This window comes from Variovorax sp. HJSM1_2 (assembly GCF_049316285.1).
Taxonomy (GTDB): domain Bacteria; phylum Pseudomonadota; class Gammaproteobacteria; order Burkholderiales; family Burkholderiaceae_C; genus Rhodoferax_B.
Genome location: NZ_JBMOXA010000003.1, coordinates 227,640 through 321,682, shown reverse-complemented (window position 1 = coordinate 321,682; position 94,043 = coordinate 227,640). Strand labels below are relative to the sequence as shown.

At 62.5% G+C, this 94,043-nt stretch carries 84 protein-coding genes (1 of these 84 only partly in view); 34 read left to right on the top strand and 50 right to left on the bottom strand.

From position 1 onward, the window contains the following. On the top strand, positions 1 to 158 hold a 158-nt coding region (locus ACFQ95_RS05600; protein WP_422829847.1), incomplete at its 5' end, for an NAD(P)(+) transhydrogenase (Re/Si-specific) subunit beta. 55 nt (positions 159 to 213) lie between these two features. On the opposite strand, the gene ACFQ95_RS05595 is transcribed toward ACFQ95_RS05600, so the two are convergent. Together ACFQ95_RS05595 and ACFQ95_RS05590 are read right to left on the bottom strand one after the other, a co-directional pair. Then, on the bottom strand, positions 214 to 792 hold the full coding sequence (locus ACFQ95_RS05595) for a DUF4337 domain-containing protein (RefSeq protein WP_422829832.1): 579 nt from the start codon (positions 790 to 792) through the stop codon (positions 214 to 216). A gap of 424 nt (positions 793 to 1,216) precedes the next feature. Next, positions 1,217 to 2,248: a porin gene (locus ACFQ95_RS05590; protein WP_422829831.1), complete on the bottom strand. Its 1,032-nt coding sequence runs from the start codon at positions 2,246 to 2,248 to the stop codon at positions 1,217 to 1,219. Between the two features lie 271 nt (positions 2,249 to 2,519). Here ACFQ95_RS05590 and ACFQ95_RS05585 point away from each other — a divergent pair, with 271 nt between their 5' ends. From ACFQ95_RS05585 to ACFQ95_RS05550, 8 genes are all read left to right on the top strand, one after another. After that, positions 2,520 to 3,176, top strand: coding sequence for a GntR family transcriptional regulator (locus ACFQ95_RS05585; protein WP_422829830.1), 657 nt, complete (start codon positions 2,520 to 2,522; stop codon positions 3,174 to 3,176). Between the two features lie 62 nt (positions 3,177 to 3,238). Beyond that, complete coding sequence (locus ACFQ95_RS05580; protein ID WP_422829829.1) at positions 3,239 to 4,252, top strand: Bug family tripartite tricarboxylate transporter substrate binding protein; 1,014 nt, start codon at positions 3,239 to 3,241, stop codon at positions 4,250 to 4,252. A 93-nt stretch (positions 4,253 to 4,345) separates the two neighbouring features. Next, positions 4,346 to 5,776 carry a glucuronate isomerase gene (gene uxaC / locus ACFQ95_RS05575; protein ID WP_422829828.1) on the top strand — a complete coding sequence of 477 codons (1,431 nt, stop codon included), beginning with the start codon at positions 4,346 to 4,348 and terminating at the stop codon, positions 5,774 to 5,776. A 3-nt stretch (positions 5,777 to 5,779) separates the two neighbouring features. Beyond that, a complete protein-coding gene (locus ACFQ95_RS05570; protein WP_422829827.1) occupies positions 5,780 to 6,988 on the top strand; it encodes a mandelate racemase/muconate lactonizing enzyme family protein in 1,209 nt (402 codons plus the stop codon). After that, positions 6,981 to 7,721, top strand: coding sequence for a ribonuclease activity regulator RraA (locus ACFQ95_RS05565; protein ID WP_422829826.1), 741 nt, complete (start codon positions 6,981 to 6,983; stop codon positions 7,719 to 7,721). The genes ACFQ95_RS05570 and ACFQ95_RS05565 overlap by 8 nt, the downstream gene beginning before the upstream one ends. Next, positions 7,718 to 8,533 (top strand): NAD-dependent epimerase/dehydratase family protein, encoded by an 816-nt coding sequence (locus ACFQ95_RS05560; protein WP_422829825.1) that lies wholly within the window; start codon positions 7,718 to 7,720, stop codon positions 8,531 to 8,533. The genes ACFQ95_RS05565 and ACFQ95_RS05560 overlap by 4 nt, the downstream gene beginning before the upstream one ends. After that, a complete protein-coding gene (locus ACFQ95_RS05555) occupies positions 8,530 to 9,486 on the top strand; it encodes an SMP-30/gluconolactonase/LRE family protein (protein ID WP_422829824.1) in 957 nt (318 codons plus the stop codon). Before ACFQ95_RS05560 ends, ACFQ95_RS05555 begins: the two co-directional genes overlap by 4 nt. 383 nt (positions 9,487 to 9,869) lie before the next feature. Beyond that, positions 9,870 to 12,080, top strand: coding sequence for a diguanylate cyclase domain-containing protein (locus ACFQ95_RS05550; protein ID WP_422829823.1), 2,211 nt, complete (start codon positions 9,870 to 9,872; stop codon positions 12,078 to 12,080). A 68-nt stretch (positions 12,081 to 12,148) separates the two neighbouring features. Here the strand turns inward: ACFQ95_RS05550 and ACFQ95_RS05545 are convergent, their stop codons facing one another. Further along, positions 12,149 to 13,189, bottom strand: a complete 1,041-nt coding sequence (locus ACFQ95_RS05545) for an ROK family protein (protein WP_422829822.1) — start codon at positions 13,187 to 13,189, stop codon at positions 12,149 to 12,151. A gap of 441 nt (positions 13,190 to 13,630) precedes the next feature. Between ACFQ95_RS05545 and ACFQ95_RS05540 the strand changes: the two genes are divergently transcribed. After that, complete coding sequence (locus ACFQ95_RS05540; protein WP_422829821.1) at positions 13,631 to 13,969, top strand: PRC-barrel domain-containing protein; 339 nt, start codon at positions 13,631 to 13,633, stop codon at positions 13,967 to 13,969. Between the two features lie 121 nt (positions 13,970 to 14,090). Here ACFQ95_RS05540 and ACFQ95_RS05535 read toward each other — a convergent pair whose 3' ends face one another. From ACFQ95_RS05535 to ACFQ95_RS05525, 3 genes are all read right to left on the bottom strand, one after another. Further along, the gene (locus ACFQ95_RS05535; protein ID WP_422829820.1) at positions 14,091 to 14,741 is read right to left on the bottom strand and encodes a hypothetical protein; all 651 of its coding nucleotides are present in this window, start codon (positions 14,739 to 14,741) and stop codon (positions 14,091 to 14,093) included. Further along, a complete protein-coding gene (locus tag ACFQ95_RS05530; RefSeq protein ID WP_422829819.1) occupies positions 14,738 to 15,397 on the bottom strand; it encodes a hypothetical protein in 660 nt (219 codons plus the stop codon). The genes ACFQ95_RS05535 and ACFQ95_RS05530 overlap by 4 nt, the downstream gene beginning before the upstream one ends. Before the next feature lie 82 nt (positions 15,398 to 15,479). Beyond that, positions 15,480 to 16,613 (bottom strand): AI-2E family transporter, encoded by a 1,134-nt coding sequence (locus ACFQ95_RS05525; protein WP_422829818.1) that lies wholly within the window; start codon positions 16,611 to 16,613, stop codon positions 15,480 to 15,482. Between the two features lie 262 nt (positions 16,614 to 16,875). Here ACFQ95_RS05525 and ACFQ95_RS05520 point away from each other — a divergent pair, with 262 nt between their 5' ends. After that, positions 16,876 to 17,202 (top strand): potassium channel family protein, encoded by a 327-nt coding sequence (locus ACFQ95_RS05520; RefSeq protein ID WP_422829817.1) that lies wholly within the window; start codon positions 16,876 to 16,878, stop codon positions 17,200 to 17,202. Positions 17,203 to 17,456: 254 nt separating this feature from the next. Here ACFQ95_RS05520 and ACFQ95_RS05515 read toward each other — a convergent pair whose 3' ends face one another. Continuing rightward, positions 17,457 to 18,446, bottom strand: coding sequence for an aliphatic sulfonate ABC transporter substrate-binding protein (locus tag ACFQ95_RS05515; RefSeq protein ID WP_422829816.1), 990 nt, complete (start codon positions 18,444 to 18,446; stop codon positions 17,457 to 17,459). Between the two features lie 229 nt (positions 18,447 to 18,675). Between ACFQ95_RS05515 and ACFQ95_RS05510 the strand changes: the two genes are divergently transcribed. The 3 genes from ACFQ95_RS05510 to ACFQ95_RS05500 are packed head-to-tail and all read left to right on the top strand — an operon-like array spanning position 18,676 to position 21,092. Further along, positions 18,676 to 19,521 (top strand): ABC transporter substrate-binding protein, encoded by an 846-nt coding sequence (locus tag ACFQ95_RS05510; protein ID WP_422829815.1) that lies wholly within the window; start codon positions 18,676 to 18,678, stop codon positions 19,519 to 19,521. A 39-nt stretch (positions 19,522 to 19,560) separates the two neighbouring features. Further along, on the top strand, positions 19,561 to 20,394 hold the full coding sequence (locus tag ACFQ95_RS05505) for an amino acid ABC transporter permease (RefSeq protein WP_422829814.1): 834 nt from the start codon (positions 19,561 to 19,563) through the stop codon (positions 20,392 to 20,394). Then, positions 20,391 to 21,092 (top strand): amino acid ABC transporter permease, encoded by a 702-nt coding sequence (locus ACFQ95_RS05500; protein WP_422829813.1) that lies wholly within the window; start codon positions 20,391 to 20,393, stop codon positions 21,090 to 21,092. Before ACFQ95_RS05505 ends, ACFQ95_RS05500 begins: the two co-directional genes overlap by 4 nt. Before the next feature lie 7 nt (positions 21,093 to 21,099). Here ACFQ95_RS05500 and solA read toward each other — a convergent pair whose 3' ends face one another. The 7 genes from solA to ACFQ95_RS05465 all read right to left on the bottom strand — a co-directional run bounded on the left by solA (position 21,100) and on the right by ACFQ95_RS05465 (position 30,229). Then, positions 21,100 to 22,305 (bottom strand): N-methyl-L-tryptophan oxidase, encoded by a 1,206-nt coding sequence (solA, locus tag ACFQ95_RS05495; protein WP_422829812.1) that lies wholly within the window; start codon positions 22,303 to 22,305, stop codon positions 21,100 to 21,102. Positions 22,306 to 22,367: 62 nt separating this feature from the next. Continuing rightward, positions 22,368 to 23,258 (bottom strand): ABC transporter permease, encoded by an 891-nt coding sequence (locus ACFQ95_RS05490; protein ID WP_422829811.1) that lies wholly within the window; start codon positions 23,256 to 23,258, stop codon positions 22,368 to 22,370. Beyond that, positions 23,255 to 24,136, bottom strand: a complete 882-nt coding sequence (locus tag ACFQ95_RS05485) for an ABC transporter ATP-binding protein (protein WP_422829810.1) — start codon at positions 24,134 to 24,136, stop codon at positions 23,255 to 23,257. Before ACFQ95_RS05485 ends, ACFQ95_RS05490 begins: the two co-directional genes overlap by 4 nt. Positions 24,137 to 24,138: 2 nt before the next feature. Further along, a complete protein-coding gene (locus ACFQ95_RS05480; RefSeq protein ID WP_422829809.1) occupies positions 24,139 to 25,149 on the bottom strand; it encodes an ABC transporter substrate-binding protein in 1,011 nt (336 codons plus the stop codon). 36 nt (positions 25,150 to 25,185) lie between these two features. Then, a complete protein-coding gene (locus tag ACFQ95_RS05475) occupies positions 25,186 to 26,079 on the bottom strand; it encodes a TauD/TfdA dioxygenase family protein (RefSeq protein ID WP_422829808.1) in 894 nt (297 codons plus the stop codon). Positions 26,080 to 26,228: 149 nt separating this feature from the next. Beyond that, the gene (locus ACFQ95_RS05470; RefSeq protein WP_422829807.1) at positions 26,229 to 29,129 is read right to left on the bottom strand and encodes a PAS domain S-box protein; all 2,901 of its coding nucleotides are present in this window, start codon (positions 29,127 to 29,129) and stop codon (positions 26,229 to 26,231) included. Positions 29,130 to 29,239: 110 nt separating this feature from the next. Beyond that, positions 29,240 to 30,229, bottom strand: coding sequence for a tripartite tricarboxylate transporter substrate binding protein (locus tag ACFQ95_RS05465; RefSeq protein ID WP_422829806.1), 990 nt, complete (start codon positions 30,227 to 30,229; stop codon positions 29,240 to 29,242). Positions 30,230 to 30,414: 185 nt separating this feature from the next. On the opposite strand from ACFQ95_RS05465, the gene ACFQ95_RS05460 reads away from it, so the two are divergent. The 7 genes from ACFQ95_RS05460 to ACFQ95_RS05430 all read left to right on the top strand — a co-directional run bounded on the left by ACFQ95_RS05460 (position 30,415) and on the right by ACFQ95_RS05430 (position 41,290). Further along, entirely contained in the window at positions 30,415 to 32,655 is a 2,241-nt protein-coding gene (locus tag ACFQ95_RS05460; RefSeq protein WP_422829805.1) for a rhodanese-like domain-containing protein, read from the top strand. Continuing rightward, positions 32,652 to 34,064 (top strand): leucyl aminopeptidase family protein, encoded by a 1,413-nt coding sequence (locus tag ACFQ95_RS05455; RefSeq protein ID WP_422829804.1) that lies wholly within the window; start codon positions 32,652 to 32,654, stop codon positions 34,062 to 34,064. The genes ACFQ95_RS05460 and ACFQ95_RS05455 overlap by 4 nt, the downstream gene beginning before the upstream one ends. 156 nt (positions 34,065 to 34,220) lie before the next feature. After that, on the top strand, positions 34,221 to 35,867 hold the full coding sequence (locus ACFQ95_RS05450) for an ABC transporter substrate-binding protein (RefSeq protein ID WP_422829803.1): 1,647 nt from the start codon (positions 34,221 to 34,223) through the stop codon (positions 35,865 to 35,867). 45 nt (positions 35,868 to 35,912) lie between these two features. Continuing rightward, on the top strand, positions 35,913 to 37,505 hold the full coding sequence (locus ACFQ95_RS05445) for an ABC transporter substrate-binding protein (RefSeq protein ID WP_422829802.1): 1,593 nt from the start codon (positions 35,913 to 35,915) through the stop codon (positions 37,503 to 37,505). 23 nt (positions 37,506 to 37,528) lie between these two features. Next, complete coding sequence (locus tag ACFQ95_RS05440; RefSeq protein WP_422829801.1) at positions 37,529 to 38,494, top strand: ABC transporter permease; 966 nt, start codon at positions 37,529 to 37,531, stop codon at positions 38,492 to 38,494. Between the two features lie 70 nt (positions 38,495 to 38,564). After that, positions 38,565 to 39,509 (top strand): ABC transporter permease, encoded by a 945-nt coding sequence (locus ACFQ95_RS05435; RefSeq protein ID WP_422829800.1) that lies wholly within the window; start codon positions 38,565 to 38,567, stop codon positions 39,507 to 39,509. Beyond that, complete coding sequence (locus tag ACFQ95_RS05430) at positions 39,506 to 41,290, top strand: dipeptide ABC transporter ATP-binding protein (RefSeq protein WP_422829799.1); 1,785 nt, start codon at positions 39,506 to 39,508, stop codon at positions 41,288 to 41,290. Before ACFQ95_RS05435 ends, ACFQ95_RS05430 begins: the two co-directional genes overlap by 4 nt. A 34-nt stretch (positions 41,291 to 41,324) precedes the next feature. On the opposite strand, the gene ACFQ95_RS05425 is transcribed toward ACFQ95_RS05430, so the two are convergent. From ACFQ95_RS05425 to ACFQ95_RS05370, 12 genes are all read right to left on the bottom strand, one after another. Next, positions 41,325 to 42,734, bottom strand: a complete 1,410-nt coding sequence (locus ACFQ95_RS05425) for a DUF2130 domain-containing protein (RefSeq protein ID WP_422829798.1) — start codon at positions 42,732 to 42,734, stop codon at positions 41,325 to 41,327. Between the two features lie 139 nt (positions 42,735 to 42,873). After that, positions 42,874 to 44,124, bottom strand: coding sequence for a cystathionine beta-lyase (gene metC, locus ACFQ95_RS05420; RefSeq protein ID WP_422829797.1), 1,251 nt, complete (start codon positions 44,122 to 44,124; stop codon positions 42,874 to 42,876). Continuing rightward, a complete protein-coding gene (locus ACFQ95_RS05415) occupies positions 44,121 to 44,762 on the bottom strand; it encodes a cysteine dioxygenase (protein WP_422829796.1) in 642 nt (213 codons plus the stop codon). The genes metC and ACFQ95_RS05415 overlap by 4 nt, the downstream gene beginning before the upstream one ends. A 41-nt stretch (positions 44,763 to 44,803) precedes the next feature. Further along, entirely contained in the window at positions 44,804 to 45,685 is an 882-nt protein-coding gene (locus tag ACFQ95_RS05410; RefSeq protein WP_422829795.1) for an amino acid ABC transporter ATP-binding protein, read from the bottom strand. Next, positions 45,672 to 46,490, bottom strand: a complete 819-nt coding sequence (locus ACFQ95_RS05405; protein ID WP_422829794.1) for an amino acid ABC transporter permease — start codon at positions 46,488 to 46,490, stop codon at positions 45,672 to 45,674. The genes ACFQ95_RS05410 and ACFQ95_RS05405 overlap by 14 nt, the downstream gene beginning before the upstream one ends. After that, on the bottom strand, positions 46,480 to 47,229 hold the full coding sequence (locus tag ACFQ95_RS05400; protein WP_422829793.1) for an amino acid ABC transporter permease: 750 nt from the start codon (positions 47,227 to 47,229) through the stop codon (positions 46,480 to 46,482). Before ACFQ95_RS05400 ends, ACFQ95_RS05405 begins: the two co-directional genes overlap by 11 nt. Positions 47,230 to 47,236: 7 nt before the next feature. Next, positions 47,237 to 48,484: an aminotransferase class I/II-fold pyridoxal phosphate-dependent enzyme gene (locus ACFQ95_RS05395; protein WP_422829792.1), complete on the bottom strand. Its 1,248-nt coding sequence runs from the start codon at positions 48,482 to 48,484 to the stop codon at positions 47,237 to 47,239. Between the two features lie 36 nt (positions 48,485 to 48,520). Continuing rightward, positions 48,521 to 49,963 carry an FAD-binding oxidoreductase gene (locus tag ACFQ95_RS05390; protein WP_422829791.1) on the bottom strand — a complete coding sequence of 481 codons (1,443 nt, stop codon included), beginning with the start codon at positions 49,961 to 49,963 and terminating at the stop codon, positions 48,521 to 48,523. A 38-nt stretch (positions 49,964 to 50,001) separates the two neighbouring features. Further along, a complete protein-coding gene (locus tag ACFQ95_RS05385; RefSeq protein ID WP_422829790.1) occupies positions 50,002 to 50,796 on the bottom strand; it encodes a transporter substrate-binding domain-containing protein in 795 nt (264 codons plus the stop codon). A 113-nt stretch (positions 50,797 to 50,909) separates the two neighbouring features. Beyond that, entirely contained in the window at positions 50,910 to 51,788 is an 879-nt protein-coding gene (locus ACFQ95_RS05380; protein WP_422829789.1) for a transporter substrate-binding domain-containing protein, read from the bottom strand. A gap of 89 nt (positions 51,789 to 51,877) precedes the next feature. Beyond that, positions 51,878 to 52,732 carry a transporter substrate-binding domain-containing protein gene (locus ACFQ95_RS05375; RefSeq protein WP_422829788.1) on the bottom strand — a complete coding sequence of 285 codons (855 nt, stop codon included), beginning with the start codon at positions 52,730 to 52,732 and terminating at the stop codon, positions 51,878 to 51,880. Between the two features lie 91 nt (positions 52,733 to 52,823). Continuing rightward, positions 52,824 to 54,437, bottom strand: a complete 1,614-nt coding sequence (locus tag ACFQ95_RS05370; protein WP_422829787.1) for a rhodanese-like domain-containing protein — start codon at positions 54,435 to 54,437, stop codon at positions 52,824 to 52,826. 551 nt (positions 54,438 to 54,988) lie between these two features. On the opposite strand from ACFQ95_RS05370, the gene ACFQ95_RS05365 reads away from it, so the two are divergent. Continuing rightward, positions 54,989 to 56,971, top strand: a complete 1,983-nt coding sequence (locus ACFQ95_RS05365; RefSeq protein ID WP_422829786.1) for a diguanylate cyclase domain-containing protein — start codon at positions 54,989 to 54,991, stop codon at positions 56,969 to 56,971. 10 nt (positions 56,972 to 56,981) lie between these two features. Here ACFQ95_RS05365 and ACFQ95_RS05360 read toward each other — a convergent pair whose 3' ends face one another. Genes ACFQ95_RS05360 through ACFQ95_RS05350 form a run of 3 tightly spaced genes read right to left on the bottom strand, consistent with a single transcriptional unit; the run spans position 56,982 to position 60,099 of the window. After that, a complete protein-coding gene (locus tag ACFQ95_RS05360) occupies positions 56,982 to 57,971 on the bottom strand; it encodes a LysR family transcriptional regulator (RefSeq protein WP_422829785.1) in 990 nt (329 codons plus the stop codon). Between the two features lie 10 nt (positions 57,972 to 57,981). Then, complete coding sequence (locus tag ACFQ95_RS05355) at positions 57,982 to 59,091, bottom strand: ABC transporter substrate-binding protein (RefSeq protein WP_422829784.1); 1,110 nt, start codon at positions 59,089 to 59,091, stop codon at positions 57,982 to 57,984. A gap of 36 nt (positions 59,092 to 59,127) precedes the next feature. After that, positions 59,128 to 60,099, bottom strand: coding sequence for a Bug family tripartite tricarboxylate transporter substrate binding protein (locus ACFQ95_RS05350; RefSeq protein WP_422829783.1), 972 nt, complete (start codon positions 60,097 to 60,099; stop codon positions 59,128 to 59,130). Between the two features lie 281 nt (positions 60,100 to 60,380). Here ACFQ95_RS05350 and ACFQ95_RS05345 point away from each other — a divergent pair, with 281 nt between their 5' ends. From ACFQ95_RS05345 to ACFQ95_RS05310, 8 genes are all read left to right on the top strand, one after another. Continuing rightward, positions 60,381 to 61,616 (top strand): acyl-CoA dehydrogenase family protein, encoded by a 1,236-nt coding sequence (locus ACFQ95_RS05345; RefSeq protein WP_422829782.1) that lies wholly within the window; start codon positions 60,381 to 60,383, stop codon positions 61,614 to 61,616. A 128-nt stretch (positions 61,617 to 61,744) separates the two neighbouring features. Next, a complete protein-coding gene (locus tag ACFQ95_RS05340; protein ID WP_422829781.1) occupies positions 61,745 to 62,584 on the top strand; it encodes a MetQ/NlpA family ABC transporter substrate-binding protein in 840 nt (279 codons plus the stop codon). Beyond that, a complete protein-coding gene (locus ACFQ95_RS05335) occupies positions 62,581 to 63,759 on the top strand; it encodes an acyl-CoA dehydrogenase family protein (RefSeq protein WP_422829780.1) in 1,179 nt (392 codons plus the stop codon). Before ACFQ95_RS05340 ends, ACFQ95_RS05335 begins: the two co-directional genes overlap by 4 nt. Positions 63,760 to 63,803: 44 nt before the next feature. Further along, positions 63,804 to 64,148: a DUF3088 domain-containing protein gene (locus ACFQ95_RS05330; protein ID WP_422829779.1), complete on the top strand. Its 345-nt coding sequence runs from the start codon at positions 63,804 to 63,806 to the stop codon at positions 64,146 to 64,148. Positions 64,149 to 64,174: 26 nt separating this feature from the next. Beyond that, positions 64,175 to 65,422, top strand: coding sequence for an acyl-CoA dehydrogenase family protein (locus ACFQ95_RS05325; RefSeq protein WP_422829778.1), 1,248 nt, complete (start codon positions 64,175 to 64,177; stop codon positions 65,420 to 65,422). After that, entirely contained in the window at positions 65,419 to 66,777 is a 1,359-nt protein-coding gene (locus tag ACFQ95_RS05320) for an LLM class flavin-dependent oxidoreductase (RefSeq protein WP_422829777.1), read from the top strand. The genes ACFQ95_RS05325 and ACFQ95_RS05320 overlap by 4 nt, the downstream gene beginning before the upstream one ends. Positions 66,778 to 66,817: 40 nt before the next feature. After that, complete coding sequence (locus tag ACFQ95_RS05315) at positions 66,818 to 68,194, top strand: LLM class flavin-dependent oxidoreductase (RefSeq protein WP_422829776.1); 1,377 nt, start codon at positions 66,818 to 66,820, stop codon at positions 68,192 to 68,194. 35 nt (positions 68,195 to 68,229) lie between these two features. After that, positions 68,230 to 69,696, top strand: coding sequence for a SidA/IucD/PvdA family monooxygenase (locus tag ACFQ95_RS05310; protein ID WP_422829775.1), 1,467 nt, complete (start codon positions 68,230 to 68,232; stop codon positions 69,694 to 69,696). Positions 69,697 to 69,851: 155 nt separating this feature from the next. Here the strand turns inward: ACFQ95_RS05310 and ACFQ95_RS05305 are convergent, their stop codons facing one another. The 5 genes from ACFQ95_RS05305 to ACFQ95_RS05285 all read right to left on the bottom strand — a co-directional run bounded on the left by ACFQ95_RS05305 (position 69,852) and on the right by ACFQ95_RS05285 (position 75,307). Beyond that, positions 69,852 to 70,514, bottom strand: a complete 663-nt coding sequence (locus ACFQ95_RS05305; protein WP_422829774.1) for a methionine ABC transporter permease — start codon at positions 70,512 to 70,514, stop codon at positions 69,852 to 69,854. After that, entirely contained in the window at positions 70,507 to 71,448 is a 942-nt protein-coding gene (locus tag ACFQ95_RS05300) for a methionine ABC transporter ATP-binding protein (RefSeq protein ID WP_422829773.1), read from the bottom strand. Before ACFQ95_RS05300 ends, ACFQ95_RS05305 begins: the two co-directional genes overlap by 8 nt. Before the next feature lie 129 nt (positions 71,449 to 71,577). Then, positions 71,578 to 73,308, bottom strand: coding sequence for an ABC transporter ATP-binding protein (locus ACFQ95_RS05295; RefSeq protein ID WP_422829772.1), 1,731 nt, complete (start codon positions 73,306 to 73,308; stop codon positions 71,578 to 71,580). A 1-nt stretch (position 73,309) separates the two neighbouring features. After that, entirely contained in the window at positions 73,310 to 74,284 is a 975-nt protein-coding gene (locus ACFQ95_RS05290; protein ID WP_422829771.1) for an ABC transporter permease, read from the bottom strand. 39 nt (positions 74,285 to 74,323) lie between these two features. After that, on the bottom strand, positions 74,324 to 75,307 hold the full coding sequence (locus ACFQ95_RS05285; protein ID WP_422829770.1) for an ABC transporter permease: 984 nt from the start codon (positions 75,305 to 75,307) through the stop codon (positions 74,324 to 74,326). Positions 75,308 to 75,588: 281 nt separating this feature from the next. Between ACFQ95_RS05285 and ACFQ95_RS05280 the strand changes: the two genes are divergently transcribed. Further along, positions 75,589 to 76,347, top strand: coding sequence for a MetQ/NlpA family ABC transporter substrate-binding protein (locus tag ACFQ95_RS05280; RefSeq protein ID WP_422829846.1), 759 nt, complete (start codon positions 75,589 to 75,591; stop codon positions 76,345 to 76,347). A gap of 58 nt (positions 76,348 to 76,405) precedes the next feature. On the opposite strand, the gene ACFQ95_RS05275 is transcribed toward ACFQ95_RS05280, so the two are convergent. Further along, positions 76,406 to 77,002 (bottom strand): malonic semialdehyde reductase, encoded by a 597-nt coding sequence (locus ACFQ95_RS05275; RefSeq protein ID WP_422829769.1) that lies wholly within the window; start codon positions 77,000 to 77,002, stop codon positions 76,406 to 76,408. Between the two features lie 220 nt (positions 77,003 to 77,222). Between ACFQ95_RS05275 and ACFQ95_RS05270 the strand changes: the two genes are divergently transcribed. The 3 genes from ACFQ95_RS05270 to ACFQ95_RS05260 all read left to right on the top strand — a co-directional run bounded on the left by ACFQ95_RS05270 (position 77,223) and on the right by ACFQ95_RS05260 (position 80,406). Continuing rightward, a complete protein-coding gene (locus ACFQ95_RS05270) occupies positions 77,223 to 78,836 on the top strand; it encodes an ABC transporter substrate-binding protein (protein ID WP_422829768.1) in 1,614 nt (537 codons plus the stop codon). Positions 78,837 to 79,004: 168 nt separating this feature from the next. After that, entirely contained in the window at positions 79,005 to 79,211 is a 207-nt protein-coding gene (locus ACFQ95_RS05265; protein WP_422829767.1) for a dodecin, read from the top strand. Positions 79,212 to 79,257: 46 nt separating this feature from the next. Next, positions 79,258 to 80,406 carry an epoxide hydrolase family protein gene (locus tag ACFQ95_RS05260; RefSeq protein ID WP_422829766.1) on the top strand — a complete coding sequence of 383 codons (1,149 nt, stop codon included), beginning with the start codon at positions 79,258 to 79,260 and terminating at the stop codon, positions 80,404 to 80,406. Between the two features lie 61 nt (positions 80,407 to 80,467). Here the strand turns inward: ACFQ95_RS05260 and ACFQ95_RS05255 are convergent, their stop codons facing one another. The 15 genes from ACFQ95_RS05255 to ACFQ95_RS05185 form a co-directional block, all read right to left on the bottom strand. Continuing rightward, positions 80,468 to 81,286, bottom strand: coding sequence for an IclR family transcriptional regulator (locus ACFQ95_RS05255; RefSeq protein WP_422829765.1), 819 nt, complete (start codon positions 81,284 to 81,286; stop codon positions 80,468 to 80,470). A gap of 177 nt (positions 81,287 to 81,463) precedes the next feature. After that, positions 81,464 to 81,778, bottom strand: a complete 315-nt coding sequence (locus ACFQ95_RS05250; RefSeq protein ID WP_422829764.1) for an NIPSNAP family protein — start codon at positions 81,776 to 81,778, stop codon at positions 81,464 to 81,466. Positions 81,779 to 81,788: 10 nt separating this feature from the next. Next, positions 81,789 to 82,580: an SDR family NAD(P)-dependent oxidoreductase gene (locus tag ACFQ95_RS05245; protein ID WP_422829763.1), complete on the bottom strand. Its 792-nt coding sequence runs from the start codon at positions 82,578 to 82,580 to the stop codon at positions 81,789 to 81,791. 4 nt (positions 82,581 to 82,584) lie between these two features. Then, on the bottom strand, positions 82,585 to 83,559 hold the full coding sequence (locus tag ACFQ95_RS05240) for a Bug family tripartite tricarboxylate transporter substrate binding protein (protein ID WP_422829762.1): 975 nt from the start codon (positions 83,557 to 83,559) through the stop codon (positions 82,585 to 82,587). A gap of 33 nt (positions 83,560 to 83,592) precedes the next feature. After that, positions 83,593 to 84,399 carry an SDR family NAD(P)-dependent oxidoreductase gene (locus ACFQ95_RS05235; protein WP_422829761.1) on the bottom strand — a complete coding sequence of 269 codons (807 nt, stop codon included), beginning with the start codon at positions 84,397 to 84,399 and terminating at the stop codon, positions 83,593 to 83,595. 13 nt (positions 84,400 to 84,412) lie between these two features. Next, positions 84,413 to 85,198 (bottom strand): enoyl-CoA hydratase/isomerase family protein, encoded by a 786-nt coding sequence (locus ACFQ95_RS05230; RefSeq protein WP_422829760.1) that lies wholly within the window; start codon positions 85,196 to 85,198, stop codon positions 84,413 to 84,415. Between the two features lie 35 nt (positions 85,199 to 85,233). Beyond that, positions 85,234 to 86,286, bottom strand: coding sequence for an acyl-CoA dehydrogenase family protein (locus tag ACFQ95_RS05225; protein WP_422829759.1), 1,053 nt, complete (start codon positions 86,284 to 86,286; stop codon positions 85,234 to 85,236). A gap of 7 nt (positions 86,287 to 86,293) precedes the next feature. Next, positions 86,294 to 87,475, bottom strand: a complete 1,182-nt coding sequence (locus tag ACFQ95_RS05220) for an acyl-CoA dehydrogenase family protein (RefSeq protein WP_422829758.1) — start codon at positions 87,473 to 87,475, stop codon at positions 86,294 to 86,296. Then, entirely contained in the window at positions 87,472 to 88,470 is a 999-nt protein-coding gene (locus ACFQ95_RS05215; RefSeq protein WP_422829757.1) for a quinone oxidoreductase family protein, read from the bottom strand. The genes ACFQ95_RS05220 and ACFQ95_RS05215 overlap by 4 nt, the downstream gene beginning before the upstream one ends. Continuing rightward, positions 88,467 to 90,056 (bottom strand): class I adenylate-forming enzyme family protein, encoded by a 1,590-nt coding sequence (locus ACFQ95_RS05210; RefSeq protein WP_422829756.1) that lies wholly within the window; start codon positions 90,054 to 90,056, stop codon positions 88,467 to 88,469. Before ACFQ95_RS05210 ends, ACFQ95_RS05215 begins: the two co-directional genes overlap by 4 nt. Then, positions 90,053 to 90,763, bottom strand: coding sequence for an SDR family NAD(P)-dependent oxidoreductase (locus ACFQ95_RS05205; protein ID WP_422829755.1), 711 nt, complete (start codon positions 90,761 to 90,763; stop codon positions 90,053 to 90,055). The genes ACFQ95_RS05210 and ACFQ95_RS05205 overlap by 4 nt, the downstream gene beginning before the upstream one ends. Before the next feature lie 13 nt (positions 90,764 to 90,776). After that, on the bottom strand, positions 90,777 to 91,901 hold the full coding sequence (locus ACFQ95_RS05200) for a glycerol dehydrogenase (RefSeq protein WP_422829754.1): 1,125 nt from the start codon (positions 91,899 to 91,901) through the stop codon (positions 90,777 to 90,779). Beyond that, positions 91,889 to 92,893, bottom strand: a complete 1,005-nt coding sequence (locus ACFQ95_RS05195; RefSeq protein WP_422829753.1) for a transketolase family protein — start codon at positions 92,891 to 92,893, stop codon at positions 91,889 to 91,891. Before ACFQ95_RS05195 ends, ACFQ95_RS05200 begins: the two co-directional genes overlap by 13 nt. Then, positions 92,886 to 93,731, bottom strand: a complete 846-nt coding sequence (locus ACFQ95_RS05190) for a transketolase (RefSeq protein ID WP_422829752.1) — start codon at positions 93,729 to 93,731, stop codon at positions 92,886 to 92,888. The genes ACFQ95_RS05195 and ACFQ95_RS05190 overlap by 8 nt, the downstream gene beginning before the upstream one ends. A gap of 14 nt (positions 93,732 to 93,745) precedes the next feature. Next, positions 93,746 to 94,043 carry the 3' end of an ABC transporter ATP-binding protein gene (locus ACFQ95_RS05185; RefSeq protein ID WP_422829751.1) on the bottom strand. Its footprint extends 419 nt past the window's final position, so only the last 298 of its 717 coding nucleotides appear in the window; the start codon falls outside the window, past its right edge — the gene reads right to left on this strand; it ends in the stop codon at positions 93,746 to 93,748.

The following is a 94,043-nucleotide window of genomic DNA, read 5'->3' as shown; positions in this document are numbered from 1 at the left end:
TCGAGGCCTACCGCGCCAAGACCGTGATCGTCAACAAACGCAGCATGGCCGCGGGTTATGCGGGCCTGGACAACGAGTTGTTCTACATGGACAAAACCATGATGGTGTTTGGCGACGCCAAGAAGGTGGTCGAGGATATGGGCAAGGCGATCGAGTAAATCGTCTGCCCTGGAAGCGGCTCACTGGTCTACTTTGGCGTTTGTGCCGCCCTAGCTAGACATGGAACCAAGCCAATGCGCCCAGCAGCACGCCAATGGCGCCAACGCCTAGGGTTGCGCCCTTCATCCAGCGGCGTTTGGTCAACAGGGCGATGGCCGCCAGCGCTATCGAGATCTGCAGTGCGGTCGTGGCCTGGGCCCAGCGATGGTGCTGGTGCATCTGCTCATCGCTCCTGTGGTTGAATTCTGTCGAGTCATTTTCCAGGGCCTCGGCCTTCTCCTTGATCTCGTTTTTCTCCTTGTCGTAGCGCGCAATTTTGTCGCGGTATTTGGCGCGCTGCTCCTCGCTGCTGCTCAGATCCAGCGCCAGCTCTGCGAGGCTTTGTTTGCTGCTCTTGGCCTGGTAGTAATTCCACTGGTTTGAAGCCTCGGTCTTTTTGATCGCTGCATCGTTCTTGTAGAGCGCAGCATTGGCCTGGGTGGCGCCTCCCATATACGAGAACATTGCCCCTACCGTGGCGAGGACGGCGGTGATGACGGCCAACTGGCCAGCCATACCCTTGGGCTCGTGTTGGGCGGCGTGTTCCAGCTCGTGATCGTGCGGTCCATGCACGTGGAATCCATTTCCTGACATCTAATCTATTCCTTGGATAAGGTCTTGTTGTGGTGATAGGTCGCGAAATCGAAGTGCCAGCAACGGCCAGGTTCGAGTTCGCTGTGTAAGAGGTGTTGGGTCATGCCCTGAAGCCAACCCAAAATGCGCCGAATGATTGTCGGTTGTATGGCTTCAAGCTTCGCCATTTTCACTTGGCCAGACACCGAGGAGACCCAGTACAGCACGAATCAACTTGACCCAAGGAGCTTCGCGTCGCCAGGCAAGGGGGGGGGGAAAGCCGTGCCTCGCGATGCGACAGGCGCGAAGCGCGGCCCAGCCAGTCGGTGCGCGAACCCAACTTCACCGCGCGCAGCGAACCGGAACCAGAGCGGATGTTCAGCGCAAGTGAATGCCTCGAAAGCCATGGTCTGGCTTTGAGGCCATCAAAATCGCGCTCTGCTTCCTAGAAACGATGGATTGCGCCGACCCCCCATGTGGCCGTTTCTGCCGTTTTGCTGCCCGTGGCATTTTCGGCCTGGGCCTTGCGCCAGCCGGTGTAGAGCCGGGTGCGCTTAGACATATCGTAGGTGCCCAGAAGCGCAACGCCGAGGCCATCGACTCCCGGTGCGCCGTTAACTTCCCCCAGGGAACGCCCGTAGCCGACGGCGATGGAGGCGGCGCCAAAAGGTACGCTGACACCGAGTTGCCACTCTTTGTCGCGCACGTTGTCTCGGCTGGCGGTGTTATAGGCTGCGACCACGCGGGCCACGCCAAAATCGTAGGCACCACCCAGCATGTTGTACTTGATGGGCCGCAGCGAAACGATGCCGCCTTGCTGCTGAAAGCTGTAGCCCACCACAAGGGGGCCACTGGCATATTTGATGTTGAGACTCTTGTTCTTCGATGCGGCGTTGGTGGCCGTTTTATCCTCACCAAAGCCGTAAGCGAGCTTGGCGCTCAGGCCGCTGAAGTTAGGGGTCTCGTAACTCACGACGTTATCGAATCGACCAAAGTAGTTCGGCAGATTGCCGAGATTCCATGCTGTACCGGTGGTGGCAAATGCCGTGGCGTCGTAGAGGTTGTTGGTCAGTCCCACGAACGAGTGGAAGGGCGTGACCTGTCGGCCTAGCCGCAAGGAACCCAAAGCACCCGCAAGCCCCACCCATGCCTGGCTGCTGAAATATTGCGGTGAAGTCGCAGCCGGGGCCGTGACCACCTGCGTGACTGCCCCGGTCGTGATGTCAAAAAGGCTTTCAAGCTGGAACTCCGCTTTGAGGCCTGCGCCCAAGTCTTCCGAGCCCTTGAGTCCCCAGCGCGAATTCGCCAGGCCGTCGCTGTCCACCACCGATCGTTTCACTTTCGCGGCGCCGACACCGGTGGTTTTTTGCCCCACGAATGCATCGGCTATGCCATAGAGCGTGACGCTCGATTGGGCATGGGCGGTGCCCAGGGCACATAGGCTTGCGACAGATAGAAGGCTCTTTTTCAGGTGCATGTTGTCTCCGTAAGTTAAGCGATTTTATTTTTCATATTTTATAAAATCAGTAAAATTACATCAGACTCCTAAACTGAATGCAAGCCCGTATGGGCTGGCAACTGCTGTCAATAGGGGCCTGACACAACCTTTCTGAAACAGCCGTCAGAGAGAGGTTTCATGCAAGAAGATAAACTTCAACCGCGTTGTGCCGCGTTGCAAGAGGGCTTAGGTGTAAACACCAATAAATTAACTATTTTATAAAATGTGTGTTTGACGTTAAACTACAGCCATGTCAGCCATCAACACCCCCACCTATATGCGTTTGCGCGACCAAGTGCGCGCAGACATCGTTTCCGGTATTTGGCAGCTTGGCAGCCACGTCACCCTGGCGGAACTGGCGAGCCACTATGAGGTCAGCGCCAACCCGGTGCGTGAAGCCCTGCTGCAATTGCAGGGCGAAGGTGTGATCGCCATGCGTATGAACCGCGGCGCGGTCATCCCCTTGGTCGACGCGAAATACATCGACAACCTGTACCGATTGCGTGGGGTTGTGCAGTCGATGCTGGTGCGCGGGGCAGCCCGGGTGGCAAGCGCCGAGCAGATCGAAATCATGGTGGCGCTGGCGTCGGATTACGAAGCCGCTGCCGGCGCAAGTGATGTTGCGGCCAGCGTGGAGGCCAACCGCGCATTACACCGCCATATAGATGTGATGGGCGACAACCCGCTGGCGGTGGACCTGCTGCAAGGGCGCTCGACCTTGGCCGATGCGTTCCGCCGCTCGGTCGGTTATGGCGCGGGGCGTCTTGATCTGGCGGTGGCGCAGCACCGGGAGGTGGTCAAGGCGATCGCCAATCGAGATGAAGACGCGGCATCGATTGCGATGCTGGCGCACACAGACTCGTCGCGGCAGGACTTGCTGGCGATGTGCAAGCAGCTTCAAAGCTGAAACGGTAAACCAGGGCACCGCTAGCGGTGCAAATCATTTTTACAACGAGACAGGAGACACCTGTGGATACAACACGTCTGTACTTTTCTGCGGCGCGCCGTCGCTTGGCCGTCTGGGCTTGCGCGGTGGGCGCCGGCATGCTCAGCTTAGGCGCTGTGGCCGATGCCGCTTACCCCGCCAAACCAATTCGCTTTGTTGTAGGGTTTGCGCCGGGCGGATCGGCGGACGTGGTGGCGCGTGCGGTCGCGCAAGAGTTATCGAAGTCCCTGGGGCAGCCGGTCGTGGTCGACAACAAGCCTGGCGCCAGCGCGCATATTGCCACGCAGGCCTTGCTCTCTGCGCCGGCCGACGGCTACACCATACTTTTTGCGGGTCTGACATTGGCCACAAATCCGGCGTTGTTGCCTGACATTGGCTACAACCCAGAGAAAGACCTGAGCATGGTGTCTCAACTGACGGCTATGCCCATCGTGGTGTTTGTCCCGGCCAAGTCTTCGATCAACAATTTGCAGGATCTGATCGCGGCGTCTAAAACGCGCCCGGGGGGCCTGAACTTTGGCTCGGGCGGCAATGGCACTTCGTCGCATCTGGGCCCCGAATTGCTGTCGCGCACCATGGGATTCAAATACACCCATGTGCCGTACCGGGGTGGGGCGCCCGCCCTGCAAGGGCTGCTCGGAGGGGAAACCGATGCCATGTTCGACACGGCCGTAACCCCCTTGCACCGAGCCAACGTGGAAGCGGGGCGCATCAAGTTCATAGGCGTGATGCAGAAGGACCCCATCTCCACCTATCCGTCGATCAAACCAGCGGGTGCACAAGGGATTCCGCCAGTGGCCTTCATGCGCAGTTGGCAGGGCATTGCGGTGCGGAGCGGCACCTCGCCGGACATCATCCAGAAGCTGTATGCCCATATTGGGCACGCGTTGAAGAACAAGGACGTGGTCGAGAGACTCATTGCCGCTGGCACCGAAGTCCAGCCCAGCGCATCGCCCGCCGAGTTCCAGAAACTTTATCTGGATGAGTTGAGTCGTTGGACCGCGCTGATCAAGGCCGCGGGCATCAAGGCCGAGTAGCCAGGGCCAACAAATCAAGGCCGACCCCACCCACCCGGCGCAGAAGGGCTGCGCCAGGCGCATAGTCAAAACACATGAAACGGAGCAAACGAAGTGGCTGAAACACAGGCCAACGACCTTCTGCTGACATCGCGTTCAGGACGCGCCTTGTTCCACGAGGTAGCGGCACCTCTGCCTATCATCGACTTCCATTGCCATGTGGATCCACAGAGCGTGGCGGACGATCAGCGGTTCGGCGACATCACCGATTTGTGGATTCGTAGCGATCCGTACAAATGGCGCGCCATGCGCATCAATGGGGTGAGCGAGGCTGAGATTACCGGCGCCGCGTCACATAGCCAAAAGTTCCACGCCTGGGCGCGCACCTTGCCACTGACCGTAGGCAGCCCATTGTTCCACTGGTCCGCGCTTGAACTGCGACAGGTTTTTGGCATCGAGAGCGCGCTTGCACCGACGTCGGCCTCGGCCATTTGGGACAGATGCAATACGCAACTGGCGCAGCCAGGCTTTAGCGCCAGGGCGCTGTTGCGCAAGGCCAATGTAGAGGTTTTGTGCACCTCGGACGATCTGCTGGATTCGCTGGCCTCACACGCGCAAATGCGTTTGTGCCCCGATGCATCGCCGCTGCAGATGCTGCCATCGCTGCGGGCGGACCGTGTGCTAACCCTGGACGCCAGCACTTTTGCAGGTTTCTGCAAGGCCTTGTCGCTTGCGACCGGAATCGTTGTCGAAAGTCTGGATGCGTACAAAGCGGCGATATCCAAGCGGCTGGATGCTTTTGATGCCTTGGGCTGCCGCTTTGCGGATGTCGGCCTTGAACAAGTGGTTTGCGAACTGGCGCCCAAGTGGCGCGTAGAGCAAATATTTGAGGAACTGCTGTCGGGACAAACCATCACGCCACATGCGGCGGCGCAACTTCAAACGGACTTGCTGCTGTTTCTGGCCCGTCAATACCACCGCAGAGATTGGGTCATGCAGATGCACCTGGGCGCCCAACGTGAAACCAGCGCGCGGCTGAAGAATCTGACGGGGCGTGCTGGCGGTTATGCCTGCATAGGCAACTCGGTCGATGTGTCGCGGCTGGTGGCTCTCTTGAACCAGTTGGAGCAAACCGAGCAGTTGCCCCGCACCTTGTTGTTTCCGCTGAATCCTGCAGACATGGAGATGTTGGCTTCCGTTGGTGGCGCGTTTGTGGAAGAGGGTGTGCCCGGCAAGGTTCAACTCGGACCCGCCTGGTGGTTCAACGACCACCGCGATGGCATGGAACGGTTACTCAAGGTCATAGGCAACCTGGGGCTGCTGTCGCGTCATATCGGCATGACAACAGATTCGCGCAGCCTGCTTTCCTATTCGCGCCACGGCTACTTCCGCCGCATCCTGTGCAACCTGCTGGGCAGTTGGGCCGACGCGGGCGAGATCCCGAATGACATGGCGAGGCTGTCCAAGCTGGTGCAGGACGTTTGTTACTTCAACGCCAAGAGATGGATGGCGCCACCTTCTTCTATTCAACTGGGGAGTCCCTAAACCATGAAGATCACCCGCATCACCGGACATCTTATGCAAGCCGGAGGACCGGCGCACACCGGATGGTCCGCCACCGGCAAAAGTGCCTTGGCCAGCGGCCGCAACTGGTTTTTTGTGAACATCGAAACAGACACCGGTCACATCGGCACCGGGGAAGGATCTGGTTGGCCGCGGGTTGTGTCAGCGGCAGTGGAAGACCTGGGCCGGCTGTTGATCGGCGAGTCCGCCGGCGACATCGAGCGCTTGCATCAGAAGATGCGCGTGGCCTTGATGGGCCATGGGCAAACCGGTGTTGTTGGCATGGGCGCGGTGGCTGCGTTGGACATGGCCCTGTGGGATCTGCAGGCACAGGCTTTGGGTGTTTCGGTCTCGTGCCTGCTGGGCGGTACTACCCGCAACAAGGTGCCTTATTACGTCCATGCCGCAGACGTTGAAACCGCCAAGGCCGCCGTCGCCCGAGGCATAGGTGCCATCAAAGTCGGCGGCACCCAGCGCATCGTCGAACGTGCACACGAGATTCGAGCGGCCGTCGGCGACGATATCGACTTGATGGTAGACCTGCACGGCCCACCATGGTTGACCGCCTCGGATGCCATTGCCATTGGCCGAGCGCTTGAACCCTTGCATTTGTTGTTTCTTGAGGAGGCCGTCGCGCCGGACGACCTCTCCGGCTGGAAACGCGTGCGTGACAAGGTGGCTCTGCCCTTGGCGGGCGGTGAACGTTTCGCGACCTTGAACGAATTTCGCCCATATCTTGAGAACGGCTTGTGGGATGTCGTCCAGCCGGACACTGGGCGTTTTGGCGGTTTGACGCAAATGAAAAAGCTGGCGGCCATGGCGGAAGCCTGCAGTGTGATGGTGGCGCCGCATTCCGGCTCGCTGGGGCCCGTGGCGGAGTTTGCCGCTGTGCATTTGCTTGGCGCCATTCCCAACGGACTCATACTGGAGCGGCTGGAGCCCGATTGGCCGGGCCGGCCCCAGGCCATCGTGGGCGCTCTGCAGACACATGAGGGCCACATCCAGGTGCCCCAAGGGCCAGGCCTTGAGGTGGCACTGCAGCACGCGTTTATTGCAGAACACCCCAGCCAGCGCAATCTGGCCATTGCCACCGGAGGCTGGAACCCCGGCACCGAAACCGAAACCGTATTGACCCAGATGAAGCGCGCCCGCGCTTCGCAATTTCGTACTGAAAGCCTTAAAAGCCATGAATGAACAAACTCGTGCGCGCTTGCTGCGTGTCTCCACCGCCACCTTGACCACGGTGCTCTTCAAGCGAGGGCTGCACAACACCTTCCTCCAGGGCTTGCGCACGGCCGGCGGGGCAGCCCACAACATGGTGGGCCAGGCCTACACCTTGCGCTACATTCCGGCGCGCGAAGACCTGGACGGCATAGACGCCTTTCTGGACACCAAGCACCCGCAACGGGTGGCGATTGAAGAATGCCCCGCAGGTCAGGTGCTGGTCATGGACAGCCGCAACGATGCAAGCGCGGCCTCCAGTGGTGGCCTGTTGCTCACGCGCCTGATGAAACGCGGCGTCGCGGGTGTTGTCACCGACGGCGGTTTCCGGGACACACCGGAAATCGCGCAGATGCCGATCTGCGCCTATCACCAACGTCCGTCGGCGCCGACAAACCTCATCAAGCACCATGCGGTGGATCTGCAGTTGCCGATTGCCTGTGCCGGAGTCGCGGTGTACCCCGGAGACGTCATGGTCGGCGACGCTGAAGGGGTGGTGTGCATCCCCCAGGGTATCGCCGATGCGGTGGCTGTCGAAGCCTATGAGCAGACGATCTACGAAGACTGGGTGGCCACGCGTATGGCGAGTGGTGCGGGGCTTTTTGGCGTGTATCCCTTGACGGCGGCGGACGAACGCCTTGCGTTTTTTGCTTGGCGAGAAAGCCAGCGATCGCATTACCCACTGGCTGATGCGGCTCAGAAATGAAGGCTGAGACGATTGTCCTGACCGGCGCGGCCGGCCGTATTGGGCGCTTGTTACGGCCAAGCCTCGCCGCCTGCTGCGCCCATCTGCGTCTGGTTGACCAGGCACCGGTGTATGCCGAACGCGCCAACGAGTCGGCGTTCCAATGCGATCTGGGCGATAGCGAGCGTCTGCTCGAGATCATGCAGGGTTCCACCGCCGTGGTGCATTTTGCGGGTTATCCGCGCGAGGCAGAGTGGTCGGTTTTGCTCAGCGCCAACGTCGTCGGGGCGGTGAACCTGTGGGAAGCCGCCCGCCTGGCGGGTGTGAAGCGCGTGGTGTATGCGAGCTCCAACCACGCTGTAGGCTTTTATCCGCGCAGCGAAGTCATTTCGCATCAAAGCCTGCCCGCACCCGACTCGCGCTACGGTGTCACCAAAGTCTTCATGGAAAGTCTGGCGGGTTTGTACGCTGCGAAACACGGCATCCGCGGGTTTGGCATGCGTATTGGCCACTGCTCGGAAAAGCCGACGGACGCACGCATGTTGTCGCATTGGGTTCATCCCCAAGACCTCGCCGCCCTGGTGCAGGTCGGGCTGAGCGCGGACTACCTGCATGAGCTGGTGTATGGCGTGTCGGCGAATAGCCTTTCCTGGTGGTCGAATGAGCGCGCGCAAGCGCTGGGTTACCGGCCACAGAAAACTGCCGATGTATGGATTGGTGAACTGCAGAGTTTGGTCAGCCATGATCCGGTGGCAGAGCATTTTCAGGGCGGTTCTTTTGCCTCGGCCGAATTCCAAGGCGCATCACCGCTTCGGAGTGGGGCTCAGCCATGACCGGGCCTGCCCCAAGCTGGATCGCGCAAAAGAGCCAAATACATGTGACGCGGCGGCAATTGCCGCCTCCATGGTCCGACTTTTGGCTGTGGGGCATTCAAAGCAGGGTAGGGGAATCGCCGGTGTGGGATGGCGCCCGGCAACGGCTGCTTTGGATCGATGTCCGTGGACAGGAGTTGCTGCGCCTTGATCCTGGCTCCCAGTTGCTGGAGCGCTGGACGCTACCGGACGTGGTCGGCGCGGTTGCCGTCGTGGGTGACGACAAAGTCATTCTGGCGCTGAGGCATCAGCTGGCCTTTTTCGACATGGGCAGCGGCGCGCTGGAACTGTTGGATCCGATGGCGCATGAGCCCTTCGGCAATCGCCTCAACGAGGGCAAGCTTTCTCCAGCGGGAAAATGGTTTGTGTTTGGCTCTATGGATGACCGGCCTGGCGCCAAACAGCCTACCGGCCGTCTTTATAAAGCCGATAGAAGTGGCATCGTGACCGCGCTGACGGCCGGGCTGACGACAGCGAATGGCATCGCCTGGTCGCCAACGGGTGCAGAAATCTACTTTTCTGATAGCTACGCCGGTGTTATTTACAAGGCCGACTGGAATGAGGCGTCGGGCGCAATGGGCGCCCGTCAAGAATGGGCACACAGCGATGAAGTCAACGGCCGCCCGGACGGTGCCTTGGTGGGGCCTGGTGGTGACTACCTTTCGGCCGGCGTTTCGGCTGCTTGTTTGAACGTCTTCAATGTGGATGGACTGAACACGGCCAAGATTGCGCTCCCGCTGCGCGCGCCCACCATGCCTTGTGTCGGGGGCGCCAGTGCTTCAGATCTCTTCATCACGTCACTGCTGCGCCCTGAATGGTCCACAACGGCGTGTCTGGACGGATATCTGCTCGAAACCGCGGTCGGAAACTGCTGGGATCAAAAATTCGGGCAACCGCAGGGGGCCGGACGGTGATCTGTGGGCTCAAATGAACCGTGATCAGGCTTTTGTTGCTGGCAAATAGGTGTTATTAACTATACATAATATACATCGTATAAAGCTAATTGCAGAAGAAAAAGGAGATGGATTGACTGTGATCACCGAGTGAGCCGCCCACAAAACACCTACTCCAAACAGCTTTGCTGCGGCATCAAACCACGAGCGATAAACCGCAGCCTTCGGTCGCAGTTTTATGCCGCTACCCAGCAGTGCAAGCATCTAACGCCCGAGACGGTGCCGAGGCAGGCAAAAAGAAGCAAGCTTAGCATCGCCACCAAAAAAACCGTCACATAGTTCGCCCTATGGTTTTACTTCTTGCCAGGCTTATGCTTGCGAGAAATGAATCGTTGAGGCGGCTTATGCCTTCGGACAATCTGCAGGCCCAGGTTGAACACGATGCTGGCAAGCAGCGTAAGCTGCTTCGCTTGGTCGTTTTATCCGATATTGCGGTGGCCATTCTTCTTGGCCTGCTGGTCTACTTGGTGCTGGGTGCCTCCAAACGCTCCTACGAAGACCAGGCAAAAGGGATTGCCGAAAGCATTGCCGCCATCACCCAACTGAGCATAGGCGCTGAACTGAGCCGCGCCGATGCTGTGATGCGAACCACCGTCGACGAAGTTCAACGCCTCAGGCCCGGCGTTGCTCCGGATGCCCTCATCAACCAAGTGCTGTTATCCCGTCTGAAACTGATGGGTGACCTGGAAGCCCTGCGTCTGGCAGATGCGTCAGCGTTGGTTCGCTGGGGAAACGAGCTGCCGCCGGGCGCACCAGTGGACATCTCCGACCGAGACTACTTTGTGCAAGCCAAAGCGCATGTGGGTGAGCAAAGCATTGTGGCCGGGCCTTTGCGATCCAGGGTTTCGGGAAACTGGGTCGTTGGATTTGCCCGGCCAATCCACGTGGATGGCATTTTTAACGGCGTTCTCTATGCAAGCCTGGGGACTCGGCATTTTGACGAGATGCTCAGCCGGTATGAAATTGACGAAGGTGATGCAATCTCGCTCCGAGGGGCCGATCAGCGACTGTTCGCACGCCATTCACCCGGCACACAAGGCAAGGCGGAAATAGGCAGCACCACTGCCTCCAATGAGCTGCTGCTCGCCACAAAAGTTAACCCCCGCAGCGGCGCATTTGTGTCAAAGGTTCTTTTTGACGGTGAGACCCGAACCACGGCCTACAGGGCCGTAGAGGGCTGGCCGTTTGTGGTGTACGTCGGGATCGGCCACAGGCGATTCTTTAAAGCTTGGGAACGGCAAGCATTGCAAATTTCTCTGCTGGCGGCGTTTAGTTGGACCTTGGTGGTCACTGCGACCTGGCTGTTGTACCGGGCCAGTACCCGAGAGGCTGAGGCCATGCGGGAAGCATTGCGCCATAGCCAGCGCACCGAGACCCTGTTGAGGGTCGCGGGTGAAGGAATTCACATCATCAATCACCAGGGTGTGCTAGTGGAAATGAGCGATTCCTTCGCGGAAATGCTGGGCACTACGCGTGACGACTTGATCGGCAAACATGTCTCGGAATGGGACGCCAACCAGAGCCGCGAACAGATCAATAACTGGCTGGTTTCGTTGAAGGACAGGGACAACCAACGGGTCGATGTGCAGCACCGCCGCAGTGACGGAAAAATCATTGATGTCGCACTTCAGGTCAGGGTCGCGGAGTTCGACGGCGAGGTGTTGATCTTTGGGTCGGGACGAGACGTCACAGAGGTTAGACGCTTGGCGAAAGAAAAGACTGCCATGCTGGAGAGCACGCTGGTGGGAATGGCCAAGGCAGAAGGCCGGGTCTTCACATGGACAAACCCCAGTTTCGACAAGCTGTTTGGTTATGCCCCCGGGGAGTTGGTCGGCCAATCCACACGTACCATCCATGTAGACGAGGCCAGCTTTGAGCGTGTTGGGCGAGAGGGCTATTCGCGACTGAGCGCAGGCACCCAATGCCGTACACAACTGCGTATGAAAAAGAAAAATGGCGACATGGTTTGGGTCGACCTTGGTGCCGTGCCACTGACCTCCATCCAAGTGCTTTTGATGGCGGTCGACGTAACGGCAGAAAAGTTGGCATATGAACAACTCTCGCATACCGCCTTTCATGACCCCCTCACCCAGTTACCGAATCGGCTGCTGCTCTCGGATCGCTTGAATCAGGCGTTGGCTGTTTCAGCACGAGACGGCACTCGTATTGCCGTTTGTTATCTGGACCTGGATGGATTCAAAGCCGTCAACGATGCCTACGGCCATGACGCCGGAGATCAACTGTTGAAAGAGGTCGCCGTGCGCTTGCTGGCCAGCCTACGCCCGTCCGACACTGCAGCGCGTATTGGCGGCGACGAATTTGTGTTGCTGCTGACGGCCGTGGTGGCAGACGAGTGGCGCGGCGTATTGGAACGTGTTGTCGCGGCGATTGAACAGCCAATTTCGCTGGCCGACGGAAACCAGGTGACAGTCAATGCAACCATAGGTGTCACACTGTCTGAGCCACACGAGACGGAGGCTGAGCTTCTGAGCCGAGCCGATCACCTCATGCTCGGGGGCAAACGCAGCGGCAAGGGGCGAACATTCTTGGGTTAGCTGCGGCATCCCCGATCGGGGGAGCACCGGCCGCACTGCCCACCTGAGCCCCCTCCTCCGGCCCATGTTCATCGGTTGGTGAAGCTTGCGTTGCCCAAGCCGGTGCCCACCGTCAGCACACCCCAGTGCTTCACGTCGCTAGAGAACGGTAACTCTGACAGGCCCTGCACCACCGCATCGTTGTGCAGCAATACGCGTGTAGCCGCCCCGTGGACCTTGGGCATCTTCTCGCGCAACGCGCTTGGCAGGTGGAAGCTGGGGCTTTCCCAGTCGCCGGGCAGGTTTTGCGTTCCGGCGGCGATCGCGCCGTCTCTCAGCACCTCGCCCGGACAAGACACACCTATGGACGGTGCCAGGTGGATGTCTTTGCGTTTTGCGTAGGTGGCCAGCTTCTCCAGCATCTCGACGATGCCGTCTAGGACATGGACACGATGGGTGGCGTCTTGATCCTTGGCATGGCTCCATTTTTCGCGCTCCACGACCTTGGCTTGCCGCAGGTCTTGCGACCTATCGTAGTTGGGCCGCACAATGCCGCAGCGCACGTTGGTGCCCCCAATGTCGACCGCCAGCATGGCGTCGAAATCACGCAGCAAGTGGTCTGGCATGAGATGCACCCAGCCTATCAGCCCACCCTCGTCGGCATGGTGCTGCAGCCTGCGCAGATTGATCCGCACTTTCTGCTGCTTCAGCAACTGGGTGGTGCGTTCCACGGCCAGCTTGCCTACCTCGCTCTGCTGGAAACCGCCTCCTATGATGATGCGCTCCACGCCGCGCCACTTCCTGTGCTTCAGAAATGCCTGCACCACATGGGCCAGTTGGTGTGCATAGTCTTCCACCGCCACGCGAATGATGTCGGCTGCGTCGCCGTCTTCGTTCAGCAGGTGATCAATGCCCTTCTTGCCGAGTTCTTGCGTAGCTGTGTCGCCCAGCGGGTCTTTGCCCCCGGCCATGCGCTTGAATTGTTTGCGCCAGGTGTCGAGCGTGTTGACGAATGCGGTTCGACTGGCGCGATCTCCCACAAAACTCACGCCATCTTTCTCGCGCAACGCCAGGCTGTAGCTGTTGATGCTCAGCGACTGAAGCTCCAGGCTGCCGTGTATATCAGCCAAGCGGAGTGGTTGGGGCGGCTTGGCTGGCATGGAATGCTTGGATGGTGGTGAGCAAGGCTTACATCCTGCCCTGCCCCAGCGCCGTCCCTAGCAGTCAAATGCGCATACTCTTGTCAGCCACGGCCGCAGTTGCCAAGTTGCCAGCCCGAAACTTCGCAGCCTGGCATGGCCGCGCCATCGCATCGGCATAGCAGCCGATCAAGCCCAGGGCGCCCGGCAGGCGTTGCCAAGCTAAGGAACCCCGGTTTGGGTTTTGTACCCTGGATTCAAAACGCAGGTGAGGTGAGCACCTTCAGGACAGTCAGCGGCGAGCATTGGTAAATCGGCTTAGGCCTACAGCAAAAAACTGCGGACGCTGATCGCTGAAGTACGCTGTCCCAAGGATAAATCTCCTTGTACAGGTCGGCGAAGCGTTGACGCCGAATTCATAGGAGCTTACTCATGAGCGGTAATCTTGTTATTTCTTCCTCCAAGGTCGAAGGCACGGCCGTCTATAACGGCAACGGTGAAAAGCTGGGGTCGATTGACGATCTGAAAATCGACAAACGCTCTGGCCTGGTGCGTTACGCCGTGCTGGAGTTCGGCGGCTTTCTCGGAATTGGCACCGACCGCTATCCCATTCCTTGGAAGTTGCTCACCTACGACACCAACCTGCAAGGCTATGTGGTGCCCATAGCCTTGCCCCAGCTTGAAAACGCGCCGCGCTATGTTGAAGGCCAGGCACCTGAATACTCCGACGACTATGGTCGCAAAATCGACGGACACTATGGCCTGGCGTGAGCTTAAAGCCTGAAGTTTCAGCCCTAATTCAGCCCTATTCAAGGGCAGCAGGCTGCAGTAGCGTCAGGACGTTTGCACGGCAAGCCTTGATGCTGGTCACAACAGCTGTTGTGGGCTGCGCTCAGAAAGTAATTCCTATAGAAGTCACGACGACTTGATTCTTCGATCCTGGACTGAACCAGAATCCGCCCAAGGTCACGCGCCCAAACATGAATTGGGCAAAAGGCCCACGCTGCGTGGTCGGCGTGTCCTCATATTTCCTTGTCCTTTGCGCGGCCAGTCCAACACGCAGCCAGTCGACCGGCTGAAACCCGAGTTCGCTCCATGTATAGATGTAGCTGTCGCTGTGGTTTCGGCGGTCACTGACATACTCCGACTCTATATACACATCGAGCCGCTTCCAACTCAGTGACGCCTCCAGGCCCGGCAAGAAAGCATTTGTCGTGCCCCATGCCCCGCCTAGAAGTGGTGTGATCTGCCAGCTCACCGTGCTCCCTCCGGAGAAGGTCCAGCCTATGAACGCGGAACTTGTCCCAATGGATTCGTAGTTGTGTCGCGCCTCAAGGTGCAAGGCCCCCCTGTCGGCGACGGCAATGGCCGAGGTGTAATTTCCGCCACCACGGACAATGGTGGGATAGAGGGTCGCACCGAACCCCCAGCTTGCGGCCTGGTCGCCAGAAGCTGGGGTTGCAGCCCCGTCATCCCCGCTGGCCAGCACCTCTCCCGCCGCCATGGAGGCCAGAACCAGGCAGATCACTTGTGCGCTTTTCATCCGCCGAGCACATTGATGGCGACGACAAGAAGGGTTCCGAGCGCAGTCATGATCAGCCCCGCCTTCCACCCGCCATATCCGGCATAACGGCCAAAGGCCATGCCACCCAAAAAAAGCATGATCAAAGCGATCAGCCGTGAAAGGCTCTTGGCCGTTGCGACATCCTGCATCAGTGCAAACGGAAGTACCACTGGAAAAGTGGCAATCACCACCAGAAGAAAAATTCCTCCAGCCGCACGTAAATCACCCCACATCAGTTTGGGCCGTGCCGGCACATCCTGCCGCTCGACAACACGTTTGCGAATAGCTTCAAGCTCTGCCTCATGTATCAGGCCAGTAGCGCCACGCGACAAAGAGCGTTCCAGCAGTTCACAACCCATTTTGGGGGTTGCGGCTGCACGCACGGAATGGACCAAGCTCAAGGTTCTGCCTCTATCGACAATGGTACGCACAAGGTACATGACGGCATCGACCAAACCCCAGGCCAGGTTGCAACCTAGGGCCGCAATAAACATCTCCTGGATCTCCGCGCGGCCTGAATCGGCGACAGAAATCGCGCCAACAAAACTGAGCGCCATCAAAAGGCCGAAGAGAAGTTCAGAGATCCGGTCTATGGGACTGAGTACTGGCTCGCGGGATATTTCAGGAGTAGTCATCTTGGTCAGTTGCTTCTGTGTGAGCAGATTGCTTCACTGTGGACGTGTGATTGTTGTTTGACGGACTCAATGCAAGCCAGCGCTACTCCACCAAACCCAAAGCAGGCGCTACTTTCTCGGTTGGCGTTTCGTAGGGGTCGTTCGCCACCCACCACATAAAGGTCTGATAACCCAAGGCCAGCAGTGTGGCTCCAATAAACATGCCTAGAATGCCGGCGCTCGCCAGTCCCCCCAGGGCGCCAATCAGGATGATGGGCATGGGGGCATCCACCCCTCTTCCCAGCAACAAGGGCTTCAACACGTTGTCCAGCATGCCCGCGAGAAACAGCAAAATTGAGTAGACGACAGCGCCAACGGTTTCATGGCTGCCACCTATCCATAGATAAGCGATGGCGGGCAAGGTGATCACCAAGGCAGGAATCTGGGCTACCCCCAGTACAAGCAAAACCATGGCCAGCAAGCCTGCGAAAGGTATTGCCGCAAGCATCATGACGATGCCTATCGCGATGGCCTGAATAAAGGCAACGCCAAGCACACCCATGGCCACGGCTCGAATCGTTGCGGTCGTCAAATTCGCAAACTCGGCCCCTCTTTGGTCGCCCACAATACGTCCGAAGATGGTTTTGGTGCTGGCGCTGCCGGAGTGTCCAAAAGCCATGACGATGCCCGCCACGATGAAAGCCGCTAGAAAAAGCAGCACCGTGCCCGCCAGACCGGCGACCATTTCCAGGGCCTGCACCGCAAGACTCTGCAATTGCGGCTGAAGCTTTTGCAGTATGACGGGAAGATCGGTATGGGCCATTGTCCAAAAGGCATGAGCCTTCTGACCTACGATGGGCCATGTGGCCAGCTCCGCGGGGGGCGCAGGTATTTGAAACGTGCCGCCTTGTACATGGTCCACGAGGCCGTGAACCGAAGCGCCCATGGACGTCAACAGCAAGGCCATGGGGGCAACGATCAGCACTGTGCCTCCGAGCACAAGAATAGTGGCGGCCAGCCCTTGTTTGCCACCCAGCCGCCGGGCGAGCTTTTGGTGAGCTGGAAAAAGTGTCACGGCCAAGATCAATGCCCAGGTCATCAAGGAGATGAAAGGCGCAAAGATGCGATAACAGAGTGCAGTCAATGTGAAAACCAGCCCGGCTCGGATAAGAACATCCATGAGCCGGCTCGACCTGCGCTTTTCCAGACTGATGTCGATGTCACGGGGCGTATTCATCTTCTAAGCTCCTGAGTTTTAGGGGTTAGAGCCGACTTCATATTGACCAGTGCGTGAGCTCGTTCTGAGAAGCTCGGTGTTCCTAGCGACAGGCCGGTGCTGCTGAATTGGCTCAGTCGCTTCGATGGGGTCTGATGTTGCTGTATAAATCGCTTACAAGCAATCCCATCCTCCAATTGGCGCGGTTTGCAAGCAACATTTGATGTTGTCAGCCGTCCGGACCCCGGCCTAGACCCAACGAACACATACGGATCAAGCGCATATGGATCAACGCGTTTTACGACGAAGCTTCGTGGCCGGACTCGTCAAAGGTTTGAGCGTGGTTTGGCCCATTCTGTCGGCCCTTCTCGCGCTGATCGTTGCACTCGGCGTGGCCACGGGCTTGGCCGAGGGCTGGTCCTTGCCGGAGTCGGTCTACTTTTCTTTTGTCACGGGCTTGACGATAGGCTACGGCGATTACGCCCCCAAGACACTCATCGGTCGTGCACTTGCCATCGGTATCGGCCTATGCGGGATCTTGGTCTTGGCGCTGGCCTCGGCCATTGGCGTGAGGGCCATGACAGAAGCTCATGAACGTGACGAGAACTAAGCTGATGCTCAGTATGCATTGCGCCTGAATTGCCCCAGATCCAGGTGCACAGCTGCCACACTCAAAACTGTTGATTCAAGACTGGGCCCACATAGTCTGCACTCACACCATGGGGGCCGCGCCCGAACATCGGTTTTTGGCCAATTGCGCCCCTTAGGCGCAAAGCCCTCCCTGCCCGGGCCAAACAGCGCCAAACAACAAGGTATTTGTGGCTGGTTTTCAGGCGCCTGGCGGCCAGCGCATTGTGCGTCCGATCAGAGCAGGTTGAGATTGAGGAATGCGTCTTTGACTTGGATAGGCTTGGGGATCAGCTTGAGCTGCGCAAACACATCGGCCAGGCCTTGCTGCTCTGCGGCGATATCGGCGGTGGGTGAGACCACGCCGTACTGGCGGCGCTCGGTGGCCAAGGCCAGCACCTTGGGCTCAACCTTCAACTGAGGCGATAACAGGGCCACGACTTCCTTTGGGTTGTCCTGGGCCCATTGATTGGCCTTTTTCAACTCAGCGAAGACGGTCTTCAGCGTGTCTTGATTGGCACGCGCGTAACCCGGCTGCGCAAAGTGATAGGTGCGGTTGCCGCTTAATCCTGTGCCGTCAAACAACAAGCGTGAATCAGTGGCAATCTGCGCACCGGCCAGGAACGGATCCCACAAGCCTATGGCGGCCACACTGCCGGATTGGTAGGCCGCCACAGTGTCCGAGGCGGTCAGAATGTAGACTGGCTCGATGTCTTCGTATGTCAGCCCGACACTTTGCAAGGCCTTGATCAGCACGTATTGTGTGTTGTAGCCGCGCCCCGTCACCACGCGTTTTCCCTTCAGGTCGCGCACGGTTTTGATGCTCGAGTCCTTGGGCACCAAAAAGCCCACACCGCCGGGATAAGGGCTCTCCGCCGCCAGATAGACCAGGCCCTTGCCGCTGGCCTGTTGAAAGACGCCAATGCCATCCGAGGCGTGGCCAAAATCGATGGCGTTGGCCGCCAGGGCTTCCGCCAACTGGCTGCCGCCGAGAAACTCGTTCCACTCGACCTTGATGTCTTTTTCGGCCAGTGCCTTCTCCAGGTTGCCTGTGCCTTTGAGGATGTTGAGGGTGTTGAATTTCTGGTAGCCGATGCGTATGGTTTTGGACGCGGTTTGCGCCAACACGGTTCCCCAGGCCAGCGTTGCTGCAGCACCTGCAGTGGCTTGGATCAGATGGCGGCGGCTCAGCAATGCATGCGTCTTGGAGGCGAGTTTTTGCGTCATATCAGGTGTTCGGTGTGAGGGAGACGCAGCACAGCAGAAGCACTGCGCTGCAAACATCAAAGCCTGAAGCTTAGGCATGGCCGCGACCTTTCGCCAAGGCGCTTTAACGCATGTTGATATGCGGAATATGCGCCATCAGCAAACGCATAAGCAAAGACGATTCGCTTCCTTGGTGCGGGCCGTCGCCACCACTAAAGTCGCCGCCTTCACCAACGTCGCGAGGACTTCAATGAAAACAAGAAATACTTTTGCCCGCCCCTTTGGGGTTGCCAGCCTGGCCATCATTGCCAGCCTGTCACTGGGTCAAGCTGCTTGGGCAGACCGATTGGACGACATCAAAAACGCGGGTGTGCTGCGTGTTGCGGCGTTTGACGGGAACCCGCCGTTTGGCTACATCGATGCCACCAGCAAAAAACAAGTCGGCCACGACATCGATCTGGCCACAGAGTTCGCCAAAAGTCTGGGTGTGAAACTGGAAATCACCCCCACCAACCCGGCCAACCGCATTCCGCTGCTCACCTCGGGCAAGGTAGACGTGGTGTTCGCCAGCTTCACCATCACCGACGAGCGCGCCAAGGTGGTTGACTTCAGCACGCCCTACTTCCTGGTGGGCCAGCAGTTTCTGGCGCGCAAGGGGCTTTTGAAAGATGCCTCGCAAATCAAGGACCTGCGCATAGGCACTGAAAAAGGTACAACCATGGAAAGCAACTTGCGAAACAACTACCCCGACGTAAAGGTGGTGCTGTACGACGACTCGCCATTTGCGCTGGCCGCGCTGCGCAACGGCAACGTGCAGGCCATCACCAACGACGGTGTGAAGCTCACCGCCCAGTGGGGCACGCTGCCTGACAAGGAAAAGTACGAAATTCCGCCCATCACCGTGTCCAAGGAATATCTGGGTGCAGCCGTGCCCAAGGGCGAAGCCCGCCTGCTGGGCGCGCTGAACACCTGGCTGGGTGAAATTGAGCGCAATGGCCGCGCCGTGGCCATTTACGACAGCTGGTTCGGCCCTGCCAGCAAGGCGCCGCTGCCGCGCCTGCTGAAAATTGGCGACCCCAAAGTTGCCGCTAACTAAAGTTAGGTTCGAGCCAACGTATGCCTTGCTGCCCCCCGCATGAGTTGGCTTGACGGTTTTGCTGCCTGGCGCGAGCAGCTACTCGCGCACAAATACCTGGGCTGGCTGTTCGACGGCTGGCTGGTCACGCTCTGGGCCGCGGTGCTGGTGATCGCCGCGTCGACCGTGCTGGGTCTGCTGTTTGCGGTGCTGCGCAGCAGCCCCAGCAGGCCGTTGCGCTGCGGCGCCAAGGCCTATATCTCTTTGTTTCGCAACACGCCGCTTCTGGTGCAACTGTTCTTCTGGTACTTCGGCGCGCCTAGCCTGCTGCCCGAGGTCGCGCGTGAGTGGCTCTACACCAGCCACGTCTGGCCGCTATTCGGCGGGCTGGTCAGCTTGCGTTGGCCGTCCTTCGAGTTCAGCACCGCCATCCTCGGCCTGGTGCTCTACGCCACGGCTTACGTAGGCGAAGAAATACGTTCGGGCATTCGCGGTGTGGCACAGGCCCAAAGCCACGCCGCCAGTGCCTTGGGCATGACGCGCTGGCAGGTGATGCGCTTTGTGGTGCTGCCGCAGGCGCTGCGTATCACGCTGTCGCCACTGATGGGCCAATACATGAACATCGTCAAGAACACCTCGCTGACCATGGCCGTAGGTTTGGTCGAACTGTCTTACACCTCGCGCCAGGTCGAGGCCGACACCTTCAAGACCTTCCAGGCCTTTGGCATCGCCACGCTGTTGTATGTGGCCACCATCGCGGCCATGGAAGTCTTGTCGGCCTGGCTCGCTGGCCGGGCGCGCCTGGCAAAAGCTTCAACCAGCACACCAGTTGCGGAAAGCGCCGGGCAGGCCCCTCAGCGGGTGAACCCAGCGCCGCTGCCACACGCACCATGAACAGCAGCGAAAGTGTGTTGGCCGTCTTGCTGGACAGCCTGCCCTATCTTTTGTGGGGCGCCTACCCGCAAGGCCCGCTAGGCGGTGCGGCGCTCACGGTGCTGCTAAGCGTGGCTTCGGCCTTGGCTTCGGCGCTGCTTGGCCTGGCAGGCGGCATAGGCCTGGCCCTGCTGCAAGGCCGAGTGAAAACACTGCTGATGCTGGTACTGGGCTTCTTTCGCGCCATACCGGTGCTGATGTTGATTTTCTGGACCTATTTTCTGCTGCCGTATGCGCTGGGCATCAGTGTGCCGGGCGTGTTGTCGGTGATGTGCGCGCTGTCGCTGGTCGGCGGCGCCTATATGGCGCATGCGGTGCACGCCGGCATCTCGGGCATAGGCCAGGGGCAGTGGGCGGCCGGTCTGTCGCTCGGGCTCACACACACCGAGACACTGCGCCACGTGGTGCTGCCGCAAGCGCTGCGCATCATGGCGCCGTCTTTCGTCAACCAATGGGTCACCCTGATCAAGGACAGTTCGCTGGCCTACATCGTGGGCGTGAACGAGCTGTCGTTTGTGGCCGCGCAGGTGAACGCGCGCACCATGGTCTACCCGGCGGAAATCTTCATGCTGATTGGCGCCATCTACTGGCTGCTGTGCCTGGGCTTGGAGCACACGGTGCGGGGCGCGGCACAACGTCTGGCGGGGCAGCCAGGCTGAGTACAGCTTAGGCCAGCCGGTGCTCAGCAAAGGCCGACAGATCGATCGCATCCGGCAAACCCAGCACCCGCCGAGCCAGCACTTCACCGATTGCAGCCGAATGTTTAAAGCCGTGGCCCGAGCAAGGCGAGGCCAGGTGCACGCCTTGCCAACCGGCCAGCCGGTCGATCACAAAGCCGTGGTCGGGCGTCACCGTGTAGAGGCAGGCGTGTGCCTCGGTACAACGGGCTTGCGACACATTGAAATGCGGGCTGACCAAACGGGCCAGGGCCGCATCGATCTCGTCGGGCGAAACCACCCGGTCTATGGTGGCCGGCGTGGTGCTGGTCTGGTATTGGGCCGTGGCTACCTTGAGCGCCGGTGTGCCCGGCCCGGCGGCCGGAAAGCCATAAAAGCTGCTGCCGGCTTCGTCGCCCAGCGTCCAGATGAAAACCGGGAAGTTCTCTGGTGCGAACGACGGCGTGGCCGCGCCCACATCAAACCAGTACATCACCTGACGGTAGACGTTGAAGCTTTGCGCCAGCGCAGGTTTGTCTATGCTGTCGCGCAGCAACTGCTGCAGCCACGGGCCGGCCGTTAACACCACCTGCTCGGCGCGGTAGGTGCCGCGCGAGGTGCTCACCAATACGCTATCGCCGTCCTGGACCAAATCGGTCACGGTTTCCTGCAGGTGCGCTGTGGCACCCAAGACCTGGGCCTGCTGCAACTGCGCGCCTATCGCCACTTCGGGGCGCACAAAACCGGCATCGCGCTCCCAATAGGCGAACTCGTCGCCGCGTAACTTGAACTGCGGGTAACGGCGGCGCAGGTCGGCTGTGTCAAGCACCTCATGCACGATGTTGTTGCGCTGCGCGATGTCTATGGTGTTGCGCACAAAATCGCCACTCTTGTCGGCACGCACGGCGGGTGCATCACGCGGGCCCAACACCAGGCCGTGGGTGCGGGTGTAGATCGATTGGCCGGTGGCGGCCTCGAGCTCGGCCCAGATCTCGTGTGCGCGCTGCACCAGCGGCACATAGGCATCGCCCTCACCCACCGCCAACCGGGTAATGCGGGTTTGGCCATGGGACGAGCCCAGTGTGTGCGGTGGCGAAAACTGGTCCAGCCCCAGCACACGCGCGCCACGTTTGGCCAGTTGGTACAAGGTGGCCGCGCCCATGGCGCCCAGGCCTATGACGATGGCGTCAAAGTGCGGGATTTTTTGCTGGGTCATGCAATGTGTTGGATGCTTGGAGATTTGGTGGAAATGAAATCAGCAGGTGCAGAGCAAGCGCATCAGCGTTGCTGCCCCCACTTGCGTACGGTAAGCCGCTCCAGTGTGGCAAAGCCCAGGCTTTCGACCAACAGGCCGATCAACACCACCATCACCAAGCCGGCGAATACACGGTCGGTGTAGAGCTCGTTGCGGTTCTGGAAAATGTACCAGCCCAAACCACCCTTGCCCGAGGCGGCGCCAAACACCAGCTCGGCCGCAATCAGGGTGCGCCAGGCAAAAGCCCAGCCGATTTTCAGGCCCGACAAAATCGCCGGCAGCGCGGCTGGCACCAGGATTTGCACCACGTAGGGAATGCCGCGCAAACCATAGTTGCGCCCCGCCATGCGCAGGGTTTCGGGCACACCCTGGAAGCCTGCGTAGGTGTTCAAAGCCAGCGGCCACAACACCGAGTGAATCAACACAAACACCAGGCTGCCGCGGCCCAGGCCAAACCACAGCAGGGCCAATGGCAACAGCGCAATCGCGGGCAGTGGATTGAACATCGCGGTGAGCGTGGCCAGCAGATCGCGCCCCAGTTGGCTGGATACCGCCAGCGTGGTCAAGGCAAACGCCAGCAGCACACCCGCCACATAACCCTGCAGCAACACCCCGACCGAGATCAACACCTTGTCGACCAACTCGCCCGAGGCCAGGCCTTCGACCAAGGCCAGCATGGTGGCGGAGAACGTGGGCAGCAGCAGGTCGTTGTTTTGCCAGCGTGCAGCCAGTTCCCACAACAGCGCCAACACCGCCAGAATCAGCCCTTTGCGCAGCCAGTCTTGCGCCCACAAGCGAGTGGCCAGAGGCAGGGCGCGCTCCACAGGCACGGCAGTGAAGGCTTCGAGGCGGCGTTCGTATTCCGCACGCACCGGAGGTGTCACGGGCGTCGATGGTTGCAGCACTCGGCTCATGGCGACAGCGCCTCTTCTTCAAACAACAAATGATGGATACGCTGCGCGGTGGCCTGAAACTCGGCACCGCCCAGGCTGCCGAGGTGAAAATCGTGGCTGTTGATCTCGGCGCGCATACGCCCGGGGTGCGGCGACAACAAGGCAATGCGGTTGCCCACCACCAGCGCTTCTTCAATCGAATGGGTGACGAACAGCAGCGTGAAACGCACCTCCTCCCACAACTCCAGCAACTCTTGCTGCATCTTGCGGCGGGTGAGCGCGTCTAGCGCGGCAAAGGGTTCGTCCATCAGCAGAATACGCGGCTGCATCGCCAGCGCACGCGCAATCGCCACGCGTTGTTTCATGCCGCCCGACAACTGGTGCGGGTGCACGTTGGCAAATTTTTCCAGGCCCACTTTCGCCAGGTAATGCCGCGCGCGTTCTGCGGCCTCCTTGCGCCCCAGTGTGTTGGATGCCAGCAGCGGAAACATCACGTTCTGCAGCACCGTTTTCCAGGGCGGCAACTGGTCAAACTCCTGGAACACCACAATGCGGTCTGGCCCCGGCGCGCTGACACGCTGGCCAGCGAGACGGATCTCACCCTCCACCGGCGCAATGAATCCGCCCACGGCCTTCAGCAGTGTGGATTTGCCGCAGCCCGATGGGCCCAGCAGCACAAAACGATCGGCCGCGTACAGATCAAAACTGACCTGGTGGGTGGCACGCACCACACGCTCGGCGGTGCGGTACTCCAGCGACACACCAGCCACCTCCAGCAGCGCCTGGGATGCCACCGGTGCCGCCACGCCAGTATTCACGGCCGATACACGCTCGGGCGCGGGCCGCGCATCGCTGGCAAAGCCTTGCCGCAAGGCCACATCGGGCACCGCCAAAGCCATGCTCAGTTGCCACCCGCGTTGTGTGCGTCGGCGAAGAAATAGTCTTTCGCCGAAGCTGGTTTGTTCTTGATGGCGCCCACACGGTGCATGAACTCGGCCAAGGCGTAGGTATTCTGCGGCGAGGTCTTGAACTGCACTTCGGGGTTCTTGATGATCTTCAGCAGCAGATCGCGATCAGTCTTGGCGTTGCTCACCTTCAGATAGATGTCGGCTGCCTTCTCAGGGTTGGCCGCAACAAACTGCGCCGCTTCGTTCAAGGCATCGACAAAGGCTTTGTAGGTCTTGGGGTTCTCGGTGCGCCACTTGTCGGTGGCATACAACACGGTGGCCGAAGACGGGCCGCCCAACACGTCATAAGAGTTCAGGATGATGCGCGCCTGCGGGTTGCCCGCAAGCTCTTGTTCCTGGAACGGCGGGTTGCCAAAGTGCGCCGTGATCTCGGTGCCGCCCTTGATGATGGCCGCTGCGGCATCCGGGTGTGGCAGGGCCACGCTGATCTTGTCGAGCTTGTTGAACTCCTTGTCACCCCACAGCTTGGCGGACGCAAACTGCAGCACACGCGACTGCACCGACACGCCCACCGCTGGCAGCGCGATGCGGTCTTTGTCGGTCAAATCGGCAATGCTTTTGACGCTGGGATTGTTGCTGACCAAGTAGTAAGGAAAGTTGCCCAAGGAGGCCACACCCTTCACGTCTTGCCGGCCCTTGGTACGGTCCCAGATGGTCAGCAGTGGCCCAACACCGGCACCGGCGATCTCGATGTTGCCCGACAGCAGTGCGTCGTTCACGGCCGAGCCACCCGACAGTTGCACCCATTCGACCTTGGCCTCCACACCTGCGGCCTTGGCGTGTTTTTCAATCAGCTTTTGCTCTTGGGCCACGTTCAACAGCAGGTAAACGATGCCGAACTGCTGCGCGATGCGGATCTGGCCTTCGGCTTGGGCGGCCAGGCTGGCCAGAGCCAAACCCAGGCCGGCCACGAGGGCTGTGGCTTTACGCTTGAATGGAGACATGGAAGTGTGCTTTCTCGGAGGTTTTAAAAACGGTTTTCAAAATGGCGTATCGCCCTGAATGGTGGTACGAAAGAGTTTGCGACGCAGGTGGTCCGGCGTGCCAGCCGCCAGGTGCATCAGCGAGCGGTTGTCCCAGAACACCAGGTCGTGCGGCTTCCACCGGTGGCGGTAAATGAACTCGGGCTTGACGCTGTGCGCAAACAGTTCGGCCAGCAAGGCATCGCCCTCTTCCTTGGGCAGGCCGACGATGCGCGTGGTGAAGTGTTCGCTGACAAACAGCGCCTTGCGGCCGGTTTCCGGATGTGTGCGCACCACCGGCTGCACCGCAGGCGCCACCTTGTCGATCTGCGCTTGCGACAGCTTGGGCCGCCACGGGTTCTTGGCGCGCAGTTCCTCGTATTTGGCCAGGTAGCTGTGCTCGGCCTTGAGCGGCAAGATGCGTTGCTGCAACGCGGGGCTCAGCGCCTCCCAGGCCAGATGCTGGTCGGCAAACAGTGTGTCGCCACCCTCGCTGGGCAGCTCTTGCGCATGCAGCAGCGAGCCCAGGCTGGGCTGGTGTTTGTAGGAGATGTCGGAGTGCCAATACACACCCGCGTCGCCCAGACCAATCGGTTCGTTGTTCTCTTTGATGTTCGAGACGATCAAGATTTCGGGATGGCCTGCCAGGTGAAACTGGTGCAACACATGGATTTCCAGCGGGCCAAAGCGGCGGCTGAAATCAATCTGTGCGGCGGGCGAAACGTCCTGGTCGCGGAACACCAGCACATGGTGATCGAGGTGCGCACGGTGGATGCGCGCAAAGTCGGCGTTGTTGATCGGTTTGGCGATGTCGAGCCCGAGGACTTCCGCCCCCACCGGGGCATTGAATGGGCGAATCTCGAAAGCTTGCGATGGGGGCGCGGGGGTCGCGTTCTCTACGGCGGTGGTCATTCGTGTGTCTTCTTACGATGTGGCGCAGCGACAGGCGCCCTGCATGAGCCGAATGTAGAAGCAGCTCGTCAGACAAGGAACGAATGATTTGTTGCTTGTTTATGAGCAAAACATCTGAAGATCTGGAAAATCAACCTCAAGCGCCGCTCTCAACCTCCGGCACGGCGCCCACGCCCGGCCTGCTTGGCACGGTAAAGCATGGCATCTGCGCGCGCCACCAGGTCGGCAAGACTGCCCGCCGCGTTGGCGCTGAAGGCCACACCCACACTCGCCCCGAGCAACAGGCGCAAGGCGCCAATCTCAAAAGGCATGTGGGCGGCCGCCACCACCTTGTCGGCCACGGCACCGGCGTTGGCCTCCTCGCGCACCCCCGCCAAGACGATGGCGAACTCGTCGCCACCCAATCTGGCCACCGCATCACTAGGCCGCACCAGCGCACTCAGGCGCTTGGCAAAGATCTGCAACACCTGGTCACCCACGGGGTGGCCATGCTGGTCGTTCACCGGCTTGAAGTGGTCCAGATCGATGTACAGCAAGGCAAGCGCGTTGTGGCTGCCGGGCCGTGTCTGGTGCGCCATGTAGCTCTCAAAGCCGGCACGGTTCAGCAGGCCGGTCAACACGTCTTTCTGGCTCAGCTGCAGCAGGCGCTCTTCCTCGGTTTTGTGCTGGGTGATGTCTTGGCCAATCTGCACAAAACCGTCTACCGTGCCATCCTCATGCCACAGCGGGACAAAGCTGATGGCCAGGTGCGACTGCGTGCTGCGCCCCGGGTAAACCTTTTCAAAGTTCACCGTCTCGCCAGCCATCACGCGCTCAATCCACTCGCGGCTGCGTTCGTACTCCACTCGCCCCGCCACCTCGACCATGGTACGGCCCACAATCATGTCCCTGGAGGTGCCTATCCAGCGCTCGAAGCCGCCATTCACGAAGCGGTAGCGCCGGTCAGCGCCCACCACACCCACAATCGCCGGAATGGCTTCGGTGACCGATTTCAGGGTGGCGGTTTGCCGTTGCAGCAGTCTTCTGGCTTCCATCTCGGAAGAAATGTCGCGTATGACCGCAGAGTAGCGGTCGATGCGTCCATCCTGGTCCTTGTGCGCAATCACCATGTGGCTTACCGGTAGTTCACGCCCGCCCTCGGCGAGTATGGTGGTGTCGCCAATCCAGCTACCGTGCTGCTTCACGGCCGGGCGAATGGTCTCCATGAACAGGCGGTTCGTGGCAGCGGTGTTGAATTCTGAAAAACTGCGCCCGGCCAGCCGCGCATCGCAGGACAAACCCACCACACGGCGCGCAGCCGGGTTCATGTAAGTCAGCTCCCCCTGATAGCTCGACTGCACCACGAAGTCGGGTGTGGTGTCAAAAATCGCAATCAATTCATGCAAGGCGCGCTCGCCGGCCTTGCGCTCGGTGATGTCAATTCCGGTGGAGTAGAAGCCGCGCACCGTGCCGTTCTCAGCCACGTCGGGCACCATGCGGCTTTCTATGCGGCGCAATTGGCCGTCGACCATGTCGTCGTATTCAAACTGTTGAAATTCACCTGCCAACGCCGCCGTGAGGCGCGGCTCTATCACGCCGTCCGTCGAGGTTTTCCTCAGCTCATTGCGCGTGCGTCCTATGATCTCGTCACGCGTCGCCCCCAGGCGTTGGCAGTGGGCCTTGTTGACGAACTGAAAACGCCGCTGCGCATCGACGTAGGCAATACGAATGGGCAAACCATCGGTCACGTGGTGCACAAAGCGCTCACTCTCGGTCAACTTGCGCTCCAGGTGCTTACGCTCGGTGATGTCTTGAAAAGCGCCAAACAGCCGGGTGGGCTTTCCATCCTCATACTCTGCTTCGCCAACGGCACGCACCCAGATTTGCCGACCACGTGCGGTGATCAGCGGCAACTCCAGGTCCCAGGGCGCGCCGTCCCGGATGCCGCGCTCCACCGCCTCGTGCATGTTCGCCTGTGCATCCGGCGCGTAAAACGCTATAGCACTCGCCATGCTCGGCTCGAAGTCCTCTGCCACTTCATGGATGCGGCGGGTCTGCTCTGACCAGATCACCTGCTCGGTGGCCAGGTTCACCTCCCAGCCTCCCACGCCGGCCACACGGCCGGTTCTATGCAGCAAGTCCTGGCTCGCACGTAGCGCGTCTTCCACACGTTTGCGGTCGGTGAAGTCGCGCCCCACCGAATGCAACAGAATTTCCCCGTCGGGTGTGTGCTGCAGGCTGTTGGTCCAGGCCACCCAACGCACCCGGCCGTCCGGGCCACGCATGCCGTTCTCGCTGGTGCGGCGTTCACCGGTGGCGAACACTTCGCTGATCAGGTTCCTGACATTCTCCTGCGATGCTGCATCCACTTCATCGAAGAGATTGCGCCCCGCCACATCGTTTGCGGCAAACTGAAACTGGCGCGCGTAAGCCGGGTTGACGTACACCAGATCGCCATTTCTGCGGGCCAGCGAAACCAGTTCCGACTGGTGCTCGATCAGCGTGCGATGCCGCTCTTCACTGCGCGACAGGGCTTTCTCATATTCCGAGCGTATCGACAGCGTCTTGTGTATCAGGTCGCGGCGCATCTCCAGCGCCTGGGTCGTCATCTTCGCCAGGGTGCTCAGCATCTCCCGCTGCTGCGTCGTCAACTGCCGTGGTGTACGGTCGATGACACACAGGGTGCCGACGCGTTCCCCGCTGGCCAGGGCCAGGGGTGCCCCAGCATAAAAGCGGATGTCGGGTGCACCGGTGACCAGCGGGTTTTCTGCAAACCGGCCGTCCAACGTGGCATCGGGCACGTAGAACAAGGCGTCGCTCTGGATGGCGTGGGCGCAAAAAGCCACGTCTCTAGGGGTTTCATTAACACCCGGCAGCCCGACATTGGCCTTGAACCATTGCCGTTCTTCGTCAATCAGACTGAGCAAGGCAATGGGTGCGCCGCAAATCGATGAAGCCAGCCGGGCGAATTCGTCAAACAGCGGCTCGGGCTCGCTGTCCAGGACCACCAGGTCGCGCAGCCGGGCCAAGCGTGAAGATTCAAGCGATGAAGCCAATGGGGTGTCAAGCATTGGAAACCTCTTTGAATGGGCTTACAGCAACTGTAAACCGAACAAAGAAGCTGTGCACGTAAGTCTGTACGTGCTTGTGGGCCTTCGCAGGCCCACTTGACCCTCAATCGTCAGCGCAGCGAAATACCAGCGGTCTTGATCGCCAGTGCGTATTTGGGCTGCTCGGTGCGCAAGCTGGCGGCCAGATCCGCAGGCTTGCCACCCGCGACCTTGAAGCCCATGTCTTCCAGCTTGGCATGCACATCTGGTGCCTTCAGCACGGTCTGGATGTCGCGGTTGATCTTTTCCACAATCGCCGCAGGCGTGCCGGCCGGCGCAAAGTAGCCCTGCCAACTCTCCACTGAAAAACCAGGCAAGCCAGCCTCGGCCATGGTGGGCACATCGGGCAAGGCAGGCGAGCGGTAAGGCGTGGTCACGGCCAGTGCACGCAGCTTGCCGGAACGCACGTATTCCGTCACTGCCGCCAGGGTGATGAGGGTGGCGTCGGTATGGCCACCCAGCACGTCCAGCGTGGCCGGACCACCACCGGGGTAGGGAATGTAGTTGACCTTGGCGCCGGTTTCCTGCGCAATGATTTCATGCGCCACGTGGGCAATGCCACCGTTGCCGGGCAAGCCCAGGCTGATGCTCTCGGGCTTGGCCTTGGCGCGCGCCAGATAGTCGGCAAAACTGGTGATGCCGGTGGCCGGGTTGACCACCAGGATTTGCGGGTTCACCACGGCCTTGATCACTGGCGCAAAGGCCTTGGAGTCGTAAGGCAGTTCACGGAACAGAATGGCGTTGAGCGTCAAACCCTCGCCCTGCTGCAGCAGGGTGTAGCCATCGGGTGTGGCCTTGGCCACCTTGGCCGCGCCAATGGTGCCGCTGGCACCGGCAATGTTTTCCACCACCACCGACTGGCCCCACAACTGGCTCAGTTTGTCGGCCAGCGTGCGTGTAAGTTTGTCGGCGCTGCCGCCAGCGGCCACCGGCACCACGATGCGCACCGGCTTGCTCGGGAAGTGATGGTCCTCGCCTGCGGCATGGGCCAATGTTGTGTGTAGACCGGCAACGGCCAAGGAGGCTGCGACGCTGGCGCGCAAAAGAAAACGTTTGTTCATGGGGGAGTCGCAGGCTGCGCCCGGGGCAAAGTCAAAAGATGGCTGGACTCTAGGCAGGCGGCCCAGGCGCGTGAACTAAGGATTGCTTCTATCGATAGTCGGTTTGCGTCGTTGTGTGTGTATGCATGGCCCTTTAGGCTGAGCAATCTCGCACACCCCGCGTGTTTCTCACAAAAGCCCCAACCATGACCCAAACCGCCATCTCTCTAGACTTCAGCGGCAGCGACCTTGCCAGCCGCCGCAGCGCCGCCGTTGCGGCCTTTATTCAAACGGCTCGCCGCTTGCTGCCCGAGCCGCAGCGCGCCACGCCAGAGCAACTCAAAGTGGTGGCCGAGGCGCTGGTGCAACTGGGTCTGCAGAAAGAGCTATTCCCAGCCGAGCACTTCCCGGTGAGTGCCGAGCGCCCGGCCGGGGTCTACCGCCTGGCCGAAGATCTGAACGGCGAATACGCGCTCTACGTTTCGGCTGGTTTGCCGGGCAAGGCGCAGCCGCCGCACAACCACACCACCTGGGCCATCATTGCGGGCATCAGTGGCAATGAGCGCAATGATGTCTACAGCCGCCACACCACGGAAGATGTTGCACGCGACCGCCTGCAACTCAGCCACACGGTGGACGTGGCCGCGGGCAAGGCCATCACCCTCACTGGTGATGATGTGCACACCATCGAATTGATAGACGGCCAGGCTGGCCTGCACCTGCATTTCTACGGCCTGGCACTAGACCGCCTGCTGGAACGTGTGGTGTTTGAAAGCAAGGCCGGCGGCAGCTACCGCACTTTTGCGCCGCCTGCGCTGATCCGCCATCCGCTGATCTCGGCCCGGGCCCTCAAGGCCACGCTGGCGCAGGGCCGCGATGCAGCCGACGCCGAAGAGCTCGCGGTGCTGGATGTGCGCGAGACCGGCGTTTTCACCCACCGCCACATCTTGCTGGCCGCCTCGGCCCCGCTGTGGCGCCTGGAATTGCTGATCGACCGCCTGGTGCCACGCCGCAACACACGCATCGTGCTGGTCGATGCCGACGAGTCCCTGGCCCACCAGGCCGCCGCCAAGCTGGTGCGCCTGGGCTGGCACAACGTCTCGGTGCTCGAGGGCGGCACCGATGCCTGGGCTGCGGCCGGCTATGAAATCTTCAGCGGCAGCAATGTGCCGAGCAAAGCCTTTGGAGAAGTGATAGAACACGAAAAACACACGCCGTGGATAGACACCGAAGAACTGCAACAACGCATAGAGCGTGGCGACAACATCGTGGTGGTCGACAGCCGCACACCCGAAGAGTTTGCCGCCTTCAGCCTGCCGTTTGCGCACAGCCTGCCGGGCGCCGAGCTGGTCTACCGGATTGGCGAAATCGCCCCCGACGCTAACACCTTTGTGGTGGTGAACTGCGCTGGCCGCACACGCAGCATCGTCGGTGCGCAGACCCTGATCGATGCGGGCATTCCCAATAAAGTGGCCTCGCTGAAAGATGGCACCATGGCCTGGCTTCTGGCCGGCCGCAGTCTGGCCCACGGCCGCACAACGCCGCTGCCCGAGCCCAGCGCCGCCACAGCCGCCACGGCACGTCAACGCGCCGCCTCGGTGGCGCAACGCGCCGGTGTGCAACGCATAGATGCAGAAACCCTGGCCCGCTTCGAAGCTGAAGCCAGCGAGCGCAGCCTGTACCGCTTTGACGTGCGCAGCATTGAAGAATACCAAGCCGGCCATCTTGAAGGCTGGCGCTGGGCCCCCGGCGGCCAACTGGTGCAGGCCACAGACGAGTATGCCGCCACACGCCATGCACGCATCGTGCTGGCCGACTGGGATGGTGTGCGCGCCTTGACCACCGGCGCCTGGCTGGCGCAGTTGGGTGGCCACGAGGTGTTTGTTTATTCGCCCCCGGCCTTGTCCGCACTGGTCACCGGCGCCGAGCCCGTACGTGTGCTGCAGTCACGCACACCCGCTTCCCTGGTGTCGCCCGCACAGGCGGCTGACCTGCTGGCCAAGGCGCAGGCCGTGGTGTTTGATGTAGACCGCCGCGCCGCGTTTGAACGCCGCCACATTGCGGGTGCACGCTTCGCGGTGCCGGACCGCCTGCGCGAGTTTTTAGCCACGCTGCCATCTGAACAGACCGTGTTGATCACCTCGCCGGACGGCGTGTTGGCCCGCACCGTTGCCGCAGAGCTGGCCGCACACCTGGCGTCTGAAGGACGCGCAGTTAAAGCCATCAGTGGCGGCACCGACGCCTGGGTGGCCGCCGGCCTGCCCACGGCCATTGGTGCGGACGGCGTGCTCACCGACGACGACGACCACTGGTACAGTCCCTACGCCCATGCCGACCTGGCCGCACGTGATGCCGGCTTCCGCGCCTACCTCGACTGGGAGCTGGGCCTGGTCGCCCAGTTGGAACGCGAAGGCGATGTGGGCATCCGTCTGGTGGCCGCAGCTTGAGCGCCGCGACACAACCGCCCTTCTTCACACTCCCCACTGAAACGGCGATACCGCTTTACCGCGTCACGCCGTCAAGCCTGCCATCGCTGCTGGAAAAGCTGCCGCCCGCCCAAGCCCAGTGGGTGCGGGCAGCGGGCTTTGAAGCTACGCCAGGGCGCAGCTTGCTGCTGCCCGGCGAAGACCACAGTGTGGCTGGTGTGTTGATCGGTGTGGATGCCGCGCAGCCGCTGTGGCAACTGGCCGCGCTGCCGCGTGTGTTGCCACCCGGCGTCTACACGCTGGCAGAAGCCACCGAGCCGGAGCACACCACGCTGTTGCTGCTGGGCTGGGCCTTGGGTGCATTGCCATCCAGCAAACAAACCAGCACAAACACTGCGCACCCTGTGGGCGCGGCACAACTACAGGCCAGCCAGGCCGAACAAGAGCTGATCACACCCCTGGCAACGGCGATTGGCGAGGTACGGCGTTTGGTCAATCTGCCGGCCAACCAGTTGGGCCCCACGCAACTCGCCGCCAACGTGCGCCAACTGGCCGAACGCCATGACGCCGAATACCGCGAATGGGTGGGCGACGCCCTGCCCGACGCCGGTTTTGCACTGGTGCACGCCGTGGGCCAGGCCGCGGCTGATGCGCCGCGCGTGGCGCAACTGCGGTGGGGCGACGCTAGCCACCCCCACGTGGTGTTGATCGGCAAAGGTGTTTGTTTCGACACCGGCGGCCTCGACCTCAAACCCGCCACCGGCATGCGCTGGATGAAGAAAGACATGGGTGGCGCAGCCCACGCCATCGCCCTGGCCGGCTTGGTGATCGCGGCCCAACTGCCGGTGCAGTTGACATTGGTGGTGCCAGCGGTCGAGAACGCCGTGGGTGCAGGCGCCTTGCGGCCTGGCGACATCGTGAAAGCCGGCAACGGTTTGCTGGTGGAGATCGAAAACACCGATGCCGAAGGCCGCTTGATCCTGGCCGATGCGCTGCACCATGCTTTGAAGGACACAAGCCATGCACCGGCCCTGGTCATAGACCTGGCCACGCTTACGGGCGCAGCACGCATGGCGCTGGGCCCGGAGCTGCCCGCACTCTTCAGCAACCACGACGGCTGGGCCCACGAGCTGCTGGCCCAGGCACAGCAACAGGCTGACCCGCTGTGGCGCCTGCCCCTGTGGGCGCCCTACCGCAGCATGCTCAAGTCAGACCATGCAGACACCTTGAACGCGTCTACCGCGCCCTTGGGCGGCGCCATCACGGCGGCCTTGTTCCTGGAGAACTTTGTGCCCAAACACGTGCCGTGGTTGCACCTGGACCTGTTCGCCTGGAATCTCGAGGAACGCCCCGGCCGCCCCAAGGGTGGCGAAGCACAGGGCCTGCGTGCGTTGTTCGCCCTTTTGGCGCAACGCTTCCCGAAGGCCTGAACGTTTATCCGGAAACCACCACCACAAAGCGCATTTGCTTAGGCGAATTCATGCTTTGTGATGGCGGCTGCGGTCGCCAGAATCCGCCCTCTCGCGCAGCGTTATCCGCTGCGCTTCTCTTTCCACTTGTATCCACCACCGTCGCACAGACCACACATGCTCCACATTCGCCATCTGCAACGCTCCGCCCCTTTCCGCACGCTGACGCTTTTGTCGGCCATGGTCGCAGCCTTGCTGTGCACACCGGCAGTACAAGCCGAAACCCTGCGCTGGGCGCGCTCTACCGATGCCTCAACACTCGACCCACACGCGCTGAACAACGGCCCCAACCACAACCTGCTGCACCAGGTGTACGAGCCGCTGATCATACGCACGGCCGATGGCAAGCTGGTGCCCACGCTGGCCACCTCATGGGCACTGACCAACGACCCCAATGTGTGGGAATTCAAGCTGCGCAAGGGTGTGAAGTTCCACGATGGCAGCCTGTTCACCGCCGACGATGTGTTGTTCTCGCTGCAACGCGCACGTGCACCCACGTCGGACATGCGTTCGCTGCTGGTGTCCATCACCGATGTGGTGAAGATCGACCCATTCACGGTGCAGATCAAGACCAGCGGCCCCAACCCGCTGCTGCCCGACAACCTGATCAACATCCAGATTCTCAGCGCCGCCTGGGCCAAGGTCCACGGTGTGGAGCAACCACAAAACGCCAACGCCAAGGAAGAAACCTACGCCACGCGCAATGTGAATGGCACGGGGCCCTACACCCTGGTGTCACGCGAACAGGACGCGCGCACGGTGTTGAAGCTGTTCCCTGGCTACTGGGGCCGTGGCCAGTTCCCGCTGGAGATAGACGAGCTGGTCTACCTGCCCATCAAGTCGCCCGCCACACGTGTGGCCGCGCTGTTGTCTGGCGAAGTCGACTTTGTGCAAGACCTGCCGATACAGGACATTGCGCGCCTGCGCGCCGACCCCAAGCTGCGTGTCAACCAGGCGGCCGAGAACCGCACCATCTTCCTGGGCTTGAACGTGGGCGCCGTACCGCTGACCTATTCCGACGTGAAGGACAAAAACCCGCTGGCCGACCGCCGCGTGCGCCAGGCCTTCCAGCTGGCGATTGACCGCAACGCCATCCAGAGCGCCGTGATGCGTGGCCTGTCGGTGCCGACCAACATCATCGCGCCACCGTTTGTGCGCGGCTACGAAAAGGCCTTTGGTGCCGTGGGCAAAAGCGACGCGGCCCAGGCCAAGAAACTGCTGGCCGAAGCCGGTTACCCGAATGGCTTTGGCATCACCCTGCATTGCACCAACGACCGCTACCTCAACGACGAAGCCATCTGCCAGGCCGTCTCGGGTTTTCTGGGCCGCATTGGTGTGAAGACCACCGTGGTGTCGCGCCCGCTAGCCATACAGACCGCCGCCGTCAACAACCAGGACACGGACTTCTACCTCTACGGCTGGGGCGTGCCGACTTACGACTCGGCCTACATCTTCGACTACCTGGTGCACACCCGTGGCAAGAACGCACGCGGCGCCACCAATGCCACGCGTTACAGCGATGCCGAGGTGGACCGGCAAATCGTTTCGCTCGCTTCTGAAGGCGACAGCAAGAAGCGTGACGCCACAGTCAAGGCCATCTGGACCACGGTACGGAAAGAGCTGATCTACCTGCCGCTGCACGACCAGATCCAGACCTATGCCATGGCGCGCAAGTTCGACATTCCGGTGAACCCGTCGAACACGCCCTACTTCAAGTACTTCAAGGTGGTGAATCCAGCCAGCGCTTCAGCCGCCGCGCAGTAAGCCCTCTTTCACCGCGTTTATCCCCTCTCGCTCTCTAGAAAAACCATGTTCATCCGCACCCTTTTGAACGCCGCCCTGGTGGCCGCCACCGTGTTTTCCGCCGGCGCCTTGCACGCCGAAACCGTGCGCTGGGCCCGCTCCTCCGATCCGGCCACACTCGACCCACACGCGGTCAACCTCAACACCAACGTCACGCTGCTACACCAGGTGTACGAGCCGTTGGTGCTGCGCACCGCAGACGGCAAGTTGCAACCCGGCTTGGCCACCAGTTGGAAGGTCACCGCCGACCCCACGGTGTGGGAGTTCAAGCTGCGCCCCGGCGTGAAGTTCCACGATGGCGCGGCCTTCAGCGCCGACGACGTGGTCTTCAGCTTCCAGCGCGCCAAGGCCGCCACCTCGGCCTGGAAGACCCTGCTGTCGCCCGTGGTCGAAGCCCGCAAGGTCGATGCGCTCACCGTATTGGTCAAAACCTCGGGGCCTAATCTGGTCTTGCCCAACACCTTGACCAACCTGTTCATCGTCAACGCGGCATGGGCCAAGGCGCACCAGTCGGAGCAACCACAAGATGTGTCCGGCAAGGATGAAATTTTTGCCACGCGCAACGAGAACGGCACCGGCCCCTACCAGTTGGTGTCGCGCGAGCCCGATACCCGCACGGTGTTCAAAGTATTCCCCGGCTACTGGGGCAAGGGCCAGGCACCGCTGGACGTGACGGAAATCGTCTATCTGCCCATCAAGTCGGCGGCCACGCGTATTGCCGCCTTGCTGTCGGGCGAAGTCGACTTTGTGCAGGACGTGCCCGCACAAGACGTGGCCCGCCTCAAGGCTGACAACGCCCTTCGCGTGACCGAAGGCCTGGAGAACCGCACCATCTACCTCGACCTGAACGTGGGCGCCAAGGAGCTCAAGTACAGCGACGTCAAGGGAAAGAACCCGCTGGCCGATGCACGTGTGCGTGAAGCCTTTGCGCTGGCCGTGGACCGCGAGGCGCTGCGCACGGCAGTGATGCGTGGTTTGTCGGTACCCGCCGGCATCATCACGCCGCAGTTTGTGCACGGCTACGAAAAAGCCTTCGACACCTGGCCCAAGCCCGATGTCGCCCAGGCCAAGAAGCTGCTGGCCGACGCCGGTTACCCCAACGGCTTTGGCATCACCCTGCACTGCCCGAACAACCGTTATGTGAACGATGAGGCCATCTGTACCGCCGTATCGGGCTTGCTGGCACGTATTGGCGTCAAGGCCAGCGTGGCCGCGCGGCCGATTGCACAACACGCCACCGCCATCAACCAGGCCGACACCGATTTCTATCTCTACGGCTGGGCCGCGCCGACGTTTGATTCGGCCTACATCTTTGATTACCTGGTGCACACCCGGGGCAAGGACGGCCGTGGCTCGGCCAACGCCATTGGCTACAGCAATGCCGAGACCGATGCCCAAATCGCCTCGCTGGCCACAGAGGCCGACGCCAAGAAACGCGACGCAACCATCCACAACATCTGGCAAACCGTGCAGAAGGAAGGCTTCTACCTGCCGTTGCACCACCAGGTACTGGACTACGCGATGAAACGCAAGTTCGACATTCCGGTGAATCCGGAAGACGCCATCTTCTTCAAGAACGTCAAAGTCGCCGCACCCTGAGCCGCGCCAGTTTGTAGACCCGCATGCTGTTGTTACTCCTACGCCGCCTGGGCCAGGCTATCCTGGTCCTGCTGGCGGTCTCGTTTGTCTCGTTCATGGTGTTCCGCCACATTGGCGACCCCACCATCAGCCTGCTGGGTGAAGACGCGTCCCTGGCCGACCGCCAGGCCGTCATCACCGAGCTGGGCTTCGACCAACCCGTACCGGTGCAATACCTGCGCTATCTGCGCAACGTGGTGCACGGCGAGTTTGGTATTTCGTACCGGCTCAAACGCCCCGTGGTCGAGGTGATTGCCGAACGCCTGCCGGCCACGCTGGAGCTGGCTCTGGTGGCCGGCCTGCTGGCCGTGGCCGGTGGTGTGGCGCTCGGCGTGTACACCGCCATACGGCGCGAAGGCTGGGCCAGCCGTGTATTGATGACGCTGTCGCTTGTGGGTGTGTCGCTGCCCACCTTCCTGATCGGCATCGGGCTGATCTACCTGTTTGCGGTCGAGCTGCGTTGGCTGCCCTCTTTTGGCCGGGGCGACACCGTGGCCCTGGGCGGCTGGCGCACCGGGTTTCTCAGCGCCTCGGGCTGGGCCTCGCTGGTGCTGCCGGTGTGCACGCTGGCCTTGTTCAAGCTCACGCTGATCATGCGCCTGGTGCGTGCCGAAATGCTCGAAGCCCTGCGCACCGATTACGTGCGTTTTGCGCGGGCACGCGGCCTGCCCGAGCGGCGGATCCACTACCGCCACGCGCTGCGCAACACCCTCATACCTGTGGTCACCATCACCGGATTGCAACTCGGCTCACTGATTGCGTTTGCCATCGTCACCGAGACGGTGTTCCAGTGGCCGGGTGTGGGCTTGTTGTTCATCTCGTCGATACAGGCGGTGGACGTGCCGGTGATTGCGGCCTACCTGCTGTTGATCGCCGTGTTGTATGTGCTGATCAACTTTGTGGTCGACGGTGTGTACCTGCTGGTCGACCCTCGACTGCGCAGGTCTTAAGAAAAAATGCTGCTTGCGCTTACCTGGTAAGCGCGGGCAGCTATCAATGGCATAGCAGACCAGATTCCTCATGACAACATCCGTTCCGGCTTCCGCCGACCTTCCAAAACGCAAATGGCGCCACTCCGACTCGGCCGTCCTGCGTTCGTTCGCGCTCTCGCGCACCGTGCAAGCCGCCGTGCTGGTGCTCGCCCTGCTGCTGCTAGGCGCTCTGTTCGCACCGTGGATTGCGCTGCAGGACCCGTTCAACCCAGCGGTACTGGAATTACTCGACGCGTTCACGCGGCCCGGCCAGGCCGGGCTGTCGGGTGCGGCCTATCCACTGGGCAGCGACGACCAGGGCCGCGACGTGTTCTCGGCCATCTTGTATGGCCTGCGTATGTCGCTGCTGGTGGGCGGCGCCTCGGTGGCGCTGTCGCTGGCCATTGGTGTGCCGCTGGGCTTGATCGCCGGTTATGTGGGCGGCTGGTTCGACACACTGGTGATGCGTGTGGCCGATGTGCAGCTGACCTTTCCGGTATTGCTGGTGGCGCTGCTGGTGTTTGGCATTGCACGCGGCATCCTGCCCGAAGGTTACCGCGACGACATGGCGCTTTACGTGATTGTGCTGGCCATTGGTCTGTCGGAATGGGTGCAATACGCACGCACCGTGCGCGGCGCGGTCATGGTGGAGAAACACAAAGACTATGTACTGGCTGCACAAGTCATAGGCCGCTCGCGCACCGGCATTCTGGTCAAGCACATCTTGCCCAACCTGCTGGCCCCGGTGCTGGTGATTGCCACCATCAGCTTCGCACTCGCCATCGTAGCCGAGTCCACGCTGTCTTATCTGGGTGTGGGCCTGCCACCCACCCAGCCTTCGCTGGGCACACTGATACGCATAGGCCAGGGCTTCCTGTTTTCGGGTGAATGGTGGATTCTGCTGTTCCCCGGCCTGGTGCTGCTGGCGCTGGCGCTTTCTGTCAACCTCGTCGGCGATTGGCTGCGCGACGCCTTGAACCCCAAACTGCAATGACCGCACGCGATCCTTTCCTGGCCGACGTAGTCCATGCTGCTGCGCCCTCTGCTCCCGCGGCCCCTGCGCAGTTGCCTACGCTGCGGGTGCGCAATCTGGGTGTGCGCTTCGACAGCCACCGCGGCCCGCTGCAGATTCTGCAAGACGTGTCGTTCGACATCGCACCGGGTGAAATCCTGGGCGTAGTGGGTGAATCGGGCGCGGGTAAATCCATGACCGGCAATGCCGTCATCGGCCTGATCACCTCACCTGGCCGGCTGAGCAGCGGCACGGTGGAATTGCGTGGTGAACGCATAGACACACTCAGCGCCGAAGACCAGCGTCGCCTGCGTGGCAAACACATTGGCATGGTGTTCCAAGACCCGCTGACCAGCCTGAACCCGGTGCTCACCGTGGGCCAGCACCTGGTCGAAACCATTCGTCTGCATTTGCCGCTGGATGCCCAACAAGCCCGCGAACGTGCGATCGCACTGCTGGCCGAAGTGGAGATAACCGACCCGGCCACGCGCATAGACCAGTACCCGCATCAGTTCTCCGGCGGCATGCGCCAGCGTGTGGCGATTGCGCTGGCGCTGTGCGCCGAACCCGAATTGCTGATTGCCGACGAACCCACGACCGCGCTGGATGTGTCGGTGCAGGTGCAGGTGATCCGTGTCTTGCGCAAGGTCTGCCGCGAGCGTGGCACGGCCGTGATGCTGATCACCCACGACATGGGTGTGATCGCCGAAGCTGCCGACCGTGTGATGGTGATGTACCAGGGCCGGGTGCTGGAAACCGGTCCGGTGCGGCGCGTGCTAGACCACCCGCAAGCACCCTACACACGCGCACTGATGGCAGCAATTCCATCACTCAGCCAAAGGCAGGAGCGGCTGCCGGTGCCCGAGATAGGCGCTGATCTGGCGCAGGCGGCAGCCCCTGTGGTGCGGCCAAGCCAAGCGCCAGGCAAACCAAGCGAAGCCGCCGCAACGCTGCTGCAGGTGCAAAACCTGTCGCGCGATTTCGACCTTTCTGCCCCTTGGCTGTTGCGCACACTGGCGCGCCAACCCAAGAAGCTGTTGCACGCCGTGCAGGACGTGAGTTTCAGCATCGCGCGCGGCAGCAGCTTTGGCCTGGTGGGCGAATCGGGCTCGGGCAAATCCACCGTGGCGCGCATGATTGCGGGTTTGAGCAAGCCCACTGCCGGGCGCGTGCTGTTAGGCGGTGTTGACCGCTGGGCCGACGTGGCAGGCGCTGCGGCACAACGCAAGCGTTTTCAGATGATCTTTCAAGACCCCTACGCCAGCCTGAACCCGCGCTGGCGCGTGGACAGGCTTATTGCCGAGCCGCTGGAGGTGCTGGGCTTGACAAGTGGAGCCGACGAAACCGCAGAACGTGTGAATGAGGCGCTGCGCCTGGTGCGTTTGCAGCCGGACGACGGTCGGCGTTACCCGCACCAGTTTTCCGGAGGCCAACGCCAACGCATCGCCATTGCGCGCGCCCTGGTGAGCCGCCCGGAATTCATTGTGTGCGACGAGCCCACCTCGTCGCTGGACGTTTCCGTGCAAGCCCAGGTGTTAAATCTGATGCGCGACCTGCAGGACGAATTTGGCCTGACCTACCTGCTCATCAGCCACAACCTCGCCGTGGTGCGCCACATGTGCGACCAGGTGGGCGTGATGCAACACGGCCGCCTGGTGGAAGTGGGCACGGCAGAAGCCGTGTTGACCGCGCCCAGCCACACCTACACACGTGAGCTGATGGCCGCAGTGCCCGACATCGGCCGGGTCAGGGCTGCGGCCTGATGCGCTGATGTGTGCAGCCCCTGAGCACATACCTTCATTCGGATTCTGCAGCGCCCTCGCTTTTGAGTTCAGCAAACTTCGCGGCCATGGTCGGGTTGCCGCGTGTCAGTTTCTTGATGGTGAGGTCTTCCGCCTTGTCATTGGCGAGCCGCAGATTATTGGCCGACTTGTAGAGCGCATCCTTGGTTTTCTCCAGATCCTTGATGGCCTCGTCAATCCTCTTGATCGCCTCCTCAAACCCGTCGGAGGCGAGACGCCAGTTCCGGCCAAACGCCGTCTTGAAATCGTCCAGCTGCGTCTCGAATTGTGTGATGTCGAGGTTCTGCGCCCGCACCAGTGCCAGCTCTGATTTGTAGGCCAGAGACTTCATCGCGGCATTACGCAACAGCGTGATCATGGGGATAAAAAACTGCGGCCTGACGATGTACATCTTCGGGTAGCGATGAAACACATCCACAATCCCGGTGTTATAGAGTTCGCTGTCGGGCTCCAGCAAAGAGACCAGCACCGCATACTCGCAGCCCTTTTCGTTGCGGTCTTTGTCGAGTTCCTTTAGAAAGTCCTCGTTTTTCTTCTTGCTGGCAGTGGCATTGTTTTCGTTCTTCATCTCGAACATGATGGACACAATTTCGGTGCCATCCTTGTCCAGGTCGCGGAAAACGTAGTCGCCCTTGCTGCCACCCTGCACGTCATTGTCTTTCTCGAAGTAGGCACTAGGGAAAGCGGTTGCACGCAGCCGGTTGAACTCGGTCTCACAATGCTGCTCCAGGGTTTCGCCCACCATCTTGGTGGACAAGCGGGCCTTCATGTCACGCAGCCGTTCAATCGCGTCGTCGCGGTCCTTGATCTGCGTCTCGTACTTTTCTTTCAGCGACTTTTCGGCCAGCGTCTTTTCAAGTTCCGCACGTTGCAGGCCACTCTTCAGTTCATCCCGCTCCTTTTCAACCACACCCACCGCCTCGGTGACCGCGAGTTTTTGCGTGACACCGCTGGCCTCAATTCTGGCCTTCAACTGCTGAATCTCTGCCTCTTTCGCAGCGGTGACTTTCTGCAGTTCATTCGCCAGTTGCACCTGCGCCAATTGAGATGCGGCTTGCCGGTCGCTTTTGGCCTGGCCGAGTTCGTTGGCCAGCACATCACGTTCTTTCTCGAGCGCGGCCAGGGCCTGCGTCACGGCGAGCTTGCGCTCCACCTCACCCGCATCCAGCCTGGCCTTCAGTGCCTGGATCTCGGCGTCCTTGGCCGAGGCTGCCTTGTTTAATTCGCTCGCCAGCTTGGTTTGTGCCAGTTCGACCGCGTTGCGTTTGTCCTGTTCGGCCAGTTCCAGCCTTTCGTGCAACTGCTTTTCAAAAGCGCTGTCGCGCACCTGCTTCAAAATGTCCGCGTACCCGGCCTCGTCAATTTTGAAGGCCTTGTTGCAGTGTGGACAGATGATTTCATGCATGCTTATTTATCCTCTGCTTTGACCGAGATGGGCAAAAGCATTGAAGAAATACTGCTTTCGCCGCCCATATCACTGTGCGGCAGATTTCTCTGGCACAGCCCAATGGGGCGACTCTAACTGCACTTTGGCCTGAATCCGCTTATGCAGGCAACAGGCTTTGCTTCTGCGCGGCCCACACGGCCGCGGCTTTGGCCAGGGCCTGCTGCACATCGGCGATCAAGTCCTGCGGATCTTCCAGCCCGATGTGAAGCCGCACCACGGGCTGAGCGCTGTTCCAGGTGCGGTAGGCCGCCAGGCGCTCGGGCGGCGCAATCAGGGCCAGGCTTTCGTAGCCACCCCAAGACGCCCCAATGCCAAAGTGCTGCAGAGCATCGATGAACGCGTTCGCCACCGACACATCGCCCTCTTTCAGCTCGAATGACACCAGGCCACTGGCGCCGCTGAAGTCGCGTTGCCACAAGGCATGGCCCGGGTCTTCTGGCAGCGCCGGGTAGAACACCCGTGCCACCTGGGCGTGTTTCTGCAGCGCCTTGGCCACCAAGGTGGCATGGCGTTGGTGCTGGGCCAGGCGCACGGGCAAGGTGCGTATGCCGCGCAGCGACAGGTAGGCGTCGTCGGCGCCAATCGTCAAGCCCAGCGACTCGTAGGCCGAAGTAAGTTTCGCCGCCAGCGCCGGGCTGTCGACCACCACAATGCCTTGCATCAGGTCCGAATGCCCGGCAATGTATTTGGTGGCGGCTTGCACCACCACGTTGGCCCCTAGCGACAGCGGTTTGTAGAACCAACCGCCGCTCCAGGTGTTGTCGGCCACCACGGTGATGCCGCGTGCGGCAGCAATCGCCGCCAACGCCGGCAGGTCGATCACTTCAAACAGCAGGGAGCTGGGCGACTCCAGGTAGACCAGCTTGGTGTTGGGGCGGATCAATGCCGCCAGCTCGTCATGGCCGGGCGAGAAGTATTCGAGCGTGATGCCTATGCGTTTCAGCAGGCCATCATCAACCCGGCGCACCGGCGCGTAGACGTTGTCGGCCACCAGGGCGTGGTCGCCGGGTGCCAACAAGGCCAGCAGCGTCAAAGAAATCGCCGCCAGGCCAGACGGCGCGAGGAACGCGCGGTGGCCGCCCTCAAGCTCGGTCACCGCGTCTTCCAGCGCCTGGTGGGTGTCCAGCCCATGGCGGCCATAACCGGCCACACGCTCACCGGTGGCGCGGCGGTGGTGTACGTCGGCATGGGTGGCGGTATCGGCAAAACGTACGGTGCTGGTGCGCACCACCGGCACGTTGACCGGGCCCGTGCCGTCACGCAGCGGCGGCACCCCGGCGTGTATCAGCCGGGTGGCGGCTCCCAATGGTTGCGCGTTACTGTGTTGGCTTCCACTCTTCTGGCTCATGCAGCCACCTTGCTGGGCTTGAACTGGGTGGCGTTGTAGTTCACCACTTCGCCGGTCTCCAGGTTCACACCGATGCGGCCAGAGAGTTGTTCCAGCGCACGGCCATACAAGTGAAAGTGCAGCGTAGGTTTGTCGCCCACCACGTGGATGCTGTGGATGTCGTCCGGCAGGAAAGACACCGAAGTGCCGGGCTGCACGGTCAGTTCACGCACCAGTTGCAGTGTGGCCAGGGCCGGGTTGGCGCCGTCATCGGTACGGCGGTAGATGCGGTTTTCTTCCTGGCCTTCGACCGCCACGATCACCGCCCAGGTGGTGTGGTTGTGCGGAATGGTGGTTTTGCCGGGGTTGATGGAGTTCAGGTACAGCGACAGGCCTTCGTCACCATCGGCGGCGTTCAAGCGGTAGCGTGTGGCAGCGCCCACACCTTCGCTGGCCAGCGGAGGCGCGAAGTCGGCACGCGTGAAAAGTTTCTTTTGCGCGGCCAGGCGCTCCAGCCGCGCGGTGATGGCTTCGAGTGTGCTGCGGTCTACCGGCTGGCTCTGCGCCAGGATGTGGCGGATGTCTTCCAGTGCTTCTTGCACTGCGCTGGCACGCTGGGTGGCAATAGAGTCGCCTAAAGGGATCAGGGTTTCGGCCATCATGGGCTCCTTGTCGTGTGGGGATATTGGTTGAAGCGCATTCAAAGTGCGAAGCGCAAGCGGTCAAACGCCAGTGGCGGGTCGGGCAGCAACACCGGCGACGGCCGGTTGCGCCCACCCTCGCCCAGCGCACGGTGCAGGAAGGCGCGCGTGCGTTCACTCGCCGGGTCGCCAAAGATGCGTGCCGCCGGGCCGTGTTCCACAATCAGCCCGGCTTCGGTGAAGTACACCTCGTCGCTGATCTCTTCGGCAAAACGCATTTCATGCGTGACCAGCACACAAGTCAGGCCGTCGTTCACCAGGTCGCGGATCACGGTAAGCACCTCGCCCACGGTTTCCGGGTCCAGTGCCGAGGTCACTTCGTCAAACAGCATCAGCTCGGGCTGCATGGCCAGCGCGCGTGCAATCGCCACACGCTGCTGCTGCCCGCCCGACAACTCGCCGGGGTAGGCGTTTTCCTTGTGCGACAGCCGTACCTTGTCCAGCAAGGCACGCGCCTCGCGGTGCACCGGGCCCCGGTCGCGCCCGGCCACTCGGGTGGGGGCGATCACCAGGTTCTCCAGCACCGTGAGATGCGGAAACAGGTTGTACTGCTGAAACACAAAACCCACGCGTTTGCGCAGTGCAATCAACTCGGCCTCGCTGCGCAGCGCATCGACCTGGGTGTCGCCCACCCGTATGCTGCCCTGCTGTGGCCGCAGCAGCCCGGTGATGCAACGCAGAATGGTCGATTTGCCCGAGCCCGAAGGCCCGATGATGGACACCGCCTGGCCGCGCCGGACCTCCAGCTTGATGCCCTTGAGCACCTGGTTGGCGGCGGGTGCCTTGCCAAACGACAAGTGCACGTCGTGCAAGGCCACCAGGGGTTGGAGTGCGCTGCTCACGGCGGGGTTGTGGCTCAGGAAAACATCATTGGCGGTCATGGCGGCGCTCCAGTGCGCGCGTGGCGCGGGCAATCGGGTAACAGTAGGCGAAAAACAAGGCCAGCAGCGTGAAGTAGACGAGGATGGTGAAGTCGGTGCGCGCAACCGTGTTGCTGGCAATCTGTGCCGTGTCGACCACGTCGTGCACACCCACCAGCGAGGCCAGCGAGGTGCTCATGGTGATGCTGGCGTAGAGGTTCATCCACGGCGGCAACATGCGCCGCAGACACTGCGGCAAAACAATCAAGCGAAAGATCTGCGTGCGGCGAAACGCCAGCGACTGCGCGGATTCCCACTGCGCGCTGGGAATCGACTGGATGGCGCCGCGGAAAATCTCCGCCACGTTGGCGCTGGCCGGCAAAGCCAGGCCCAGCACCACCTTGATCCAGTCGGGAAACGGAAACGTCCACGACACCAGCTGGATCTCAAACGGGAACACATAGGTGGTGAAGTAAATCAACACCAGCACCGGCGCATTGCGAAACAGCTGCACATACCAGCGTGTGGCCCAGCGCAGTGTTTTGCCGGGCGACAGCGACAAAGCCCCTATGACCAGGCCCACCAGTGTGCCCAGCGCCATGGCCAACAGACTGATCTCGATGTTGACCAGCAGGCCGCGCAGCAGCACCGGCAGCCATTTCCACAGATGCAACAACACAAGGGGTGTGCTGCCGGTGGTGATCCAGAAGCTGAGCACGGCGGCCAGGGCCAGCGCCGTGACCACCCAAGGATTGCGCCACGGGCTTTGGCCAGGCGGCGCCGCTCCACCGGCGGCCGACGCCCCTAAAACGAATTCATTGGCCATAACCGGGCATCCTCCAGCGTTGCTCCAACCATCGGCCCAGCAGGCTCACACCCCAGGTCAGCAGGCCAAAATACAGCAGGATCAGCAGCAGCAATTCGAGCACGTTGTCGCGCTGCGTCCAGATCATGATGGACTCGTAGGTCACGTCGCCCACGGCAATGGCCGAGGCCACGGCGGTCATCTTCACCAGGTCGATCAGGTTGTTGACCAGCGCCGGCAGCGCAAACCGCACGGCCAGCGGCAGCTCCACCCGGGCCAGCAACTGGCGCTGTGAGAAGCCTAGCGAACGCGCCGCCTCCAGCGTGGTGCGCGGCACGGCCTCGATGCCCGCGCGCAAAGCCTCGGCGTGGAACACCGCTTTGTGCAACGACACCACCATCACCACCCAGACAAAAGGCGTGAGCGGGTTGGCCATCACACCCACCGACTTGAGCTGCTGGCTGATCAGCATATTGAGCACCAGGAAGGCGCAATACAACTGCACCAGGGTGGGCGTATTGCGAGTCACTTCCACAAAGGCGCGGGCTGGTTGGGCCAGCCAGGGGCGGCCCGAGGTCAGTGCGGCGGCAATCGCCACCCCTGCGGCCAGGCTGCAGGGAATGGTCAGCAGGCAAAGCTGTAGCGTCACGCCCAGGCCGCGTATAAAAGCCTGGCGCTCGCCCACATCCAATAGGAACGCGTAGTTCAGGCCCAGCGGCTTCAGCGCCGCAACCAGGCCAGGCAAAAAATCCACACTCATGGCCGCGTCACACCGAAAGCGCCGGCACGGGCACCGGCAGACGCAAGGCGTTGACCGCACGGCGGATACGCTGGATGGCGTCTTCCAGCACCGACTCGCTGGCCGCAATCGAGATGCGGAAGTACGGCGACAAGCCATACGCGCCACCGTCGACCACGGCCACCCCCTCGGACTCCAGCAACCAGTCGACAAAGTCGCTGTCGGATGTGATGCTGCGGCCATCGGGCCGCTCCCAGCCTATCCATTTGCCTATGTGTACGTAGGCGAAGAATGCGCCCTCAGGCGCCAACAGGCTCAGACCCGGGATGGCGTTGAGCCCGGCTGTCACCAGCGCGGCGCGGCGTGAATAGGCCAACCGCGCTTGCGCCACGAAACTCTGGTCGGCGGCATTCAGCGCCGACGCCAGCGCCGCCTGGCCTATGGAATTGGGCCCGCTCGAGGCCTGCGACTGGATCACCACCATGGCTTCGATCAGCGCGGCAGGCCCTGCGCCCCAGCCAATGCGCCAGCCGGTCATGGCGTAGGTTTTGGAGGCGCCGTTGACCAGCAGGCTGCGCTCGCGCAGATCGGGTGCCACATGCAACAAGTGTGCGGGCGCCTCGGGTGTGAACCAGATGTGTTCGTAGATTTCGTCCCACAACACCAGCACGCGCGGGTGCTGGCGCAGCACCTCGGCCAAAGCTGCCAACTCGGGGGCGCTGTAGACCGCGCCACTGGGGTTGCCGGGCGAGTTCAGGATCAGCCAACGCGTACGCGGCGTGATGGCGCGGGCCAGCGCCTGCGCCGTGAGCTTGAAGCCCGTGGCCTGGTTCACCGGCACGATCACCGGTATGCCGTCGTTGACCGAGACCATGTCCGGGAATGACGGCCAATACGGTGCGGGCAAGATCACTTCGTCGTCCGCATCCAGCGTGGCCGCCAGCGCGTTGTAGATCACCTGTTTGGCGCCGTTCGACACCATGATGCGCGAAGCTGTGTATTCGAGCTGGTTTTCGCGCAGGTACTTGGCGCTGATGGCGCGGCGCAACTCGGCCGTGCCCGCCGTCGGTGTGTATTTGGTTTCGCCACGCGCCATGGCAGCCACAGCGGCTTGTTTGATGGTCTCGGGGGTATCAAAATCGGGCTCGCCAGCGGTCAGCACCAACACATCGCGGCCTTGCGCGATTAGCGCCGAGGCACGTGCGCTGGCGGCCGCGTTGGGAGACAGCTTGACGCGCTGCACACGCTTGGACAGCGCAAAGGGAGTTGTGGTCATGAAAATCCTAAAAAGTCTGATTCGGCCAAGAAAGATTTAGCCGAGAACCTTGCCGGGGTTGAGAAAACCCAAAGGGTCGAGCGCTCGTTTCACACGCAGCATCAGGTCCAGCTCGACACTGCTCTTGTAGCGCGGCAAGACGTCGCGTTTGGTCTGGCCTATGCCATGCTCCGCGCTGATGGAGCCGCCAAAGGCATGCACGCTGTCGTGCACCACTTCGTGGATGGCGTCTTCCTGCGCAAACAGCGCGTCCACCCCTAGATGCACGGCATGCGAGACGTTGTAGTGCAGGTTGCCGTCGCCCAGGTGGCCAAACACCACCGGACGCACACCCGGAAAACGCGCCTCCAGGGCGGCGGCGGTTTCACGCAGAAACGATGGCATACGCGAGATCGGCACCGAGATGTCGTGTTTAACGTTGCTGCGCCCCTCAGCGTCGCGCCGCTGCGCCACACCCAGGGCCTCATCACGCAGGCGCCACAGGGCCTGGCTTTGCTGCAGGCTTTCGGCTATGGCCGTGTCGACCACCAGGCCGTCTTCAAACGCCGTGCCCAGCACTGCCTCAAAACGCTCGCGCGCATGGGCTTCGCTTTCGCTGTCGGACAGGTCCAGCAGCGCATACCAAGGTGCATTTGTGGTCTCCAGCGGGATGGGATGCTCGGGCACATGCTGCGCAATCAGTTGCAGCGCAGTGTTAGACATCAGCTCAAACGCCGTGAGACCGGCGCCAAAACCAGCGCGTGCGATGGACAGAAATGCAATCGCATCGCCAATACACGGAAACGCCAGCAGCGCCGTGTGTTGTGCCGCCGGCAGCGGGTACAGCTTGAGTGTGGCGGCGGTGATGATGCCCAGCGTGCCTTCGCTGCCAATATAGAGGTCGCGCAGCGCGTAGCCGGTGTTGTCTTTGCGCAGGCCGCGCAAGCCGTGCCAGATCTCTCCCTCGGCCGTCACCACCTCCAGGCCCAGCGTCAACTCGCGCGTATTGCCGTAACGCAGCACCTGGGTGCCGCCCGCGTTGGTACTCAGGTTGCCGCCTATGGTGCAGCTGCCTTCCGAGCCCAGGCTCAAGGGGAACAAGCGGCCGGCTTCCAGCGCGGCCTTCTGCACATTTGCCAACACACAGCCGGCTTGCACGGTGATGGTGTCGTTGTCGGTATCGACCTCCAGCACTTTGTTGAGCCGCGCCAACGACAACATCACCGCTTGGCCGCTGTTGTCTGGTGTGGCCGCGCCCATCAAACCCGTGTTGCCACCTTGCGGCACCAAGGGAATACGGCGCTCGCGGCACAGGCGCACAAGCTGGGCCACCTGCTCGGCGTTGGCCGGGCGTACCACGGCCAGGGCACGGCCAGTCAAACGGCCGTGTTGGTCGGTCAGAAAAGGCGCGGCATCGGTGCCGCTAAGCACCTGGGCAGCACCGAATTCACTGCGCAGAATGTCGAGCAACGAGAAGGTGGTGGGCGGCGTTTGGGTCATCGCGTACGAGGCTTGAGAATGCTTGGTTTGACCAGCTCTTACGCAGGCGTCTTCTTGAACTTGTCGTGCAGTTGGTAGAGCAGCGGCGTGGGGGTCATGCCGTTTTTCTTCTCCACCTCGATCAGCCAGCCGCTGCGGTGCCACTGCTGCACGATCTTGTCGATGGCATTTTGTGTATCGGCCTCGCCCTTGCGCAGCCAGATGACAGACGGCGACGGAATCAGATCACTCCTGGAAACGATCTCGTATTCCTTCCAGTCGGCGTTTTCCGCCACCAGTTCGCGCAGCGTGGGGCTCACATGCACGGCCGTCACGCAGTTGCCGCCGCGCAAGGCCAAAAGCGACTCCGGCTGGCCGCGAAAGGCTTTGATCTGTGCGCCGTAGTCATCGGCCAGCGGCTTGGTGAAATTGCTGCCTTGTGAGACACACACCGGCTTGCCACGCAGGTCTTCCCACTTGCTGATGCCGCTGCCTTTTTTGCTGATGGCCGCGCCGCCGACTTCTTCAAACGGCGTGGGCACAAAGCTCAGGATTTCGCTGCGCTCCTGCGTCCACTGCATTTTGGCGATCAAGATGTCGACCTTGCCCTGCTGCAGAAACTGCACGCGGTTGGACGGTTGTACTTGCACCGTCTCCAGCGCCACACCCAAGCCTTTGGCCACAGCTTCGGACAACTCCACGTTGTAGCCAATGTGCTTTTGCGTGACGGGGTCTATGCTGCCAAACGGCGGGCCGGACAAGATCACGCCGACGACCAGTTTGCCGCGCTGCTTGATCTTGTCGAGGGTGGCGTCGGCGTGGGCGGCCTGCGCCAGGAACACGAGGCTAGCCACGAGGAGGATGCCACGCGCAACACCGCGGATCCGGCTTTGCCGGGCCGCTGGTGTTGCCCCTTGCAAGGGGGTTGGCGAAGCGACACGCAGTGCGCGCAGACTGGGGGGGAGCGTCATTTCGCGTCGCTTTCAAAAGGCGCGCGGTCGAACCTGCCTTGCTGCGCCTTTTGGTTGGCGGAAACAAAGTAGCTGTCGGGCACTCCGTACTTTTTCGACAGGCTCACCAGCGTGCCGCTGCGGTGCCAGTCTTGGATGGCCTTGTCCACGTAGGCCTGCGTATCGGCCTCGCCACGGCGCGTCCAGATGACGGTGGGTGATGGAATCAACTGCTCGTTGGTCGCCAGTTGGAAGTCTTTCCATTCGGCGGCACTGGCGCCAGTCAGCGTTTGCACCATGGCCGGCTGGATGTGCACCGATGCAGCACAGGTGCCGCCCTTTAATGCGAGCAGCGATTCAGGAATGCCCTTCAGTCCTTTGACCACTGCGCCATAGGTGTCCTGCAGCGGCTTGGCGAAGTTGCTGCCTTGCGACACACAGGCCACCTTGCCACGCAGGTCTTCCCATTTGGAGATGCCGCTGCCCTTGGCGACGATGGCGGCGCCACCGACCAGGTTGTAAGGTGTCGGGGCAAAGGTCAATATCTCGCTGCGCTCCTGCGTCCACTGGATGTTGGCAATCAACAAATCCACCTTGCCGGCTTGCAGAAACTGCACACGGGTAGCGGCGGTGACGGGCACCACTTCAAGTTCCACGCCCAGGCGCTTGGCGATGTCGCGCGCCAGGTCGGTCTGGAAACCGCCGACCTTGCCGGTGGCGGTATCGAGCAGGCCAAACGGCGGCTCCGGGCTGTCCACGCCTACCGACAACTTGCCGCGTTGCTTGATTTTGTCCAGCGTGGCATCGGCGTGTGCCGCACCGGCAAAGCTGGCGGCCAGCAAACCCAATAGGCCCAGGGATAGGCACAGGGTTTTAGAAGAGAGCTTGAATTTCATGAGACGGACATGAGAAGGGTTCTGGCCGCGCACGCCTGGCGGCATGCGCTTGTGGTCAAAATTTCGTGCTGAACAGAAAGCAGAAAGGCTTACAGCGCCGCCTTGAACTTGGCTTGCAGTTCGGGCAGCAGCGGCTGTGGCGGCTCTATGCCAAGGCGTTTCTCGGTGGCAATCAACCAGCCGCTGCGGTGCCATTCCTGCAACACCTTGTCGACGGCGGCAATGGTGTCCTGCTCACCCTTGCGCGTCCACACCACGGACGGTGCGGCCAGCAGTTCGGTGCTGATGGGCGCGGCATAGGCCGACCACTCTGCATTGCCACGCAGCGTGGGGTGGATCAGCGTGGAGTCGTGCACCGCCGCCACACAGTTGCCGCCACGCAGGGCCAGCAAGGAGTCGGAAGAGCTTTTGTAGCCGTGCACTTGTGCGCCGTAGTCGGCGGCCAGTGGCTTGGCAAAGCTGCTGCCTTGCGACACACACACGGACTTGCCGCGCAGGTCTTCCCACTTGGTGATGCCGCTGGTCTTTAACACGGCGGCCGTGCCGCCCACACGGTAGAACGGGGTCGGTGCGTAGCCCAGAATCTCGGCGCGGTCGGGGTTGAGCTCCATGGAGGCAATCAACAAATCAACCTTGCCGCCTTGCAGAAACTGCACGCGGGTGGCCGTTTGGACCTGCACCAGGTCGACCTCTACACCCAGGCCTTTGGCCAGCGCACGCGCCAGTTCGGGGTTCCAACCAACAAGTTGTTGTGTGGCCGGGTCGATGGAGCCGAACGGGCCACCGTTGACCAAGACCCCAATGCTGACCTTGCCGCGCTGTTTGATTTTGTCTAGCGTGGCGTCGGCATGGGCTGCCGTGGATGCCAGGGCCAGAAGAACGTAAGCCAGCGCCACGGCGCGAGGCTTGAAAAGCCTGGAGATGGGGTTAGAAGTAGACAACATGGATAAGGCTCGCAAAACAAAAAAGCAGAAGCGCTATCTTTTGCCAAGCCCACCCCACTCACAAGGAAGCTTTCCGGATATGGATATGCAGCTAGTGGGCTTGCTTTACCTCGGGCAAGCGAAACACCGCCAATTCGTCCGGCTCGCATTGGGCGATCAGGCCGGTTTCCCAGGCCAGGTACTGGCGCGCAGCGTCCAGGTTGCCCTCGTGCCGGTCGTGCACAAAAAACAGGTAGTCGATGGCGTCGCCATCGGCCGGCAGTCCTGGTGTTGCTTCGACCCGCAGGCCGGCCGCTATCCAATCGTCCAGGCGTGTCCAACGCACATCGCGCCAACCGGCCTCAACCAGGTCGGCGGCGGCAATACGCGCCACGCCGGCATCGGCGGCAAACAACAAGACCGGTTGATCCGGCCTGCCACGCTCGCGCACGTCGGCCACCAGGCGCGGCCGGACCGTCCACAACGCACCGCGTGCATGCTGCTTGCGGTAGGCCATGGAGGGCTGCACGTCCACCAGCAACGGTGCTTGCCGCGCCACCCAGGCGGGCAGTTGGCCATGGTTCACTTCGGGCAGCGGCGCCAACGGCCCCAGGGCGCTGGAGGGCTGTGCGGGCAGGTTGAGGCCGGCGCGCACCCCGCCCTCCACCACCGCGGTTTCAAACCCCAGGCGACGCAGCCAGGCGGCGACCACCGGGGCGCGCACCGCCTCGTCGTCTAGCAGGATCACCCGGCTGTTGCGCACCGCAATGGTTTGGTCGGTGGCCTGCAGCAATTGCCCGCCGGGGGCGTGGCGCGCACCAGCCAGGCTGCCGAGTGCAAACTCCTCGGCGCTGCGCACATCCAGCACATAGGTGGTGCGTTGGCCGTCGTCCAGCCAGGCTTGGGCCTGCATCACGCTGAGCTGCAACACCCCCGCTGCTTCGGCCTCGCGGGCTGCGGCAGCGCGGTCTTGGGCTTGTGCCGGAAAAGCCTTGGTGCTGCGGCGCAGGCTGCCGTGCTCCAGCTTCAGGCCTTGGAGCGCCCAGCCCTGGGTGCCGTTTTCCAGCGCGATGACCGGGTTGGGAATACCCAGGCTGCGCAAGATCTGCGCACCAATGATGCTGCGTGTGCGCCCCGCGCAGTGGATCACCACGGGCGTTGTGGCGTCTGTTACCAGCGCGCGCCAATGCAAGGCCAGCTCGCCGTTGGGCACCGATACCGCGCCGGGAATGGTCATCTTGCGGTGTTCTTCAAAGGTGCGGCCATCCAGTAGCACCAGTGCTTCACCGGCTTGTTGCCGCGTGTACAGGTCTTGGGCCGAAAGGTGTGGCGTGGCATAGGCGTGCTCCACCAGTTCACCAAAGGTTTTGGAGGGCAGGTTCACGCCCTGGAACAACACATAACCCGCAGCCGCCCAGCCCGGCGCCCCGCCTTCCAGAATAAAAACCTGTGTGTAGCCCAGGCTGGCCAAACGTGTGGCGGCACGCTCGGCCACACCATCGGCCGCATCGACCAGCGCGACCCGCGTGTCGCGCCGCGGCACCAACTGGCCCAGGTCCAGTTCCAGGCGGCTGAAGGGCAGCGGCACGGCAAAGAATGGATGGCCTTCGCCAAACTGCCCGGCTTCGCGCAGATCCAAAAGGGCGATCTCTCCACCATCGCTGAGCCATTGGCGCAGCACAGGGGCAGAAACAGAACGCGAGAGATTGACGGGTGTACGGTCCATATCGATGTTGCGACGCCATGGGCGCGCAATACAAGCACAAAACGCCACCATAACGGGCATCACGCCGTCAATCTAGAAGCATCTCAACTATGCATATTTGGTTTGTGTGCAGTCGATTTCATGCCGCAGAAAACTTGTTCAGCGCTTCTGTGGATAAGTTTGAGGGTAAGCATGGGGATTGTCAAAAATAAGAGCAAGAAACCTATGCCCTATTGGCGCTCCAATACAGACAAAACAAACTGCTTAAGACGTAAGCACTGGCATAACCCGGCCTTGCCGACAAGCCAAAGCGCTTTGCACAGGCCCAGGATTCAGGCCGTCATGTGCACCGACACGGCCCCAGCGTGTGCCGCTTGCAGCGCCCGGCCGTGCGGTGGACCAAGGCATAGCCCAACTGCCGAAACCGTTTGCCGGCTCACCTCCGGGCGGCGACACATCCCGTCAAGCCCCGCATGGCCAACTGTGACGCAACTGTGTCATCCCGTGCCTGAGCCTGAAAAAGCGGACCAAATCGACATTGCAAAAGGGGCTGAAGTCAGAAAATTCCGGACATGAACATCACACTGACCACCGAGACAAACGCCTGCGGCTCGAAAGCGTCGCGTATTCCCCAGGAATGGCGTGCCTGGATCACCCTGGCAACAGCGCTGGCGCTGGTCTTGGGCCTGGGTGTGTTGCTGCTGTGGCGCGGTTACCAGCGCGTGACAGAAGAGCAGCGCAACCGCTTGGAAACCCAGGCGCTGGTCGTCGCTGAAAACATGGACCGCCAATTGCACAGCATAGACAACGCCTTGCGTGCGGTGCGCTCAGACTTGGGCGCCGGCACCGGGCAGCCCTCGGCCGTCACGTCGCGCCAGTTGAAGACCTTGGGCGAGGCCATGCCGGGTTCACGGGGAATTTTGACCACAGACGCCAAGGGTGTCGTGAGCATTGCCGAACGCAGCGTTCTGCACGGCATCAACTTCAGCTACCGCGAATACTTTACGGCGCCACGTGACCGCACCGACTTCGGCATGTTGTACATATCGTCGCCCTTTGTGACGCGCGAAGGCAACTACTCCATCAACCTGACCAAGGCGGTACCCGACGCACAAGGCCGCTTCAACGGGGTTGTCACGTCCAACCTGGATCCAAGCTACTTTGAAATTCTGGCGCGCTCGGTGTTATACGCCCCCGACATGCGGGTCAGCCTGGTCCACGGTAGCGGCAAGATCTTCATCGACGCGCGCCATGCGGTTGAATTGATAGGCAGCGACATAGGCACCTGGGGTTCACTATTCTCGCAACATGTGGCCAGCGAACGCGACGAGAGCGTGATGCAGGGCAAGGAATCGGCCGACAACACCAGCCGCATGGTGGTCTACCGCACCATACTGCCTGCGGATCTGAGCATGGACACCCCGTTGGTGGTCGCGGTCAGCCGCGAAGTTAATGCCATCTACGCCGTATGGTGGAAAGACCTGGCCACCTATGCACTGCTGTTCATCGTGCTGTGTGTCGGCAGCGGCGCCTGGCTGCGTCTCAGCCAGCTGCGCAAGGCCGCCGCCCGCCGAGACCAACGCGAGAAGAAGGCGCTGCAGGACAGCGCAACCGCCAAGCTGATGGCCGCCGCCGCGTTGCAACGGCGCACCGGCAAGCTGGCCAAGGTTGGCGGCTGGCAATTGGAAATGGCCAACATGGAAATGACCTGGACCCAGGAGATGTTCGAGATCTACGAACTGCCAAACGCCACCTCACTCAGCCTGGAACAAGCACTCTCACCTTATACGGAGGAAACCCGCCCGGCTCTGGAAACCGCCATTCGCAAAGCCATGGCCTTTGGCACACCCTGGTCGGTCGAGGCCTGCATGGTGACAGGCAAGGGACGCAAGCTTTGGGTGCGTTCGCAAGGTGAGGCCGTGGTGCAAGCCGGCAAAGTGGTGCGTCTGGCGGGGGCCTCACAAGACGTGACCGAGCGTGTGCAATACGCTGCCAAGCTGGCCACGGCCAACAAGAAGCTGGAGCTGCTGGCCGTGACCGACAGCCTGACCGGTGTGGGCAACCGCCGCTGTTTTGATCAGCAACTGGAAACCGAATGGTCGCGCTGCCAGCGGCGCAACATTCCCCTCGGCTTGTTGATGCTGGACATAGACCACTTCAAGCTTTACAACGACCGCTACGGCCACCCGCGTGGCGATGAAGCGCTAAGCCATGTGGCCAGCATCTTGAGCGAATGTGCACAACGCTCGGGCGAACTGGTGGCGCGTTATGGTGGTGAAGAATTTGTCGTGCTGCTGCCCGGCAGCGACCTCGCGAACACACGCAAAATGGCGCAGGACATCCTGGCCGAACTGGCCCGGGCGCACCTGCCGCACGGCACTTCACCAACTTCGCAATACGTGACGGCGAGTATTGGCGTCGCCAGCACCACACCGGAGGCATCGGTTGACGCCCTGCTATTGGTGCAAACCGCCGACATTGCGCTGTATGCCGCCAAGACCCGTGGCCGCAACCGCGTTGAGGACGCGCAGTTTCCTGCGGCGAGCGACGCCTAAACCTCGCACTTCAGCGCAGCGCCACCGCGTGAGGCTCAAAAACCTTGCTGATGCCTGCCAGCAGCCTGCGGCCATTGTCCGAAGGTGGATCTTCGGCGCGCAACGCCCCGGCCAGCAACTCGCCATCGGCCATGCGTTTGATGAACTCTGCCGCAGCAGCAGACGCACTTCCGCCCTTGCGCTGCAGAATACCGACACGGCGGCTCGCTTCTGGGGCGGAGATATCCAGCAGATGTAAACGGCGCAAACCGCCCGACAAAATCACCAGCGCGGGCAGGTAGGCCACACCCAAGCCGGCTTCGGCCATGCCCAGAATGGTTTGCTGGTGCAGCAGCACATGTGCGATGTTGGCAAAGATGCCGTGGTCTTGCAGTGCATGCTCGGTGGCTTCACGAATACCCGCGCCCTGCTTGGACGCCAGCATGGGGTAGGCCGCAAGCTCGGCAAGAGTGGCTTGATTTGACCGCGCCAGTGCGTGGCCCAGTGGCACCACCCCGAAGAACTTCTCCGTCAGCAGCAAGGAGAAATCAAGGGTGGCCGTTCTTTGCGGCTGCGGCGCTATGCCGAAGTCGGCCAGACCGCTGGTCACCATCTGTTCCACATTCAGCAGAATGTCTTCGTGCAGCTGAATCTGGATCTCCGGAAAGCTTGCCTGGAAACTGTTGATGGCCTGCGGCAGCAAGGTCGACGACACCGAAGGTGTGGCCGCAATCACGATACGGCCATGGTTGAGCGAGCACAGGTTCTGCATGTCTGCCACTGCGTCGCTCAGGTCGCGCAGCAGTTGCCGCGCCCGCTGCAGAAAGCGCGCGCCCTCTGCGGTCAACGCCACCGAACGTGTGGTGCGGTTGAAGAGGCTCACGCCCAACACCTGCTCCAGCTCGCGCAGCTGCGCGCTCAAAGAAGGCTGCGAAGTGCCCAGGCGTTGCGCCGCTTTGTTGAACTGGCCTTCTTCGGCAATGGCGATGAACATGCGCAGCTTGGCCAGGCTCACCGTCATCGCAACTGACTCATGCGCCTACAGGAGCGGCAAACTCCTTGGTTTGTGCGCCCTGCTCTTCATCCAGCTGCCGCAGCAGTGCATGCGCGGCGGCCAAGGGGCCGGGTTGAATCCAGTCATCCACCGAAAAGTCGTTGCGGATAAAGCCATGGGCCAGCAGAAAGTCCTTGCGCAGCTTCAGCGCGTTGACCAGGTCGGGCCGCAGGCTGGGCTCCAGGTTGTCGTAGATCTGGGCGTCGAACGCGTCGGGCAGCCATTCATCCACGACCGACACTTCACGCGCAATGATGCTGTCGGCCTCGCGCGGGTGTGAGCGGGCCCAACGCGCGGCACGCAGCACCTGCAGCAGGTAGCGCGCCACCAGATCAGGGTGTTCACGCACCAATTCGCCGCTCACGGACAACACATTGGGCGTGCCGTTGTTGACGGCCACGCGTGTATCCGGGTGGTGGGCAATGTCGGCCACCACGTGTGCGCCCAGGAACTCCTGCAGCGCCGGGCCGGTGGCACCGTAGTGGTAGAGCACGTCCACGTCCCCACGGATCAGAGCAAAGGCCTCGGCACGCGCGTTGCTGGCCGATTGGCGTGCATCAAACAAGCTGCCCGAAGACGATGCCTTTTGCGCCTGGATATAGGGCGTGCTGATCGGCAGATCAACAAAACTGACGTCTTCGGCACCCAGGCCTTCTGTGGCCAAGACCTGCAAATAGGCCTGTAATGCAGACGCACGCCAGAAGTCTATCTTCTCACCCACCCGGCGCGGTAGCGCCAGGCGTTTGCCTTTTAAATCGCGCACCGTTTGAATGCCCGAGCCCGGCAGGCTCAGTAGGGACTGGTATTGCGGCAGCCACGTCAGCCCCACTACCACCACATCTTGCCCTTCTGAGCGCGACCAGATCGGCGGCGCATTGCCACCTTGGCGGAACGAGTTCAACTGGCGGTGGTCGAAATGTGATTCACGCACCTCGCGGTCGGCCGACGCGCGCAGCGACGACACCGTGATGCCATCGGCGGCAAACTCGGCGGCTATCCAGCCGTGGTGTATGGCAATGCCGGATGCCGTGGGCACAGGGCAGCGGGTGTACCAAAGGCGATCGATGCTGGAAGTGGATGAGGACATGAGCAGGTCTCCTTTATGGGGTGCCGGTTGACACTATCAATCGAGTCGAATGTTGTTGGCCTGAATCACCTTGCCCCAGCTGCCTATGCTGTCTTCAATCACCTTGCGAAAGGCTTCAGGCGGGCCACCGGCGGGGTCGAATGCCTGGGCCAGCAACTGCTTGCGCACCTCGGGGTCTTGCAATACGGCGTTGAACTCGCGGTTCAGCCGGTCGATGATGGCTTGTGGTGTGCCGGCCGGCGCCACAAAGCCTTGCCAGGAGTCGAAGTTGAAATCGGGCAGGCCTTGCTCGACAAAAGTCGGCACATCGGGCAGAGCGGCCGAGCGTTTGGCGGTGGACACGCCCAGCGCGCGCAGCTTGCCTTCGCGAATAAAGGGCAATGCGGGCGCAATCGTCACGATGATGCCGTCGGCATGGGCGCCGAGCACGTCGGTCAGGGCCGGCTGGGCACTGCGGTAGACCACGGGCTTGACCTGGATCTGTGCCTGGGTTTGCAGCAGCAGCACACCCAACTGGCCGGTGGTGCCCACCGCCGGCGAGGCCAGCGCGTACTTGCCAGGCTCGGTCTTCGCCAACTGCAGGAACTCTTTGAGCGAACGTGCTGGCACGGCCGCGTTCACCGCAAAAACCTGTGGCGAGGAGATGGCGTGCACGATGGGCGCAAAGCTGGTGCGTGCATCAAACGGCAGCTTGGCAAACAGCGTTTGGTTGATGGAGATGCCATCGGCCGCCACCAGCAAGGTGTAGCCATCCGGCGCCGCACGCGCCACAGCCTGCGCGGCGATGTTGCCCGCACCCCCAGGCTTGTTTTCAATGCTGACCGACTGCCCCAGCCGAACCGACAAGGCCTGCCCCAGGATACGGGCCAGAATGTCCGGGCTGCCACCGGGTGCAGCCGGCACGACGATTTGTATGCCACGCGAAGGATAGGTGTCGGCATGGCCTGCGTTGGCAAACGTCAGGCCCGCAGCGAACACAAGTGCGAGACCGAATAGGGATGGTTTCATGAGACTGCCTGTAAGTGATGAGTAGATTGCAATGGCGGGTGCTAGGCCACACGACAAAAGCCGAACTCTAGGCAGTCCATTCATAAATTTGAACGAATGAATCAAAGCTTACTTATTTGAAAATCGTCTGAGTCGGGCCAAACCGGACCGCGCAAGCCACCACCGTTTGGCGCATAAGAAAAGACGAATAACGTGCTTCGCTTGGCACATAGGTTGAGGGACAGTGGCGCCTTTGGCCAGCCGCCGCTGCAGCGGGCCGGCTTTCTTCTCCCCCCCTGCCCATGCCCAGTACACACCCCAACAAGCCCGCAAACCCCACAGACGCCCAACTCGCGGAACGCTTCCGCCCGGTTTTTGCCCGCATAAGCGAGGGCGCGATCCAGCGTGAAAACCAGCGTGCCCTGGCCTACGAGCCGGTGCAATGGCTGCGCGAGGCCGGATTCGGTGCCCTGCGTGTGCCCGCCGCCCTGGGTGGCCTGGGCGCATCGGTAGAACAATGGTTCGACCTGTTGATAGACCTGGGCGAAGCCGACTCCAATCTGCCGCAGATCTTCCGGGCGCATTTTGGTTTCATCGAGCGCCTGTACGCCGAGATCGACCCAGGCTTGCAAACGCAGTGGCTGCGGCGCGCGGGCGAAGGTGTGGTCTATGGCAACGCCACCACCGAGCGCGGCGAAGGCGCGCTGGGCACACTCAACACCACCCTCACTCCGCTGAACGGAGCCTGGGTACTGAACGGTGAGAAGTTCTACAGCACCGGCACCCTGTATGCCGACTGGATTGCGGTTTCGGCCCAGCGCCTTGATGGCTCAGGCCAATCCAGCCGCGTGATCGCACTGTTGCCAAAAGCCGCGGAAGGCGTGCGCTGCGACGACGACTGGAGCGGCTTTGGCCAGCGGCTGTCGGCATCGGGCAGCACACACTTTGAGAACGCACTGGTCGATGCCGGCCACGTGCTCAGCTACCCGCGCGACCGCGCCACCCCCATGACGGCTTACTTCCAGCTGATCCACCTGGCCACACTCGCCGGCATTGCGCGTGCCATAGAGCGCGACGCGGTGGACTTTGTACGCAAGCGCAAACGGGTCTACAGCCACGGCAGCGGTGGCACAGCCGCTGACGACCCGCTGGTGCAGCAGGTGATTGGCCAATTGGCCAGTGCCGCATTTGCCGCCACGGCCGTGGTGCGTTCTGCGGCGCAGCCGCTGGGCGATATCGACCGCCTGCGCCAAGCCGGCCAGCCGATTCCCGAATCACTGATCATCGAAGCGGAACTGCGCACCGCCAAGGCCCACCCGGTGGTGGCCGATCTGGTGCTGAACGCGGCCACACACTTGTTCGACGTGGGCGGCGCCTCGGCCCTGCAGGAAGACCTGCGCCTGGACCGCCACTGGCGCAATGCGCGCACGCTGGCATCGCACAACCCCAGCATCTACAAGTCTCGCCTGGTGGGCGACCACGCCATCAACAACACCCGGCCTAGCTTTTACTGGTCGGTGGGGACCACGGGGGGTTGAGTGGCCTGACGGCAGGTGTTGCTCATCCGTTTTGCATCTTTGCTTGCGCGCAAATCTTCGTTTGTGCGGCGCATGTCGCAGCCTAGAGTGATGTGATTGTTTTGCATCCACTCACCCAAGCTTCACCTATGAAACTGCATTTCTCCACCGCCTTGCGCAAACGTTTGTTGGGCCTGCTGCAATCCACCGCTGTGGTGGCCGTTGCGAGCGCTCTTTCCACCGCCGTACTGGCCGCCGACCTGAGCATTGGCTTCATGCCCGGCCCCTACCGCGATGCGTTCAGCAAGGGCATAGAGCCGCTGCTCAAGCAGCAGGGCTACAACATCAAATACGTGGAATTCAGCCAGGGTGTGCAGCCCAACGACGCGGTGCAGCGCGGCCAGATCGATGCCAACATCTTCCAGCACAGCCTGTACCTCAACGCCAGCAACCAGCAGCAGGGTTTCGATCTGGTGCCGGTAATCCAGGTGCCCACACCGCCCATGGGCCTGTATTCGCAAAAACACAAATCACTGGACAGCGTGCCCGAGGGTGCCACCGTCACCCTGCCCGCAGATCCGGTCAACGCCGCGCGTGCGCTGAACATCCTGGCCGCCGTGGGCTGGTTGCAGCTCAAACCTGGTGTGAACCCCATCAGCGTCTCCGAGCGCGATGTGGCAGCCAACCCCAAGCGCCTGAAGCTGGTGCCGATTGATGCCGCCCAGGCGCCGCGCTCGTTGGCCGATGCCGACATTGCCGCCGTGCAAGGCAACTTCGCCGTGGCCTCGGGCCTGAAACTCACCGATGCCTTGAAGCTCGAAGACATGACACCACCCTACGTCAACGTGGTGGCCGTGAAGCGTGGCAACGTCGACGCCAAGTTTGCCAAGGACATTGCCGCCGCCTACCAGTCGGCCGAATTCCAGCGCTTGTTCAAGGCCAACCCGGTGTGGTCGGGCTACCGCCTGCCTGAATATTTCGCCAAATGAGCGCAACCCAAGACGACAAGCTGCTGGCCACTGCTGTGGCGCTGCGCCAGTCTTTTCAGCACGACGCCGTGGCCCGCGACCAGGCTGGCGGCCGGCCCACGGCGCAGATCGCGCTGCTGAAGCAAAGCGGCCTGCTCGCGGCGCGCATCCCCACCGAATACGGTGGCGGCGGCGCCTCTTGGGCGGCGGTGCTGCGCGTGGTGCGTGAATTTGCGCGCACCGATGGATCGCTCGCGCATCTGTTTGGCTACCACCATCTGCCGCTGCACACGGTTCTGGCGCGTGGCAACACAACCCAAATGGCGCAATGGCTGAGCCAGAGCGTGCAGCACCAGTGGCTGTGGAGCAACTCGGGCAATGCCTTGTCGAAAACCTCATCAGCGCAACGTGCGGGCGACGGCAAAGGCTGGGTGGTGAACGGCTTTAGGCCGTTTTCCAGCGGCACCCACGTGGCCGATGTGATCCAGGTCAGCTGGGAAAACAAACAGGGCCAACGCCTCACCGGCGTGGTGCCGGCACAGCGGCCCGGCATCGTGATCGAAGACGATTGGGACGGCATTGGCCAACGCCAGACCGGCAGCGGCACAGTGACGTTTGAAGACGTTCAGGTGCACGACGACGAACTTCTGGGCCAGGCCGCTGACCCGCTGACACCTTTTGTGTCATTGACGCCACTGCTGCAGCAGGCCGTGCTGCTCAATGTGTTCATAGGCAGCGCCCAGGGCGCACTCGACGAAGGCCGCAACTACACCCAAACCCATTCACGCCCATGGATACATTCCGGCGTGGCGCGGCATGTGGACGACCCATGGATACAACGCAAATATGGCGACCTGGCGATCCGGGTATTGGCTGCGGTTGAACTGGCCGAGCAGGCCTCGGCCACACTGGACGAGATTTATGCCCACGGGCACCAGCTCAGCGAAGAGCAACGCGGCCGCGCCGCCATCGACCTGGCCGTGGCCAACCTTTATGCGGGCGAAGTTGGCCTGGCCGTGTCCAACGATGTTTTCGAGTTGATGGGGGCACGCTCGGCCACCACCGCGAATGGCTTCGACCGTTTCTGGCGCAACGTGCGCACGCACACGCTGCACAACCCCGCCGAATACAAAAAACGCTCGGTTGGCACCTGGGCGTTGACCGGCGCCTACCCCGAGCCCGCGCTCTACCGCTAAGACGGCTAGTCCCCAGAACAACACCCTCACTTATCAGGATCACCATGTCACGCGACCGTCTCATCTTGCTTGCCCCTGGCTTTATCGACCCCAAACACGCTGGCGAAACCTTTGTCTGCCCGCACGGCCTGCCCATAGAAGGCCTGCTGGCGGCCGACCCGGAACGTGCTGCCGGGCTGGACGTGGAGCGTGTAGGCTTCGCGCGCCCGCGCCCTGCCGTGATCGCCGCACTCGACGTCGACCACCAGGGCCTGCCGGTGCTGATCCTGGGCGATGCAAAGCCCGCACCGGCCGACGCGAAAGTGCTGGGCAACACACACTTCGTCACCGACTCGCGCCGCATTCTGGATCTGTTGGCCGAGCGCCACGGCTTCCCACGCGTGCACTGAAATCACAAACATCTGGACCTTGCCGCATGTCCGCCAATCTCGCCTACCTAGATACAGCGGCCAGCCAGGCGCCGCCGCTGTTCGAGCCCAACACCAACAACCGCTTCATCGCCCGCGCAGTGTTGTTGCGCGACCGCTTTGAAAAAGACGCCATCGCGCGCGACCGCGCGGGTGGCAAACCCACGGCGCAAATCCAGGCATTGAAAGAACAGGGCCTGCTGACGCTGCTGCTGCCCAAAGCCTTTGGTGGCGAGGGTGAGAGTTGGTCCACCGCTCTGCGTATTGGCCGCCTGTTCGCCCAGGTGGATGGTTCGCTGGGCCACCTCTACGGCTACCACCACTTCAGCCTGCTGGGCATGACGCTGCGTGACGACCCGGCGAAAACCGAAGAGCTGTGGCGCCGCTCGGTAGCCGGCAACTGGTTCTGGGGCAACACCACCAACAGCTTTTCGCAAAGCCTTTTTGGCAAGCGTGATGGTGAATGGTTTGTGCTCGACGGTTTTCGCCCCTTCACCTCGGGCTCGCATGTGGCCGACCGCCTGGCGATCGCCTGGGAAGACGCCGACAGCGGCGAGCGCCGCTTCGCCGCTATTGAGGCCAACCGCGAAGGCCTGGTGATAGAAAACGACTGGGACGGTATAGGCCAGCGCCAGACCGGCAGCGGCCGCGTGAGTTACCACGGCGTGCGTGTGCACCAGAGCGAGGTGCTGGGCGCCCCCGTGCCGCTGAACCCCACAGGCGCTCCGGACCAGCCCTATCGCACGCTGACCGCACTGCTGCAGCAAAGTGTGCTGCTCAACGTGTTTGTTGGCACTGCCCAAGGTGCGCTGCGCGCCGCACGCGGCTACACCGTGCAGCATTCGCGTCCCTGGGTACATTCAGGCGTCGAACGCCATACCGACGATCCCTGGGTGCAGCGCCAATACGGCGAGCTGTTTGTGCAAACCCGTGCGGCCACGGCCCTGGCCGACCGCGCGCTGCAGGCCCTAGACCACGTCACAGCGCGGGGCACGGCCCTCACGGCCGAAGAGCGCGGCGAAGCGGCGGTCGCCATTGCCGCCGCCAATGTGCTCGCGGGCGAGGTGGCACTCAAGGTTTCCAGCGAGATTTTTGAGGTGACCGGCGCACGCTCCGCCGTGCGCCAACGCGGCCTGGACCGCTTCTGGCGCAATGCGCGCATCCACACGCTGCACAACCCAGCGGAATACAAGTCACGCAATGTCGGCCGCTGGTTTCTCGGCGAAGGGCATCCCGAACCTGGAACCTTTCAATGACCCAAGCCCTCAATTCAACAAGGCTGCCGCGCCGCCTGCACCTCAACGTCAACATCCTGCATGCCGGTTTTGTGCCCTCGGCCTGGCGCCTGCCCAGCAGCGACCCCGGCGCGTTTGTCGACGCGCAGCACTACATACGCGTGGCGCAGATTGCCGAAGCCGGCAAGCTCGATGCGGTGTTTCTGGCCGACAACGCCGCCATCGTTGACCAGATCCACTTTCGCCCCATTACCGCACTCGAACCCACGGTGTTGCTGGCCATGGTGGCCGCCGCCACCACCCACATCGGTCTCATAGGCACGGCCTCCAGCAGCTACAACGAGCCCTACAACATCGCACGCCGCTTTGCCACGCTGGACCATGTGAGCCGTGGCCGTGCGGGCTGGAACGTGGTGACCACGGCCGACCTGCCCTCGGCGCGCAACTTTGGCCGCGACGCCGTGCCCGACCATGCCCAGCGTTATGCCCGCGCCGACGAGTTCACCAGCGTGGTCAAGGCCTTGTGGAACAGCTGGGAAGACGACGCCTTCATTGGCGACAAGGCCAGCGGCCGCTTTATAGACCCGGCCAAGGTCCACCCCATCAACCATCACGGCGAACACTTCTCGGTGCACGGCCCGTCCACCCTGCCACGCTCGCTGCAAGGCTACCCGGTGGTGGTGCAGGCCGGGGGCTCGGCCGATGGCCGCGAGCTGGCCGCGCGCCATGCCGAGGCGGTGTTCTCGGCCTCGCAGTCGTTTGAAGAATCGCTGGCCTATGGGCGCGGCCTGAAGGCCCGCGCCCAGGCGTTGGGGCGTGGGCCCGATGCGGTCAAGGTCTTGGCCGGGCTCACCACCATCATTGGTGCCACCGAGGCCGAGGCGCTACGCCGCCGCGACGAACTGGTGGACTTGATTCCGTGGGACTACAGCCTCACACGCCTGGCCGGCATCCTGGGCCTGACACCCGACCAGCTGAAGCTGGACGAACGCCTGCCCGACAAGCTGGCCCTGCCCACCAATGGCAACGGCAACCACACCTTCTTCAACGCCACGCTGGCCGTGGCACGGCGCCACAACTACACCGCGCGCCAGACCATACGCGCGCTGGCCGGTGGTGGCGGCCACCGCGTGGTGGTGGGCACACCCGAGCAGATTGCCGACGACATTGCACTCTGGTTCGAGGGTGGTGCGGCCGATGGTTTCAACCTCATGCCCGACGCCCTGCCCGACGGCCTGCAGGATTTTGTCGACGGTGTGCTGCCCATCCTGCGACGCCGTGGCCTGTTTCGCACGGAGTACGAAGGCACAACCCTGCGTGAACACCTGGGCCTGCCGCGCCCCCCGGGCCGCGACCCGGTGCGCCAGGCGGCCTGATTCTCATCCCTTGACACGGCACAGCCACCATCACCACACCATGACACAGCGCAGCGGAACCCTGAGCCTGGGCGCGTTTCTCTACCCCACAGGCCACCACATCGCCGCCTGGCGCCACCCGGACAGCCCGGCTGGCGCGGGTGTGAATTTCAAACACTACGCAGCCTTGGCCCAAGCAGCAGAAGCGGCCAAGTTCGATCTGGTGTTTCTGGCCGATGGTGTGGGCACACGCGGCGACGATGTGGACTTTCTGAGCCGCACCGCACACAGCTACCAGGCGCAGTTTGAGCCCATCACCCTGCTGTCGGCGCTTTCATCGGTCACCGAGCGTATTGGCCTGGTGGCCACGGCCTCCACCAGCTTCAACGAGCCCTACCACGTGGCGCGCAAGTTCGCCTCGCTGGATCACCTCTCGGGCGGCCGCGCGGGCTGGAACCTGGTCACCTCGTCCAGCGCACACGAGGCGCGCAACTTCAACCGCGAAGAACACTTGGCACATGCCGACCGTTATGGCCGCGCCTCGGAGTTCGCCGATGTAGTGGCGGCCCTGTGGAACAGTTGGGAAGACGACGCCTTTAGCGTAGACAAAGCGGCCGGCCGCTTTTACAACCCGGCCAAGCGCCATGTGCCGCACCACAAGGGTGAACACTTCTCGGTGCAAGGCCCGCTGAACGTGCCGCGTTCACCCCAGGGCCACCCGGTGCTTGTGCAAGCCGGCTCATCGGAAGCCGGCAAGGAACTCGCCGCGCGCACCGCCGAGGCGGTGTTCACCGCACAACAAACACTGGCCGACGCGGTGGATTTTTATGCCGACCTCAAAGGCCGGTTGGCGAAGTATGGCCGGGAGGACAACGAGCTGAAAGTGCTGCCCGGTGTGTTCCCTGTCGTGGGCCACAGCGAAAGCGAGGCGCGCGAGAAGTTTGAACAACTGCAGGCCTTGATAGACCCGGTGGTAGGCCTGGCCTTGGTCTCTGGACTGACGGGTGGTTTTGACCTTTCTGCTTACCCACTCGACGGCCCCATCCCGCCACTGCCCGAAACCAATGCCAGCAAGAGCCGCCAGCAATTGATGATAGACCTGGCTCGCCGCGAAAATCTCAGCATCCGCCAGCTCTACCAACGCGTGGCAGGCGCGCGCGGCCATTGGCAACTGGTGGGCACACCCGAGCAGATCGTTGACCAACTCGAAGAACGCTGGCGCCACTTCGGTGCCGACGGCTACAACATCATGGCGCCGGTGCTGCCGGGCGGCCTCAGCGACTTCATCTCACTGGTGTTACCCGAGTTGCGCCGCCGTGGTTTGTTCCGTACCGAATACAGCGGCAGCACCCTGCGTGAGCACCTGGGCTTGAAACGCCCGGCACATCCTGCACAAAGGGCCGCTATCACCAGCGTAGCGGCGCCTGCAATCGCCTGATCCCACACGCTATCACGCCACTAGCCCTATTTGCCATGTCTGAACACACCACAGCCTTCAGCTTCGACCACCTGGCGTCCGAGACGCTGCGCCTGCTAGGCCCGGCGCCCGAGAACTGGGTGCCCGACATTCCTGGCATAGACCACAACGTGGCCATCATTGGGGGTGGCCAAAGCGGCAGCGCCTATGCCTTTGCGCTGCGCCGTGCCGGCATTGGCCGCGTGACGCTGCTGGATGCGGCGCCCAACAGCACTCAAGCCGGTGTCTGGCGTACCCGCGCACGCATGCACAAGCTGCGCACACCCAAGAACCTGGTGGGGCCGGAACTCGGCCTGCCCACACTGGGCTTTCAGGCCTGGTTTGAGTCACGGCACGGCGCCCAAGCTTATGCCGCCATCGACCGCATTCCACGCACCGCCTGGGCCGACTATCTGGATTGGTTTCGCAGCTTTCTCAACGTGGAAGTGCGTTACGCCACACGCCTGCTGCGTATCGAGCCGGTGCTGCACGAGTCGCTGGCGCATTTCAGACTACACCTCGAAGTGGATGGCAAACAACGCATAGAGACCGCGCGCAAGATCATCCTGGCCAACGGCGTGGCGGGCAACGGCGAGCCCTTTGTGCCAGCCGAGTTGAAGGCCGCCGTGGCCGCCGGGCGCGCGGCCCACACCGCAGAGATCATAGACTTCGCCGCCTTGCGCGGGCGTGTGGTGGCCGTGGTGGGGGCCGCAGCCTCGGCCTTTGATGCGGCCGCCACGGCGCTGGAGGCCGGGGCCAAGGCGGTGCACCTGTTTGCGCGGCGCGACCAGATTGCGTCCACCCCGGTCTCCAAGGTCCGCGCCTACCCCGGCATCTACGACAACTACCACGCCCTGCCCGATGCGGTGCGCTGGCAACAGGCGCTGCGTTACCGGCGCGCGGGCTCCACACCACCGGCCGATTCGGTGCAACGTGTACTGAAGTTCGCCAACTTCCATCTGCACCTGGCGGCCCCCTGGCAGGCCGTCGAGGTCCCTGCCGAAGGCATCACAGCGCAAGTGGGTGATGAGGTCTTGTATTTCGACTTCGCGATTGCCGGCACCGGTTACCGCGTAGCCCCTGAGGCCCGGCCCGAGCTGGCCGAGATTGCGCCGCACATCCTGCGCTGGCGCGACCGTTACACCGCACCGGCCGATGCGCGCGATGACGAACTCGGCGCCTCGCCCTACCTCGGCCCCGGCCTGCACTATCTGGAGAAACACCCGGGCCGTGCGCCATGGCTGCACAACATCCACGTGCAGAACCCCGCTGGTTTTGCCAGCACCGGTGTGCCGCTAGGCGACGTACCCAGCATGCGCCGCGACATTCCGGCCGCCGTGGCGCAGATCAGCCGTGACCTGGCCCTGGCCGACCTGCCACTGCACCTGCGCCGCATCGAGGCCGAGGTGGCCCCGGACTACGGTCCCGAGTTATACGCCGCTGCGGTGTGGCAACACAGCGCCGTGCCCAGCTTGGTGGATTGATTTCGCATGGGTCCGGCGCTGATCGGGCTGGGCCGCTACCCTTGGGCTGTGGGTTTTCGGCAATGTCTTTTCCCAGGCACGAATCGGCTCCATATCCGCTTTGAGCATGATGGGCTTTTTGCCCCAGCGGCACCAAGGCGCACGCCAGTGGGTTTTTAACGTTTGTCGAGGCTGCGCGCCAAGCTGTTGCCAACAAACTGCAGAATCTGCACCAGTACCACCAGCAAGGCAACGGTGAGCACCATCACATCGGTCTGGAAGCGGTAGTAGCCGTAGCGGATGGCCAGATCGCCAATGCCGCCACCGCCCACCACACCGGCAATCGCCGAATACGACAGAAAACTCACGGCCAGCACCGTCAAGGCCAGTACCAGGCCAGAGCGCGCCTCGACCACCAGCACGCGCCACACAATCTGCAGCTCGGAAGCACCCATGGCGTGTGCGGCTTCGATCACGCCACGCGGCACTTCTCGCAGGCTCTGGTCCACCAGGCGCGCGAAGTATGGAATGGCGGCGAAAGACAAGGGCACCGAGGCCGCGAGCGGCCCGATGGAAGTGCCCGCAATCACACGCGTGAACGGCACCAGTGCCACCAGCAAGATGATGAACGGGAACGAGCGCACGGTGTTCACCAGCCAGTTCAACACCAGGAAGGCGGGCCGGTTGTCCAGCGATTGGCCGGGGCCAAGCAGAAACAGCAAGATGCCCAGTGGGCCGCCTATCAGCAGCGCGGCCGATAAACCTATGGCCAGCATCAGAAAGGTTTGGCCGGTGGCGGTCCAGAGTTCGGGCAGGATGGCGAGCAGATTTTCAGACATGGGCGACGCCTAAAGTGAAGGCTTGTGATGGACTTGGAGTGCCGGTAGATGTGGCGCTGAATGTGGCTTGTGGCGCGGCCGCCTTCAGCTGCGCAATGTCGCTGCTCTGCAGCGGCCTAGACTCGCGAGCCTCTCGTTCACGGCGCCGCACCAAGGCGTCGATCTCGCGGCCCAAGGCGGTTTGCCGTGCTTCGGCCGGTGCATCCACCGCAAACTGTTCAATCAGGCGGCCGTTCTCCAGCACCGCCACCTTTTGGCACAACACCTCCACCACCGATAACTCGTGTGTCACGATCACAATCGTCACACCTATCTGCTGGTTGATGTCGCGCAGCGTTTGCAGCAGATCGCGCGTGGTTTCGCTGTCCAGCGCCGAAGTTGGCTCGTCGCATAACAACACCTGGGGACGTGGCGCCAAGGCACGTGCAATCGCCACGCGTTGTTTTTGCCCGCCTGAGAGTTGCGCCGGGTAGCTGTCGATCTTTTGCGACAGGCCCACCAGCGCCAGGCACTCGCGCACTCTGTTATCGATGTCGGCCTTGCTGTGGCGGCCGTGTATCTTCAACGGGAAGGCCACGTTGTCGAACACGGTGGCGTTCTGGATCAGGTTGAACTGCTGAAAAATCATGCCTATGTTTTGCCGCGTGTCGCGTAACTCACGCCGCGACAGGCTGGTGAGGTCCCGTCCACCCACCAGCACCTGGCCGGCATCGGGTCGCTCCAGCAGGTTGATCAAACGCAGCAAGGTCGACTTGCCGGCGCCGCTTTTGCCTATGAGGCCGAAGACCTCGCCTTGGTGGATGTCGAGCGACAGCGACTGCACGGCATCGAACACTTCGCCGTTGGGCAGCGCGAAGGACTTCTGCACACCGGCGAGCCGGATCAGCGGCTCGGCTGGGGCCGAAACTTTTATGGGGGCTTGAGGGCTGGTCATGTGGGCTTGGACTGGATGCCTAAACGCGCGAGTATGCGAATACAGCCCATAAAACCCAAGTGACAAATCAGCCGCTGCTTATGCCGTTTCCGACTATGTGAAGGTCGCCGTCCCCCCCCCCCGGGGATTTCAAGCCGCCTTGCGCTGCTCCGCGCCCGGCACCGAGGCGATCAGGCTACGGGTGTAAGAGTGCTGCGGGCGCTCCCAGATGTCCTGGTGGCCGCCGGTTTCGACGATCTTGCCCTTGTGCATCACCATCACACGGTCGGCGATGTAACGCACGACCGAAAGGTCGTGCGAGATGAACAGATACGACAGGCCGAAGTCTTGCTTCAGCTCCACCAGCAGGTTCAGAATCTGCGCTTGCACCGACACGTCCAGCGCCGACACCGGCTCGTCGAGCACCACCAAAGAGGGCCGCACCACCAGCGCACGTGCAATGCCTATGCGTTGGCGCTGTCCGCCGGAAAACTCGTTGGGGTAACGGCTGGCGGCGTCTGCCGGCAAACCTACGCGGTCCAGAATCGCGGCGATGCGTTTGCGGCGTTCTTCCTTTTGCTTCACACCGTGCACCACCAGTACCGACTCCAGAATATCGAACACGCTGCGGCGCGGGTTGAGCGAGGCATACGGGTCCTGAAACACCATCTGCACATGCCGGCGCCATGGCTTGAGTGCGCGCGTACTCAGCGGGGCAATGTCGGTACCGTCCAACAGAATACGCCCGCTCGCCGGTTGTACCAGGCGCAGCAAGCTGCGCGACAGGGTGGACTTGCCGCAGCCCGATTCGCCGACCAGGCCCAGGGTTTCACCCGCGCCGATGTCGAATGACACACCATCCACAGCGTGCAATACGCCACCCTGGCGCAATGGGTAATCGGTGCGCAGGTCTTGCACCGACAGCAATGGCGCGGCATTGTGGCGCTGCGCAAGCTGTGGCGAAGCCACACGGGGAGCGACGACCGGCACATGCAGCGCGAAGTTGCGTGCCTGTGTGACCGGGTCCACACTCACACGTATTTCGGGCAGGCGCTGTCTGGTGTAGTGCAGCGATCGCCCGGCGTGCAAAGATGCGCCTAGCAGCCCCTTGGTGTAGGCATGCGCGGGTTGCGCAAAAAGTTGCGCCGTGGGCGCTTCTTCGACTTTTTCACCGCCATACATCACCGCCACCCTATCGGCCCATTGGGCCACCAGGCCTAGGTCGTGGGTGATCAGCAGCAGCGCCATGTTGAACTCACGCCGCAGGCCGTCCAGCAGTTCGAGGATTTGCGCCTGCACCGTCACGTCCAAGGCGGTGGTGGGCTCGTCGGCGACCAGCAATCTGGGGCGGCAAGCCACGGCCATGGCAATCATCACACGCTGGCGTTGCCCGCCAGAGAGATGGTGCGGATGGTCGTCGATACGCCGGTGTGGCTCGGGAATGCGCACCAGGTCGAGCAGCTCCACCACACGCTTGCGCGCGGCGAGCGCCGACAGGTCTTCGTGCCGGCGCAGCGTCTCTATGATTTGCGCGCCTATGCTGTGCACCGGGTTGAGCGAGGTCATGGGCTCCTGGAACACCATGGAAACATCGCGGCCGCGCAGCGCACGCAGTTCGGCCGGTGGCAGCGCCAGGATGTCGCGCCCATCGAAGAAAATGTTGCCACGCAGGCTGGCGCCGGGCGCCAACAAGCGCAGCACGGCCAGCGCCGTGGTCGATTTGCCGCAGCCCGATTCGCCCACCAGGGCCAAGGTTTCGCCGCGCTGAATGTGCAGGTCCAGCCCACGCACGGCCTGTATGCGGCCTTGCGCGCCTCGGAAGCTGATGTCTAGCCCACGCACATCGAGCAGGGCCGGCGCAGGTATCAGGTCCAGTGTCATTTCAACGGCCTCGCAGGCGGGGGTTGAAGGCGTCGTTCAGGCCGTCGCCCACCAGGTTCAATGCCAGCACTGTGAGCACAATGGCCGCACCCGGCAACGCCGTGAGGTACCACGCGGTGCGCAGCAGCTCACGGCCCTCACCTATCATGCTGCCCCACGACACCGCATTCGGGTCGCCCATGCCGAGAAACGACAGTGCCGACTCGATCAGGATTGCACTCGCCACCAAGACCGAGGTGGTGACGATGACCGGTGGCAGCGCATTGGGCAGCATCTCCTGCAGCATGATGCGCAGGTGGCCGAAGCCCTGGCTGCGCGCGGCCAGCACAAACTCGGTTTCGCGCAGCGTGCGGAACTCGGCGCGCACCAAACGCGCAATCACCGGCCACGATGCCAGGCCTATGGCCAACACAATCACCTTGACCGAGGGCTGGCCTATGGCCACCACCACAATCACAAACAGAAAGGACGGCACGGTTTGGAACAACTCGGTGATGCGCACCAACACATCGTCGATAAAACCACCAAAGTAGCCCGCCGTGGCCCCCACCACAATGCCTATGAACAGGCTCAATACCGCGGCCACCACACCCACGGCCAGCGAGACACGCGCACCGTGCGCAATGCCGGCAAGCACATCGCGGCCCATGGAGTCGCTGCCCAACGGGAAGGCTGCGTCCTGCCCTGGCCATAACAAGGGCGTGGCCACCATGTCTAGCGGGTCGCCGGGAAACAGCAGTGGCGCGGCCAGTGCAAGCATCAACACCGCCAGCAACAACACCACCCCCGCAACCGCGGCGGGGTTGCGCACGAAGGCGCGCAAGGCCGCATGGTGGCCGACTTGTGTTGGCGCAACGTGAGCTGATGTGCTGGAGCGCACAAACCATTGCCTGGTGCGGCCCCACCAGGCTTTGAGTGGTTTGTCGCGCACCAGCGTTTGTGGGCTGGCACCCTCAATGGGATAGGGAGTAGACATGGAAAATAGGTTTTAAGAAGCAGAAGAACGTGGCGCGGCTCAGCGCAACTGGATGCGCGGATCCAGCCAGGCGTGCAGCAGATCGACCAACATATTGGCCACGATCACCAGCAACGACGACAACAACAAAATGCCGAGCAACACGGTGTAGTCGCGCGCCATCACCGATTCAAAAGCCAGCCGGCCCAGGCCGGGCCAGCTGAACACCGTCTCGACCACCACCGCCCCGCCCAGCAGGGTGCCGAAGTGCATGCCGGCCACGGTGCTGACAGGGATCAAAGCGTTGCGCAATACGTGGTGCACAGTGACGGTCAAGGGATGCAAACCCTTGGCCTCGGCCGTGCGCACAAAATCTTGCCGGCTCACTTCCAGCATCGAAGCGCGTGTGAGTCGCGCAAAAATCGCGATGTAGAAACCCGACATGGCCAGGGCCGGCAACACCAGATGGCGCGCCGTATCGGCCACACTGGCCCAGCCGGTGTAACCCGCGCCAATGCTTTCGCTGCCGCCTGTGGGCAACCAGCCCAGATGCACAGAGAACAAGACAATCGCCATCAGCCCCAGCCAGAAGCCTGGCGTGGAGTAAAGCAACAAGGCCAGCACCGACAACAGCCGATCGGGCCAGCGCCCCACCCTGCTGGCCATCACGCTGCCCAGCAGAATGCCCACGGCCAAAGCCGTGCCCAGCGCGGCCAGCATCAGCAGCAAGGTGTTGCCCAGGCGCGCACCGATCAGCGTGGTCACCGGCAGGTTGTAGCGCGGTGAGGTGCCCAGGCTGAAGTGCGCCAGGTTGTTCAAGTAGCCGGCCAACTGGTGCAGCACCGGCAGGTCCAGCCCGAAATGGCTGCGCAGCTGCGCCATGGTTTCGGCCGTGGCCGCGCCCGACTCTGCGGCGATCACGTCGGCCGCGTCGCCGGGCACCAGTTGCAGCAGGCAGAAATTGAGAATGACCACGCTGATCACGGTGGGTATGGCTTGCCATAGCGTGCGCCTGAGGACGCGGCCGGCTTTGAGGAGATTCATGTTGGGGGTCTGCTGAAAGAAGAATGGGCCACGGGGCCAGTGCGCAGCATAAAAGCCCCCTCGCCGCAGGCAACGAAGGAAAGCGAATAAGCAAAAGCCTTTATCAGACGCAGCCAGTCAGCCTGTGCCTGACGCATAAGAACATGCGGGATTCTTCGTTCCACCCCAGGCACCATCGTGGGACATTCGCGGCACTTCAACTTAGGAATGATTTTCATATGACACTCTCCCTGACCCGCCGCCGCACCGCCCTGGCCATTGCCTCCATCGCCATAGGCCTGATGGCGGCGACCGGTGCCAGCCACGCGCAAGACAAAAAGACGCTGAAGGTCGGCATCTCGGTGGGCAACGCCGAGCAGATCTTTGAAGTGGTGAAACGTGTGGCCGCACGTGATGGCTTGACGCTGGACGTGGTGGTGTTCAACGACTACCAGTTGCCCAACGCCGCGCTGGCCTCCGGCGATCTGGATGCCAATGCCTTCCAGCATCAGCCGTTTCTCGACAACCAGAACAAGGCGCGTGGCTTCGACATCGTGCCCGTGGGCCTGACCATTACCGCGCCGCTGGGCTTTTACTCGCGCAAGATCAAATCGATTGATGCCTTGCCCGAGGGCGCCTCGGTCGGCATCCAGAACGACCCATCGAACGGCAATCGCGCGCTGTTGCTGCTGCAGAGCGCCGGCCTGATCACGTTAAAACCCGAGGCCGTCAAGAACAACAACGCCACGCCGCTTGATGTGGTGAACAATCCCAAAAAACTGAAGCTGGTGACGCTGGATGCAGCCCAACTGCCACGCTCGCTGGACGACTTGACGATTGCCTCCATCAACAACGACTACGCAGAAAAGGCCGGCCTCACCTTGGCCAAAGACGCGGTCATCAAAGAGTCGCCAAAGGGCCCCTACGCCAACCTGATCGCTGTGCGCCAGGCCGACAAAGACAAGCCCTGGGCCAAGCGCCTGGTGGCCGCATACCAATCACCTGAGGTGAAGCAGTTTATTGAGTCGAAGTTCAACGGCGCCCTGGTGCCAGCGTTCTAAAGCAAAACCCCGGAATGCCGCAAGGCAGTCCGGGGTTTAAGTGAGCCAAACGAACGGTTTAGACAATCTGCGCCACTTCATTGAAGCTCAGGCGCGGTCCGCGTGGATGTGTGCCGCTGTGGTCGGCCACACCCAGGTTGATCAAGAAGTTGGCCTGGTAACGGCCATCGGGGAAGAAGGCCTTGTTCACCGCGGCCGCATCAAAGCCCGATTGCGCGCCCGCATCCAAGCCCAAGGCTCTGGCCGCCAGGATCAGATAAGCGCCCTGCAGGCTGGCATTGCGGAAAGCCGTGGACTGCGCGGCCTCGGCGCTGTTTTCAAAGATTGGCTTGGCGTCGTAGGCGGGGAACTGCGATGGCAGGTGCTCGTAGAAGCGGCTGTCCTGCGCCACGATGACGGTCACGCCCGCAGCTTCGGTCTGCTTCTTGTTGCCGCCAGACACTGCCGCCAACAACTTCTCTTTGGCTTGCGGACTGCGCACAAACACATAACGTGCGGGCTGCGCGTTGAATGCCGTCGGGCCCCACTTCAGCAAATCGTAGAGCTGGTGCAGCGTGGCGTCGCTGATGGGCACGGGCTGGAAGGCGTGCACGGTACGGGCATCGCGAAACAGGCGATTAAGGGCTTCTTCTGACAGTGCCTGGAGTTGACTCATGGTGTGTGCTTTCTATCTAAAAATCGGCGCCAGCAAAGGCGGACGCAGCCAGCCCATTCTGCGCAACACAGGGCCAAAGGCGAACTGCTCATCGGTAGCTTGCATAGACGAAAAACGCCTTAGAAATAAAGTAGTTTGCTTGCTCCTAAATGTTCTTTGGTCAAGCCGCAGCAGCACCCTAGATTCAACCCCTTCATCCAAACATGAGGAGAGGGAGTTCATGCTTTTTTCGACGATTTCCAAGCCGGCCGTGGGACGATTGACATACAGTCTGGCCATCGCTGGCGTACTGGCCCTTGGTGCCTTGGGCACACTCACGGCGCAAGCCCAGCCCAAGGCCGGCGGCACCTTGAACTGGGTGGTCAACCCCGTGCCCTCGTCCCTCGTGCCGCTGACCACGACCGCGGGGGGCAACACCGAAATCGGCCCGAAGATCGTCGAAGGCTTGCTCACCTACGACTACGACCTCAAGCCCAAGCCGCTGTTGGCCACGGCGTGGAACGTGAGCAAAGACGGCCTGCAGTACCGCTTCGACCTGCGCAAGGGTGTGAAGTGGCACGACGGACGCGACTTCACCTCGGCCGACGTGGCCTTCTCCATCTTGACGCTGAAGCAGGTACACCCGCGTGGCCGCGGCAGCTTTGCCAACGTGGTGGAAGTCAAAACACCCGACGCCCACACCGCCATCATTGTGCTGAGCAAGCCGTCGCCTTTCCTGCTCACGGCCTTGGCCGCGGCCGAATCGCCCATCGTGCCCAAGCATTTGTATGAAGGCAGCGACATTGCAACCAACAAATACAACAGCAGCCCCATAGGCACAGGGCCGTTTATCTTCAAGGAATGGGCGCAGGGCAGCCACGTCATCCTGGAGCGCAACCCCAATTACTGGGACAAACCCAAGCCCTATCTCGAGCGCATCGTAGTGCGCTTCATCACCGATGGTGTGGCACGCGCCGCCGCGCTTGAATCCGGTGGTGCCGACCTGGGCGCGGGTGCGGCGGGTGTACCGCTGGCCGACGTGGAGCGCTTCAAGAAGCTGCCCAACCTGAACGTCGATTCGCGCAACTGGCCTTATGTTGGCGACCACCAGCAGCTCTACTTCAACCTCGACACCCCGGCGCTGCAGAACATCGAAGTGCGCCGCGCGATTGCCCAGGCGATTGATGTCAACGCCTTCGCCAAAACAGTGTGGTATGGCTACGGCAAACTCTCGGCCTCGCCCATTGGCACGCTGCAAAGCCGCTACCACGACAGCAGCATAAAGCCCTACCCCTACAACCCCAAACAAGCCGAGGCGGCACTCGATGCGGCAGGCTTCAAACGCGATGCCTCGGGCACGCGGCTGAAGCTGCGCCTGCTGTTCAACCCGTTTGTCGAGCGCCGCGCGGCCGACTTCGTGCGCCAGTCGCTGGGCCGCATTGGGGTCGAGGCCAATATTGAGAGCTACGACTTCGCCACCTACGTGACCAAGGCCTATACCGACCGGGCGTTCGACATCACGTTTGAATCGCTCACCAACATTTTCGACCCCTCGGTGGGGGTGCAGCGCATCTTCTGGTCGAAGAACTTCAAGGTCGGCTTGCCGTTCTCCAACGCGCCGCATTATGTGAACCCCGAGGTCGACAAGCTGCTGGAGGCCGCCGCGGTCGAAGTCGACGAAGGCCGCCGCCGCGAACTGTTTGTGCAGTTCCAGAAGGTGGTGCACAACGACATTCCATCGATTGAAGTCGGCGCCAATCCGAACATCACCGTCAGTGCCAAGAAGGTGCGCGACTACGCACCCACGGGCGAAGGTTTGCGCGGCAGCTTCTCCGAGCTGTATCTGCAGCCCTGAATCTTCCAACCGCGCGCACCACTAGGGGTAATCCATGTCACATGCTCTGGCGTGGCTGAATGACCATGAGGCGGATGTGCGGTACGGTGTTCTTCACATGCGACGTGGTGCCAAAACCACCCGTCGCAGTCCATTCCGGCGACGACGCCACAGATCAAAGGAAAGCATATGACTAGCCATGTCTACAAAACCATTGAACTCACTGGCTCATCGCCCACCAGCATTGAACAAGCGGTGGAAACAGCCATTGCCAAAGCCCACGAAACCATACGCAACATCCACTGGTTCAATATCGTAGAGACACGTGGCCACGTGGAAAATGGCAAGGTGGCGCACTGGCAGGTCACACTGAAGATTGGTTTTACGCTGGAATAAGCCAAGGCCTTGGAGCGCGATTCGCGGCATTCGGTGATGAGTTGACATGCGTCCCACACCTTTTAGTCTGCAGGTGCCCGAGGCCGCCATCTCCGACCTCAAGGCACGGTTGGCTGGTACGCGTTTTCCCGATCAGGCAGACGCTCCAGCCTGGGCCTTTGGCACCGATCTCGGCTTCATGAGGGCATTGGCCGGCTACTGGAAAGACGGCTTTGACTGGCGCGCCGCCGAGGCCAGGCTGAATACCTTTTCTCAGTTCAAGCTGGCGATTCACGGCATTGATCTGCACTATCTTCATGTCCCGGGACGGGGTGCTGCGCCTCTGCCGCTTTTGTTGTCGCACGGCTGGCCGGGCTCGGTTTTTGAGTTCATGGAGCTCATCCCAAGGCTTACCGATCCTGCCCGTTTTGGTGGTGACCCGGCCGATGCTTTTACGGTGGTGGCACCCAGCTTGCCGGGTTTTGGACTGTCTTTCCAGGCAGGTCAGCCACGTTTTTCGGTGGAACAGATGGCCGATTGTTTTGCCACGCTGATGACCGAGGTGCTGGGCTACCCGCGTTTCGCGACCCAAGGTGGAGACTGGGGTGCCTCGGTCTCGGCGCGCCTGGGTTTCGCCCATCCCGACAAAACCATAGGTGTGCACCTGAACCTGCTGCCTTTGCGCAGGGACACGGCCCAGCTAGGCACAAGCCCGGCGGAACAAAAATACCTGGGCGAACTCAGGCATTGGCTTGCAGAAGAAACCGGCTACAGCCATCAGCAAGGCACACGGCCGCAAACCCTGGCCTTTGCGTTGACCGATTCACCTGTAGGCCTGGCGGCCTGGATCGTCGAGAAGATGCGCTCATGGTCCGACTGCGCCGGCGATGTGGAGTCCGTTTTTTCGAAAGACGAACTGCTGACCAATATCAGCCTGTACTGGTTCACAGGCGCCATAGGCTCCTCATTCTGGCCCTACTATGCGCGCCAACATGCGACGGACTGGCCTATTCCAGACGGCTGCAGCGTCGACGTTCCCATGGGCTACTGCGAGTTCCCCGCCGAAATCGTTCGGCCGCCGCGCATACTGGCCGAACGCAGCTTCAGCGACATCCGTCGCTGGTCGGTGATGCCGCGCGGTGGGCATTTTGCGGCCATGGAGCAACCCGAGGATCTGGCCCAGGAGATCCGGGCCTTCTACCGCGGGCTGCGGTAGAACGACAGACCTGATCCACATCCATGCGGCCATCCAGGCCCAGGCCGCCGCCTGCAGTCAACTAGGCCTGAAGGCCCAGACCGCGCAATTCGGTGGCAATCAACTGCCGCATCTTGTGTTGCCGCTCGAAGCCGAACCTGGCGGTCAGCGTCGCGATGCTCACCGCACCCATGCCGTGGTCGCTCATGCGGAACGCAATCCCGAAGCCTGCCACGCCAACCTCACCAAACGAATCGAACACCACACAACAGCCCTGTTCGCGTACCGCCATGCCCATGGCATGCAACTTGTCCAGCGTCATACCCTGCTCGGCATAAGCCGCTGCGTTGCGCGCAAAGGTGGCGGCGATTTCAGCATCGTCCATGAGTGCCAACACGGCCGTGCCGCCCGTGCCGGTGCCGATCAGTCGACGCTGGCCGATGTTTGTCGTCAGGATCTTGATCGGTGAGCTGCCCTCCTCCCGGTGCGCGCAGTAGACGAAGTCACCCTGACGCATCATCAGAAAAGTGGTGTCGCCACCGATGCGCCCTACGCGTTTCATCATAGGCACGAAACGGCGCAGCAAGGGTGTGGGTTGCGGCAGCAGCGAGCCTAACAGCACGGCCTCCGGGCCCAGGCGATAAAGATGTTCGCTGTCCCGGTCGATGAACTGTTCTTCTACCAGGCAGGTCATGAGCCGGTATGTGGTGGCGCGGTCCAGGCCCTCGGCCCGCACCAGGTCCGCAAGCTTGATGCCTTGGTCGTTGCACTTGGCCACGCGCCGCAGCAGTTGCAGGGCTCGCCGTACGCTCTGCGCACCGCGCACCTGCTCTCCGGCCGTGCTGGCCGTGTCAGCGTCCGGGGCCGAAGCATCGGCAGTGAAGTGGTCGGAGAAGTTCAAAAGGACACCTCGTCTAGAACACACTCATTCTATGGACCGCCCTGCCTCTTCCAGAAACACTGCGGAACCGGCTTTGCCGGGCCGCGGGTGTCGCCTCTTGCAAGGAGGTTGGCGAAGCGACTTGCGTTCTCGGGCCTTTGGCCCGATCCCGGGCAAGTGCGCGCGGCCTGGAGGTGGTCATTTCAGCGGCGAAAACCCTGTGGGTTTGAGCAGCCGGTTGTCCATACGCAGGATCCAGGGCAGCACCTTGGCCGAATAGGCCAGCCATTCCGGGTCGTTCCACATCGCTTCGCGGCGCCGCTCACGGTCGGCCATGTCCTCGAAGGCCCAGACGTGCACGGCGGTGTTGAGCTGGCCGGTCTCGGTCGTGAAGTAGGCGACCAGTTTGCCGAGGTGTTTACGCGTCAGCTCCAGGCCTTCTTCCTCGAAGAGCTTGAGAAAAGGCCGGAAGTTCAGGGGGGCGAAGCTGTAGTTGCGTTCTTCGTAGATCATGTGGATTCCTTCAATTCAAGGGGCCGGTGTAGGCGTCACCCACGGCGCCCCAGGCCATGTAGCCGCCGTCCACGGGCAAGGTCACGCCGGTGATGAATTCGGCACTGTCGGACGCGAGGAACAACATCGCATCGGCGATGTGCTGCGCGCTGCCGAGCCGGCCAGCCGGCGTGCGCCGGCGCACCAGGCCGGCATCGAGCTTGCCGTCGTCCACCAGCTTCTGCATGAAGGGCGTGAGCATGTAGCCCGGTGCGATGGCATTCACACGTATGCCCTGCGCCGCCCATTCACAGCCCAGCGTGCGTGTCATCATGCCGATGCCAGCCTTGGCCGCGCTGTAGGCGTTGCGCCGAGCCAGGCCCAGTACACCGGCCACGGAACTCAGATTGATCATCGCCCCGCGGCCCTGGCGCAGCATCTGCGGCGCCGCAGCCTTGCACATCATGTAGGTGCCGCTCAAGTGGATGTCGACCAGGCGCCGGAAGTCGGCCACGTCCTGGTCTAGCGTGGGCTTGAAGCTGTCGGGAATGCCGGCGCTGTTGATCAACACGTCGAGCCGGCCGTAACGCGCCAGCGTGGTGTCGACCAGCGTCGCCACATCGGACTCGCTAGACACATCGCCCCCCAGGCCCAGATGCCCCGCACCGATGCGGGCGGCTTCGGCCACGGCGTGCTCCGCACGCAGATCGGCCAGCACCACGTGCGCTCCTTCGCGCGCGAAGCTCTGCCCCGCCGCCAGGCCCAGGCCGCTGGCGCCGCCGGTGACCAGCACCACTCTGCCCTTCATTTCAGGATAGGGCATAGGCTCATTCCTCCAGCTTGATGTTGGCCTGGCGAATCACACCGCCCCAAAGCGTGTTCTGCGCCTTGACGAAGGCCATGAATTCATCCGGCGTCGTGGGTGATGGCTCGATGCCGAGGTCGCTGAGCTTCTTCTGCACTTCGTCCGACGCCAGCGCCTTGTTGAGTTCGGTGTTGAGCCGCGCCACCACGACTGGTGGTGTACCGGCCGCCACGGCCATGCCCTGCCAGGAATAGGATTCGAAATCGGGCACGCCGGCTTCGGCGAAGGTCGGCACATCGGGCAGCACCGGGCTGCGCTTGCCCATGGACAGTGCGATCGGCCGTACCTTGCCGGAGCGGATATACGACAGGCTCGCAGCGGTGTTGACCAGGTACATGTCGACCTCTCCGCCCATCAGGCCGAGCAGCGCCGGTGCATCGCCCTTATAGGGCACATGCAGCAGTTGCACACCGGCCTTGCGCTGGAACAGCTCCATGCCCAGATGGTTAGGACCACCTAGGCCGGGTGTGGCGTATTTGAGGCCGCCGGGCTTTTGCTTGGCCAGCGCGATCAGCTCCTGCAGGGAGTTGGCCGGCACCGAAGGGTTCACCACCAGCACAAAGGGAAAACGCGTGGTGCCGCCGACGTAGACGAAATCCTTTTCCGGCTTGTAGGGCACCTTGGCGTAGAGGTGCGGGGCCAGTGCCACGGTGGAGGTATCGACCGTGCCCACGGTGTAGCCGTCGGCCTTGGCGCGCGCCACCAGGTCGCCGCCTATCATGGTGCCGGCCCCAGGTTTGTTGTCGATCAGCATCTGCTGCCCCATGGCCCCGCCCATGGATTGCCCCAGCATACGCGCGACGATGTCGGTGCCACCGCCGGCCGGATACGGCACGATCCAGCGCACCGGCTGGTTGGGATAGGCCTGGGCCTGGGCCAGCGTGGCCCCCAGGGCCAGCAGCGTGGCCGCAATGGCTTTCCAGAAATTCGTCTTCATTGTTTTGTCTCCTTCAGATGATTCTTGATGTGTTCAGGCCTGAACGCCGGGCTGAACACCGGATCTCACGCCGCCGAAAGTGTTCCACGAGCCGGCGACGAGCCAGCCCGCGTCCACCGGCAGATTCACGCCCGTGATCATGCCGGCCTGTTCGGACAGCAGGAACACCACGGCGTTGGCGATGTCGGCGGGTGCGATGAGCCGACCCAAGGCGCTGTTCGACTTCAGCTTTTCCGGATCACGCAAGCCCAGGTCGATCTGGCTCTGCAGCGCGGCGGTGACGGTATAACCCGGCGACACGGTGTTCACGCGCACACCGGAACGGCCCCACTCCCCGGCCAGGCATTCGGTGAGCGACACTACCGCCGCCTTGGCCGGCGAATAGGAATGCAGCGGCATGGAGCGCATGCCCGCCACCGAAGCAATGTTCACGATGGCGCCGCGTCCACGCTGAGCCATCGCCGTGCCGAACTCGGCGCAGCAGGTGTAGGTGCCTTCGAAGTCGATGGCCAGCACGCGCCGGAACACTTCGTGCGGCATGACCGAGGGCGGCTCGGGCGACTGCACGATGCCGGCGCAATTCACCAGCAGCTCGACGGCGATACCCTGCTCGGCCAGTTGCCGCTGGGCCGAGGCCACGGCGGCACGGTCGGCGACGTCGAAGGCCGAGGGGATGGCGCCCACACGGCTGGCCACCTCGGCCGTGCGCGCGGTGTTCAGGTCGGCCAGCACCACGCGAGCGCCACGCGCCAGCAGCAACTCGACACAGGCCAGGCCGATACCGCTCGCGCCACCGGTGACCAGGGCCGTACGGCCCGCGAAATCTTGTGGGGAAGACACAGACTGGCCCTCCTCAACGGCCAACAAAGGTGGGTTTCTGCTTGCTCGCGAAGGCTTCGATCGCCGCATGGTGGTCCTGCGTGAGGTTGCTCAGGCATTCGTAGGCCGTGCCAGCGTCCATGTGGCCATGCGCCAGCTGTCGCAGCGGAATGGTGTAGCCGGCCTTGGTCCAGCGTATGGCCTTGGTGGCGCCGTTGCGCATCTTGGCGACGAAGGATTCGACCTTGGCATCGAGTTCGGCTGCGGGCACCACGTTGCCGACTGCACCGAGTTGTTTGGCCTCGGCCGCGCCGAGCAGGTCGCCGGTGAGCAGCAGTTCGCGCGCCTTGCCGAAGCCGATAATTTGCGGCCAGAGGAAGCCGCCGCCATCGGCCGCGTTCAGGCCGACACGCACATGCGGATCACCGATGCGCGCGTGGTCGGCCATGACCGTGATGTCGCAGAGCAGGGCCAGCGTCGCGCCAAGACCCACGGCGTCGCCGTTGATGCGGCCGATGATGGGGATCTCGCAGTCGAGCATGGCGTAGACGATGCGCTTGGCCTCCCAGGTCACGACCTCGAACTGCTCGGGGTCGCGCACCGCGGCCTTCATCCACTCGATGTCGCCACCGGCGCAGAAGGCCTTGCCTTCGCCCGTGAGCACGATGGCATTGATGTCGCGGCGTTCGCCGAGGTCTATGAAGATACGCGACAGTGCGGTGTGTAATTCGCCGTTCACCGAGTTCATGGCCTCCGGGCGGTTGATGGTGAGTGTGGCGATGCGGTCCTTGACTTCGAGTCGCAAGGCGTTGGTGGTCATGAGGCAGGTTCCTTTGAAGCGATGGGGTTGAAAGATCAGGCTGGCAGCAACTGGCTGCGCACGTCTATGCGCGCCAGTTGCGTCTCGGCATTGCCGAACAGCGCGGCCGCGACATGCAGCCGGCGGTAGAAATGGGTGAGCTTGTATTCCTCGGTGACGGCGATGCCGCCCGACACCTGGATCAATTGACCGCAGGCGCGCAACACGCGCCGCCCGAGGAAACTCTTGGCCGGCGCCAGCGTCGGCCAGGGCCCTTCGCGTGCCGCATCGATTTCCGCCGCCACGCGGCCCGCCAGTGCGAGCAATTGCTGCAGGTCGCAGAAGATCTCGGCCATCTTGTGCTGCACGGCTTGCTGTGCCGAGAGCGGCTTGCCGAACTGCACGCGCTGTTTCAGGTAGTCGAGCGTGAGGTCGAATGCCGCATCGAGCACGCCGGCGCTGTCGGCGATCTGCGCCGCGGCAGCGAGGTCGATGGCGCGTTGCGCCAGGCCCGGGCCTTCGATCCGGCGCGCAGGAGTGCGGTCGAAACGCAGGCGCGACGTGGCCCGCGCATCCACCAGGCGTGCCGCCTCGGACGAGATGCCCGGCGCATCCAGGGCGACCAGCGCCAGCGACGCCCCATCACCCTGGCCCACCGGCAGCAGCAGGTGCGTCGCGTGCTCGCTGCCGAGCACGACGCCTGCACGGCCTTCGAGCCGGTCCCCATCGTGCCAGCGCACGGCCTCGGCGCCGAAGGCCGTGTCGGCCATCGCGCAGCGCAGCGTGCCCGCCGACAGTGCCTCCGCGTGTTCGGGCATGAGGTCGGCCAGCAAGGGCGCCACCAGCAGGTGCAAGGCCAGCGGTTCGGGCCGCGCATCACGACCGGCCTCGCGCAGCAGCGCGAAACAGGCGGACTGGCCTGCGCCAAAGCCGCCCACGGATTCGGGCAGCGACAGGCCCATCCAGCCCATTTCGGCCATCAGCGCCCACGCATTCGGTGTTTCATGCTGGCCGGCCTTGAATGCGGCGACACGCGCCTCCAGTGGCCCGTTGGCGCGGAACCAGCGCCGCGCCGTGTCCAGCATCAGATCGATTTCTTCGCGTTCCATGATGTCCTTACATGTCCAGGATGGACTTGGCGATGATGGTTTTCTGGATCTCGTTCGCACCAGCGTAGATGGTCACCACGCGGCGGAAGAAATGGCGCTCGGCCCAGCCCAGGCCTTCGGGCGCGAGCAAGCCGCCGCCGTAGTCGGGTGCGAGCACAATGCCCGCCTGGCCCAGGAAAAGCATGGCGGTCTCACTCACTTTTTGTTGAAGTTCGGAGCCGCGAATCTTCAAGGTCGATGCGGCCGGCCCGGGTTCCTTGCCGGCCATCTGCTCGGCCAGCACACCGAGTGCAGCAGACTCCAGCGCCACAAAATCCGCAGTGAGCGCGGCCAGGCGCCGCCGCACGCGCGGGTCTTCAATCAGCGGCCGGCCCGCTCCATCGCAGCGTATGCGGGCCAGGCGCTCCAGCTCCTGGATGTCGCGCTTGGTGCGCGGTGCCTGCGCATTGTTCACGCGTTCACGCGCCAGCAGTTCCTTGGCATAGGTCCAGCCCTGGTTGAGCTCGCCGATCACGTTCTGCCGCGGTGTACGCACGTTGTCGAAGAACACGGCGTTGACGCTGTGGCCCTCGTCCATGGTCAGGATCGGTTGCAGCGTGATGCCGGGTGCAGACATGTCGAGGATGAACTGCGTGAGCCCAGCCTGCGGCTTCACATCGCTGTCGGTGCGCGCCAGGCAGAACATCAGGTCGGCGTGGTGGCCGCTGGAGAGCCAGGTCTTCTGGCCGTTGATGACCCATTCGTCACCTTCTAGCCGCGCCGTGGTCTTGAGTGAGGCCAGGTCCGAACCGGCATTCGGCTCCGAGAAGCCCTGGCACCAGAATTCTTCACCCGCCAGCACCTTGGGCAGGTAGCGCGCCTGCTGCTCGGGCGTGCCTTCGGCGATGATCATGGGCCCGGCGAGAAACAGGCCGTGCACGTCACCGAGCGGCGCGTCGGCAAAGGCGGATTCCTCCTCGAAGATATAGCGTTGCAGCTCGTTCCAGCCGGTGCCGCCGAGTGACTTGGGCCAATGCGGCGCCCCCCAGCCGCGCGCATCCAGTGTGGCCTGCCAACGCGCCATGGGCTCGCGTTCGAGGTGCAGTCCGCCACGTGTGGCCTGCACCAGTTCGTCGCTCAGGTTTTGCTGCAGAAAGCTCCGCACCTCGGCACGAAAGGCGCGTAGTTCGGGCGTGTGGAAGATGCTCATACGCCCTCCGGAATCAGGATCAACGAGCCATTCGTGCCACGGCCCTGCAGCGCGGTGTGCGCCTGCGCCGCATCGCGCAAGGCGTAACGGCCGCCGATGTGCACCTGCAATTCGCCGCTGCCGATCAGGCCGTACAAGGCGTCTGCGGCCGTCTGCAGATCGGGATGGGTGTTGACATAGGCGAAGACCCCCGGCACCGACACCGTGAGCGAACGCGCCGGGCCGAGGTCGGCCAGCTTCAACTGCGGCAGACCTTCGGCCACCTGGCCCAGGTTCACGATCTGCCCGAAGGGCTTGAGGATGGTCAGCGAATCGTGGAACACCTGGCCGCCCAGTCCTTCGAAGACGATGTCCACACCCGCACCGTCGGTCAGGCGATTCACGCCTTCGGTGAACGGCTCCTGGTTATAGAGGATGACCTCGTCGCAGCCGCGTGCCCGCGCCAGCGCAGCTTTTTCTTCCGAGCCTACCGTGCCGATCACGCGGCAACCGAAGCGTTTGCTCCACTGCGTGAGCAGCGAACCCAGCCCCCCGGCCGCTGCATGCACCAGCACCGTATCGGCGGCTGTGGGCCGCGTCACGCGGTGCAGCAGCATGTGGGCGGTCAGGCCCTGCAGCGTGGCGGCAGCGGCCTGCTCGAAAGACACGGCATCGGGCAGCTGCAGCACGAGCTTGGCCGGCAGGTTGCGCAGGCTGGCATAACTGCCGATAGGCGGGCAGGCATAGGCCACGCGGTCGCCGGCCCGCAAGCGCGTCACGCCCTCGCCCAAGGCCGTCACCACGCCGGCCGCCTCCACGCCCAGTGCGCCCGGCAGTGCACGCAGCGGGAACACGCCGCGGCGGTGGTAGGTATCGAGGTAGTTGATACCGATGGCGTGCTGGCGTATCTGCACTTCGCCCGCGCCGGGGGCCGGTACGTCCATCACTTCGTAGCGCATGGCCTCTACACCGCCATAGGCATGGATGTTCACCGCGTAGGCCTGGTTCGCCGTCATGCCGCGGCCCCCAGCAACAGCTCGCGCAAGTCTCTTTTCATGATTTTTCCCATAGGATTTTTGGGCAAGGCGTGGAGCACATGCCATTGGCGCGGCACCTGGTAGTCGGCAAGCTGGAGCGCACAAAAAGCTTGCAGCGCGGCCAGGTCCAGCGTGCTTCCCGGTGCGGCGACCACGCAGGCCGCGATGTCTTCACCAAGGCCGGGATGCGGCACGGCGACCACGGCTGCCTCGGCCACGCCGCGGAAGCGGTACAACACCTCCTCCACCGCGGCCGAAGCGATCTTCAGGCCGCCGCGGTTGATGATGTCCTTCTTGCGGTCGACAAAATGCAGATGGCCTTCGTCGTCGAAGCGGCCGATGTCGCCGGTGCGCACCCAGCCGTTGACGAAGGCCTGGGCCGTGGCCTCGGGGTTGCGGAAGTAGCCCAGCGCCATCGACGGACCGGAGAACTCGATCTCGCCGGTCTCGCCGGGCGCCACCGGCCGGCCTTCGTCGTCGATCACGCGCACGGCGCAGCCGCGCATCGCCATGCCGATGCAACCCGCCTTGCGCGGCAGAAACCACGGCGGCAGCACCGTGCCGGACGGACCGGTCTCGGTCATGCCCCAGATATGCACCTGGTCCACCCACGGCAGGCGCTCGCTGAACTTGACGATGACCTCGGCCGGCATGGCCGCGCCGCCGTAACCCAGGCGCCGCACGCGCGACAGGTCGTAACGGCCGCGTGGATACTCGTCTATCATGAAATGTAGCGGCGAGGTCACGCCGTGGTAGACCGTTGTGCCTTCGCTTTCGATCAGCCGCAGCCGGCCGGCATTGTCCAGAGGCGACTCTTCGAGCACCACCCCCGCGCCATGCACCCAGGACGACATGCAGGCCATGTTCAGCACCGAACTGGTGAAGATTGGCCAGGCGCCCTGGTAGGTGTCTTCACTCGTGAGGCCGAGTGCACCGCCAACGGCATAGCCGCAATACAGCTGGCTGCGGTGGCAATGTGTGACAGCCTTGGAGCGCGCCGTTGTGCCCGAAGTGAACAACAACACGCTGGCATCACCGGGCTGCGCCACTTCGGGCAGGTCGAGGTCATGGAATACACGTTCGGGCTCCGGCCAATGCGGCTCGTCGTTCGGATCACCGCCCAGCACGAGCAGCTTCGCCGCTGGATACAACTGCCCAAGCCGCGCGACCGCATCCGCGGTGGTCACGATCACGGCAGGCTCGACCAAGGCGAGCGCGTGTTGCAGCTCGTCGTCGGATGCGCGCACATTGAGCGGCACCACCACAGCGCCCAGCCGCCAGCAGCCGACCGCCGTGAGCACAGCCTCACGCACCGCCGCGTTGGACAGGAACAGCGCCACCCTTTCGGTTTGGCGCACGCCACGCAGATACAGGCCACGCGCCACCGACTCCATACGGATCACCAGCTGCGCATAACTCAGCCGGTCGCGATGGCCCTGGTGGCTGTGTGCGGACAGCGCCAGCTTGAACGGATGCTGTCTGGCGCGCAGCCGCAACAAGTCCGGCACGGTGAGGCCGTGCAGCTCGTTGTAGAGGTTCATGCCGGGATCGCTCATCGTCGTCATGCCACGCTGTACCCGCCGTCCACGGGTAAAGTCACACCGGTGATGTAGCGCGCATCGGCTGACGCCAGGAAGGCTGCGGCCTTGGCGATGTCGTAGGGCTTGCCCCAGAAGCCCGCGGGCAGTCGCTTCTTGATGGCCGTGCTGCGCTCGGCGTCGGCAAACGCGGCCTGCGACATGCGGGTTTCGATCCAGCCCGGCGCGACAGCATTCACACGCACACCCTCGGCCGCATAGGCCACCGCGAGCGCTCGCGTGAGCGAAACGATGGCCCCCTTGCTCGCGCTGTAGGCCGGGTTGCGCGCAGAGCCGAAGTAGCTCCACATCGAGGCGAAGTTGACGATGCTGCCGCGCGCCGCGGCCAGCGCGGGCCGCAGCATCAGGCAGGCGAGTTGGGTACCGTTGAGGTTCACGTCGACCACCTTGCGAAAGCCGGGCAAGGTGAATTCGGCGCCGCCGTGCTGGATGATGCCGGCCGCATTGACCAGCACGTCGAGACGTTCGATGCCGGCCGTGGCCTGGGCCATGGCCGCTTCGTCGGTGATGTCCAGACGCTGGAACTCGATGCCGGACCCCTCGAGTTCGGGCTCCGTGTCCAGGCCGAGCGCGATCACGCGGTGGCCGCGCGCGCGCAATTCCAGACCGGTGGCAAGGCCAAGGCCGGTGCCGCCGCCGGTAATCAGTGTCGTGGGTTGTGCAGATGTGCTCATGAAGGTGTGTGTTTCAGGCAGCCAGCTTTTCGAGCCGGTGCATGGCGTTTTCGAAATCGGCGGCCGTCAAAGGCCGTTGGAAATGTTTAAGGTGCGGCGAAGTCATGGTGCCGTCGGCAATAGCTCGGATGGTTTGGCCGATGGTGTCCGCACCGACATCACGCACGCCGAGTCCGGCCAGGTTCACGGCCAGGCCGACCGATCGGTGAAAGGCCAGTTGTGCCGCCATGAACTCCGGCGAGCGCTCCTCGAGGATGAACTGCACCAGCAGGCCGTAGCCCACGTGGAAGCCATGCAAGGTGGTCTCGGTGCCAGCCGCCAGCGGCAATCCACGTGTCAGCGAATGCGCCAGCGACAGACCGCTGTTTTCAAAGGCCAGTCCACTGAGCAGCACCAAGGCCTCGGTCAGGCGCTCGAAGGCCGGCGTCGGCTTGGCGGCATTGAGCGCCTTCAGGCCTTCGACCGCGTCCTCACGGATCACACGGTCGCAGGCCACCGAAATCTGCTGCGCGGCGATGGTGCCCACGCCACCAAACAGATTCAGCCCACCGTTGTTCTGCGCCTGTTCGCCCTCATAGAGCTTGCACAAAGCGTCGCCTATGCCCGACACCAGCAAGGCGCGCGGCGCCTGCACCAGCAAGTTGGTATCGACCAGCACGGCATCCGGGTTACGCGGCAGGAATTCCACCGACTCCATGCGGTGCGCGTCGTCGTAATAAACGAAGGCCTTGCTGCACGGGCCGTCGTTCGACGCCGAGGTCGGCAAAACCACCAGACGCGCGCCGAGTTCACGCGAAACGGCCTTGCCCGTGTCCACGCCCTTGCCGCCGCCGGCGGCCAGCACCACGTCGGGCCGGCGACCATCTGCACGAGCCTCGGCCACGAGCCGCTGCACGGCGGCGCGGGTCACGTCGCCACGCACCTCGACCCAGCGCAGTTCGAGATCGCGCTGACGGCAGCTTGCGGCCGCGGTATCGAACACCAGGCCGTGCACAATTTCATCGGCGACCAGCAGCGGTTGTTTGCCCAGGCTGGCCGCCACCTCACCCACCAGCCCGATGGCGCCCGGCCCCTGATGGTAGCGGTGCACCGAACCGAAGACACGGATGTCGTGTGGCTTCATGTTCATTGCAGCCATGCCGCCACCCGTTCGCAGATGCGCGGCGTGGTCAGGCCGTAACGGTCCTGCAGATAGGGCAGAGACCCACACTCGATGAACTGGTCGGGGATGGCGATCTTCAGCAGCTTGCGCGACAGGCCGGCCTCAAACAGCGCATCGATCACCAGCGTGGCCAGGCCACCGATGGCGACATGGTTCTCCACCACCACGATGCGTTTCGCCGAGGCCGCGAACGCCAGCAGCCCCTCTTTGTCGAAGGGCTTGATGGTGGCGCTGTGGAACACCGAGGCCGACACACCGCGCTGGCGCAAGTGTTCGGCCGTGTCGATGGCGCGTTCGGTCATGAAACCGGTGGAGACGAAACCGACATCCACGTCGGCACCGCTGTCGCCGATCACGTGCCCCTTGCCAAGCTGGAAGCGGTGCGTCGCCGGATCGAACACCTGCGCCACGTTGGCGCGCAGCAGGCGGCAGTACATGGTGCCGGGCCAGTCGACCGCCTGCTCGGCGATCTGCTGCATCTCGGTGGCATCGCAGGGGTCGATCACCGTCATATTGGGGATGGAGAGCATCAACGCCAGGTCTTCTGTCGCCTGGTGTGTGCCGCCGTAACCCGTGGTGAGGCCGGGATTGCCGGCGAACATCTTCACGTTCTCGTTGCTGTGTGCGCAGGCAATGGCCAGGAAGTCGTAGGCCCGGCGTGTGGCGAAGGTGCCGTAGGTCGTGCAGTAGGCCACCTTGCCGACCTTGGACAGGCCGGCCGCTGCTGTGACCAGCGCCTGCTCGGCCATGCCGACGTTGAAGAAACGATCGGGGTGGCGCATACGGAAGTCGGCCGTGTCGGTGTATTTGCCGAGGTCGGCGGTCAGCAGGCACAGGCCGGTGTGTGTCTCGGCGGCCTTCATCATGCCCAGCGAGAACGGCGCCTTGACCGAAGGTCGACCGACAACGGCCTCGGACTCGCTCATGGCCAGGGTCTGGGCCGGTTTGACTTTCAGCGTATCAAGCATTTTCGACCTCCAGTTCACGCACCACTTCGTCCCACTCATCCGCATCAATGCGCACAAAATGCGCGCGGTCGCGTTGCTCCACCCTTTTGATGCCGCAGCCCGGTCGCGTGCGCAGCACCACCGCCTTGGGTTTACCAGCCTTGGCATGGGTCCATTCGAAGGCGGCCAGCAACTGGCCGAGGTCGTTGCCGTCGATCTCCAGCGTGTCCCAGCCGAAGGCCGCGAAACGGCCGGCCACGGGTTCGATCGGCACCACAATCGGACCGTCGGCCTGGATGCCGTTGCAGTCGATCCAGCAGACCAGGTTGTCGAGCTTGAAGGCCGCGCCTATGCTGGCGCCCTCCCAGGTCGAGCCCTCCTGCAGTTCCCCGTCGGAAATCTCCACGTGGATGGTCGATCGGTACCCGTCGAGCCGGTAACCCATGGCCGCGCCGGCGGCGATACCCAGGCCATGGCCCAGCGAGCCACCGGTCATTTCGACGCCGGGCACACGGCCTTCCATGGTGCTCATCTCCAGCGGGCTGCCGTCCGCGCCATAGGTCAGCAGACTTTCCTTGGTCACGATGCCGAGCTCAGCGAACACGGCCCACAGCGCAATCGAGTTGTGCCCCGTAGACAGGAAAAAACGCTTGCGGTCGCGCCGTGTGAAGTCCAGGTCTTCAGCCTGGAACTCGTGGAAATACAGCGAGGCCAGAAAGTCGGCTATGCCCAGGCCCTGGCCCAGGTAGCCCTGCCCTTTGCCGCGCGCCTGAGTGACCATGTGCCGCCTCAGATTGAGTGCTGTGGCCCGCAGTGCGGCCAAGCGTTCAGTCGCGGTGGGTGTGGCGTTAAGGTTCATTGAAAAGCTTCTCCTTACATACCGAGGTAGGTGGACCGCAGGTGGGTGTTTGCCAGCAAGTCCGGACCCCTTCCCTGCAACGAAATGACGCCGTTTTCCAGCACATAACCGTAGTCGGCCATCTGCAGTACCTTGAAGACGTTCTGCTCTATCACCAGCACGGTGACCCCAAGGTCACGGATCTTGCGGATCGAGTCGAACAGGCGGTCGACCATGATGGGCGCGAGGCCAAGTGAAGGTTCGTCCAGTGCCAGCACCGTGGGCTTGGCCATCAGCGCCCGCCCCACGGCGACCATCTGCTGCTGCCCACCG

Bases quoted from the DNA above. Each gene is read 5' to 3' on its own strand.
- ACFQ95_RS05590 (WP_422829831.1), bottom strand. From the start codon at position 2,248: ATGCACCTGAAAAAGAGCCTTCTATCTGTCGCAAGCCTATGTGCCCTG.
- ACFQ95_RS05230 (WP_422829760.1), bottom strand. From the start codon at position 85,198: ATGACCACCAACGCCTTGCGACTCGAAGTCAAGGACCGCATCGCCACA.
- ACFQ95_RS05450 (WP_422829803.1), top strand. From the start codon at position 34,221: ATGCTCCACATTCGCCATCTGCAACGCTCCGCCCCTTTCCGCACGCTG.
- ACFQ95_RS05265 (WP_422829767.1), top strand. From the start codon at position 79,005: ATGACTAGCCATGTCTACAAAACCATTGAACTCACTGGCTCATCGCCC.
- ACFQ95_RS05315 (WP_422829776.1), top strand. From the start codon at position 66,818: ATGACACAGCGCAGCGGAACCCTGAGCCTGGGCGCGTTTCTCTACCCC.
- ACFQ95_RS05490 (WP_422829811.1), bottom strand. From the start codon at position 23,258: ATGAGCCGAGTGCTGCAACCATCGACGCCCGTGACACCTCCGGTGCGT.
- ACFQ95_RS05570 (WP_422829827.1), top strand. From the start codon at position 5,780: ATGAAGATCACCCGCATCACCGGACATCTTATGCAAGCCGGAGGACCG.
- ACFQ95_RS05525 (WP_422829818.1), bottom strand. From the start codon at position 16,613: ATGAATACGCCCCGTGACATCGACATCAGTCTGGAAAAGCGCAGGTCG.
- ACFQ95_RS05215 (WP_422829757.1), bottom strand. From the start codon at position 88,470: ATGACGGCGAACCAGGCCTACGCGGTGAACATCCATGCCTATGGCGGT.
- ACFQ95_RS05220 (WP_422829758.1), bottom strand. From the start codon at position 87,475: ATGAGCATCTTCCACACGCCCGAACTACGCGCCTTTCGTGCCGAGGTG.
- ACFQ95_RS05205 (WP_422829755.1), bottom strand. From the start codon at position 90,763: ATGAGCACATCTGCACAACCCACGACACTGATTACCGGCGGCGGCACC.
- ACFQ95_RS05540 (WP_422829821.1), top strand. From the start codon at position 13,631: ATGAGCGGTAATCTTGTTATTTCTTCCTCCAAGGTCGAAGGCACGGCC.
- ACFQ95_RS05225 (WP_422829759.1), bottom strand. From the start codon at position 86,286: ATGGAACGCGAAGAAATCGATCTGATGCTGGACACGGCGCGGCGCTGG.
- ACFQ95_RS05565 (WP_422829826.1), top strand. From the start codon at position 6,981: ATGAATGAACAAACTCGTGCGCGCTTGCTGCGTGTCTCCACCGCCACC.
- ACFQ95_RS05275 (WP_422829769.1), bottom strand. From the start codon at position 77,002: ATGAGTCAACTCCAGGCACTGTCAGAAGAAGCCCTTAATCGCCTGTTT.
- ACFQ95_RS05325 (WP_422829778.1), top strand. From the start codon at position 64,175: ATGTCCGCCAATCTCGCCTACCTAGATACAGCGGCCAGCCAGGCGCCG.
- ACFQ95_RS05280 (WP_422829846.1), top strand. From the start codon at position 75,589: ATGGCGGCGACCGGTGCCAGCCACGCGCAAGACAAAAAGACGCTGAAG.
- ACFQ95_RS05470 (WP_422829807.1), bottom strand. From the start codon at position 29,129: ATGCTTGACACCCCATTGGCTTCATCGCTTGAATCTTCACGCTTGGCC.
- ACFQ95_RS05515 (WP_422829816.1), bottom strand. From the start codon at position 18,446: ATGACGCAAAAACTCGCCTCCAAGACGCATGCATTGCTGAGCCGCCGC.
- ACFQ95_RS05270 (WP_422829768.1), top strand. From the start codon at position 77,223: ATGCTTTTTTCGACGATTTCCAAGCCGGCCGTGGGACGATTGACATAC.
- ACFQ95_RS05190 (WP_422829752.1), bottom strand. From the start codon at position 93,731: ATGAACCTTAACGCCACACCCACCGCGACTGAACGCTTGGCCGCACTG.
- ACFQ95_RS05440 (WP_422829801.1), top strand. From the start codon at position 37,529: ATGCTGTTGTTACTCCTACGCCGCCTGGGCCAGGCTATCCTGGTCCTG.
- ACFQ95_RS05355 (WP_422829784.1), bottom strand. From the start codon at position 59,091: ATGTCCTCATCCACTTCCAGCATCGATCGCCTTTGGTACACCCGCTGC.
- ACFQ95_RS05415 (WP_422829796.1), bottom strand. From the start codon at position 44,762: ATGGCCGAAACCCTGATCCCTTTAGGCGACTCTATTGCCACCCAGCGT.
- ACFQ95_RS05285 (WP_422829770.1), bottom strand. From the start codon at position 75,307: ATGAATCTCCTCAAAGCCGGCCGCGTCCTCAGGCGCACGCTATGGCAA.
- ACFQ95_RS05360 (WP_422829785.1), bottom strand. From the start codon at position 57,971: ATGACGGTGAGCCTGGCCAAGCTGCGCATGTTCATCGCCATTGCCGAA.
- ACFQ95_RS05475 (WP_422829808.1), bottom strand. From the start codon at position 26,079: ATGACCACCGCCGTAGAGAACGCGACCCCCGCGCCCCCATCGCAAGCT.
- ACFQ95_RS05500 (WP_422829813.1), top strand. From the start codon at position 20,391: ATGAACAGCAGCGAAAGTGTGTTGGCCGTCTTGCTGGACAGCCTGCCC.
- ACFQ95_RS05510 (WP_422829815.1), top strand. From the start codon at position 18,676: ATGAAAACAAGAAATACTTTTGCCCGCCCCTTTGGGGTTGCCAGCCTG.
- ACFQ95_RS05370 (WP_422829787.1), bottom strand. From the start codon at position 54,437: ATGGACCGTACACCCGTCAATCTCTCGCGTTCTGTTTCTGCCCCTGTG.
- ACFQ95_RS05530 (WP_422829819.1), bottom strand. From the start codon at position 15,397: ATGACTACTCCTGAAATATCCCGCGAGCCAGTACTCAGTCCCATAGAC.
- ACFQ95_RS05430 (WP_422829799.1), top strand. From the start codon at position 39,506: ATGACCGCACGCGATCCTTTCCTGGCCGACGTAGTCCATGCTGCTGCG.
- ACFQ95_RS05435 (WP_422829800.1), top strand. From the start codon at position 38,565: ATGACAACATCCGTTCCGGCTTCCGCCGACCTTCCAAAACGCAAATGG.
- ACFQ95_RS05200 (WP_422829754.1), bottom strand. From the start codon at position 91,901: ATGGCTGCAATGAACATGAAGCCACACGACATCCGTGTCTTCGGTTCG.
- ACFQ95_RS05560 (WP_422829825.1), top strand. From the start codon at position 7,718: ATGAAGGCTGAGACGATTGTCCTGACCGGCGCGGCCGGCCGTATTGGG.
- ACFQ95_RS05445 (WP_422829802.1), top strand. From the start codon at position 35,913: ATGTTCATCCGCACCCTTTTGAACGCCGCCCTGGTGGCCGCCACCGTG.
- ACFQ95_RS05210 (WP_422829756.1), bottom strand. From the start codon at position 90,056: ATGACGACGATGAGCGATCCCGGCATGAACCTCTACAACGAGCTGCAC.
- ACFQ95_RS05330 (WP_422829779.1), top strand. From the start codon at position 63,804: ATGTCACGCGACCGTCTCATCTTGCTTGCCCCTGGCTTTATCGACCCC.
- ACFQ95_RS05290 (WP_422829771.1), bottom strand. From the start codon at position 74,284: ATGTCTACTCCCTATCCCATTGAGGGTGCCAGCCCACAAACGCTGGTG.
- ACFQ95_RS05380 (WP_422829789.1), bottom strand. From the start codon at position 51,788: ATGAAATTCAAGCTCTCTTCTAAAACCCTGTGCCTATCCCTGGGCCTA.
- ACFQ95_RS05310 (WP_422829775.1), top strand. From the start codon at position 68,230: ATGTCTGAACACACCACAGCCTTCAGCTTCGACCACCTGGCGTCCGAG.
- ACFQ95_RS05390 (WP_422829791.1), bottom strand. From the start codon at position 49,963: ATGACCCAAACGCCGCCCACCACCTTCTCGTTGCTCGACATTCTGCGC.
- ACFQ95_RS05320 (WP_422829777.1), top strand. From the start codon at position 65,419: ATGACCCAAGCCCTCAATTCAACAAGGCTGCCGCGCCGCCTGCACCTC.
- ACFQ95_RS05595 (WP_422829832.1), bottom strand. From the start codon at position 792: ATGTCAGGAAATGGATTCCACGTGCATGGACCGCACGATCACGAGCTG.
- ACFQ95_RS05245 (WP_422829763.1), bottom strand. From the start codon at position 82,580: ATGCCCTATCCTGAAATGAAGGGCAGAGTGGTGCTGGTCACCGGCGGC.
- ACFQ95_RS05585 (WP_422829830.1), top strand. From the start codon at position 2,520: ATGTCAGCCATCAACACCCCCACCTATATGCGTTTGCGCGACCAAGTG.
- ACFQ95_RS05550 (WP_422829823.1), top strand. From the start codon at position 9,870: ATGCCTTCGGACAATCTGCAGGCCCAGGTTGAACACGATGCTGGCAAG.
- ACFQ95_RS05410 (WP_422829795.1), bottom strand. From the start codon at position 45,685: ATGACCGCCAATGATGTTTTCCTGAGCCACAACCCCGCCGTGAGCAGC.
- solA (WP_422829812.1), bottom strand. From the start codon at position 22,305: ATGACCCAGCAAAAAATCCCGCACTTTGACGCCATCGTCATAGGCCTG.
- ACFQ95_RS05460 (WP_422829805.1), top strand. From the start codon at position 30,415: ATGACCCAAACCGCCATCTCTCTAGACTTCAGCGGCAGCGACCTTGCC.
- metC (WP_422829797.1), bottom strand. From the start codon at position 44,124: ATGAGCCAGAAGAGTGGAAGCCAACACAGTAACGCGCAACCATTGGGA.
- ACFQ95_RS05340 (WP_422829781.1), top strand. From the start codon at position 61,745: ATGAAACTGCATTTCTCCACCGCCTTGCGCAAACGTTTGTTGGGCCTG.
- ACFQ95_RS05405 (WP_422829794.1), bottom strand. From the start codon at position 46,490: ATGGCCAATGAATTCGTTTTAGGGGCGTCGGCCGCCGGTGGAGCGGCG.
- ACFQ95_RS05425 (WP_422829798.1), bottom strand. From the start codon at position 42,734: ATGCATGAAATCATCTGTCCACACTGCAACAAGGCCTTCAAAATTGAC.
- ACFQ95_RS05335 (WP_422829780.1), top strand. From the start codon at position 62,581: ATGAGCGCAACCCAAGACGACAAGCTGCTGGCCACTGCTGTGGCGCTG.
- ACFQ95_RS05485 (WP_422829810.1), bottom strand. From the start codon at position 24,136: ATGGCTTTGGCGGTGCCCGATGTGGCCTTGCGGCAAGGCTTTGCCAGC.
- ACFQ95_RS05300 (WP_422829773.1), bottom strand. From the start codon at position 71,448: ATGACCAGCCCTCAAGCCCCCATAAAAGTTTCGGCCCCAGCCGAGCCG.
- ACFQ95_RS05250 (WP_422829764.1), bottom strand. From the start codon at position 81,778: ATGATCTACGAAGAACGCAACTACAGCTTCGCCCCCCTGAACTTCCGG.
- ACFQ95_RS05535 (WP_422829820.1), bottom strand. From the start codon at position 14,741: ATGAAAAGCGCACAAGTGATCTGCCTGGTTCTGGCCTCCATGGCGGCG.
- ACFQ95_RS05295 (WP_422829772.1), bottom strand. From the start codon at position 73,308: ATGACACTGGACCTGATACCTGCGCCGGCCCTGCTCGATGTGCGTGGG.
- ACFQ95_RS05345 (WP_422829782.1), top strand. From the start codon at position 60,381: ATGCCCAGTACACACCCCAACAAGCCCGCAAACCCCACAGACGCCCAA.
- ACFQ95_RS05350 (WP_422829783.1), bottom strand. From the start codon at position 60,099: ATGAAACCATCCCTATTCGGTCTCGCACTTGTGTTCGCTGCGGGCCTG.
- ACFQ95_RS05395 (WP_422829792.1), bottom strand. From the start codon at position 48,484: ATGACCACAACTCCCTTTGCGCTGTCCAAGCGTGTGCAGCGCGTCAAG.
- ACFQ95_RS05305 (WP_422829774.1), bottom strand. From the start codon at position 70,514: ATGTCTGAAAATCTGCTCGCCATCCTGCCCGAACTCTGGACCGCCACC.
- ACFQ95_RS05520 (WP_422829817.1), top strand. From the start codon at position 16,876: ATGGATCAACGCGTTTTACGACGAAGCTTCGTGGCCGGACTCGTCAAA.
- ACFQ95_RS05465 (WP_422829806.1), bottom strand. From the start codon at position 30,229: ATGAACAAACGTTTTCTTTTGCGCGCCAGCGTCGCAGCCTCCTTGGCC.
- ACFQ95_RS05195 (WP_422829753.1), bottom strand. From the start codon at position 92,893: ATGCTTGATACGCTGAAAGTCAAACCGGCCCAGACCCTGGCCATGAGC.
- ACFQ95_RS05400 (WP_422829793.1), bottom strand. From the start codon at position 47,229: ATGAGTGTGGATTTTTTGCCTGGCCTGGTTGCGGCGCTGAAGCCGCTG.
- ACFQ95_RS05260 (WP_422829766.1), top strand. From the start codon at position 79,258: ATGCGTCCCACACCTTTTAGTCTGCAGGTGCCCGAGGCCGCCATCTCC.
- ACFQ95_RS05480 (WP_422829809.1), bottom strand. From the start codon at position 25,149: ATGTCTCCATTCAAGCGTAAAGCCACAGCCCTCGTGGCCGGCCTGGGT.
- ACFQ95_RS05365 (WP_422829786.1), top strand. From the start codon at position 54,989: ATGAACATCACACTGACCACCGAGACAAACGCCTGCGGCTCGAAAGCG.
- ACFQ95_RS05375 (WP_422829788.1), bottom strand. From the start codon at position 52,732: ATGTTGTCTACTTCTAACCCCATCTCCAGGCTTTTCAAGCCTCGCGCC.
- ACFQ95_RS05505 (WP_422829814.1), top strand. From the start codon at position 19,561: ATGAGTTGGCTTGACGGTTTTGCTGCCTGGCGCGAGCAGCTACTCGCG.
- ACFQ95_RS05240 (WP_422829762.1), bottom strand. From the start codon at position 83,559: ATGAAGACGAATTTCTGGAAAGCCATTGCGGCCACGCTGCTGGCCCTG.
- ACFQ95_RS05555 (WP_422829824.1), top strand. From the start codon at position 8,530: ATGACCGGGCCTGCCCCAAGCTGGATCGCGCAAAAGAGCCAAATACAT.